Source organism: Streptomyces sp. NPDC007875, from assembly GCF_042868035.1.
In the GTDB taxonomy this organism is placed as follows: domain Bacteria; phylum Actinomycetota; class Actinomycetes; order Streptomycetales; family Streptomycetaceae; genus Streptomyces; species Streptomyces antimycoticus.
The window spans coordinates 369629-478187 of sequence record NZ_JBIADZ010000005.1 but is presented as its reverse complement, the minus strand read 5'-3'; the positions used below and the strand labels follow the sequence as shown (position 1 = coordinate 478187).

The following is a 108559-nucleotide window of genomic DNA, read 5'->3' as shown; positions in this document are numbered from 1 at the left end:
CCATGACGGCCATGCTGCTGATGATGGCCGTATAACGGGGGCGCGCGGCTACGAAGTGCTGCTCCTTGTGGCGATGAGTAGCCCTCTCGCAGTGGGCATGGTGATTCCCGTGCCAGGCATCTCGTACGCCGGTCCGGGAGGCGCTCGCCGCCCCGTGAGCCGCAGGCGGTTGGAGGTCATGTCGTGGCCGGGCACATCGCGTCCCCGCGCGGCGATCCTACGGGAGCGGCTCAGGTGCGGAGTCCTCGCCCATCACGGCCATCGACGTGCCGCAGCCCCTCGGCGAACGGGTGCGTGCTGTAGCTGACGCGCTGCTCGCAGATCCCTCGGACCGGCGGAGCCTTGAGTCGCACGCGCGGGCCGTTGGGGTGAGCCGACGCACCCTGACCCGGCTCTTTGTCCATGACACCGGGATGAGCTTCGATCGCTGGCGCGCCCATATGCGGCTGCGGGCGGCGCTGTCCCTCCTCGCCGAGGGCCAGCCCGTGTCCCGGGTCGCGCACGCGGTGGGGTTTGCGACACCGAGCGCGTTTCTCGCGGCGTTCCGGCGAACCGTGGGCACCACGGTTCGCTACCTCAACGGCGACGTCCTTTGACTCCCAGAACGGTTCGGCAATCGCTGCTACGGCTTGTCCCGCATTCCAACGTGGGCGTGATGGGTCCGCTTGGTAGGTTCGCCGCCTGGGTGGCCTGTAGATCTGTGGCCCTTGAACGCTCGGGCGGGCCGGATGTCGGTGAGGTTCGTATACCAGAACTTGGGTGTGCCGGATCTGTGCCATCGCGGCCTCCAGTTGAGGACGGCACCTTTGGGAGTGCTGCTCGTGGACATTGAGGCCGACCTGGTCATCCGGGATGGCGATCAGGCGGTGTTCAGGGAGGGGCTGTTCCTCGTGGCTGAGTTGGCGCATGCTCTGGTGGGCCGACTTCACCGGCCGGACAGCGAGCGCGGTGACTTCAGTTCGACTGCTGGAGGCTGCGGATCGCCGTTAGGATGCGCCGCCGACGCCAGCGGATACTGGGCCGTATGCGTATCGACTTTGACCCTGAGACCGTGGGCCGCAATCCCTTCTACAAGCTGCTGACCTCGGTGATCGTGCCCCGGCCGATCGCCTGGGTGTCGACGGTGGGCCGGGATGGTTCCGCGAACCTCGCCCCCCACTCGTTCTTCACCGTCGCGGCCGTGGCCCCGCCCATCGTGCAGTTCACCTCTGTGGGACGTAAGGACTCGCTGCGGAACGTCGAGGACACCGGGGAGTTCGTGGTGAACCTTGCGCCGGAGGGGCTGTTCGAGCAGGTCAACGCGACCGCGACGGACTTTCCGCACGGGGTGAGCGAGTTCGAGGCGGTGGGGGTGGCGCAGGAGGCGAGTGCGCGGGTGAAGCCGCCTCGGGTGGCGGGGTCACCGGTGGCGTTGGAGTGCGTGGTGCACAGCACGATGGGGCTCGGGAATTCGACGGTGGTCTTCGGGCGGGTGGTGCATGCCGCGATCGACGACGCGGTGATGGTGGACGGGCATGCGGAGATCACCAGGCTGCGGCCGCTGTCCCGGCTGGGGAAGAACGAGTGGGGCACGGTCGGTGAGGTGCTGGATCTGGCCCGGATCCGTTACGCGGACTGGGAGAGCCAGGGGCCCGAGAAGGTGTGAGGGCCAGGGGCCGGAGGAAGGGGCCGCGGTGATCGAGAGCGTCGTGTTCGACATCGGCTCGACCCTCGTCCGTGAGGACCGCTACTGGGGTTCCTGGGCCGACTGGCTCGGGGTGCCGCGACACACCCTGTCCGCTCTGGTGGGGGCCGTTGTCGCGCAGGGGCGGGACGACAAGGACGCGATCCGTCTGGTGCGGCCGGGCGTGGACATCGACGCCGAGCGGCGGGAGCGGGAGGCGGCGGGGCGGGAGGAGTGGCTGGACGAGTCGGACGTGTACCCCGATGTGCGGTCCGCGCTCGGCGGGCTGCGGGAGTCGGGGCTGCGGGTGGTGCTGGCCGGGAATCAGTCGGTGCGGGCGGGTGAGCTGCTGCGGGAGCTGGGGCTGCCGGTCGACGCCGTGGCGACGTCCAGTGAGTGGGGGGTCGCCAAGCCCGACCCGGAGTTCTTCCGGCGGGTGCTGGAGCTCGGCGGCGCCGCGCCGGGGGACACGCTGTATGTGGGTGACTATCCGGCCTTCGACATCCGGCCGGCGAAGGCCGCCGGGCTACGGGCCGCGCATATCCGCCGTGGGCCGTGGGCGTATCTGTGGGCCGGTACCGCCGACGCGGCGATGGCGGACTGGCGGATCGACTCGTTGAGTCAGCTGGTGGAGATCGTCACCGAACCGTCGGTGTGACCGTCCCCGTGGCCCGCCGGCTCAGGGCAGGGGCGTGCGCTGGGTGAGGAATTCACACCCGGTGTGATGCGAGTGCTTGCATATATCTACCGCACACCCTTCCCGGGTGCCCCGCGGGGCGATTGACTCGTCCCATGCCGCTCAGGAGGCGCCAGACCTGAGCGAAGGGGCCGCCGGACTCCTCCCTCCTCGGCCGGCGGCCCATCTCCCTGTCAGTGCGGAGAAGCGCGTCAGCCCGCCGACTCGGCCGCGTGGGCGCTCAGCACACCGAAGCCCACCAGCGCGAAGAGCGCGATGCCCAGCAGAATCCGGTAGATCACAAACGGCATGAAGCTCTTGCTGGAAATGAACTTCATAAACCATGCGATGACGACATATCCGACAAAGAAGGCGATAACGGTCGCGAAGATTGTCGGACCCCACGCCGTATGCCCCTCGGATGCGTCCTTCAGCTCGAAGGCGCCCGAGGCGAGCACCGCCGGCACCGCGAGAAGGAAGGAATAGCGGGCCGCCGCCTCGCGGGTGTAGCCCATGAGCAGTCCGCCGCTGATGGTCGCGCCGGACCGGGAGACCCCCGGCACCAGCGCCATCGCCTGGCAGACGCCGAATATGAGGCCGTCCCGGATGCTCAGCTCCTTGAGCGTCTTGCGCTGGTTGGCGACGCGATGCCGGCCGCCCGACTCATCGCGCGCCGCACGCCGGTCCGCGAAGCCCAGGACCAGGCCCATGACCACGAGGGTCGTGGCGATGAGCCGCAGATCGCGGAACGGACCCTCGATCGCGTCCTGCAGGGTGAGCCCGAGCACACCGATGGGCAGCGAGCCGACGATCACCAGCCAGCCCATCTGGGCGTCGTGGTTGCCGCGCCACTCCTTGCTGAAGAGCGAGCGGAACCAGGCCGTCACGATGTTGACGATGTCCTTGCGGAAGTAGATGAGCACCGCGAGCTCCGTGCCGATCTGGGTGATCGCGGTGAACGCGGGCCCAGGGTCGTTCCAGCCGGCGAACGCGGCCGTGAGCCGCAGATGGGCGCTGGAGGAGATCGGAAGAAACTCAGTCAACCCCTGGACCAGCCCGAGGATGAATGATTCAAACCACGACATTGAGTCTTCGCTATCCAGAGGCTGATCGTGCGCTGATCGGTTTCTAGCCAGAGATGGCCAGGCGTGACCGATTCAGGCGGGGTGGTCGGTGGGAAGCCGGCGGTCGAGGATCAACCGCCGGTTGTGGGCAGCGTAGCGTCCCCGGGTGCGCGGCCCATCAAGGGCCTGGTCGGACCATCGGTTCATCGCTTTGACCTTGGGTACTCGGCGCTCGGCCGCCCGGCCGCGGGCGCCCTGGTGAGGATCAGCCGTGGACAGCCGTGATCAGCCGTGGAGAGCTGTGATCAGCCGTGGACGGCCTGGACAGCCGAGGAGCCGAACCGTATGACCGCGATCGGGCGCGACGGAGGACAAGGAGGCCGAGGGGACGGGCCCGGCGGGACGATCACCACCAAGGTTCCGGCACGGCTGGACCGGCTGCCCTGGTCGCGCTGGCACTGGATGATCGTGATCGGGCTCGGCACCGTATGGATCCTGGACGGTCTCGAAGTGACCGTCGTCGGCAATATCGCCAGCCGCCTCTCCGAGCCCGGCAGCGGGCTTCCCATCACCGACGCGCAGGTCACCGGGGTCGCGGCGGCCCTCTATGTGGCCGGGGCCTGCATCGGGGCGCTGGTCTTCGGCTGGCTGACCGACCGCTACGGCCGCAAGAAGCTCTTCCTCATCACGCTCGGGGTCTATCTGGCCGCCACCGCGCTCACCGCCATCGCCTTCTCCGCCTGGTGGTTCTTCCTCTTCCGCTTCCTCACCGGCTTCGGCATCGGCGGGGAGTACGCGGCCATCAACTCCGCGATCGACGAGCTGATCCCCAGCAAGTACCGGGGCCGCGTCGATCTGGTCATCAACGGGAGCTTCTGGCTCGGCGCGATGGGCGGCTCGCTGCTCTCCGTGCTGATGCTCAACACGAACTTCTTCGCGCTCAACGTCGGCTGGCGGCTCACCTTCGCCCTCGGCGTCGTCCTCGGCCTGGTCATCGTGCTGGTGCGCCGGAACGTCCCGGAGAGCCCGCGCTGGATGTACATCCACGGCCGGGCGGAGGGCGCCGGGGAGCTGGTCGCGGCGGCCGAACGGCGGATCGAGGACGAGACCGGGCGGTGCCACCCCGAACCGGACAAGGCCATCACCATCAAGACGCGGAAGAGCACCGGCTTCATCGAGATCGCCCGGACGCTGTTCCGGGCGTATCCCCGGCGCGCGGTCCTGGGGCTGGCCCTCTTCATCGGGCAGGCGTTTCTCTACAACGCCATCACCTTCGGCTTCGGGTCGATCCTGGTGCGGTTCTTCGATGTGCCCACCGGAGACACCGGCTACTACTTCGCGGTCATCGCCTTCGGCAACTTCCTCGGGCCGGCCCTGCTGAGCAGGCTCTTCGACACGGTCGGCCGCCGCGTGATGATCTCGGGGACCTACCTCCTCTCCGGTGTGCTGCTGTTCATCACCGCCTGGATGTTCGGCAACGGCTGGCTCAGCGCGGCCACGATGACCGCCTGCTGGTGCGTGGTCCTCTTCTTCGCCTCGGCCGGTGCGAGCTCCGCGTATCTGACGGTCAGCGAGGTCTTCCCGATGGAGACGCGCGCTATGGCCATCGCCTTCTTCTACGCCATCGGCACGGCGGCCGGGGGCATCACCGGGCCGCTGATCTTCTCGGATCTGACCCAGGGCGGAGTCGTCGCCGACACCGCGCTGGCCTTCTCCATCGGGGCGGCGCTCATGGTCGCCACCGGGCTCGTCGCCGCCTTCCTCGCCATCCCGGCGGAACAGCGACCGCTCGAGGACATCGCCGAGCCGCTGTCCGCCCGCGCGGCCGCCGCTTCCGCCTCCGCCCACGGACCGGCCGGCGGCTGAGCGCGTCGCCCGCCGCCGGTCCGCTGCTCGTCAGGCCGACGGCGGCGTCTCGCCCGCGGCCGCGTCCTCGCCGAGGCGCTCCCCGGGGCCGGCGGGCCGCAGCCGGCCGCGCTTGCGCCAGGCCACCAGCGCCCCCGCGACGGCGGGCACCGTGATGAAGGCCATCGCGAGGAGGAAGACGGGGGAGGCGGGGGTGGTGGCGCGACTGCCCGCGACCACGTACGCGGCGGTGTTCGGCACACTGCCCAGCCCCGTGGCCAGCAGGAACGACGGCCAGCCCATCCGTGAGACGGCAGCGCAGTAGTTGGCGGCGGCGAACGGTACGCCGGGGAACAGCCGGATCGCCAGCATGGACCGGAACCCGTGGTGGCTCAGCTGCCGGTCCGCCGCCGTGAGCCAGCGGCCCCGCAGCAGCGGACGCAGCGCGTCCTGCCCCAGCAGCCGGCCGAGACCGAAGGCGATCCCGGCGCCGATCACCGTGCCGCCGACGGCCGTGACCAGCCCGGCCTGGATGCCGAAGAGCGCACCGGCCGCCAGGTTCAGCAGCGGCCGGGGCACCAGCGCGGCGGTGCCCACCCCGTACGCGGCCGTGAACAGCACCACGGCCGTCGCGCCCGACAGCTCCGGCCAGCCGTGGGTCAGCAGCCGCTGCGGCTGCCACAGCCAGACCGCGATCGCGGAACCCGTGAGCAGCGCGGCGAGCAGCCCCAGCCGTGACCACGGCGAGAGGAGCACGGCGCGGGCGCGGCGCGTGGCCGGTTTCGCGGGCGGTGCGGCGACATCGAGCATCGGTGGAGCGTAACCGACCAAGCCGGGCGGGCGCCGTGATGTCGTCGCGTTGTCGTCCGATTGTCGGCAGACCGTCGACAGAGGGTCGGCGGACCGTCTCAAACCAGTCGGCAGACGGTCCGAAATCAGTCGGCGGACGGTCGATAACCAGTCGCCGGGCCCGGGGCGGACACCGGAAACGAGCAGACCGGGCGGCTGGCCAACCATTCCTGTGCCACCAGGCGTTCGCTCCCGGGCCACCGGTCCCACCGGCCCCGTACGCACCGAAAACCATTCGACGCGGACCGTACAGTGCGCGAAGATCACAGCATGTTCCGGCTCGCCTTCCTCACGCCGACGTCCGCGGTCGCGGACGCGCCGAAGGCTGCCGTCCCCTCTCTCGCTCCGGCCGCGGTCGCCGCCCTCACGACGGATCCGCCCGCCGCCGTTCCCGCCGTCTGCCTCCACGGCGCCCGAAGCTGACCCTCCTCGGACAACTCCGACGGATCCCCCAGGGGGAGGGTCGGCGAGGTTCTGGGGTCCGCGCTTCCCACCCCCGCTGACGAGGAGAGACCGTCACATGTCCAAGCAGACCTATGTGCGCACCAAGCCGCATCTGAACATCGGCACCATGGGCCATGTCGACCACGGCAAGACCACGCTGACCGCCGCCATCACCAAGGTGCTGAGCGAGCGCGGCACCGGCGGGGCCTACGTACCGGCGGACCGTATCGACCGGGCGCCGGAGGAGGCCGCGCGCGGCATCACCATCAACATCGCGCATGTCGAGTACGAGACCGAAACCCGCCACTACGCGCATGTCGACATGCCCGGCCACGCCGACTTCATCAAGAACATGGTGACCGGCGCCGCCCAGATCGACGGGGCCATCCTCGTCGTCTCCGCGCTCGACGGGGTGATGCCGCAGACCGCCGAGCATGTGCTGCTGGCCCGTCAGGTCGGTGTCGACCATATCGTGGTGGCCCTCAACAAGGCCGACGTGGGCGACCCCGAGCTCACCGACCTCGTCGAGCTCGAGGTGCGCGAGCTGCTCTCCGCGCACGGCTATCCCGGCGACACCACGCCCGTCGTACGGGTCTCCGGGCTGCGGGCGCTGGACGGCGACCCGCGGTGGACCGGGGCGATCGAGGCGCTGCTGGACGCCGTGGACATCTATGTGCCGACGCCCGTGCGCCACACCCAGGCCCCGTTCCTGCTACCGGTGGAGAACGTGCTGACCATCACCGGCCGCGGCACGGTGGTCACCGGCGCCATCGAGCGCGGCACGGTACGGGTCGGCGACCGTGTCGAGGTGCCCGGCAGCGAGGTGGCCACGGTGGTCACCGGTGTGGAGACCTTCGGCAAGTCCATGGCGGCGGCCGAGGCGGGCGACAATGTCGCGCTGCTGCTGCGCGGGGTGGCGCGGGACGCGGTGCGCCGCGGCGATGTGGTGGCCGCGCCCGGCAGCCTCGTGCCGAGGCGGCGCTTCACCGCGCGGGTGTACGTCCTGTCGGCGGCCGAGGGCGGGCGGCGGAGGCCGGTGTCCACCGGCTACCGCCCGCAGTTCTACCTCCGCACGGCCGATGTGGTCGGCGCCGTGGACCTGGGGCCCGTCACGGTGGCGCGCCCCGGTGACACCGTCACCATGACGGTCGAGCTCGGCCGCGCCGTACCGCTGGAGCCGGGCCTCGGCTTCGCGATCCGCGAGGGCGGCCGCACGGTGGGCGCGGGCACCGTGACCACCGTGCTCGACCAGCCGTAACGCGACGAACCGGCACCGCTCGCCCGCCTCCCCGGCCGGAGGGGGGGCGGGCGAGGCCCGAAGCCGCCTGATGGCACGAGGCGCGAGCCCCGTGACGGCACAATGAGACGGTGAACGAGCCGATACCCGTAAGCCGGTCCGTGGACGGCGGCACCGCCAAGCTGATGCCGGACCTGGACCGCCCGCACGCCTGGCTGCTCACGGTGGACGGCGCCCCGCAGTCGTATGTCGACCTGGACGATCCGGTCCATCTCGAATTCGAGTACGCGCGGCGGATCGCCCATGTCCTGGACGCGGCGGCCGATCCCGGCGCCCCGCTCGACGTTCTGCACCTGGGCGGCGGGGCGCTGATGCTGCCTCGCTATCTGGCCGTCACCCGCCCCGGCTCGCACCAGGTGGTGATCGAGGCCGACCGGGGGCTGCTGGAGCTGGTCGCCGAGCATCTTCCGCTGCCGTCCGGGGCGGGTATCACGGTGCGGCCGCAGGACGCCCGGACGGCGCTGGAGTCCGCGCCCGAGGGGTCCGCCGATGTCATCGTGGCCGATGTCTTCGGCGGTTCGCGGGTGCCCGCGCATCTGACCTCCGTGGAGTACGCCCGCGCCGCGGCCCGGGCGCTGCGGCCGGGCGGGTGGTACGTCGCGAATCTGGCCGACGGGGCGCCGTTCGCCTTCCTCCGCTCCCAACTGGCCACCTACCGCACGGCGTTCGCGCATCTCGCCCTGATCGCGGAGCCGTCCGTGCTGCGCGGCCGCCGGTTCGGCAACGCCGTGCTGGTGGCCTCCCAGTCCGAACCGCCGGTCGCCGTGCTGGCCCGCCGCACCGCGGCCGACGCCTTCCCGGCCAGGGTCGAGTACGGGGCGGCACTGGAGCGTTTCATGGGCGGCGCGGTGCCGGTACGGGACGAGGACGCCACGCCGTCGCCCGAGCCGCCGGACGGGGCGTTCAGCGTGGGCTGACCGGCTCCGGGGCGGCGTCCGTGGCGGCCGGTCCGCCCTCGATGACGGGCGTGGTCTCGCGCCGGCGCAGCCGCCGTACGTCCGGGACCGTCAGCACCGCCAGCGTCAGCGCCAGGATCAGCGCCGAGCAGCCCCACAGCGAGGCCGACCGGCCGAACCTCTCCTCGGCCGGGCCCGCGAGCGCCGTGGCGACCGGCACCATGGCAACGGAGCCGAACCAGTCGTACGCCGAGACCCGCGACAGCTTGTCCTCGGGGATCTCCTGGTGCAGCGCGGTCATCCAGGACACCCCGAACACCTCGACCGACACACCGACCAGGAACATCACGACGACCAGCGCCGGAATCGCCACCGGGACGGCCAGCGCGGCCGCCGGCAGGGCGAGCGGCAGGATGCTCAAGGAGCCCGCGAGCAGCAGTCGGCGCGGCCGCCAGCGCATCATCAGCAGACCGCCCAGGACGGTTCCCGCGCCGAACGCCGCGAGCGCGAACCCCCAGGGGCGCGCGCCGCCCAGATGGTCCTCGGCGACCAGCGGGCCGAACACCGACTCGGCCGCTCCCACCACCGCGTTGACGACGGCGAACTGCACGATGATGGACCACAGCCAGGGCCGGCCGATGACTTCGTGCCAGCCTTCGCGCAGATCCCGCAGCATGCCGCCCCCGGGTTTCCGCCGGGCCACGGCGCTGACGTCGAGCAGGGCGCGCAGGGCGCCCGCGATCGCGAACGCGGCGGCGTCGACGGCCAGCATCCAGCCGGGGCCGACCACCGCGATCAGCGCGCCGCCGAGCGCGGCCCCGCCGATCTGCGCACCGTTCATGCCCATCCGGAACAGCGCGAAGGCCCGGGCGGCCTGTTCGCCGGTGACGCTGGAGAGCAGCATGCCCTCGGCGGCGGGGGAGAAGAAAGCCTGCCCGGTGCCGCCGAGCGCGGAGAGCACGGCCATCTGCCACAGCCGCGCCTCGCCGGACAGGACGAGCACGGCGAAGACCGCCTGCGAGGCGCAGTTGAGGCTGTTGGCGGCGACCATCACCCGGTGGCGGGGCAGCCGGTCCGCCAGCGCGCCGCCGATCAGCAGGAAGACGACCAGCGGAAGCGTGCGGGCCGCCGCCACCAGCCCGACGTCGCCGCCGTCCCCACCGGCCTCCAGCACCGCGAACGCCGCCGCGATGAGGGCTCCGGCATTCCCGAGGCCCGTCACCACGGCGGCGGTGGTCAGCAGTGTGTAGTTGCGGCCGGCCCACGCGGGGCGGCGCGGTCGGAGGCTCGGGGCCGGAGGAGTCGTCACATCGGGACTATCCCTGGGGGCGGGCCCCGGCGTCCAACCGAATTCCGGCCGCCGTCATCGGGTGGTCAGGGGGTGGTCAGGAGACCTCCGACTTCACCGGCCGCAGCGAACTCATGATCTTCTTGATCGTGGAGTCCGGGACCTCTTCCTTGGTGCCCTTGACGGAGTACAGGACCCAGGTCGCGAAGTCACCGTTGGTGTCCGTGTAGGTCACCGTGACGGACTTGCCGTCGGTGGAGCACTTGTCGGTCTTCTTCACCCCGGTGACGGTGGCCGACGCGGTGTAGCCCTTGAGGCCGTGGGCGCTGGTGAACTTCTTGGCGTCGGTGACCTTGCGGGTCCCGGTCTGATCCTGGTCGAAGGCGGCGAAGACCCAGTTCTCGGCCTCGACCTTGGCGGCCGACGCCTCGTTCTTGGCGCCCTGCGCACCCTTGGAGCCCGCTCCGGCGGCGTGGCTCTTGTTGACGTAGCCGTCCTTGTCCTTGACCGAGCAGTAGTCCTTCTTGTACCTGGCCGGAGCAGACATGACAACGAGCGGCTTGCCCTTGTCGTCCTCGAAACCGGTGCTCAGCCCCGGCGATTCGACCGTCCACCCCGGGGGGACGTCGAAGGCGTTGTGCCGCTTGGGGCTGACGACCGGCTTCCAGCCGGGTATGACCGCCTTGACGTCGGTGGCGTCACCGCCGGCGCGCGGGTTGTCCGCACCGCCGCCGGCCGGGTCCTCGGTCGGCTCGTCGGAGGTCGGAGCGGACGAGGAGACGGCGGGCGTCTTGTCCTTCCCCTTGGACTCGTCACCGCCGTCGCTGTCGTCCTTGCCCAGTACCAGGGCACCGGTGATGGCGGCGGCCGCGACGACCGCGATCGCCGCGACGATGGCGATGGTCGTCGTGCGCTTCTTGTTGTCGCGCGGCGGCTGCGGCGCGCCGGGCGGGCCGGACGGAGCGCCCCACTGCTGGCCGGTCGGCTGCGGCGGACCCTGCGGCGGGCCGTAACCGGGCTGCTGCGGCTGGCCGTAATCCGGCTGCTGGCCGTACCCCGGCTGCGGCTGCTGGCCGGGCTGTCCCGGCTGCTGGGGAGGCTGCTGATAGGGATTGGGCTGCTGGTATCCCGGCTGCTGATACGGGTTGGACTGGTCGTATCCCGGCTGCTGGTACCCCGGCTGCTGATAGGGGTTCTGACCTTGCGGGTTGTTCTGCTCGCCCCCGGGCGGCTGCTGTCCTGGCCACATGGCGAGTAACGATAGAGGGGGTCGACGACGGCTGCTACGGCTGCCCCGTGATCACCCCTTCCGTCGTTTGCTACTGGGTGGTAACTTCCGTGGCATGTCAGAAACTCAGCCCTCCGTCGGTGAGATGCTCGCCGCCACGGTGCCCATGGTGCGCACCCTGAACCTGGAGTTCATCGAGGCGTCGCCCGAGCGCGCGGTGCTGCGCCTGCCCGACCAGCCCGACTTCCACAACCATGTCGGCGGCCCCCACGCGGGCGCGATGTTCACCCTGGCCGAGTCCGCGAGCGGCGCGATCGTGCTGGCGGCGTTCGGCGATCAGCTCGGCCGCGCCGTACCGCTGGCCGTGCGCGCCGAGATCGGCTACAAGAAGCTCGCCAAGGGTCCCGTCACCGCGACCGCCACCCTCGGCCGGACCGCCGCCGAGGTGGTCGCCGAGCTGGACGCGGGCAAGCGCCCCGAATTCCCGGTGAACATCGTGATCACCCGGGAGGACGACGCGGTCACGGGCGAGATGTCCATCGTATGGACCCTACGTCCCCAGTCCTGAGCGGTCATCCCTTCGCCGGAGTCGACGCGAGCGGGAGCACGACCTGGGGATGATGGCGACCGCGTGCCGATTGAGTAGTCTTCCCGGGGTGCGCCGCGCTCCCGTCCGGCGCACGCCGGGAAGCGATCGCCACATGGGGAGGAACCGGCGTTGCATATCGAGGAATGGCTCGAGACTGTACCCGCGGTCAGCGTGTATCTGCTCGTGGGTCTCGTCATCGGCCTGGAGAGCCTGGGAATCCCGCTTCCCGGTGAGATCGTCCTCGTCAGCGCGACGCTGCTGGCGGCCTCGCAGGACCACATCAACCCCTACATCCTCGGGGGCAGCGCCATCGCGGGCGCGGTGATCGGCGACTCCATCGGCTATCTCATCGGCCGCAAGGGCGGGCAGCCACTCCTCACCTGGCTGGGCCGTAAATTCCCCAAGCATTTCAGCGCCGAACATGTGGCGACCGCCGAGCGCTCCTTCCAGAAGTGGGGCATGTGGGCGGTCTTCGTCGGCCGTTTCATCGCGCTGCTGCGTATCTTCGCGGGTCCGCTCGCTGGTGTGCTGCAGATGCCGTACTGGAAGTTCCTCATCGCCAATGTGCTCGGCGGCATCATCTGGGCCGGTGGCACCACCGCGGTCATCTACTCCCTGGGCAAGGTCGCCGAGGACTGGCTCAAGCGCTTCTCCTGGCTCGGCCTCGTGCTGGCCCTGCTCTTCGGCCTCGGCTCGATGCTCGTGATGAAGTGGCGCTCCAAGAAGGCCAAGCCCGCCACGGTCACGGCGGCCGATTCCGAGACGGCCGAGCCGGAGCCGGTCCCGGCCGGCGACTGAGGCGGCCGCCGGTCGGACCGGTGGACCGGCCAGGGCGGGAAATGTGAAGGGGACGACCAGGTGGGAGTAACGGTGCACGACGCCTTGATCTTCGGAATCGGCGGCAAGGAGCCACAGATCGCCCCCGAGGCGTTCGTGGCCCCCACGTCGGTGGTGATCGGCGAGGTCGTGCTGGCCGCGGGATCGAGCATCTGGTACCAGGCGGTGCTACGGGGCGACGGCGGCCCCATCGTCCTCGGCGCGGACAGCAATATCCAGGACAATTGCACGGTGCACGTCGACCCCGGATTCCCGGTCTCGATCGGCGAGCGGGTCTCCGTCGGGCACAACGCGGTCGTGCACGGCTGCACGGTCGAGGACGATGTGCTGATCGGCATGGGGGCCACGGTCCTCAACGGCGCCCGGGTCGGTGCCGGATCGCTGGTCGCCGCCCAGGCCCTGGTGCCGCAGGGGATGGAGATACCGCCCGGCTCACTGGTGGCCGGGGTGCCGGCGAAGGTGAAGCGCGCCCTCACCGACGAGGAACGGGAAGGCATCAAGCTGAACGCCCGGGTGTACGCGGACCGGGCCAAGCAGTACCGGGAAGCGCTCGGAGGCGGCGAGTAGCTAGATGTGATCGGATGGTGGTCATGGACTGGGAAGCTTTCGCCGAGCGCATGGCCACCATGGCGCGGGACCTGCTGGCGCAGGCATCCGTGGAGGCCACGCTCGAGCGGATCTCCGAGTCCGCGGTGGACCTCGTGGACGGCTGCGACGCGGCCGGCATTCTGATGCTCCACGGCAAGCGAGTGGAGTCCCTCGCCCCCACCGACAGCCTGGTGGTCCGCTCCGACCGGCTGCAGGAGCGGCTCGGCGAGGGGCCCTGCTTCGACGCCGCCCGGCGGCTGGGCGGCGAGCGGGTCTTCCGGATCAGGGACTTCACCCAGCCCGAGGAGCGCTGGCCGGCCTTCGTCAGCCAGGCCCGCGACCTCGGCATCGGCAGCATGATGGGATTCCTGCTCTACACCGAGCAGGAGAACCTCGGCGCCCTGGACCTCTACTCGACGCGCCCCGCCGCCTTCACCAAGGCCAGCGAGACGGCCGGCTGGCTGCTCGCCTCGCACGCCGCGGTCGCCTTCTCCAGTGCCCGCACCGCCGACCAGCTCCAGCAGGCGATCGAGACCCGGCACACCATCGGGGAGGCCATGGGCATCCTCATCGAACGCCTGAAGATCACCGAGGATGACGCCTTCGCGTTGATGCGGCGGGTGTCCCAGGAGCGGAACGTCAAGCTGCGCGACCTCGCCCGGCAGATCTGCGAGAGCGGCGGTATCGACGGCTGACGCATCGGCCGGAGCCGACGCATCAGCCGAACGGCTCTTCCGGCCCGTGGTCTGGACCGGAAGGGCCTGGCCACCGAGTTCCCCCGGGGGTACGCCGACGGCTTGCGGGGCGGGTACCCCAGCCCGCCGGGTACGACACCCTTATCCGTTCTCGGACAGGACGTGCGGGGCGTGGGTCCTGACCGCCTCCATCAACTCGCCCATCGACGGGTTCACCATGGGCCGGCCGGCCACCGTCACGGTCGGTACGGTCTCGTTCCCGTCCGCGACCAATCGGACGAACGCGGCCGCCTCCGGATCCCTCCAGATGTTCACCTCGGTGTGCCGCAGCCGCGCGAGGCGCAGCCGCGTACGCAGGTGCATGCAGAACGGGCACAGCGGCCGCCAGTACACCACCACTCCGTCTTGGTCCTCACGGTCCGCCATCACGCATCCCCTCCTCGGAGCTGCCCGGTCGGGCGCCGCACCGAGCGTAGCCGTGTCCGGTACGCACTCCGAGGGGTCCGTACCGGGCGCCAGGTGGCGACGAGGGCCGCGGCCAGGAGGAGCTCGGCGACATCGCCGCCGTAGTACATGATCTCCGCGCCGCCCTGGACCTCGGCGATCGGGGCGTGGACCTCGACCCAGAAGCCCCCGTACATCACCTGGGCGATGGCGGCGTGCGCCGCGATGGCGACGCCGAGGACCACCAGCCGGGCCGGCACACCGGGCCGGGCCGGAGCCGGGTCGGGACCAGCGATGACATAGGCGAACAGCCAACCCGAGAGCAGGAAATGGGCGTGCGTCAGCCAGTGCCCCCCGGGTCGGCCCATGACGGTGTCGTAGAGGGGGGTGAAGTACAGCAGCACCAGCCCGCCGGTGGTCAGCAGCAGAGCGGTGACGGGGTGGGCGAGCAGCCGCGCGGGGCGGGAGCGCAGTACGGCGGTCAGCCGTCGGCCGCGGTGCGGGGGCAGGGCGCGCAGCAGCAGGGTGACCGGGGCCGCGAGCACCAGTGCGAGGGGTGCGTACATCCCGAGCAGCAGATGCTGGGCCATATGGCCGCGGAAGTCCCGATGGGCGAACGGCGCGAGGGGCGGAAGCAGTGCCACGGCCAGGAGGACGAGCCCGGCCGCGAAGCTCATCGACCGCGTGGGCGGCCAGCCCTGGGCGGGGTTGCGGCGACGGGCGCGGCGGACCGCCAGCGCATGGGCGACGGCACACACCAGCAGGGCGAGGGCCGGCAGCCATACGTCCAGGGGGCCGCCGCCCCCGCCGTGTCCATGGCCGGGATGGGCCGCGCCGCCACCCATCACACGCGTCCAGTGGCGCGGGGCGCCTCGGGGTCAGCGGGCGCCCCGCCGCGCTGCAGCAGATAGCCGCCGGCCACCAGCAGGGCGCCCAGGAGGAGGAAACCGGCGTCCCACCACGCCTGCTCCGGGCCGCCGTGGACATGGTGGATGCCGAGGATCTGGTGGTCCAGCACCCCCTCGACCAGGTTGAACAGGCCCCAGCCGACCAGGATCCAGCCCCACAGGACGCGCGAGCCCCACATCCGGCGGCGGCCGTGGGTGACCCGGGCGTAGAGGAGGGCCAGCCCCAGCAGGACCGCGATCCAGCACACGGCGTGGAAGATGCCGTCCCACAGGGTGTTCATCTCCAGCCCGGGGACGGTGTGCGGGTTGTAGTACCTGACCCCGATGTGGTCGTGATTGGTGCTGCTGAGCATGTGGTGCCACTGCAGCAGCTGGTGCAGCAGGATCCCGTCGAGGAATCCGCCGAGCCCCACCCCCAGCACGATCCCCGGCAGCCGGATGGTGCGCGGCGCCGGCAGTCCGGCTCGGGTTTCCTCCGCCGTCGTGGCCATCACCGCTCTCCGTCCCGCCGACAGTCCTGACGGCAGGGTGTTCCCGCGTGCCCGTCGCCACCACGGATTCCCGGCCGGGCCGGCTTCGTCACCGGTCCGCGCCGTCTTTCCGCCATACGCCGAGCCGGGGGAGGGCCGAGGGCGAGCCGGGACGGGGCGAGCCGGGGGCGGGCCGGGTTCGGTCGTCCGTCAGGCGGCGGTGACGGTGAACAGCCCGCCGTCCGGGTCGCGCAGGATCGCCTGACGGCCCGTGGGGGAGGCGGTCGGCGCGAGGGCGACGGTGCCTCCGGCGGCACGGGCCGCCGCCACCGCGGCCGTCACATCGGGGACGCGGAAGTGGACGTACCAGCGCGGCCGGACCTCCGGGTCGGGGGCCTGCTCGACGGCGCCGCCGTGGACCACCGCCAGCTTGCGCCCCGCCTCGCGCACGATCACCTCGTCGTTCTCGTACTCGACCGAGCAGCTGCCCTCCGGGGACGCCCAGCCGAAGACCTCGCCGTAGAAGAGGGCGGCCGCGAACGCGTCACGGGTCCGCAGCTCCAGCCAGGCCGGGGCGCCGTCCGGACCCGACGGCCAGCCGGGCAGCGCCTCCCCCGCCCAGAAGCCGAAGACGGCGCCGTCGCGGTCGGCGGCCAGCGCGGCGCGGCGGCCCGGGCCGAAGGGGAGCGGGCCGACGCCGACGGTGCCGCCCCGCTCATGGATCCGTGCCGCGGTGGCGTCCGCGTCCTCCACGGCGAAGAACGGCGTCCAGGCGGCCGCGCTCCGAAGGCTGCTCGCGAGCGCTCCGACCCCGGCCACCGGCGCGCCGCCGAACAGCGCCGTACGGAACTCCTCACCCACCCCGGTGGGCCGCCAGGTCCATCCGAGCACCGCGGTGTAGAACTCCTGCGCCGCCTGAAGGCTGGGGGCGGCGAGACTCACCCAGCAGGGGAATCCCGGCCGTGCGTGGCCGATCGGCTTCATGGGCACCACTCCTCACACTCCGCCCCGACACCAGCGCGGGGACTGCACCGGTGTACCCCGCCGGCCGGGTGCTATGCCCCGGCGGTGGCGTGGGGCCAGGTCTCCGGGGCGATGTCATGCCAGATGTTCTGGGCCTGGATCAGCAGGGTGCCCAGGACGGCGGTGGTGGCGGGGGAGACGCTGCGCTCGTCGGTGAGCTGTTTGTGCAGGGCGTTGTGGCGCCGTTCCACGGAGTCCAGGGCCTCGTCCAGCCGGGCGTGCGCGTCCTCGGGAGCGGAGGCCAGGCAGATCAGATCCGCCCGGGTCCGGCAGGCGCTCGCCAGATCGGCGAGAAGGCGGCCGTAGTCGCGCAGCGGCTGCTGGTCGGGGGTGGGGATGGTGCGGTTCTCGTCGGCGATGTCGATCATGGTGTCGACGACCGTGCCGACCTGGGCGACGATCGCGCCCCATCGCTGATCCTCGTTCTCGGAGGGAAGCGGCGGCAGATTCCTGCGCGACTTCCACGGCAGTCTGGGGTTCAGCCGGAGGCTCTCATGGCTCCACAGCCGCGCGGATCGCAGGCTCTCCTGCCGCTGTTGGAGCTGGTCGGCCAGGCGTCGCCAGCCGGCAGCCGTGTCCTCGGACCAGTCCTCCCGGGCCAGCCCCTCGGCGATGCCCGTCAGCGTCTCCTCCGTCCCGCGCGCCAGACTGCTGAGGTTCTCCCGTACGTTCCGCAGATGGACCGGCGGGAAGATCAGCGCGTTGACCGCGATGCCGATCGCGGCGCCCAGCAGCGACTGGAGCAGCCGGTGGGAGACCGTGAGGCCGGACACCGGGCCCGAGGTGAGGGTGAACAGCGCGGTGGTGGGCCCGTAGATGCCCTGGTCGCCGAGGCGGGGCCAGTTGCTGAGCAGCATCACGACCGGCAGGACCAGGGCCACCGAGGCCAGGGTGTTCCCCGTCAGGGCTTCGGCCCCCGCCGCCAGGAGCGTGCCGACGGCGATGGCCACCAGCTGCTGCAGCCCCTTGAACAGCGAACGGTAGACGGTGGCCTGCACCAGGACCACCGCCACCCACGGCGCCATCAGCGCCACCGGATCCTTCAGCCACCACCCCGAGACCGCCCAGGCGAGCGTGGCCGCCCCGGCCGCCTTCAGCGACTGCACGACCAGGTCGCGCTCCCGCCCCGGCCCCCGCCACGCCCGCACCGCCGCGTTCGCGATCCCCCGGGCTTCGGCTCGCATCACATACAGCTTCTCGATCACGTGCCCCATGGCGTAGTGGGTTCCTGGGTCGCGTCGGCTTATGCATGACCGGGCGGGGTCGGGGCCGGGCCGCCTATGCAGGGCCGGGCGGGGTTGGGGCCGGGCTGCGGTCCGCTCAGCCGGTGGCCAGCAGCAGCGTCCCGACCAGGGCGAGTCCGGCGCCCGTGGCCTGGACCACGCGCAGCCGCTCGCCGAGCAGTCCGCGCGCCGCGAAGGCGGTCACCACGGGGTAGAGGGAGGCGAGCACCGCGGCGACGGTGACCGGGCCGTGGTGGGCGGCGAGGTTGTACGTGCCGTTCGCGGCCACGTCGGCGAGGCCCACGAAGGCGAGCGCGGGCAGCGACGCCCACACCACGCCCATCCCGCCCTCGGGCAGCCCGGGGTTTCCGCGCCGTACGGAGAAGAGGAGCGCGGTGCCGCCGACCGCCACATTGCACACCCGCTGGACGAACAGCGCGAGGAAGAGCCCGGTCAGCGTGGTCGACGCCTCGGCGATCAGCGCCATCACCGAGCCGAAGCCCAGCGCGGCGACCAGGGTGAGCAGCAGCGTCTGCCGCTGGACGGGCGCACCGCCGGTCTGCGGACCGCTCGCCAGGACCACGCCCGCGACCGCCACCACGACCCCCGAGACCTGCAGCAGTCCGGGCCGCTCGCCGAGCACCAGCGCGACGCCGAGCGGCACGATGACCCCGCCGAGCGCGCCGAGCGGGGAGACGACGCCCATCGGGCCGAGCGCGAGGGCGCGGTAGAAGCACAGCATCGCGGCCGGGCCGACCACACCGGCCGCCGCGGCGAACCACAGCTGCGGGCCCGCCTGGGACCATCCGCCGGTGGCCACCACGATGGCGCCGAGGACGGTCACCGCGATGATCTGGGAGACGAGGACCACGGTGAGCGCGGGTGTGCGCCGGGTGAGCAACCCTCCGCCGAAGTCGGCCAGCCCCCAGAGCAGGCTGGTGGCAAGCGCGAAGAGTGCGGACATGGTGAAAACCTCGCCGTACAGTGTGGTGGACGTGGGAGTACAGCCCACAGTAGTTCACTGCACTCGACTACGCCATTCACTATTTTGGACGGACCGGACCGTGACGGACCTCGATCAGCTCACGCAGTCGCTCGCCCGCAACCTCAAGCGGTGGCGCAACGAACGCGGCTTCACCCTCGACACCCTCGCGGCCCGCGCCGGGGTCAGCCGGGGCATGATCATCCAGATCGAGCAGGCCCGTACGAATCCGAGCGTGGGCACCACGGTCAAGCTCGCGGACGCGCTCGGCGTGAGCATCACCACCCTGCTCGACTACGAGCACGGACCGCGGGTGACCTTCGTCCCGCCCGAGCAGGCGGTACGGATGTGGTCCACCGAAGCGGGCAGCTACACGGCGCTGCTCGTCGGCACCGAGGCGGGCGGTCCGCTGGAGATGTGGGGATGGCGGCTGATGCCCGGCGACGAGAGCGCCTCCGATCCGCATCCGTCCGGCACGGTCGAGCTGATCCATGTGACGGCGGGCGAGCTCACCCTGGTGCTCGGCGGCGAGGCGCACACCGTCCCGGCCGGCACCTCCGCGGCCTTCGAGGCGAACACCCCGCACACCTACCGCAACGAGGGGACGGCGCCGGTGGAGATGACCATGGCGGTGTCGGTGCCGCCCCCGCGCTGAGGCCGCCCGGACCCGGCCCCTCGCAGCCCGCCCGGCCTGCTAGTTTGGCGGCATGAGTACGCCGATGGATGCCTTCGACGAGGTCCGTCCCGCCGTCGAGTGCCTGGATCTGCTGTCCGCCCCCGTCGCCGAGGCGCTGCGCGACTGGCGTGGCTCGGAGTCGGTGGAGCAGGTGCTGTTCGTGGACACGGACCCGGACAAGGCCGACACCGCCGTACTCGTCGAGAACTACGGCCCCTGGCTGCTGGAACAGTCCGCCAACTGCGTGGTCGTCGCGGGCAAGCGGGGTGGCGGGACCACTCTCGCCGCCTGTCTGGTCCTGGCCCACACCCGCGCGGACGTCAACGGCGTGGTGCGCCGCCATCTCGGCGCACGCAAGGCGTCGTTCGCCCCGATGGACACCGCGACGGGCGAAAGCGGCATGGAGTTCGGCGGCATCACCCCGATCGGCCTGCCCGGCACCTGGCCGCTCCTGGTGGACTCCGCCGTGGCCGACATCCCCTACGCGCTCATCGGCAGCGGCAGCCGACGCGGCAAACTCATCGTGCCGGGCAAGCTGCTGGCCGGCCTGCCGGGCGCGACGGTCCTGGAGGGCCTGGGCGCCCTCGGCACTTGAACCTGCCCGTACGTCGGGCAGGCCCGGGTCCTGCTCGACACCGTCGGTGGTGTGCCGGGCTGCTCGCGCCCGGCGGCAGCGGGCACTGAACGCCGACCTCTACAGGGGGTTGTCCCGGAGCCAGGTCAGGACCTGGTCGGCGTGTTCGTTCGGGGGGAAGACCGGATAGAAGACGTGCTCGATCACGCCGTCGCGGAGGATCAGGGTCAGCCGCTTGTAGAGCGTCAGCCCGCTGGTCTCGAACGTGGGCAGGCCGAGTTCCTGCGCCAGGCTCCGTGCAGGGTCGGAGAGCATCTGGAACGGCAGGTGGAGCCGCTCGACGACCTCACGCTGGTAGTCGGTCTCCTGGCTGGAGAGGCCGAACACGCTGTCCGCGCCGGCGGCGAGAAGATCCTGGTAGTGATCGCGGAAGCCGCATGCCTCGGGGGTGCAGCCGCGCGCACCGGGGATCGAGTCCCAGCCGTCGGGCAGGTCGACGCCCGGGCGTCCGGTGAGCGGGTAGATGTAGATCACCGTGCGGCCCGCGCCGAGCACGTCGAGGCGGACGGCCGTGCCGCCGGTGCCCTGCAGTTCCAGGTGCGGCACCTTTGTGCCGGGCAGATGGGCGGCCGCGCCGTCGTCCTCGGGGACGGGCAGGTCGGCGGGCAGGCTTGTGTAGTCAGTCATCAGGTCCTCTCCTTCATCGGCCGGTGAGACGCGGCTGCCACGGTGGGCGGCTTGTTGCAGGTGCGCGACCAGTACCGCCCGACGGGCGGTGAGTCCCTCGATCCGCTGGGTGAGCTCGTCGATCGCGTCCCGGTAACCGGCCAGCGAGGCCGGACAGTCGTCGGCGTGTCGATGGCCGGCCGTGAGGCACTCCAGGAACGGGCGGGTGCGCTCAACAGGAATTCCGAGACTGCCGAGCGCCCGGATTTCCTGCGTGAGTCGTACGTCATGCTCGTTGTAGTCCCGGTAGCCGTTGGCCAGCCGCCTGGGCGTGAGCAAGCCCAGCGATTCGTAGTAGCGCACCGCTTTCGTCGTCACGCCCGCCCGGCGGGCCAGCTCACTGATCTGCATGCCTCTCACCTCGAAGAACGCTAAACCTTGCCCCCGAGGGTAAGGTCAAGTCGCCGTCCAGGTGATCGACGATCAGGGGCGTCGCAGCCTCACTGCGGCCCCGTCTGCGCGCTTCCCCCGTGGCGCCGGACGGGGCTTCTTCATGCCTGGCGTCGGCCGTAGCGCAGGTTCCTGACGGCCGTCACCGCCAAGGGGGACAAGGCGACAACCGTCAGGTGGCCATCGACGTGCCGCGCGAGGATCCAACCCTTAGAGCGCAGGGCCGCCACCTCGCGGCCGACGTCCCCGCCTGCGTCCCTGGAGAGGTCGTAGACGGTGGGCGCGCTGCTGGCGTCAAGGTGGTCGACGATCAAGAAGAGAACGCGCTGCTCGTCCGCCGTGATGCGGAAATCCATGCCACAACGGTACGTCGCCCCTGGTCAGCGCACGATTGCCTAACTCAGGGAATTAATCTCTATCGCCGGGCAGCGGTCCATGACCATGGCGAGCCCGGCGGTGCGGGTGCGCTCGTACGCGGCTTCGTCGACGACGCCGAGCTGGAACCAGACGGCCTTGGCGCCGATGGCGACGGCCTCATCGGCGACCGCGCCCGCCAGGTCACTGTTGACGAAGACATCCACGACATCGCATGCGAACGGAATTGCGGAGAGTGTCGGGTATCCCTGCTCGCCAAGCACCGACTCGGCTTTGGGATGTACGGGTATGATCCGTTTGCCGTAGCGCTGGAGCACCTCCGCGACCCCGTAGGCCGCGCGCTGCTGGTTGGAGGACAGGCCGACCACCGCCCAGATGTCTCCCAGCTCCGTGAGGATCTTGCGGACCGTCGCCGGGTCGCCGTACATGCTTGCCTCCTGCGAGTACGAGAGTCGGCCTGTCTGCAGCACAACGGAAACCGCCTGCGAGGGATTCCCGGGCGCCGGGGTGATCGACGAGAACGTCATGGCTGGATCACCCCTGGGTCGGTGGGGAGCGCATGAGCCTGGGTAGAACCTGAAGCCCGCGCATGGAGGAGCCTGCGTTCTGCCGCTCGATGGCGGCCGCGGACCTCGGGTCGAGGACCCGTTCCGGGCGGCCGGCCTGGTGGGCGGCCAGCGCCTGTTGGTAGCCAGGCGACGCGGTTTCCCGCGTACGGACCGGCGCCTCGGGCACGGCTGGCCGCAGGTCCGGGGTGGCGGCGGCCGAGGTGAGCCGGCGTCGCCGGGCGCGGGCGGCAGGACATACAAGGTGCGCACGTTCGCGCCCGGCACCTCCGTGTTGGCCGCCGCGATCAGCTTCGGCGCGCTCCAGCGCAGCTTGGTGCCCTGGGGCGGGGCGCCGGGGGCGACGTTCAGGCGGCCGGTGTCCGTATCGAACGCGATCGCGCGTACGCGCCCAGCCAGTTCGGGCGCGGCCGCGGCGAGGATGTCGTCGAACTGGACGAGGACGTCGCCGTCGGCGGCCGGGGGCGGCCATGCCGCGCTCGGTCGTCATCAGGGTGATCGCGGTGCCGAGTCCGAGCGGCTCGCGGCCGTCCCGCCGGTCGTGTCAGCGGGCCGGTGTGTAGGTGATCCGACTGTCGTGGCAGCCGGAAGCGAGGTCGGCCAGGGCGGCTACTTCGCCTGGGTCCGCCGACAGTCGCCAGCGGGCCTTCACCACGGTCCATTCCTGGAGGTACCGGCAGCGCGCCCCCGGGTCCGCGGGCAGCCACTCGCGGGGGCCTGCCTCCCGATGAGTTGCTGGCGCACTTGGACGACCTGGTCATCAGCATGGTGGAGCAGGAGGGCGCCGAAGCGCCTGCTGAGAACGGACAGCACTCCGTGGCCACCTCAATGTCGGGGTCGACCTGTCTGTACGCCGTCTACGACCCGGCCCCCGGCGGCGCACGCTGTCCCGGGCCGGTCACCTTCCGCCCGCGCGAGCTCGCGACCCGCCGACTCGCCGACTGGGGGCTGCAGGAACTGGCCTTCACGACGGAACTCATCGTCAGCGAACTGGTCACCAACGCCATCCGCTACGGGGCGGACCCCAGCCACCTGCGCCTCATTCGGAGCGAGGCTCTGATCTGCGAGGTCTTTGACAGCAGTAGCACCTCGCCCCGCCTGCGCCACGCCCGTACCACCGACGAGGGCGGGCGTGGACTGTTCCTCGTCGCGCAGGTAGCTCGACGGTGGGGCACCCGCTGCACCTCGGCGGGCAAAATCATCTGGGCCGAGCAAGCTGCTCCAGCCTCGCCAGGGCGTCCAGGCTCGGCTCCCGAGTTCACGTAAGCGGCTGGCCGAGTGGGGGTGTCAGTGACTGCCTCTTCGTAGGTCCGGATGGTTCGAGCCGGTGTTCGGCATACCGTTCAGCGAGGCAAGGGACGGCTACGGTTCGATGAGCCCGGCACGGATGGCGTAACGGGTGAGTTCGAGGCGGTCTCTGAGGCCGAGTTTCTGCAGCAGGTTGGCGCGGTGGCGTTCGACGGTCTTGACGCTGATGACGAGCATGTCGGCGATCTGCTGGGAGGTGTGGCCTTCGGCGACGAGTTTGAGGATCTCCTCCTCGCGGTCGGTGATGGCCCGCTCGGGCAAGGGCTCGCCGTGCCGGGTTCGGTCGAGGTGGCTGCGGATCAGGGCGTTGATGGCGCCTGGGTAGAGGAAGGGCTCGCCGCGCATGGTGGCGCGGCAGGCTTCGACGAGGTCGCGGTCGGCGACGGATTTCAGGACGTAGCCGGAGGCGCCGGCGGCGAGGGCTTCGAAGAAGTACTGCTCGTTGTCGTACATCGTCAGCATCAGGATGCGGATGGCGGGCAGCGTGCGGTCGAGCTCGCGGGCGGCTTGGAGGCCGGTCATGCGGGGCATGGCGATGTCGAGGATGGCCAGGTCGGGGTGGTGGGCGCGGGCGGCTTCGACGGCTTCGGCGCCGTTGCCCGCTTCGGCGACCACGGTCAGGTCGGGTTCGGCATCGAGGATGAGGCGTACTCCGCGGCGGACCAGCTGGTGGTCGTCGGCGAGCAGGATGCGGGTTTCGGTTGCCTCGGGCATGGTCAGTGGCTCCCGTGGTGGAGGGGCACGACGAGGCGTACCTCGGTCCCGCTGTCGGGGCGGGGGCTCAGGGTGAGGCCGGCGCCGATGAGAAGAGCGCGTTCGCGCATGCCGCTGATGCCGGCCCCTTCGCCGGCGCCCTGTATGCCGTGGCCGTCGTCGCGGACGCTCAGCTCCATCCCTGCGGGGGCGCGTTTGAGGGCGAGGTCGACGCGGCGGGCGCCCGAGTGGCGGGCGGCGTTGGTCAGGCTTTCCTGAGCGACGCGGTAGAGGACGAGTTCCGTGTCGCGGCCAAGAGGCGGCAGGTCGGCGTCGAGGTGGTGGCGTACGGCAAGGGTGGGGCCGGTGAACTCGCTGGTGAGGGCTTTGAGGGCGCTTGCCAGTCCGAGTTCTTCCAGGACGCCGGGGCGCAGCCGGCGGGCAATGCGGCGGATTTCGTCGAGGCTGGCGCGGGTGGTCTCTTGGACCTGGTGGAGTTCCTCACGTACGGCAGGCGGTGCGTGGTCGGCGACGCTTTTGAGTTCGAGCAGGACGGCGGTGAGGGTCTGGCCGATCTCGTCGTGGAGTTCCTGGGCGATGCGGTGGCGTTCGGCTTCTTGCGCGGACAAGGCGCGGGCGGCGCTGGTGGCGCGTTCGGCCTCCAGCCGGTCGAGCATGGCGTTGAAGGTCGTGATCAGATCGGCGATCTCACCGTGGCCGCCGACGGCCGGGCGCGTTCCCGGTCGCAGCAGGTCGGTGGTGGTCATGGCACGCGTGAGGCGTTGCAACGGGGCGAGCCCGACGCGTAGCAGCACGCCGTTGGCGATGAGCATCGCGGCCAGTCCGGCGGTCAGGACGGCGGCCTCGGTGAGCAGGACGGGGGTGGAGACGGTGACCGGCCCCAGCAGCAGGGCGGCCGCCGCGATCAGCACCACGGCGTTGAGCAGGAAGATCCGCCAGAACAAAGACATCGGCATCGCCTTCTCCCGTCGCCGTCGGCGGCTGTGACCGGCCTGGCTCTGCACACCGGCGGAGGTGCCCCGGCAGCGGTCGAGGGGGTTCTTCGGCCTTCATAGCCAGCCTGCCGGGTGGGGAGCGGCGGCGTCCATCGGTGCCGGTGCTCAGACATGGCCGGCCGGTTGTGAGGGTCGGGCACCCGCGGGAATGGGTGCTGCGCCCGATGGTGAGGCCGCAAAGCCGCGTGTGACGGTGGCATAGAGCCCCGCCTTGCCGGTGCCCGGGATGGAGGAAGCCATGGCGCAGCCCGGCATCCAGCCACTGCACGACATCGAGGCGCAGACACAGCGAAGCGCCCCGCAAGCCGCCCGCGGTCCGGGAACAGCGCACCCGCGTCGGCCGCACGCATACCGGCGACGGCGCGGCCCGGCCTGGGTGCTGCTGGTCCTCTCCTTGGCGCTGCTGGTCATGGGCATGGCACTGCCGCAGGGCCTGCTCCTCGCGGCCGGCCTGGTCACCGCTGGAGTGGTGCAGCTGTTCGCGCCGCCACACGGCCGAGGCCGCCCCTTACCGCGGCGGCGCGCCCCACCCCGGCAGCGATCATCAGGGCCTGACAGCCCCGGAACAAAGGAGGACGTATCGGCTCCCGTCAGCCGCGACACACCACGCCCACCACGCTGCGGAAGGTCGTGACCCGTGGGACACGCTGACACCCTGCTCGCCATGGGCGGTGCCTTCCTGGCCGCCGCTGTCTTCGCCCGTCTCGGCAGACGGATCGGTCTGCCGACCATCCCGCTGTTCATCCTCGCCGGCATCCTGCTCGGCCCACACACCCCGGGCCCGGTCCTGGTGGAGGATCCGCACGACTTCGAGATGCTCTCCGCGCTCGGGCTGGTACTCCTGCTGTTCTACCTGGGTCTGGAGTTTCACCTCGACGACCTCAGAAGCGGCGGAAGGCGCCTGCTGGCCACCGGCGGCACCTACCTGCTGCTGAACGTCGGCGCGGGCCTGGGATTCGGGTTCGCCCTCGGATGGGGAGCACGAGAAGCCCTGGTCCTCTCCGGCGTTCTGGGCATCTCCTCGTCCGCGATCGTCACCAAGATCCTCATTGACCTCGGTCGCATCGCCCGCCCCGAGACCCGCCTGATCCTGGGCGTCACCGTCGTCGAGGACGTCTTCCTCGCCCTGTACCTGGCCGCGCTCCAGCCCGTCATCAGCGGCGCCCAGGGCATCACGGAAACGCTCTTCCAGGCGGCCAAGGCATTCGGTTTCCTGATCGTGCTGGCCATCGCAGCCCGTTACGGCACCCGCCTGATCGGGCGCCTGATCGCGGTACGCGACAACGAACTGCTGGTCACCAGCTTCCTCGGCGCCGCGATACTCATCGCCGGTGTTTCCGAGGTCCTCGGGGTGGTCGACGCCATCGGCGCCTTCATGGTCGGCCTGATCCTCGCCGGAACCCCATCCGGGCCGCGGATCCGCGAACTGGTGCATCCGCTGCGCGACGCCTTCGCCGCGATCTTCTTCTTCGCCTTCGGCCTGGCCGTCAACCCCGCGGACATCGCCTCCGTCGCCGTACCGGTCGCCGCCGCAACAGCACTGACCATCGCCATGAACGTGGCCGCGGGACTGTTCGCGGCACGCCTGTACGGCTACGGCCCCCAGCCGGCTGCGAACATCGCCACCACGCTCCTGGGACGTGGCGAGTTCGCGCTGATCCTGGCCGCCATGGCCGCCGGCGCTGGGCTCGATGACCGCCTCGCCCCGTTCATCGCCGGCTACGTCCTCGTCCTCGCCGTCCTCAGCCCCATCGTCGCCGGGCGCTCGTACCTGCTCGCCCGTGCCCTGCACGCTGCACCCTTCCCGCTGCCCGGCGGCCGGGCCCGCCACCCCACGGGCGCCGACCCACACGCCGACCCGGCACCGGACCCGCTCGAGGCCGCCGCGTCCCGGCCCACCGGCGACATCACTCCCTCAGCCTCGTCCGTCCTGTCCGCTGAAGCGGAGCGATAGCGCCGGTCCCGAACAGGGCATCGATGGGGCGCTGCCAAGGTGTACGCGGCCGGCGTGCCGCTCGGCACTATGGCCGGCGTCGCATAGGCACGATGAGCATGCCGGGTGTCGCCGCCGCATGGCCGACGCCATCGCGGCGCCGACGGCGAGTCCGCTCACGGTGCCGGGCAGTCGGCTGCGGATGGACAGGCCGTCCACGGTGCCGGTGGCGAGGGACACCTCGGTGGATTTGACCAGGGCGTTGACGGCGGATCCCCCGGTGAGGCGGAGCTCTTGGACGGCGTCCAGGGTGATCCCGTCGATGAGGTGCTACTCGGGGGCTGCGCTGACGGCGGGTAAGACGGATGCTTCGCCGGTCCGGCACGTCTACCCGTGGAGCCGTCGGCGGCGATGCGCGCCCAGCGCCCCGCGCACCTGGCCCCGGCGATCCACGGCGTCGCCGAGCAACTTCCCTTCGAGGACGACTCGGTGGACGCGGCCATGGCCATGGTGACGGTCCACCAGCGGCCGGACCCGGTGGCGGGGCTGCGCGAGATCCAGTGGAGTGAGCGTGCCGCACCAGTCTGATGGGTAGGGCGAGGCCACGCCGGACTTCTCGACGGGCACCACGTCATCCCCCGGCCGGCACAACTGCGTAAGCCGAACTCACCCGTCCCCGGACCGGCCTCCCCCGGACTGCGCTGTCGGCCGCCGACCGGCAGGCGGCGTGGGCGATGGCGTCCGCCGCCGGGGCACAGCCCGGCTGGGCTCACCGCCGGTGAGCCGCCGGGGTGTCAACCCCGACGAAGGTCAGGTGCTCGTCTTCGCCGTTCGCCAGAGGTGGCGGGCCTTCGCCGTTTCTACGGTCACTGGCCATGGAATCAAGGACGCGATACGGCTTCGGCCGTCGGTTGCCGGCCTCGGTGGCGCTGTGCGCCGCCGGGGCGGGAGCGGTGATGTGGCTGTCGCCCGGTGGGCTGGGCGACGCGGATCGGGTGGAGGTCACGCGCGGCGCCTCGGCGTCGGTGTACCGCGAGGTGACCGATGCGGTGGCCGGGGCGCCCTCGTGGGTGGGGTCGCTGCTGGAGGTGGCCACCGCGGGCACGCTGGTGGCCCTGGGGCTCCTTCTGCTGTGGACGGGGTGGTCGGCCTTCCGGCGCGCGGACGCCTCCGGCGTGGCCGGAGTCGTCCTCACCGGTATCGGCACCGTGGCCGCCTATGCGGCCAGCGAGGCGGTGAAGCTGGTGGTGGACGAGGAGCGGCCGTGCCGGGCGGTACGGGGAGTCGCGGCGTTGGCGGAGTGTCCCGAGGCGGGGGACTGGTCCTTTCCCAGCAACCACGCCACCCTGGCCACCGGGATCGCGGTCGGGCTGACGGTGCTCAGGCCCCGTCTCGCCGCCGTGGCGCTGCCCTTGGCGGGGGTGGTGGCGCTGCTGCGGGTGGCGGTGGGGGTGCACTATCCGCACGATGTGGCCGCCGGTGCGCTCATGGGCGCCGCCGTGGTGGTGGCGACGCTGGTCGTGGCGAGTCGTCCGGCCGCTCGGGCGGTGTCAGCGCTGTTCGGACGCCGGTGGGGGAAGGATTCCGGCCTCATGGGCCACCACGGCGGCGGCCGCCCGGTTCTCCACACCCAGCCGGGAAAGGATCGAGCTCACATGGGCCTTGACCGTTCCCTCCACCACATGGAGCCGACGGGCGATCCGACCGTTGGACAGCCCGCCGCCGAGGAGGGCCAGCACCTCACGCTCCCGGGCGGTCAGGGCGCCGACCCGCTCGCGGGCGGCGGTGCGGCGGTCGGCCAGGGCCCCCGCGCCGCCGGAGGCGAGATGCGCCACGACGCGGGCCGCGACCTTCGGTGACAGATAGGCGGCGCCATCGGCCACCGCGCGCACCCCCGCGATCAGCTCCTCCGGTTCACCGGACTTGATGAGGAAGCCCGTGGCGCCGCCGCTCAGCGCCTGCAGGATGTAGTCGTCCTCGCCGAAGGTGGTCAGCATGATGACGCCGGTGGCCGGCGCCGTCCGGTGGATCTCCCGGGCGGCCTCGATCCCGCCGGTGCCGGGCATACGGATGTCCAGCACCGCCACCCGGGGCCGGTGGCGGTGCACCAGCTCCACCGCCTGGTGGCCGTCGCCGGCCTCGGCGACCACGGTGATGTCCGGATCGGTGGTGAGCACCGCCCGGATGCCCGCGCGGATCATCGGCTCGTCGTCGGCGATCAGGACCCGGATCATCGGACGCCCTTCCCGGTGAAGGCGTCGGCGGTCACCAGGATGCCGTGCCGGAAGCACAGCCGGTAGACGTCCCCGGACCGGTCGTCGAAGGGATCGGCCGTCATCGCGTAGTACTCGCAGACAAGACCGGCTCCCCTCGGTTCGGCCGCCGTCGGCCGGTGGCCGGTCTGGCGCTTGGGCAGATACTCCGTGATCCGGTCACGGTCCTGTCCGATGCGCAGCCGGGCGTAGTCGTCCGGGGCCAGCACCGACTCCCGGGCCCTCAGCGTGTCCCACACCCGCAGCGCCCCGATCAACAGGGCGCCCGCGACCAGGGGCACCATCAGGGTCGCGACCAGGGTGCGGCCGAGCCGGCGGCGGGCGCGCCGGTGGTCATCCGCCACCGCGCCGTCCGCGTTGCCGGGGACGTCGGTGCCGTCGGGGGCGTGGGGCGTGGCCTGCGCCGCTCGCCGCGCCGCGGGGGTACGGGGAAACGTGGCGCGGACCGCGAAACCGCCCGACTCGGGGCCGTAGCGGAACGTGCCGCCCGCCAGCCCGACGCGCTCGTCCAGGCCGATCAGGCCGACGCCCTCGCCGCCCGAGCGGACGGCGACGACGGTGGGCGCGGGAGCGTTCGCCACCCGGACCTCGGTCTCCTCCGCCGTATGCCGGATCCGCACGGCCGCCTCCGCGCCGGGCGCGTGCTTGGCCACATTGGTCAGCGCTTCTTGCACCACACGGTGCACGGCGCGCTCCACGTCCGACGGCAGTTCGCCGGGCTCGCCGTCGATCCGCAGCCGGACCGTGAGCCCCGACGCCGACGCCCGCTCGACCAGCTCCGCCACCCCGGCGCCGCCCGGCTCCGGCGGCGCTCCGTCCGGCTCCTGGCGCAGTACGCCGATCACCTCGCCGAGACGGTCCACGGCGGCCGCCGCCCTGGCCCTGATGTCCCGGGCGGCCTCCCGGTGGCCGTCCGCCAGCCCGGGCGCCAGCTTGAGGGCCCCGGCCGAGAGGGCGATCAGACTGAGCTCATGGCCGAGGACATCGTGCATGTCCTGGGCGATACGGGCCCGTTCCCGCAGCCGGGCCTGCTCGGCGATCAGCCGCTGCTCGCGCTCCAGCCGCGCGGCCCGCTCCCACCCCGCCCGGACCAACTGCCGGTACTGACGGCAGAACCGCCCCACGAACCATGGCAGTACGACCGCCCCCGCCACCACCGTCACGAAGCGGTCGGCCCAGGTGATCCAGGACGGCACCGCGGCGACCGCCACCACAGCGCTCGCGACCACTGCGATCAGCCCCACCCCCGTGGCCCACGTCCGCCCGGGCCGCCACCCTGTCGTGAACGCGCACAGCGCCGTGGGCACCACCCACCACAGACTGACCACGCTCGACCCGGCGGCGGCGACCGTGGCCGCGAGCGGAAGGTGCCCGGTCCAGCGGGCCCCCGGGCGGCCGGTGCATCCGGTTCTGTGCGTCGTCATGTCCCCCACCTGCGTCATCAGCCGACTCGCAGAGGTGACCTTACGAAAACCGTGGACCGGCGGACACTGCCGAAAGACCAATCCCCACCTGCGCACACCGCACGGCATCCGGCCGACGCCCAGGAGACGCATGCTGGTTATAGGGGCGGAAGTGGGGGGAACCCGACTCATGCGCTCGGCAATCATGAACCGCCGACCGCGACCGACCGAGGGGGCGGAAGGAGAGGAAGAGACCATGCCCGCAGGATCCAGCCGTAAGCGTGAACGGCAGTACGAGCACATCAAGGAAAGCGCCGAGCAGCGCGGTGCCTCCACCGGCCGGGCGAAGGAAATGGCCGCCCGTACGGTGAACAAGGAGCGCGCCCGCGCGGGTGAGTCCAAGTCCGCCAGCAAGACCTCGACCAAGGACCCGAAGTCCGCGCCGCAGCGTGGCGGCCAGCGCTCCGGCAGCCGCACGGGTCCCAAGGGCCCGACGCGCGACCAGCTGTACAACGAGGCCAAGCAGCGCGGCATCGAGGGCCGCTCGAACATGACCAAGGACCAGCTGGCCAAGGCCCTGGGCCGCTGACCTGGATACCGCCGCCCCTTCTCGCGGTGCGCCGCCCTCCCCGCGCGACAGCGCGGCTGGGCGGCGTCCGTCCGGTGGGGGGCGGGCGATTGGCGGAGACGGCTGCGGGTACTCAAGGGCGATCATGCCAGGCCAGACACTCCCCACCTACACCGCTCTGCACCAGCTCGTGGAGTTGATCGAGCAGGGCCCTCCGGTCTTCGTCCGCTGGTCACGAGGGCCTCAGGCGGACCTGGACGGGAGCGCGGCCAGCCGGGACGGGCTCACCGGCACCATGCTGCCGGGCCTGTCGGCCAACCCCCTGGTCTTCGAGGAATGGGCGAAGGATCTGCCCACGACCCTCTGGGTCGCCCGACGGCTGTGCGACTACATCCACCTCCGGGACGACGGCCAGGGCACCGCCGATGTCCACCCCTGGGTGCTCAAGGGGGAGGAGGCCGGCCGGGGGCCGGACAACGAACCCCTGGTCCGCGCCGTGGAACCCGTCGCCTGGATCGCCGAGAGCGTGATCACCGAAGCCGAGGACGTGGTGGCCCGCCAGCAGGGTGAGTGGGGGCCGTTGCACAGACCCGCCCGGTTCGGCCGCGGCAGAAGAGGGTGAGGCCAGGACGGTACGGCGGGGCCGGCCCGCGACCGTACGCGTGGCGACCAGGGCCGTCGGTGACCGTACGCGTGCGACCAGTCGGCGGCGGCACACGCGTGACCAGCGCACAGGGGCCGGGACATAGGGTGGCCTGATGCAGGAGCGGTACCGGACGGTCGCGCGCGAGGGCGTGCACGAGATCGAGATCAACAGATCACGCTTCCTCTGCACGCTCGCGCCCGCCGCGACCGAGCAGGAGGCGCAGGACGTCATCCAGCGCGTCAGGAAGGAGCACCCCACCGCCACCCACAACTGCTTCGCCTATGTCATCGGCGCGGACGGCGGTGTGCAGAAGGCGAGCGACGACGGGGAGCCGGGCGGTACGGCCGGGGTGCCGATGCTGCAGATGCTGCTGCGCCGCGAGGTCCGGTACGCGGTCGCCGTCGTCACCCGCTACTACGGAGGCGTGAAGCTCGGCGCGGGCGGTCTGATCCGGGCCTACGGCGGCGCGGTCGGCGAGGCGCTCGATACGCTGGGCACCGTCACCCGGCAGAGGTTCCGGCTGGTGACCGTCACCGTCGACCACCAGCGGGCCGGAAAGCTGGAGAACGATCTGCGGGCGACGGGGCGGGCGGTCCGGGAGGTGCGCTACGCCGAGGCCGTGACCATCGAACTGGGCCTGCCCGAGGCCGATGTGGACGCCTTCCGCGACTGGCTGGCGGACGCCACCGCCGGCACCGCCGCACTGGAGCTCGGCGGCGAGGCGTACCAGGACACCTGAGGGCCGCCTGGCCGCCTGCTCCCTAGACCGGTGAGCGGACGGACGACGGAGCTGCCTCCGGTGCACCCCGGTCGGTCCGCGCTCTCCGGGGCAGGCCGAGTCTGGACGGGCGGCCCTGGGACGCGCGGGGCGCGGGCCGCAGCCGGATGGCGGCATCGAGGCCGCCGGCTGGCGCCCGGGCCAAGGTGGCCTCCCCTCCGCTCGCATGGGCGAGCCGCTGCACCAGCGACAGACCCAGACCGGTGCCGCCCTTCGGGGCGTCCGGCGCGCGCCAGAAGCGGTCGAAGGCGCGGCGGCGCTGATCGGCGGTCATGCCCGGACCCTCGTCGATGACATGCAGCTCGATCCAGACGGGCCGCGCGGGGAGATGGCGGCGGTCGGGTGCCGGACAGCGCAGCACCATGGTGACGGTGGAACCCAGGGGCGTGGCACGCAGCGCGTTGGCGAGCAGATTGTCCAGGATCTGCTCCATGGCCCCGGGCACCGCGAGCACCTGGCCGACCCGGTCGCCGAGCAGGGCGAGATGGGCCTTGTGCTGTTCGAAGAGCGGCGACCAGGTGAGCAGGCGCTCGGCGCACACCTGGTCCAGGTCGACCGGCTCGGGGGTGACGGCGCTCTCCTCCATCCGCGCCATCGCCAGCAGCCCCTCGACCATCCGGGCCAGCCGGTCGGTCTCGGTCATCGCGGCGCCCAGGCTGTCCCGGGCGTGTCCGGTCATCTCCGCCTCCAGGTTGTCCAGCCGCAGTCGCAGCGCCGCCAGGGGCGTCTTGAGCTGGTGGGACGCCTCGGTGGCGAAGGCGCGCTGGGAGGCCAGCAGATGCTCCAGCCGGGCGGCGGTCTGGTTGAACGTGGCGGCTAGGCTGCGCACCTCCGGCGGGCCGGAGGTCACGGGGGCGGGCGTGGTGAACTGCCCGTCGGCCAGTCGGTGCGCGAACCGCTCCAGCTCCAGGATGGGGCGGCTGGTCCAGCGGGCGAAGACCAGCCCCACGGCGGCGATGGCCGTAAGGACCGCGAGCCCGCCCACGGCCAGCAGCAGCCAGATCCGGTGGACCCGGGCCTCCACCGCGTCGGTGGGCACGATGAGGCGCACCGCGCCCTGCAGATCGTCGCCGTGGACGACGGGGGCGGCTACCGAGAGATAGCGGACGCCGCCGATGGTGGAGGTCCGGACGTCGATCGCGTCGCGGCCGCGCAGCGCGGCGGCGATCTCGGGGCGCGACGCCAGGTGCCGCGACTCCGTGGCGGACAGCGCATGCGAGGTCGCCAGCAGCCGGCCGTCGCCGCCGACGATGACCACCCTGCCGCGGATGCGCTCGGCACAGTGCCGCGCCCGGTGCGGGAGTTCGCGCCGCTCCCGGCCCGCCATGATCGACAGCGAGGCGAACGCGGACACCGACTCGGCCTCGTCCTCCGCCGAGGAGATGATCTGTTCTCTCTCGGCTCTGCTGTAGACGTAGCCGAGGGGTATCCCCAGGCTCAGCAGGATCAGAACGGCGAGGCTCAGATACCCGAGCAGCAGACGTCGGGTCACGGCCGGGCGGCCTCCGGGACCTCCGATGGGATCGCCGGCACCCCCGACGCGACCCCCGGGGCCCCCGACGGGACGCCCGAGTGGACGGCGAGACGGAAGCCGACCCCGCGCAGGGTCTGGATCCAGGCCGGATCGCCCAGCTTGCGGCGCAGGGTGGCCACGTGCACATCCAGGGTCTTGGTCGGCCCGTGGAAGTGGGGGTCCCAGACGCGGTCGAGGATCTGCTGACGCGAGTACACGGCGCCGGGATCCTCGGTGAGCAGGGCCAGCAGCTCGAACTCCTTGGGGGTGAGGGTGACGGGTGCACCGCCCACCCACACCTGGCGGGTCCGGCGGTCCACGACCAGCGGCTGCTGTTCCCAGGGCGGCGGTTGGGCGGCGACCGGTGCGGTGGGGGCTGGTGTGGTGGGAGCGGCCGGTGCGGGGGCGGCCCGGGCTGCGGCGGTGAGGGCGGGGTCGGTGGCGGTCGCCGTGGCCGTGGCGGTGCGTTGGGAGCGCCGGGTCACCGCGCGGATCCGGGCGATCAGCTCCCGCATGCTGAACGGCTTCGCCAAGTAGTCGTCCGCGCCCAGCTCCAGCCCCAGGACACGGTCGGCCTCCTCGCCCCGCGCGGTGAGCATGATGATCGGCACGTCCGACAGCTGCCGGATACCGCGGCAGACGTCGATGCCGTCCATGTCCGGCAGTCCCAGGTCGAGCAGAACGATGTCCCCGTACGGCCCTTCCAGCCCGGCAGCCCCCGTGCCGACATGACCGACCATCAGTCCATACCGCCCCAGTCCCTCGACGAGGGGCTCGGCGATCGTCTCGTCATCCTCGATGAGCAGCGCTCGTACGGTCATGGGGACCTGTGTACCGCAATGCCGGAATGGATTTCTGGTTTTTGTAATGTTGCGAGTGCGGGTCCGAATATTGGAGAAGAACTTGTCATGCTCTAGTGTTCGTTTAGCCTTCGCCTGGCACGGCCCTCCCTACGGTGATTCGCATCTGGTCCAACCACCCGTCAGGGAGGCATGATGAGGGCTCTGCTCGAACACGCCCGCTCGTTCCGGCGCCGGGCCGATTTCGACCACGGCGAATACCGGAAACTGGCCGACGGGCAATTTCCGGAGGCGCTCTTCATTACCTGCTCGGATTCCCGGGTGATCCCCGCGCTGATCACCGGAGCCCGGCCCGGCGAGATATTCGAGCTGCGCAACGCGGGCAACATCGTTCCCCCGCACGGGATGCGTCTGGTCTCCGGCGAGGCCGCCACCATCGAGTACGCACTGGAGGTGCTCGGCGTTCGCGACATCGTCAGCTGCGGTCACTCCCACTGCGGCGCGATGGGCGCGCTGGCCTCGGGTGCGGATCTGTCCCGGCTGCCCGGTGTGGGCGCCTGGCTGTCGGTCGCCCGGCCGGGGCTGGCCCCCGCCCTCGAAGCGGCCTCCGCCGATCCGTCCCTGCGGGAATTGGCACAGCTCAATGTCCGGAATCAGCTGGCCGCGCTGGAGGAATACCCGGCGGCGCGACGCCGGCTGGAGACGGGGCGGCTGCGTCTGCACGGTTGGTTCTACCAAGTGGACAGCGCCGAGCTCTGGGAACTCGATACCGATGGTGACTTCCGGGCGCACTCATGACGGGCGGACGACATGCCCGTGGCCGGATTCAGCCGGATCCATCGCCGTCCTACGACATCGACGAGGTGTTCCCGCCGGAGGGCGGACGCGACGCCCAGTCGACGCAACCCATGCCCGCATATGCGCCAGCCGGTGGAACCGTAAGGGGAACGGCCGACGCTCCCGGCTTCCGTAAGGCCGACGCTCCCGGCGTCCATGAGGCCGGCGGCGGGGCGGGTGGCACAGCCCGGGGCACGGCCATGTCCAAGGGGAGGGGAAAGGGAAAGGCGGGCGGGACCGGTCAGGGCGTCGACCTCGGTACCGAGATCACCGCCTCGCTGGTCGTCTTCCTCGTGGCCCTGCCCCTGTGCATCGGCGTCGCCGTCGCCTCCGGCACCCCGGCCGAACTCGGCATCATCTCCGGTGTCGTCGGCGGGCTGGTGGTCGGGATGACCCGGGGCAGCGCCCTCCAGGTCAGCGGCCCCGCCGCGGGGCTCACCGCACTCGTCGCGGAGACCGTCGAGGCCCATGGCATCGCCATGCTCGGCGTGATCGTGCTGATGTCCGGGCTGCTCCAGATCGGCCTGGGGATGATCCGGCTGGGCCGTATGTTCCAGGCCATCTCCATCGCCGTCGTCCAGGGCATGCTCGCCGGGATCGGGCTGCCGCTGATGTTCAGCCAGTCCTATCCGCTGGCCGATGCCGCCGCCCCCGGCACCGCCATCGAGAACATCCTCGGCTTCCCCGCGCACGTCCTCGACACCTTCACCCACGCACAGACGGCGATCGCCGCGCTGCTCGGCATCGCCACGGTCGTCCTCAGCTTCGTCTGGAAGAAGGCGCCGGGGCCGGTCAGGAAGATCCCCGCCGCGCTGGTCGCCGTCGCCATCGGCATCCTGGTGGCCGCGCTGCCCGGCGTGGAGGTGAAGACCCTTCAGGTCGGCGATCTGCTGGCCTCCGTCCAGTTCCCCGGACCGGAGCAGTTCGCGGGCCTGGCCGATCCCGCGGTGCTCACCGCCGTCTTCACCTTCACCGTCATCGCCTCGGCGGAGAGCCTGTTCACGGCAGCCGCCGTGGACCGGATGCACGACGGTCGGCGCACCCGCTACAACACCGAACTGATCGCCCAGGGCGCGGGCAACGCCGTCTGCGGCGTCCTCGGCGCGCTGCCCATGACGGCCGTCGTCGCCCGTAGCTCGGCCAATGTGCAGGCCGGGGCCAAGACCCGGCTCTCCCGCACCCTGCACGGCCTGTGGCTGCTCGCCTTCGCGCTGCTGCTGCCGAGCGTCCTCGCCCTGATCCCGATCTCGGTGCTGGCGGGTGTGCTGGTGCACAGCGGCTGGAAGCTGCTCGGGCCCGAGCAGTTCCCGAAGATGTGGCGCCAGGACCGTGGCGAGTTCGTCGTGATGACCATCACCACGGGCGTGATCGTCGCCACCGCGCTCCTGGAGGGGGTGCTGGTCGGGCTCGCGGCCGGGATCGTCCTGGCGGCGCTGCGGATGTCGCAGACCTCCGTCGAGCACCGGGTGGAGGGCGATACCGCCAAGCTGGTCATGACCGGCAACGCCACCTTCCTGCGGCTGCCCAAGGTCATCGACGCGCTGGAGGCCGTGGGGTCGGCGGGGACTGCGCGGATCCGGCTGGACCTGCTGGGGGTGACCCATCTGGACCATGCGTGCCGCAGCCAGATCGAGGAGTTCGTGGAGCAGAAGCGGGCGTCGCAGACCGTACGCGTGGAACTGCTGCTGCCCGACCTCCCGGCGGCGAAGCCGAGGCCGAAGCGGAAGCCGTGGGCCGAGTCCTCACCCGACTCCTCGCCCGAGTCGCGGCCCGCGCCCCCGCCCGAGTCGCGGCCCGCGCCCCCGCCCGAGTCCCGGTCCGGGCTGCGGCGGCGGCCCGTGTCCCCGTCGTGGCCGCCGCCACAGCCGCACGAGCGGTCGTCGTCCGGTGCGCTGTACGACGCGTTCTACGGCCCCTCCCGGCCGGGCCCGTCCGCGGAGTGGTACTACCTGGACACCCGCCCCTTCGAGGGGCCCCAGGACTCCGAGGAAGCGCGGTGGAGGGACTGCCGCGGCTAGACACGCCGGGGCACGGGCCGGGACACCGGCCGAGACACGGAAGGGAAATACGAGGTCCGTGAGAGACCGGGCACCGACCGCGGCTAACGTGGTCGGTGCCCGCGCCGTGCGCGCACGCCGCGGGTGTGATGCTGGCCACTGGGGTGGAGGAAGGACAGAAGTGCAGGTCGGAGACCGCTTGTGAGAATGCTGCACACCTCCGACTGGCACCTCGGACGGTCCTTTCACCGGGTCAGCCTCCTTGCCGCGCAGCGGGAGTTCATCGACCACCTCGTCACCACCGTGCGCGAGCGGCACATCGACGCGGTGGTCGTCGCGGGTGACATCTACGACCGGGCCGTGCCGCCGCTCGCCGCCGTCGAGCTCTTCGACGACGCGCTGCACCGGCTCGCGGACCTCGGCGTGCCCACGGTCATGATCTCCGGCAACCATGACTCGGCCCGCCGTCTCGGCGTCGGCGCCGGGCTGATCGACCGGGCCGGGATTTACCTGCGCACCGACCCCGCCGGATGCGCCACCCCCGTCGTCCTCTCCGATGACCACGGCGAGGTGGCCTTCTACGGTCTGCCGTATCTCGAACCCGGCCTGGTGCGCGAGGAGTTGGGCGCCTCCGCGGCCGGTCATACGGCAGTGCTGGGCGCCGCCATGGACCGGGTGCGCGCCGACCTCGCCACCCGGCCGTCCGGTACCCGCTCCGTCGTCCTCGCGCACGCCTTCGTCACCGGTGGCGCGGTCAGCGACAGCGAGCGGGACATCACGGTCGGCGGAGTCGCCTCCGTACCCGCCGATGTCTTCGACGGCGTCGACTACGCCGCGCTCGGCCATCTCCACGGCTGCCAGACCATCACCGAGCGCATCCGCTACTCGGGCTCCCCACTCGCGTACTCCTTCTCCGAGGCGTCGCACCGCAAGTCCATGTGGGTGGTGGAGCTGGGGGCGACGGGCGAGGCGCCGTCATGTGAACGGGTGGACTGCCCGGTGCCGCGCCCGCTGGCCCGGATCCGCGGCCGGATCGAGGAGCTGCTGGACGACCCCGGCCTCGACCGCCACGAGGAGGCGTGGGTCGAGGCCACCCTGACCGACGCGGTGCGGCCGCATGAGCCGATGGCCCGGCTGGCGCGGCGCTTCCCCCACGTGCTCACGCTGGTCTTCGACCCCGAGCGGCCCCCCGAGGATCCGCTCGCCTCGTACGCACAGCGGCTGCGCGGCCGCTCGGACCGGCAGATCGCCGAGGACTTCGTGGCCCATGTGCGGGGCGGCCGCGGCCCGGACGAGGCGGAGCGCGCACTGCTCGGCGACGCGCTGGAGGCCGTACGGAGCGAGGCGCACGAGGGCGTTGTGCCCGGCGAGGACAACGGCGCCGCGGCGACGGCGGGGGCGCGGGCGACGGCGGGGGAGGCGGCGCGATGAGGCTGCACCGGCTCGCCGTTACGGCCTTCGGCCCGTTCGGCGCCACCCAGAAGATCGACTTCGATGAGCTGTCCGCCGCCGGGCTCTTCCTGCTGCACGGGCCGACCGGCGCCGGCAAGACGTCCGTCCTGGACGCGGTCTGCTACGCGCTGTACGGCCAGGTGCCCGGCGCCCGCCAGGGCAATGGGCTCTCGCTGCGCAGCGACCACGCCGAACCGCTGACCCCGACCGAGGTCGTTCTCGAATTCACCGTCGGCGAGCGGCGCCTGGAAATCACCCGGCGCCCCGAGCAGCCGCGCCCCAAGAAGCGGGGCACGGGGATGACGCGGGAGAAGGCGCAGACCCTGCTGCGCGAGTACGCCCCGGCAGCGGCGCCCGCTTCGGCATCCGGGCCGGGGCAGTGGAAGGCACTCAGCCGCTCCCACCAGGAGATCGGCGAGGAGATGGGGCAGCTGCTCGGCATGAGCCGGGAGCAGTTCTGCCAGGTGGTGCTGTTGCCGCAGGGCGACTTCGCCCGCTTTCTGCGCGCGGACGAACTGGCGCGTGGCAAGCTGCTGGGCAAGCTGTTCGACACCGGCCGCTTCGCCGCCGTCGAGGAACGGCTGGCGGAGCTGCGGCGGGCGGCGGAGAAGCGGGTCGCGACCGGGGACGAGCGGCTGCTCGCGCTCGCCCACCGGATGGCGCAGGCGGCGGGCCGCACCACGGAACTCGACGGGCATCCGCTGCCCGAGCTGACCCCCGGTGAACCGGGGCTGGCCGACGCCGTCCTGGAGTGGGCCGCCGTCGCCCGCACCGGCGCGCGCGAACGGCGGGACATCGCGCTCTCCGCCGTACGGGCCGCCGAGGCGGCCCATGACGTCGCCCAGCGGGCCGCCGACGCGACACGCGAACGGGCCGAGCTGCAGCGCCGCCACGCCGAGGCCCGCCGCCGGGCGGACGACCTCGAACGGCGGCGGCCCGACCACGACCGGCTGCGCGAGCTGCTGGAACGAGCCCGCGCGGCCGACGCGGTGGTCCCCGCGCTCGACCTGCGCACCGCCGCCGCCCGCGACCACCACACCGCCGAAACCACCGAACGCCAGGCCCGTGCCCGCCTGACCGCCGAACCCGGCCTGGCGGCGACGGCCCTCGCGGCGGTCCCGGACCTCCCCGGCCAACGCACCGCCGCTGCCCCGGCCGCTTCACCCGACGTGCCTCTGCCCGCACAGGCCACCGCGTCCCCGGAGGAGCCCGCCCCGCACACGGGCGCGGAAGGTGCCTGGGCCGAGGTGGGTCCCGACGAGCACGCCCCAGGCGACGTGCCGCCGCGCCGGGCGCCGTCCGGTGAAGCGGGAACGTCGGCCCCCGCCGAACCCGGCCCGCGGGGGCGCGTCATGGCGCAGACCGTGAGGGACGGCCGCACTGGAACGGGCGCGCCGGGCTCGGGCGCGCCCGGTCGGGTGGAGGGCACCGCCTCGTACGGGCCGGACCAGGTGCCGGGGGCAGGTGTCGGCGCGTCGGGTGTGCGTGCCACCGGCCGGGCTACGGCTGCCGAGAACGGTGCGGTAGGTGGGCAGGTCGGTTCCGGGGCAGGAGGGGGTACCGTCCCCGGCCCGCCCGGGACGGCGGAGGGCACCCGCGCGGGTGTGCCGGATCAGGCGCCGGGGGCCGTCCCTTCCGCAGGTGTGGGCGCGTCGGGTGGGTGCGCCACCGGCCGGGTCACCACTGCCGACAACGAGGCGGCGGGTGGGCAGGCCGGTTCCCGGGCGGGCCTGCCGGGTCCGGCGTCGTCCGGCGCCGCTGCCGCCTCGGGGGCGCGGGGCGCGGGCGCGTCGCACCCCACCGCGTACGACGCTGGTCGTGGCGGGGTGGCGGCGGGCGCGGCCCGTGATGGTGACGGGCCGTATGGGGTGCGGGACGCCCGTTCGCCGGGCGCGGACGTGTCCGCACTGCTCGGCGAGGCCGATGCCGAGTGGTTGGGGCGGGTTGAGCGGCGGGTACGGGAGGAGCTTGGGGCGTTGGGGGCCGCTCGGCGGGGGGAGGCGCGGGCAGAGGCCGTGGTCGGCGAGATCGCCGCGCTCGACCGGGAGGCCCGCGCCGACGACGAGGCGATCGAGGAGGCCGCCGAGTGGCTCGCCGGGTGGGAGGAGACCCACCGGGCGCATCAGCGGCGGGTCGAGGCCGCGCAGGAGGCCACCACCCGGGCCGAGCAGCTCGGCGGGCGGATCGAGCCGGCCGAGCGGCGCCTTGAGGCCGCCCGGCGGCGGGACCGGCTCGCCGGGCAGGAGCGGCAGGCGCGGGAGGAGCTGTTGCGGGCGCGGGAAGGCGCGGCCGCCGCGCGGCAGAACTGGCTCGACCTCAAGGAGGCCCGGCTGCGCGGCATCGCCGCCGAGCTGGCGGCCGGGCTGCGCGCGGGAGAGCCCTGCGCGGTGTGCGGGGCGACCGAGCACCCGGACCCGGCCCGGCCCGGGACCGGGCATGTGGACCGTACGGCGGAGGAGACCGCGCTGGCGGACTCCCAACGCGCCGAGGAGGTCCGCGAGGAGGCCGAACGCACCCGGAACGCGCTGCGGGAGGCCCACGCGGGCGCGGAGGCCACGGCGGAGGGCGAGGACGCGGCCGAACTCGACCGGGCCCTGGCCGAGTTGCGGTCCGCGTACGCCGAGGCCCGTGACGCGGCGGCCGACGGGCACGCCGCCCGCGAGGCCCTGGACCGGGCCGAGGGCGAGCACGCACGGCGTACGGCGCAGCGGCAGGAGGCCGAGCGGAGGGCGGCCGCCCGAACCTCGCGCCGCGAAACCCTGGCCCGGGAGCGGGCCGCGCTGCTGGCGGAGCTGGAGCAGGCACGCGGCGCGGACGCCACCGTCGCCGAGCGCGCGGCGCGGCTCGAGCGGCAGGCGGGGCTGCTGGCTCGCGCCGCCGAGGCGGCGCGGGGTGGCGAGGCGGCCGCGAGCCGGCTGAAGGAGGCCGACGCCCGGCTCGCCGACGCCGCCTACCGGGCCGGGTTCGAGACCCCGGAACAGGCCGCGGAGGCCGTGCTGCCCCCGGACCGGCAGCGCGAGGCGCGCCGCCGTCTCGACGCATGGCAGACGGAGTCGGCGGCGGCCGCGGCCGAGCTGTCCGACGCCAGAGTGCTCGCCGCCGCGCAGGCGCCGCCCGCCGACCCCGCGGCGGCGCAGACGGCGGCGGACGCGGCCACCCGCGCGCTGCGCGAGGTCTCGGCCGCGGACGCCGCGGCCCGCACCCGCTGCGCGGACCTCGACGCGCTCTCCGCGCAGGCGGTGGCAGACGCCCGCCGGCTCGCCCCGCTGCGCGCGGACCACGACCGGATCGCCCGCCTCGCCGCGCTCGCCGCGGGCACCTCCACCGACAACGAGCGCAGGATGCGGCTGGAGGCATACGTCCTGGCGGCGCGGCTGGAGCAGGTCGCGGCGGCGGCGAGCGCGCGGCTGCGCCACATGTCCTCCGGGCGCTACACCCTGGTGCACTCCGACGCCCGCTCCGGCGGCCGCGGCCGCTCCGGTCTCGGGCTGCATGTCATCGACGCCTGGACCGGCAGCGAGCGCGACACCGCCACCCTCTCCGGCGGCGAGACCTTCTCCGCCTCGCTCGCCCTCGCCCTGGGCCTGGCGGACGTGGTCACCGACGAGGCGGGCGGGGTCCGCCTGGACACCCTCTTCATCGACGAGGGGTTCGGCAGCCTCGACGAGCAGACCCTGGACGAGGTCATGGACGTGCTGGACTCGCTGCGCGAGCGGGACCGTACGGTCGGCATCGTCAGCCATGTCGCCGATCTGCGCCGGCGGATCCCGGCCCAGCTGGAGGTCGTCAAGGGCCGCGAGGGCTCGGCCGTACGCCACCGTACGGCCGTCGCGCACTAGCGGGAGGGCGGACCGCCCCCCCCGTAAGACGGGCTGCCCCCCGTAAGGCGGGCCGCACCCTTGTAAGGATGCGGCCCGCCCCGCGCGCTCAGCGCAGGCTCAGAGCGCCGACAGCTCCTCCACCAGGTCGTCAAGCCCCAGCGAACCCTGCGACAGCGCTGCCATATGCCACTTCTTGGCGTCGAAGGCGTCGCCGTGCGCCTTACGGGCCGCCTCCCGCCCCGTCAGCCAGGCCCGCTCGCCCAGCTTGTAGCCGATGGCCTGGCCCGGCATGCCCAGATAGCGCACCAGCTCACTGTCGAGGAACTCCGCCGGACGGCCGCAGTGCAGCCCGAAGAACTCCCGCGCCAGCTCCGGAGTCCACCGCTCACCGGGGTGGAACGGCGAATCGGCGGGGATCTCCAGCTCCAGATGCATCCCGATGTCGACGATCACCCGCAGCGCCCGCATCATCTGTGCGTCCAGATAGCCCAGCCGCCGCTCCGGGTCCGACAGGAAGCCCAGCTCGTCCATGAGCCGCTCGGCGTACAGTGCCCAGCCCTCGGCGTTGGCGCTCACCATGCCGACCGTGGCCTGGTAGCGGGAGAGCTGGTCGGAGACATGTGCCCACTGGGCGAGCTGCAGATGGTGGCCGGGGACGCCCTCGTGGTACCAGGTGGAGACCAGGTCGTAGACGGGGAAGCGGGTCTCGCCCATCGTGGGTAGCCAGGTCCGGCCGGGGCGGGAGAAGTCCACCGACGGCTGGGTGTAGTACGGCGCCGCGGCGCTGCCCGGCGGGGCGATCATCGACTCGACCCGCTTGACCCGCTCGGCCAGGTCGAAGTGGGTGCCGTTCAGCTCCTCGATGGCCTCGTCCATCAGCTCCTGCAGCCACACCCGCGTCTCCTCGACGCCCTCGATATGCGCACCGTGGGTGTCGAGGTGGCGCAGCGCCTCCCACGGGTTGGCGCCGGGCAGGATCTTCTCGGCCTCGGTGCGCATCTCGGCGTGGATGCGGTGGAACTCCGACCAGCCGTACGCGTACGCCTCGTCCAGGTCGAGATCGGTGCCGTTCCACATCCGGGCCCAGCGGCGGTAGCGCTCGCGCCCCACCACATCGGCGGCGCCCTCGATGGCCGGGGCATAGGTCTCGCGCAGCCAGTCCCGCAGCGTGACCAGCGCGCCCGTCGCCGCGGCCGCCGCCTCGTCCAGCTCACCGCGCAGCGCGTCCGGCCCCTCGGCGGTGAAGTCGGCGAACCAGCCGCCGTCCGTGCCGATCCACTCCGTCAACTGCTCCAGGACCGTGGCCACCTGCCGGGGCCCGGCCGGCAGGTTCCGCCGCAGCCCCTCGGCGAGCGAGGCGCGGTATCCCTCCAGCGCGGCCGGTACGGCGCGCAGCCGGGCCGCGACGGCCGACCAGTCCTCCTCGGTCTCGCTGGGCATCACGGTGAAGATGCCGCGCACCGAGTGCAGCGGGGAGCTCAGGTTGCTGACCGCGCGCAGTCCCTCGTGGGCGTCGTGCACGGCGAGCTCGGCGGTCAGCCGCTCCCGCAGCAGCCGTGCGCAGCGGCGCTCGGCGTCGCTGTCCGCGCCGGGGCGCGCCTCGGCCTCGGCCAGCCGGGCCAGGGTGGTGCGGGAGAGGTCGGCGACGGCCTCGGCCCCGTCGGGGGAGAAGTCCGGGAGGCGCCGGGAGCTCTCGGGAACGCCCAGGTAGGTGCCGGTGATCGGGTCGAGTTCGATGAGGGCGTCGACATAGCTGTCGGCGACCTGACGGGGCAGCGGAGCGTTCTTGGTATCGGACATGCGGCCCATCCTCATACGTTCCGGGGTGCGGCGTCAGCACCACGGGAGTGTGACGAGCAGGAACAGAGGTGTGCTACGAGATTGCTGAGCCGTCTCGGGCGGGCGGCAGCAGCGGGCCGCAGCTCCACTGCTGGAAGATCAGCCGGGTCTCGACCCGGGCCACCTCGCGGCGCGAGGTGAACTCGTCCAGCACCAGCCGCTGCAGATCGGCGGTGTCGGCCACCGCGACATGCACCAGGTAGTCGTCCGGCCCGGCCAGATGGAACAGCGCCCGCGACTCGGGCAGCGCCCGGATCCGCTCCACGAACGGGCCGACCAGCTCCCGGCGGTGGGGCCGCAGCTGAACCGAGAGCAGGGCCTCGAGGCCGCGTCCCAGCTTGGCGGGGTCCAGGCGGAGTTCATGGCCGAGGATCACGCCGGAGCGGCGCAGCCGGGCCACCCGGTCCAGACAGGTCGAGGGCGCCACACCGACCTGGGCGGCCAGATCGCGGTAGGTGGTCCGGGCGTCGTTCTGCAGCAGCCGCAGAATCTGGAGGTCCACCGGATCGAGAGCGACGGTTTCGGCCATCGGCCGAACGTAGCACGGACATCTGCCGCGAGCGTCCGGTGGTTGTTCACCCTTCACCCATGGACATCAGGGAGAGCACGGAGGGCATGGGGACCACGGGGACCACAGGGGCCACGGGGACCACGCCGAGCGCACAGGGCCCGCGCGGCGAGGCCGGACGGCACGCGTTCGCCACCGAGGCCGTCCACGCCGGGCGCGAGGACCTTCCGGCCATGGGACTGCACGCCGTACCCCTGGATCTGTCGACGACCCACCCCTCGTACGACAGCCGCCAGGAGGCCGCCAGGATCGACGCGTTCGCCGCCACCGGCGCCCGGCCGGACGGCCCGCCCGTCTACGCCCGCCTGGACAATCCCACCGTGGCCCGCTTCGAGACCGCCCTGGCCCGGCTGGAGGGCACCGAGAGCGCGGTCGCGTTCGCCAGCGGCATGGCGGCGCTCAGCGCGTGTCTGCTGGCACGCGGGGCCCAGGGGCTGCGGCATGTGGTCGCGGTCCGCCCGCTGTACGGCTGCAGTGACCATCTGCTGGACGCCGGGCTGCTGGGCACCGAGGTCACCTGGGTGGATCCGGCCGGGATCGCGGAGGCGATACGCCCCGACACCGGCCTCGTCATGGTGGAGACCCCGGCCAATCCGACGCTCGCCGAGGTCGACCTGCGGGCCGTCGCCCATTCCTGCGGCACGGTCCCGCTGCTCGTGGACAACACCTTCGCCACACCGGTGTTGCAGCGCCCGGCCGAGCGGGGCGCGAGCGCCGTACTGCACAGCGCCACCAAGTACCTCGGCGGACACGGCGATGTGATGGGTGGCGTGGTGGCCTGCGACGAGGGGTTCGCCCGGGCGCTGCGTCAGGTGCGGTTCGCCACCGGCGGGGTGCTGCATCCGCTCGCCGGATATCTGCTGCTGCGCGGACTGTCCACGCTGCCCGTACGGATGCGGGCCGCCTCGGCGACCGCGGCCGAGCTGGCCCGGCGGCTGGCCACCGACCCCCGGGTGGCCCGCGTCCACTATCCGCGGATCGGCGGGGCGATGGTGGCCTTCGAGACCCGCGGCGATCCGCATGCGGTGATCGCCGCGGTGCGGCTGATCACCCCGGCGGTCAGCCTGGGCAGTGTGGACACGCTCATCCAGCACCCGGCCTCCATCAGCCATCGGATCGTGGCCGAGGGGGACCGCCACTCCTCGGGGATCGGCGACCGGCTGCTGCGGATGTCGGTCGGGCTCGAGGACGTCGAGGATGTGTGGCGCGACCTGGACCAGGCGCTCGACAGCGGCCCGGCGGGGCGCGGCGCCCACCGGGCGGAGCCCGGGGCCCACAGCGATGTCCCGGCCGGTGTCAGCGCGAGTGCGGCAGCGGGGGGACCGGCGCCGGTGCCTGGTCGAGGCGGGCGCTGATCACCAGCGTGCCCTGCTCGATCTGGTAGTCCAGCGGGAGTTCGAGGGAGCGCATCGCGGTCACCATGCCGGTGTTGGCCGACTGGGTGACGGCGTACACGCTCTCGTAGCCGGTCTCGGCGGCCATCGCGACCAGCCGCCGCAGCAGTTCCCCGCCGACGCCGCGCCGCTGCCACTCGTCCTCGACGATCAGCGCGACCTCGGCCTCGTCGCCGTCCCACAGCAGATGGCCGAGGGCGACCAGCCGCCCGGAGGCGGTGTACGCGGCCAGGGTGCGGCCGAAGCGCGGGCTCAGCAGATGGGCGAGGTAGCGGTCGGCGTCGCCGACCGGCCCGTGGTACCGCAGCCTGAGCGTCGCGGGGGAGCAGCGGGCGTGCATCTCGAGGGCCGCGGCCAGGTCGCCGGCGTCGGCGCGGCGCACGGTGATGGCGTTGCCCTCCGGCAGCGTCAGCACATCACCGTCGTGCGGGATCCGCGGGCCGAGCCGGGCGTCCAGCTCGACCAGCGCGCGGGCCCGGGCGAATTCGGTCGGGGTGAACGGCAGATACGGCCGCTCGATGATGATCGCGCCGCCGGACGGGTCGCGCAGCCGCATCACGGTCTCCTCCAGGACACCTTCGGCGGGCGGTGTGCTCTCCAGGGAGCGGCCGCTGAAGGACTTGGCGGGAATCGAGTGGATGGTGCAGCGCCCGAACAGCTGGCGCAGGGCGAGCGGGAGTTCGGCGGCGTCCAGGGCGGTGCGGGTGGCCAGGGTCAGCGCCCGGGTCGGCGCGTCCACCAAGTCGTGGGCGTCGGCCCGCTCGGCCCAGGTGTCGCTGCCGCCCGCGGCCGCGACGGCGTCGGTCAGCTCGCCGAACGGCAGGGCCTCGGGCGCGCGCAGCAGGAACTCGTCCACCGTGCCGTCCGTCAGCGGATGGGTCTGCAGGGCCAGGATGTCGACCCGGTGCCCGGCCAGCGCCGCGCACAGCACGGCGAGGGTGCCCGGCTCGTCCCGTACGGTCGTGCGCATCCGCCACAGCGTGGTGGCCTCGGGGGCCGTGGTCTCCGGGGCGCCCGCGGCGTGGGCGGTGTGCGCGTCGGCCGCGGGCGAGGGTGAGCTGCCCGGCGGCGCGTGGTCCTGGCGCCGTGACCACCATGCGACCAGCTCGTGCCGCCAGCGGGGGCGGTGCCGGGAAGGGGGCTCGGGGGTCGCTCGAAATGTCATGCAAACACCCTCGCGCAAAGGTGTTGCGTGATCACGAACGGACTGTGACCTATGGGTTAAGGGCGCATCTGATATTAGAAGCTAATTTTGTCCGAAATCAAAAGGTTGAAGTCCGAGGTTCCGTCACCCTACCGCCCACCTGCGCAGTACCCTGCCGCAACGCCGTGCGTAGGCCCGCTGGAAGAGCGGCACCAGCGGCCCGCCGGCCCGGCTGAACCAGGAGTCGGGGCGGCTGAACGCCGTCACCGTCAGCACCACCGAGCCATCCGGCTCCAGGTCCACCAGGAACGACTCCTCGCCGCGCTCCGGATGGCCGGGCAGCGTGCCGTACGCGAAGCCGGTCCGCGTCTCCTCCGCGACCGTCCACACCACCTCGCACGGCGCGCGCAGCCGCAGCCGCCCGACTCCCAGGCCCACCACGACCGGCCGCCCCGGGGTGGCGACCGGATCCGCGGCGCGGATCGACACCCCCACCGCCCGGTGCATCCGCCAGTCCATGACCGCCCGCCCGGCCGCCTCGAACGTGCCCCGCCCGTGGCCGACAAGGGTCCGCACCCGCAGATGGCGATAGCCGGAGGGCAGCGGCCACCGCCGGGTGGCACCCACCTCCCGATAGGTGAGACAGGAGGCCGGGCCGGGGGCGTCGGTGGATCCCATGCCCGTACGGTACGCGGCGGCCTTACGGCGAGCTGCGCCGGAACACGGCGGCCTTACGGCACGCGGTCAGGATGACGCGACGCCCTTGCGGTGCCCAGTGCGGGAACGTGGCGCCCTTACGGGGCCTTCTCGGGGGCGCCGTGCCGGGCACTTCCCCGGTGCGGGCGCCCGGTTATTCACTGGGCGTTCGTAAGAGCGGCATCTTGCACCGATAACAAACACACCAGCACAGCAGTTCTACGAGCAACGGGAGGCACCATGGGGCGGGAATCCGGCACAGGGATCGGACGGCGCACGGTACTGCAGGGATCGGCGGCCGCGTCGGCGGCGCTCGCGGTGCCCGCCGTGGCATCGGCAGCGTCGGCCGCGTCCGGCGCGCCCGCTCAGGCGCTGTCGGGGCGTCCGAGCGCCCAGTGGGGCGTTCAGGTGGGGGATGTGACGACGTCTTCGGGGCTGGTGTGGGTCCGCTCCGACCGTCCGGCCCGCATGATCGTGGAGACGTCCGCGACCGAGTCCTTCGCGCGGGCCAAGCGGTGGCGGGGCCCGCTGGTCGGCCCCGGCACCGACTTCACCGGCCGCACCGCACTGCACGGCCTGCCCGCCGGGAGCCAGGTGCACTACCGGGTGCTGCTGGCCGACCCGGAGGACCCGCGCCGCACCAGTGAGGCGGTCCACGGCATGTTCCGCACGGTTCCCGAGCGCCGTAAGGACGTGCGTTTCGTCTGGTCGGGCGATCTGGCGGGGCAGGGCTGGGGCATCAACCCGGACCACGGCGGCTACCGCATCTTCGAGGAGATGCGCCGCCGCGAGCCGGACTTCTTCCTCTGCAGCGGCGACAACATCTACGCCGACGGCCCGATGACGGAGACCGTCAAGCTGCCCGACGGTTCCACCTGGCGCAATCTCATCACCCCGGAGAAGACCAAGGTCGCCGAGACGCTCGACGAGTACCGCGGGAACTTCCGCTACAACCTTCTGGACGCCGCGCTGCGCCGCTTCCACGCCGAGGTGCCGACCATCACCCAGTGGGACGACCACGAGGTGCTCAACAACTGGTACCCGGGCGAGATCCTCGTCGACGACCGCTACACCGAGAAGAACGTCGACGTGCTGGCCGCCCGCGCGCGCCAGGCGTTCGCCGAGTACTTCCCGATCAGCACGCTGCGGCCGGACCCGAGCGGCCGCGTCTACCGGGTCCAGCACCACGGCCCGCTGCTGGACGTCTTCGTGCTGGACTGCCGCACGTACCGCGACCCCAACTCGCCGGGCCGCCAGCCGGAGGACGCCCAGGGCATCCTCGGCGCCGAGCAGCTCAGGTGGCTCAAGCGCGAGCTGTCGCGGTCGCGCGCGGTGTGGAAGGTCATCGCCTGCGATATGCCGCTGGGCCTGGTGGTCCCGGACGGGGACACCGACTTCGAGGCCGTCGCGCAGGGCGACCCGGGCGCCCCGCTCGGCCGTGAGCTGCAGATGGCGGATCTGCTCCGGCACATCAAGCACCGGAAGATCACCGGCACGGTGTGGCTGACGGCGGACGTCCACTACACCTCGGCGCAGCACTACGACCCCTCGCGGGCGGCGTTCAAGGACTTCGCGCCGTTCTGGGAGTTCGTCTCCGGTCCGCTGAACGCGGGTGCCTTCCCCTCGGTGAAGCTGGACGGCACGTTCGGCCCCGAGCAGCCCTTCGTCAAGGCGCCGGCCGTGGCGAACGTCTCGCCCGCCGAGGGCTTCCAGTTCTACGGCGAGGTGGACATCGACGGCGACAGCGCCGAGATGACGGTCCGGCTGCGCGAGGACGGCGGCAAGGTGCTCTTCACCAAGGTCCTGCGGCCGGGTCTGGTCGGCCAGTAGCCGTATGCGGCGCGGTGTGCGGCCCCGTGTGGAACACCCACGGGGCCGCACACCGGGCGGCGCGCGGGAACAGCGGGAGATCCGGGATGCCCGGCGGAAAGCCGGTCGTCAGCGGCTGCCGTCCAGGATGACGCGGGCGACCAGCGCGGGGTCGTCGTTCATGGGCACGTGGCCGCAGCCGGGGAGCCGGACCAGCCGGGCGCTGGGGATGACCCGCTTGGCGCGGACGCCCTGGCGGCGCGGCAGCACCCGGTCGCGCGAGCCCCAGGCGATGGTGACCGGGATGTCGGGGATGTCATGCGTGAACAGCTCGGAGTTTCCCGCGGCCAGCGTGGCGTCGAAGCCGACCGCCTCGCGCATCGCCCGCGTCTCGGCGACGACCGCGGCCGGTGAACGCCGTGCGGGCCGGGCGTAGATGGCGCCGGTCAGTGCGGCCCGTCCGGCGGCGCCGCGGGCCAGCCACGCCACCAGCGGCGGCGGCAGCGCCCGCGCGCCGGCCCGCATGGCGGACAGCACGCCGACGGCGTAGCGGCGCTCGGCCTCGCTCCAGAACTGGGCCGGGGACAGCGCGGTGACGGACCGTACGAGTCCGAGTCGGCCCAGTTCCAGGGCGAACAGCCCGCCGAGCGAGTTCCCGGCCACGTCGGGGCGCTTGACGCCCAGGGTTTCGAAGAGCGCGCCGAGCACCCGTATGACGCCGTCGAGGTCGTAGGGGATGCCGTCCGGCAGCGCGTCCGACGCCCCGAAGCCCGGCAGATCCACGGCGATCACCTCGCGGTCGACCGCGAGGATGTCCAGCACCGGCTCCCACGCCTGCCAGTGGTGGCCGATGCCGTGCAGCAGTACCAACGGCCGCCCCGCGCCGCGCCGTTCGTGGACGACCCGGGCGGTGCGGGGACCGCCGGGGGTGGCGACGGAAAAGGAGAGGGACGCGGGCATGGGATGGCTCCTCGCGATCGACGTTCGGGCAGGCGCGCATGCGGCGTATGAGACAGCATGTCAGCAAGAGTTACCGGAGGGTAGTCCCGGTGCCGGTGCCGGTGCCGGTGCCGGTGCCTACGTCGGCGCCGACCGTGAGCCGTGCGCGATCCGCGGCGCGGCTACAGCCCGCCCGCGACCCGCAGCACCGCGCCCGTCGTGTACGACGCCTCCGGCGACAGCAGCCACGCCACCGCGCCCGCGATCTCCTCCGGCTCGCCCGGGCGCCCCATCGGCACCCGCCCGGGGTCGCGCCACGGCCGCTCGGGGTCACCCATCCGCGCGTGGATGTCGGTCAGCGTCATCCCGGGCTGGACGGAGTTGACCCGGATCCCCTCCGCCGCCAGCTCCTTCGACAGTCCGACGGTCATCGCGTCGACCGCCGCCTTGCTGGCCGCGTAGTGCACATACTCCCCGGGGCTGCCGGTCGTCGCCGCACCCGAGGAGATGTTGACGATGGCGCCGCCCTGTCCGCCGTGGCGCGTGGACATCTCGCGCGCCGCGCGCCGGGCGCACAGCAGGGCCCCGGTCACATTGACGTCCACGACGCGGCGCATCACCTCGGGTGAGGTCTCGGTGAAGCGGCCCAACGGCCCGGTGATCCCGGCGTTGTTGACCAGACCGGTGACCGGGCCCAGCTCCTCCCGCACCCGGTCGAACATCGCCTCGACCTGCTCCGCGTCGCTGGTGTCGGCCTGGACGACCACCGACCGCACACCCTCCGCGCGCACCGCCGCCGCCCACCGCTCGGCCGCGTCCTGGGCGCTCTCGTAGCCGATGGCGACGCTGTGCCCGGCGCGGGCGAGCCGCACCGCCACCGCCGCTCCGATACCGCGACTGCCCCCGGTGACCACCGTGACCCGGTCCATGCCCATCCGCGTGCTCAGCTCCCGCCCCATAACGCATTTCGTTCCGACGGTCACCGACGATAACCGGTCAAAGGATTGGTCTTGACCAAGTCCGCACGCCGCCTTATGGTCGCATTGATACTGCAACAACCTTTAATAAAGAAGCGCGCATAACTGTGAAGGCGCGCAGGACTGCCGGCCGTCGGAATCAAGGGGGACAGCGTGGGGACCACGCAGCTGGAATCGGTGCCCGAGCCCAAGTACTGGCATCTGAAGACCGTGCTCAGCGACGCGCTCGACTCGGAGTTCGCGGTCGGCGAGATCCTGCCCAACGAGCGTGAGCTGGCAGCCCGCTTCGGCGTCGCCCGCGCCACCCTCCGACAGGCCCTGGAGCAGCTGGAGCTGGAGGGCAGGCTGCAGCGCCGCCGCGGCGTCGGCACCACCGTCGCCCCGCCCCGCGTCGGCGTGGCCGTCGGGGACTACGCCCACGGCTGGACCGACACCTCCGGTGAGGACACCTGGCAGACCGTGGACAGCACCGAGGTCGTGCCGCCCGCCGAGGTCGCCCGGCTGCTGGAGCTCGACCCCGACACCCCGGTCCACCGGGTGCGCCGCACCCGGATGACCCACGGCCAGCCGCTCGCCGCCGAGCTGCTGTACGTACCGGCCGTGTCCGTCCCCGGCCTCGCCGCCATCGACACCCCCAGCGGGCTGGCCCGCGCCCGCGCGGTGCTGCGCGAGCTGCGCCGGCTGGAGCTGGAGGGCCGTGAGCAGACCGTGGAGCTCGGCTCGGCCCGCGCGGACGACGCCAAGGAGCTCGACCGGCTGCCCGGTGCCCCCGTCCTCCTCGTGACCACCCGCTATGTGGCCGAGGGTCGCACCGCGGCCGTCGCCGTGGCCACCTACCGGGCCGACACCTGCCGGCTCACCTTCGGTGACGCGGCGGGCGAGGAGCTGCTGGCGGGCTGATCCGGGCCTGCTCCGTGTCGTGGGTTCGGCGCATGTCGTGGGCCCGGCCCGCGTCGCGTCGTCGCCGCGTACGCATCCCCGAACCCGAAACGTCCGGCCCGCCCCGCGTCCCGCGTCAGCGGCTCGCGCGGCGGGTCGTCACCGTGCTGTCGACCGCGAAAAGCTCCTGCTCCACATGGTCGAGGGCCAGCCGCAGCGCCCCCGTGGTCACCGCCGCCTCGCCCAGCAGCGAGAGCGTGACCTCCGGGGCCCGCAGACAGTAGCGGGACAGCTCATCACGCAGCGGGGCCAGCACACCGTCCAGCCCGGCGGCCCAGCCGCCGACCACGACGACCTCGGGGTCCAGCGCCAGCACCAGGGCCGCCGTGTCATGCACCAGCCTGCGGACGAAGCGGTCCACGGCCGCGCGGGCGCGTACGTCGCCGTCGCGGGCCAGCGCGAAGACATGCGCGACCTGCGCCTCGTCCAGCGGGTTCAGCGGCTCCCCGGTCGTGGAGAGCACCTCCTCCGGGGCGGCCTCGCGGCCCAGCAGATGCAGCGCCCCGATCTCCCCGGCGGCGCCGCCGAAGCCACGGTGGAGCCGGCCGCCGATCAACGACCCGGCCCCCGGGCTCAACCCGGCCAGCACGAAGACCACATCGTCCGAGCCGACCGCCGCGCCCTTCCAGTGCTCGGCGACCGCGGCCGTGTTCGCATCGTTCTCCACCAGCACCGGACAGCGGAAGGACCGCCGCAGCCGCTCGCCCAGAGGCAGTCCGGTCCAGCCGGGGAGCGCGGTGCACAGATGGACGGTGCCATCGGCCTCGACGATGCCGGGGCTGCCCACCCCGACCGCGCGCAGCGAGAACCGGGCCACCCCCGCGCGCCGCAGCAGATCCGCCACGGCGGTGCGCACCCGCTCCAGCCGCTCGTCCGCCGACGCCTTCTCCGAGACCTCGCGCACGATCGAGCCGAGCGCGTGTCCGTCGAGGTCCGACAGGAGCGCGGCGACGCGGTGTGCCCCTATCTCTATGCCCAGCAGATGCCCGGCCTCGGCCCGGAAGCGGAAGCGGCGCGCGGGGCGGCCCTGGCGGCGGACGCCGCCCTCCTCGGCGGGCACCTCGACCACCAGACCGCTGTCGGCCAGTCCGTCGATCACGCCCTCGACGGTGGGCCGGGACAGCCCGGTCACCCGCGTGAGATCGGTGAGGCTCGCGCTTCCGGCACAGCCGCCCGCGTCGTCCGGGCCACCCCCGGTGGCCGTGCCGGACGCGGTCGCCGCGCGCAACGCATGCAGTACCACGGCGGAGTTGATGCGTCGCAGCAGAGACGGATCCCCGCCGGTGAGCCGCCCCAACGTCGGCCTCCCTCCCAGTGCGTATCTGCCGGATCGTATCCGCTGGAAGGGGAGGCGGCGAGTGCCTCCTCCCACCCGGACCGCCCGGCCACCGAGATGGTCATCTGACGGGCGGCCAGATGTCCGACTCGCAGGGTTTACTGACATCATGACCAGTACGGCGGACCATGTGGCCGCGATCGAGCAGCTGCGCGCGCGGGACTTCCCCGCGCAGCGGGCCGCCGACGGGCGGGTGGAGAGCGGTCCCGGCTTCCATGTCGCCGACCTCCGCGTCAGCGAGGACTTCTGGGACGCCGACCTGACCCGGGTCGAGGAAGTGCTGGAGGAGTTCGAGGCCGAGCTGAGCGTGCTGGTCCAGGTGCTGACCTTACGGTGGGGCGCCCCCGATGTCCTCGATCTCACCGACTCCCTGGAGCGCTCGGCGATGGGCGAGCCCGTTCCGCCCCCGCTGGACACCCTGTGCGGTTACGTGCCCGAGCTGAGCATCTGGCGCGTAGACGGCCGCTGGGTCGGGCTGGGCGTGGGGCAGGGCGACCGCGAGCTGCCGTTCCAGCTCCTGGTGGCGATAGGGGAGGAGGGGACGATATGACGCCCCTCCCAAGTGGAGACGACACACATACCAACAGTTGACGGTCGAGCGCCTTCCCGCGCATGAACTGCAGGATCAACCCACAGTCGGCCATGGCCCGTAGTAGGCGACAGCCAAGACTACGACGGTCGGGTGTGGCACCTGTGACCATCGGCGGTCGCGATCTCGTACCAGAACCACTCGATCCAACCCAATGTCGGTGGGAACGGTAGATCACACCACTTCAGACCACACCCAGCAACACCTCGTGAGCAAGTCAGAATTCAAGGATGCCGATCACGGGGATTTTCTGGAAACGCTTTAGGTCGATGCTCGCTCTGGCCTTGAGCGGCGGACAGTCTTCCTGCTCAGCTGGTCAACGAAGAACACCCCCGCGACTCTCACGGCCACGGGGGTGTTCTTCGTTTCTGGGAGGGTGCCGCGTGGAACGGACCGACCAGCCGCGCGCCAGCCACCGCTCCTAGATGGAACCGTTCATGCGCGCCGCGAGCGTCGCATCGACAGTCGTCTTCAACAGCACGTCGAGAAGTGCCGTACGCGCCTGGTATTCAACGGGTCCTCGCGATGCCCGGATGCCGTTGGGCAAGATCAGCGGCGTGTGCTCGAGAGGGCGCAGGTCCACAGGGAGTCCGAGGGGCAGCTCGGCCCACACGACTTTCCCTCCCACGCGCGGCCGGTAGGTGTCCCAGCGCTTGGCGAGCTGGTCGACGAGCAGCAGACCACGTCCACCTTCCGCTTCAAGGCTGGGGTTCTTCCGTACGGGCGTCACTTCGGTTCTGTCCCAGACCTCGACGTACAGACTGGCCTCAATAGCGCGAAGCTGTATCCCGATGACGTGCTCCGCCATGATCCGCCACGACTTCGGCTCCGGCTCGGCGATGCCACTGGCCTTTACCGCGTTGGTGACGAGTTCGCTCATGACGAGCGTCGCCGTCTCGGCGTGCTCTTCAAGCTGCCAGAGCTTCAAGGTGTGGCCGACGAACATTCGCGAGCAGCCGACAGCCGTAGGTACAGCGGCCAAGCGCAGCGAGGATGCGTACAGAGGGATCGGGTTCACGGCGTCGGCGCTCATGACGCAGCAGTGTTCGGGTGCGCGACGGTGCTTTGGACGATCCACAGCCGCGCGCCCAGCTCCCGCTCGATGTGGTCACGCATGGCGGCTTGCAGACCGGGCAGCCGGGCGAAGTGCCACACGGACGGCACAATCACGTTCTTGACGTCGTCGGTCTTGAGCGCCTCGACCAAGGCGAAAAAGGCCGACTCATCACGTGCGTCGAGTCGCTCGATGAACAGCCGCTCCAGCTCGAACCCCTCGCGGGTGGCGTAGGTCGCCAACTCCCGTTGGGTCGTTTCGTTTTCGTCTGGGCCGTCACTTACGGCAAGCCGCATGTAGCCGAACATGGCAGGTGGCATCCGTTCCTCCGGGGACTGGAACGGTTGGCGAGCGGTGGCCCGGGGTTCTATCCGCCCGCCAACCTGCCAGCCAGAGAAGCGGTTTGACCTGCACAAAACCACAGCAAAGGTGCTGCACGTATGACGCATCCGTGTGGCATTCCTAGGTCTGGCCTGCGCAGATGTCCCGTGCGCCGCTACGGTGGTAACTCGCCCCATGTACCGGAAGGATGGGCGATGGCAGCGAAGCGCATACGCCTAGCTCAACGTCGCAAAGCGGCAGGCTTCACGCAGGAGGGGCTTGCTGAGTATCTAGGCGTCGAGCGTTCAACGGTAGGTCGCTGGGAGAGCGCCGACACGGAGCCCCAAGCTTGGATACGGCCAAAACTGGCGCGCGCGCTCAAGGTGTCGAGTCAAGAACTTCAAGCGCTCCTGGCCGACGTGACTGCCACCGACGTTCGGCTCAGTGAGCGGATGACGTATGCCCTGGGAAACCCGGGCTCAGCCGACCTCATGGTTGTCGCCTACCTTCACGAGCAGCTGCGCAAGCTGGATGAGTCCTATGACCAAGAGGCGTCGACGGCGCTGCTTGGTCTGGCCGGTCAGCTTCACGGTCAAGTGCGGTTCCTTCGTGAGAAGGCCACTAACCCTCGGGTGCGGCGTGCTCTCTACGCGGTCGAAGCCGACTCCGCGACGTTCATGGGGCAACTGGTCTGGGACGTCAGCCAGCGTCGTGACCACCATGCACCGATCCTGTACTTCAAAGAAGCGGTCGATGCAGCGAAGCACGCCCACGACCCTGCGACCGAGGCGTACGCGACGCTGCGGATGAGCTTCGTTGCGCTCTATGGTGAGAAGAACCCGACGCGAGGCGTGACGCTTGCCGAGCAAGCCGCCGAGGCCGCCAAACCGGTCAGCCCGTCGCTGACTGGTCTCTCGCTTCTTCATGTCGCCGAGGGGTACGCCATGACCGGCGCGCTTACCGAGTGCGAGGAGGCGCTGAAGAGGGCCGAGAGTCAGTTCGACCGCATCCACTCTGACGACGTGGCTGCGCCGTACTACACAGTCAATGAGTTCAATCGGCTCGCTGGATCGTGCTACCTGTTCCTCGACCTACCGGAACGGGCCGAACCTATCCTCCATATGACATCGCGGGCGCTGGCGCCCAAGAAGAAGAGTCAAGCCATCGCGTTGGGCAACCTGGCCTTGGCGCTCATTCGCCAAAGCAAGCTGGACGAGGCGGCGAGCGTCATGCACCGCACCATTGATGCCGTCGAGCTGACGCGCGGCGGAGGCGGTCTTAATCTGGCGTTCTCTGCCGGGTGGGAACTGCGGCAGTGGAGGAACGAGCCGTGGGCGCAGGAGATCAACGACAGGCTGCTTGCACTTATGGCCATATAGAACAGGTGGGGCGTGACGGACATCGACCAGGCCAAGCAGGCCGTACGCGAGCGGGTGTGGCGACGACTCATTGACGGCGGCGGCGCATCGGCCGACTCGTACGGAAAGATCCCAGGCTTTTACGGAGCTGATGGGACAGCCGAGCAACTGGCCGGTCTGGGTGAATGGCGGCGGGCGACGACCGTCAAGGCCAACCCTGACTGGGCACAGCTTCCGGTGCGCGTCCGCGCTCTCAAAGACGGTAAGCGGGTCTACATGGCCGTTCCGAAGATGGCTAGTCCGCAGCCGTTCTACTTGCTCGACCCCGAGAGCCTGACACTCCCGCCCGAGGAGGTCGCCGAGAAGAAGGGCGCGGCCCAGGTTGCCCGGTGCGTCGGCGTTGAAGAGGTCGAGCCGATCGACATCGTCATCTGCGGCAGCGTGGCCGTGAACCGTTCCGGTGCTCGCATCGGCAAGGGTGCCGGGTACTCCGACCTTGAAGTGGCGCTTCTTATCGAAGCCGGCCTGGTAACTGAGAAGACGGTGATCGTTGCGCCCGTGCATGAGCTCCAGGTCATCGAGGACGACATCCCCGAGACGGAGCACGACTTCTCCGTGGACTACATCGTCACGCCGGACACCGTGATCCCCTGCCCCAACCGCCGACGGCCACGCGGCTTGGTGTGGGATGACCTCACACTTGAGAAGATCGAGGCGATTCCGGTGCTAGCGCGCCGGAGGGCTGCGCGGTAGGCGCACCCCCTCCACGAGGTCAGGCAGTCTTCCCGACGGGGCGCTCGTGCGCGGGGGCTGCCTGCCTCGGCAAGGTGGTCACCTTCTTCATGCGCGGCTCCTTGCCGAAGAACTTGCGGTACTTCTCGACCGTGCCGATCTCCTTGATGATCTTCTTCACCCAGGCGTCGGTGTACAGGTAAGTGCTGACCGGTTCGTCGTAGATGCAGTATTTGGCCACGGTGAGGCGCGGATCGGGAGCATCGGCGGCGGGGCGAACGCCGAACCGCCGCCACATCTCGGTGTGATCGCCATGGAGACTGAAGTGAAATGGCAGCTCGGCCTCAACGCGCTTGGTGACGTCCGACGCGCGGAGCTTCGCCGGGTTCATCGTCTCGACGTGCTTCACCTTGGTGATGACCGTCCCGGTACGACCCGCCTTGGTCATGACCGCGCGCTCGCCGTCGGTCAACTCGTCCAAGTTGACGAAGTTGACCGCCAGGTCGGCATCCGTCTTCTTGCCGACGATGGGCACCAGCCGCACCCGGTAGTCGTACTTCAGATCATCCAGTACGTCCGAGTCGATGGCCGCTTCGAACTTCGCCACCAGGTCGCGGGTCTTCTTCGGCAGCTTCTTCGCCGCGTCCTGGAGTTGCTCGCGCCCCTCGGCGGTGAGCGTCTGGAGGGCGATCGGGAAGCGGAGCCGATCGGCAAGGCTGAAGGAGGGGCCGAAGTGCGCCACCATCTCCTGCTCGTAGTTCATGACGAGCGCCTGCGCCTTGCCACCTGTGGCGATCTTCAGGTTGTGCTCGTACCGATGCTCCACCTTGTTGCGGAGTGCCACGAAGAGCTCGGCGTTCAATCGCACGGGGTTGGCACTGTTGGTGTATCGCTGCTTCAGGCACCACTCCAGGTCCCACGCCTTCGGCTCTCCGTCGATCAAGATGTACTGACCGGTCTTGGGGTCCCTGTAGTGGTAGTCGATCTTCGCTTTGTGGAACTCCGCGTGAAGCAGGTAGTGCCATGCCTTGTGCATGTGTGTGAGGAAGTCGGAGTAGTTGCCGCTTGAGCAGTTCCACTCGTCAACTGCCTTCAGGGCGTGGCGCTGCGACTCCATGAGGATGTGGTGCCAACGGGCGTATGCCATTCGTGCGTCCTCCGCGTTCATAGGAAGGATCACACTTACGGCTAGCTCAGGACAAGCAGGATTCCCACGACCCATCAGGAAAGTTAGGGGCATCACGCGCTACAAGATCACTTAAGTGGACTAGTCGACCGCCCGTCGCGATCAGCCGCTTCTCACGTGCAAGATCATCCGATGGGTCGCAGGGGAGGTTGGAGAGGAGGAGACGATATGACTCCCCTCCCTCGGGCTCTGGTGTCCCTTAGCCGTCCGCCTCGGCTGCGGTGCGCAGGCGGCCGTACTCCTCCGCCATCGTCGCCAGTGTCCAGTGCGCGTTGAGGCCGCTGGGATTCGGCAGGGCCCAGATGCGGGTGTCCCCTATCGTGCGCGTCTGCGGGCCGATCTTCGCCTTCTTGTCGCCGAACGCGACGCGGTAGGCGGTGACCCCCGCCACCGCCAGCCAGCGTGGCCGCAGCCGGAGCACCTTCTCCTCCAGGATCCGGCCGCCCTCCCGGTACTCCTCGTCGCCCAGCTCATCGGCCCGCGCACTGGCGCGCGCCACCACATTGGTGATGCCCAGGCCATAGCGCACCAGCTCCGACTGCTCGGAGGGGTGCAACTGCCGCGGGGTGAAGCCCGAAGCGTGCAGTGTGGGCCAGAAGCGGTTGCCGGGGCGGGCGAAGTGGTGGCCGGTGGCGGCCGTCATCAGCCCGGGGTTGATACCGCAGAAGAGGACCCGCAGACCGTCTCCGACCACATCGGGGACGAGGCGGTCGCGGGCGGCCTCCAGTTCGGCGGGGGTCATCGCCGGCGTCAGAGGATCGAGCCGGGGGTGTAGGCGGCGGCCGCCGGGCGCTCCTTGACGATCTCCTCGATCCGGGCGACCACCGCGCCGACCTGGTTCGCGGCCGCGCCCGTGAAGGAGAGCTTGTCGTCCATCAGTGCGTCGAGACCGGCCCGGTCCAGCGGGATGCGCTCATCGGCGGCGAGCGAGTCGAGCAGCTCATTGCGCTCGGCGCCCCGCTCGCGCATCGCCAGCGCCGCGGCCACCGCGTTCTCCTTGATCGCCTCATGGGCGACCTCGCGGCCCACCCCGGCGCGGACGGCACCCATCAGCACCTTCGTCGTGGCGAGGAAGGGCAGGTAGCGGTCCAGCTCACGGGCGACGACGGCGGGGAAGGCGCCGAACTCGTCGAGCACCGTCAGGAAGGTCTCCAGCAGCCCGTCGAAGGCGAAGAACGCGTCCGGCAGTGCGACCCGGCGCACCACCGAGCAGGAGACATCGCCCTCGTTCCACTGGTCGCCCGCCAGCTCCCCGGTCATCGAGGCATAGCCGCGCAGGATCACGGCGAGGCCGTTGACGCGCTCGCAGGAGCGGGTGTTCATCTTGTGCGGCATCGCGGACGAGCCGACCTGGCCGGGCTTGAAGCCCTCGGTCACCAGCTCGTGTCCGGCCATCAGCCGGATGGTCTTGGCCAGCGAGGACGGGGCCGCGGCCAGCTGCACCAGCGCGGTGACGACGTCGTAGTCCAGCGAGCGCGGATAGACCTGGCCGACGGAGGTGAACGCCTGCGCGAAGCCGAGGTGGGCGGCGACCCGCCGCTCCAGCTCCGCGAGCTTCTCCGCATCGCCACCGAGCAGGTCCAGCATGTCCTGCGCGGTGCCGACCGGGCCCTTGACGCCCCGCAGCGGATAGCGGCCCAGCAGGTCCTCCAGCCGCCCGTACGCCACCAGCAGCTCGTCCGCCGCGGTGGCGAACCGCTTGCCGAGCGTGGTGGCCTGCGCCGCCACATTGTGCGACCGGCCGGCCATCACCAGCTCGGCGTGGTCGGCGGCCAGCTTCCCGAGCCGGGCCAGCACCGCGACCGTACGGTCCCGTACCAGCTCCAGGGAGAGCCGGATCTGGAGCTGCTCCACGTTCTCGGTGAGGTCGCGGGAGGTCATGCCCTTGTGGACGTGCTCATGGCCGGCGAGGGCGTTGAACTCCTCGATCCGGGCCTTCACATCGTGGCGGGTGACCTTCTCGCGCTCGGCGATCGAGGCCAGGTCGACGGTCTCCAGGACCCGCTCGTAGTCGGCGAGGGCGGCGTCCGGCACCTCGATTCCGAGGTCCTTCTGGGCGCGCAGCACGGCGAGCCACAGCCGCCGCTCCAGCGTCACCTTGTACTCGGGGGACCACAGGACGGCCAGCTCCGCGGAGGCGTAGCGGTTGGCCAGGACGTTCGGAATGCGCGGCTTACCAGTCACGTGCACAGAGTTTACATATCGTCCACGGCGGTCGTTCACGTCCACAGAGTCCGAGAAAGCCCAGGTCGGACGCTCGTAGGTGAGTGCGACGCGAACAGTGTGTGAGACGACTGTGAGACAGAAGAAGGCCCCGCCCCGGTTCGCCCGGGACGGGGCCTCTTTGCGTTTCATCACGACTCGGGGAAGTCGCGTTCGATCGACAGACCGCGCTCGCGGCCGTGGTAGTCGATGGCGAACTCGGTGGGTTCCCCGTGCTGGTCCCAATAGTTATTGATCATCACCAGGGAGTCGGTGCCCGCCTCTACCTCGAGGTGCTGGGCAACGTCCTCCGGCACGGGTCGGATCTCGACCGTGTCCCTGCGCTTCACCGCACGGCGGCCGGTGCGCTCCGCGATGAGGCCGAACGTCATCTTGGGCAACGGCCCTTCTTGCAGGAACTCAGGCGCGGCGTCGGCTACGGCCCTGGAGACCCAGGTGGTCGAGACGGCAACGACTCCACCTGTGTCGATGTAGCGCCGCCGGCGCCAGGCCACTTCGTCGCCCTCGTTGAGCCCCAGGGCGTCGGCAACTTCCTGCGAGGCGTGCTCCGTCCCGGCCCCCAGCATCTCGACGCGCTCGCCGGTGCCGATGTCGCCACCCTGGCGGACCCGTTGGAACCGGTCGGCTCCTGCCGTAAGTGCCTTCGGAGAGCGCACGGTCGTGCCGACGCCAGGCACCGCGTCCGCGTACCCCCGGGAGCGGAGAACCCCCGGGACCCTCGCCGCTGTCGCCCGGCTCACCTTCTCGGACTTCATGATGTCGTTCACGGAGGGGACTTTGTCGCCCGGCCGCAGCTCGCCGGACTCGATGCGGGCGATGATTCGCGCTGCGATCCGCTGGTAGGGCGCCAGTCCTTGCAGGTCAGGGTCCATCTCTCTCCTAGATTCTAGAATGTTCCGCAAGTTTCTTGACTTCCGGCATCGTTCTAGAACATCCTATTCCCATGCCCGCTGCTTCGACAGATCGGGTGAAGCCAGACACGACAAAGGCCCCAGCGGGGTCTTCACGGTGCTGCGAACACCGTGCCCGCTGAGGCCATGCATCCCAGGAATCGGAGTCCCAGATGCAGGAACAGCTTATCCGGCCTGCCTTGGAGCAGGCGACGGAGGCGGCAGCGCCGCTCCGTGTGAAGGACATCGCGGCGGCTCTGCGGGTTGACGCGTCCACGGTGTACGCCGAGATCAAGAGCGGTCGGCTCCCGTCGTACCGGGTCGGTACGGGCCGGGGCACGATCCGGGTCTCCCGCGAGGCGTTCAAGAACTACCTCGAGGCGCAGGGCATCCCGGCGAGCGAGCTGGGGGTGGCGCTGTGAGCATCAGCAGCCTGAACCAGGTCACCGCCGCGAAGGTGCGCGCCGCGCTCCCCGGTATCCCCCAGCAGCCGACCACCGAGGCTGCCGACCGGCAGGCCCGCAAGGTGACCGTCACCATCCGAGGTGCCGAGGCCATCATCACCTGCCCTGCCTGGTGCGTGGACCCGCACTCCGAGGACTACGCCTTCATTCAGGATGTGTCGCACCACGGCGAGGAGATCGCCCTGACCGCGCCCGAGCACCAGGGCACGACCGAGGTGCTGGTGGCGTCGATCAGCCAGTGGCCGTTCGTGAACGACGCGGACCGCGGCCTGCCCTACCTGGGATTCGACGCGACGGGTTCCGGTGACGTCGCCGCCCTGGCGCCCGCCGCCGCCCTGGCGTTCATCGACCAGGCCGCCGCGCACCTCGACAGGCTGCGCGCCCAGGTTCAGCAGCTCACCGAAGCTCGGCAGTCGTGAATCCGCATCGGATGGCCGTGGAGTCGGCCAAGCGGATCATGGCCGACACCGAGGACGTGAACTTCCGGGACATGGATGCTGCCGCGCACGCGGTCGGCAGCCTCCGGGGCATGGTCCGCACCCTGCTGGCCATCGTCGAGGCTCAGCCGAAGTCGGCCCGTCTGCGGCTGCAGCACGACGAGGAGTTCCTGAACCTCCTTCGCGCGCTCCGCATGGACGGGGTCTCGCTGCTGCCCATCGCTCAGCGCTTCAACAGGCTCGTCACTGCCCTGAGCGACATGGCCGAGCCCGACGAGGACGGGGGCCGGCCGTGACCGCGAAGTGGCCCATCCCTCGCCCCACGGAGAATGCCGCGTTACGTGGCGTCGACCTCCACCCGGCTCAACCGCACTCCACGGAGGAGCTGTTCACCGCCCTGGTGTGCGCCTCCACGGTCGGTGACCGGCACGGCCAGCAGCTGTTCGGGCTCGCCATCGTGCGCGTCACGGACGGCCTGAGCAGGAGGGCGGACCAGTGACCATCGAGACCCCGCCCCCGCCCCCGGTCCGCTGCACCACCTGCGGCGGCAGCGGCCTCGGCGAGACCGTCGTCACCGGAGACCGCACCTACCGCGAGTCGTGCGGCTCGTGCGGCGGCAGCGGACAGACCAGCGGCTGACAGCTGCCCGCGTCGCCCGCCCCCCACCGGGCGGCAAGGGGAGCCGGACAGTCCGGACTCTGACGAAGAAGGGACCGCCATGAGCTTCCTCAACCCCCGCCGCGAGGCCGCCATCCAGGCCAGCCAGCGCGCCGAGACCGCCGTCGACAACGCCGAGAAGGCGTACCAGAGGGCCAAGGACAGCGGCAACTACGCCGACAGGGTCACCGCCTACGACGAGCTGCACGCCGCCCGCACCGCCGCCGGCGACGCCCGGCGCGACGTGGAGGACGAGTACCAGCAGGCGCGTATCGCCAACGGCGACGACCCCGACCCCGCCGTCCCCTACCGGATCTGACCCGTCCGCACCGCTGACGGCTGCCCGATCTGCATCGGCCCCGCCCCACCCTGGGCGGGGCCCCTACCCCCGGAAAGGGGACCCCGTGAAGCACATGCTCACCCTGGGCTTGCTGTTCCTGCTGCTGGCGCTGTTCCCGCAGCTCGCCCTCGTCCCGCTCGCCGGGCTCGGCGCGCTCGCCCTGTGGGCGGCCACACAGCCCGTGATCCTCGCGTTCGCCGGCGGCCTGCTGGTCGAGCGCATGCGCAGGTGGCAGCCATGAACCCCAGCACCATCACCACCTGGGCGACCAGCCACCCTTATGTCCTAGCCGCCACCGTTGTGGTCGCGGCCGTCCTCGCCGCCGCACTCCGACGCTCCCGCAAGAACAGCCGCACCCCCGGGGCCGTGCTCGTCGCCGCGTTCGGCGCCATCGTGTGCACCGCCTACTCGGCCGACACCAGCTGGAACTTCGCCCGGGACCACTTGGGCATGGCCAGCGCCAGCGAACGCATCATGATGTTCGCCGCCGCCGAAGTCGGCCTGTTCGCCATGGCGCTCATGGCACGCGCCAACCTCAACGACCCCGACAAGAGCGACCCCGGCACCCCGGGCGTACTCGTGTGGGTTGTCACCGGAGTGCAGGTCATCCCCGCGTTCTCCGAGTCCGGGATCGTCGCGGGTACGGTCCGCGCGTTCGTCGGCCCGGTCATGGCCGCCCTGCTGTGGCACCTCGCGATGGGTATCGAGCTGCGGCACGCCAAGCCCGGGACCTTGTCGAACGGGCTGCTGGCCATCGTCGGCCGGGAGTTGCGGGAGCGGCTGCTGTCCCGTCTCGGCCTGGCCGTCCGGGACCGGACGGCCGAGCAGATCAGCCGCGACCGGGCCACGCAGCGCGCTGTGCGCTACGCGGCGAAGCTCGCCGCCAATCCGACCGGCCGCGGAAAGGCCCGCACCGAGCGCCGCCTGGCCGCCGCCGTTGCCCGCGCCCACGTCGGTGATGACCCCGAGCAGCGGCGCCAGTTGATGACCGGGCTCGCCGCCCGCCGCGGGGCCAAGGAGCTCGCCACGATCGACCTGCAGTCGCCGTGGGAGGCCCCGGCCGCACCCAAGCCGGAGCCTGTACCCGTCGAGCTGGAGCGTGTACCCGACCCCGTACCTGCCGTACCCGAGGCCGTACCCGGCGGGGTCCACCCGGAGCGGCAGCAGTACCGCCTCGACTCTTTCGCTGAGCGTCTGGTGCCCGTCGAGCCGCAGCGCGTACTCGCCGCCGAGCCGCCGCGTACCCGCCCGGAGGTGCACGCCGAGTACGTACCCGAGGACGAGCCGGAAGACGATGGGCCGGACCCCGAGGACGAGGTGCCGGACGACAGCCCGCCGCCGCCCGGCGAGGACACCCTGACCGCCCGTGCGCGCGAGTACTTCCACGACGAGGAGCCCTCGGTCCGCCGGATCAAAGACGTCTTCCACGTCGGCCAGAAGCGGGCCCAGCGCATCCGCGACGAACTCCTGAAGGTGTCCGCATGAACGAGCCTGAGCCCCTCTACAAGCCGCTGGACACCCAGACCAGAGCCGACGCCCACCAATGGGCCCAGCACCCCCTCACAGGCCCGGTGGAGCTGTACGAGGAGCGGCAGCCCGTCATCTACGTGCCCGGCCCCAACGGGCAGATGGTCGCCGTACTCAAGGAGTACCTGCCGACCGTACCCGCCCCCGTACCCGCGCCCCCACCTGCGGGTTTCGACCCCGTGGCGCAGCGCGTACTCGGCGGCGGCATCGGCATCGGCACGGCCGCGGCCGGAGTCGGCTGGGGCTTCGGGCAGGCCACGGCCGGGGTCTCTTCCGGCAGCGTCGTCCTCTTCCTGGCCGCGCTGCTCGCCTGGCGGGCCACCCGCCGCGGTGGCGACACGTACATCACCAACAACCACACCACGAACCGGTGGTGGGGCCGCTCCTCCACCAGCATCCGCAACCACTGACCAGGAAGGACAACCCCATGGACGAGATCGTCCGCGCAGCCGCACAGGTCATGGTCATCGAGGAAGCCCGGTCCTACGTCGAGGGCATGGGCCGCGTCGACGAGACCAACAACGGGCAGCTCCTCGGCCACCTCATGGCCGCCGAGACGCTCCTCATGCGGATCGTCACCGCGTTCGCCGAGCCCGCCACCACCTGACGCGTACCCGAGTACGCCCCGTACCCCGTACCCAATCCGCCCCTGACCAGGAAGGACACCTGATGGGCGACGTACCCCGCTCCTACACCCCGGCCGAGAAGAGGAAGCGCGCCTGGCTGGTGCTGCGCGGCGTCAAGCAGGCCGCCGCCGACTGCGTCGATCCGAAGCTCGACGCCCGTATCGACCGCATCGACGCCCGCGCCGAGGACCGCGGCATCCGCGAAGCCCGCGCCCTCTACCAGCAGCACGAGCAGGCCCAGAACGCCCTCGCCGTCGCCAAGGCCAAGGAGCGCACCGTCAGCCGCGAGGACCGCCAGGTCGCCCGCCAGGCCCGCATCAAGGCCGAGCAGCAGCTGAGCCGCACCGAGAAGGCCATCCGCCGCGCCGGCCTCTAGCGACGCCACGGGGCGGCCGTACCCGGCCTAGGAACCGCCGGCCGCCCCGTGCCCCGCACCCTCCATGAGAGAGCAGGAGACACCAGCATGACCGACACCTTCGCCCCCGCCGTACCCGCCGCCCCGGGTACACCCGTCGAGGACGTACCCGCGCCGGGTACACCCTCTCTCACCAAGACGAGTACACCCCCCGCTCCCGTACCCGAGCGGGAGGAGACCGGGCAGCGCGTACCCGTCGACAATCCCAACCTGCCGGACCCGGAACAGGGCGGCGAGGTACGCCGGCCGATCCTGCCCGCATGGGCCAAGGACCGGGACGAGTTCACCACCACCGCCGGCCACACCGCCGACCGGGCCTGGTACACCATCCGCTATCACGCCGTTCGCACCCTCTCCGGGGTGTACGCGGCCCGCCTCGCCGCACGGGCCCCCGTGGGGGCTGCCAGGTTCATCAAGGGCACCGGCCGGTGGATCTGGGACCGGGAAGCCGCACCGCTGCGGGGTGCGGCCGTGCGCGACGAGAACGCCGCCGAGTACATGACCCTCTCCCGGCAGCGCAACGACCGCGTCAAGCTGCGCCTCACCGTCTCCCTTATCGCCGCCGTGTTCGGCCTCGGTTTCGCCCTCACCCTCTACGTCATGGCCCCCGCCTGGCTGTACGTCTTCAGCTGCGCCGGGATCCTGACCCTGGGCTACTTCGGGCAGAAGGAAGACGCCCCCGTCATCGGCCCCGCCGTCCTGCCCACCGACGTGCAGAAGCTCACCGCGGGCCTCGTCCTGCGCGGTCTCAACGCCATCGGCAACGCCAAAATCTCCGCCGCCATCAAGAAGGGCGGCGACATGGACGGGATGCGCTTCACCAGCGAAATCACCCGCGACGGGCCCGGCTACCGCGCCGACCTCGACCTGCCCTACGGCGTCACACCCGAGGACGTCATGGAGGAGCGGCAGGCCCTCGCCTCGGGGCTGCGCCGCAAGCTCGGCTGCGTCTGGCCCTCCGGCGACCCCGAGCAGCACGAGGGCCGACTGGTGCTGTGGATCGGCGACAAGCCCATGAACGAGACCAAGAAACCCGCCTGGCCGCTCGCCGAGACCGGGCAGGTCGACCTGTTCAAGCCCATCATCTTCGGCAACGACCAGCGCATGCGGTGGGTCGAAGTCACCCTGATGTTCGCCTCCGTCGTCATCGGCTCCATCCCCCGCATGGGCAAGACGTTCCTCATGCGGCTGTTCTTCCTCATCGCCGCCCTCGACCCCCGGGCTGAGCTGCACGCCTTCGACTTCAAGGGCACCGGCGACTTCTCCACCCTCGAGCCCGTCAGTCACCGGTACATGGCCGGTGAGGAAGACGAGGATGTCGAGTACGTCCTGCACTCGTTGCGCGAGGTCAAGGCTGAGCTGCGGCGCCGGGCGAAGGTCATCAAGAACCTGCCGCGGTCCCGCTGCCCGGAGAACAAGGTCACCCCCGAGCTGGCCAACGACAAGTCACTTCGCCTGCACCCCATCATCGTCGGCATCGACGAATGCCAGGTGGGCTTCGAACACGACAAGCACGGGGCCGAGATCGAGTCCATCTGCACCGACATCACCAAGCGCGGCCCGGCTCTCGGCATCATCGGCATGTTCGGGACTCAGCGTCCGGACGCCAAGTCCCTGCCCAAAGGCATCAGCGACAACGCCGTCCTGCGCTTCTGCCTCAAGGTGATCAGCCAGATGGCCAACGACATGGTTCTTGGCCAGTCCATGTACAAGGCCGGGATCCGGGCCACCATGTTCGCCCGCTCCGACAAGGGCATCGCCTGGATGGTCGGCGAGGGCGATGACCCGCGCATCGTCTCCGGCGCCTACATCGACGCGCCCAAGGCCGAGGCCATCGTCGAACGCGCCCGCCTCATGCGCGAGGAGTACGGCAACATCACCGGCCACGCCCTCGGCCAGGGCCCCGAGAAGAGCGCCGGCATGGACATCCTCGGCGACGTTCTCAAGGTGATCCCGGCCGACGAGGACAAGGTTTGGTGCGAGCGCATCGCCACCCGCCTCGCCGAGCGCTGGCTCGACCAGTACGGCGAGTGGACCGGCGCCGACGTCACCCGCGCGCTCAAGCCGCACGGTGTCAAGGCCAAGGACGTCTGGGGCACCACGGACGACGGCCAGGGCACCACCCGGCGCGGCATCGAACGCGCCGATGTGGTCGCTGCCATCACTCGCCGTGACACCAAGAAGGTCGCTGCCTGACCTCAGCAGGGCCGCTAGACCTAGCAACCCCTCCCGCTAGGTCTAGCACCCCCGCTAGCGCCCAAACGGCCATCTGGCCAGCGATCTAGTACCTAGCACCACCACCCCCGGGAACCCCGGATCCCGCCCCAGAGAGGGAGTTGAGTTCCTGATGCTCGCCGCTAGCATCCTCGTCGTCACCGCCGCGACCGGCTACGCAGCGTTGTGTTGGCTGAAGCCGTTCGGCACCTGCATGCGCTGCAAAGGCAAGGCCGAACGGACCACCATGTTCGGTCGTGTGAAGCCCTGCCGACCCTGCCGCCGCACCGGCATGCGCGTCCGCGTCGGCCGCCGCGCCTACACCCGCTGGGCCCGCCTCTACACCCGCGGCACCCGCTGAGGCCAACACGGTCCAGCGGCGCAACCTGCAACTGACCAGCAAAGCGTGACTGTTCGTAGCGAGAGTCCTGTAGTAAGGTCATTTGTGACCTTCTGGGCCCGCGCCACGGATTCCCTGGAAGGGGAAGCACATGGCCACCAGTGTGGTTTCGACAGCCCGGCGATTCTCCGGGCACCGGCTCCGCGAAGCACGACTCGCAGCCGAACTCTCCCCGGAGCGCCTCGCGCTCCAGGTCGAGCGCTCCGTCTACAGCATCCACGAGTATGAGCGCGGCAGGGTCATCCCTCCCATCCACGTGATCACCCGCCTCGCCGCATCGGTCGGATGCAGCCTCGAGGACCTCCTCACCGAGGAGGTCAGTGATGCCGCCTAAGTCCCGAGAGCGCACGGCGCCCACGCTCGCCGAGATCAGGAAGTGGCCCGCCACGGTCCCCGTGCCACAGGCCGCCCTCGCGCTCGGATGCAGCAAGTCACACCTCCACGAACTCATCAAGCGCGGCGAGGCACCCGTTCGAACCATTCCGTTCGGCCGCCGCCACGTCGTGATCACCCAGTCCCTCGTGACTCTCCTGGAGTCCGCATGACCAACAAAGCAAAGACGCCCGGGGGCAACCGGGCGTCCAATGAAGTCCTGTTTGGCGGCGGGACTGACGCCACTGTAACGCCGATCGCCCGGCCCGTCACCGTGACCACCAGCGGGCGTGTCGAAACCGCCGTCCGCTGCCCCGAATGCGCGGAGTGGCACCGCCACATCGGCACCGGCCTCAAGACCGCACCCTGCGGCGCCACCTACCGCGTCGAGTACAAGCACCAGGGGAGGGCCGCGGCGTGAACGTATGGCACAACGCTCTCGAGAACGCCCTCGCCGCCGCTGAGCGTGGCTACGCGGTCTTCCCCCTCTCCCGCAACAAGGTGCCCGCCATCGCCTCCCCCCACGAGCGGGGGCACTGCTGCAAGGGGCAGTGCGGGCAGCCGGGGCACGGCGTCCACGACGCCACCACCGTCGCCGCTGATGTCCGTCTCCTGTTCGACCAGGCACCACGCGCGGCCGGGTACGGCGTCGCATGTGGCGGAACCCTTCGCCTCATCGGCCTCGACCTCGACCGGCACGGCGCCAGCGATGGAGTCGCCGAACTCAACCGGCTCGCCACCGAGCACGGGTTCACCATCCCCCGCACCTTGACCGTGTGCACCCCCTCCAACGGCTTCCATCTGTGGCTCACCGCGCCCGAGGGCGTCACGGTGCCGAACTCGGCCGGACGCGTTGGCCCCGGCATCGACGTGCGCGGCACCGGCGGCTACCTGGTGGGGCCGGGCAGCGTCGGAACCACGGGCGAGTATGTGCTTCACCCCAAGCTCGGCGAGGTGGACGTACAGCCCGTCCCCGAGGCCCTGCTGCGCCTCATGCTGCCCGCGCCCGTCGCCCCCGTGCGGCGGCGTACCGCGCCGCTGCTGCGGACCCGTGACGCTGCCCTCGACGGGCTCGTGCGGGTCGTAATCGGTGCCCAGGAGGGCGAGCGGAACAGCAAGTTGTACTGGGCCAGCTGCAAGGTGTGGGCGCACGTAGCGGACGGACATATGGACGCAGCCACGGCGGAACGCGCCCTCGTTGACGCGGCTGTCTCCCGGGGCCTGGCCGAGCGGGACGCGTCCCGCACCGTCGCATCCGCGCGCCGCACGGCAGGAGCCGCCTCATGACCAGCCCTGTACCTGTGTCAGAACCGTCAGAAGTGTCAGAAGGCGAAGATGCTCTTGGCCACGGCCGTGGACCGTTTCTGACAGTCGCCGGAACAGTGTCAGAAACGAGGCAACCGACTGACCTGCACGAACCCGCTGGTTCTGACGGTTCTGACACTTCTGACGCACTCAGCGATGCGGAGTACGACGAACGGCTCCTCTCCGCTGTACGCGATGGTGCGTGGCTGGAGGACCAGGACTTCCCGCCGCTCAGCTACGCCATTGGCGGCCTGGTGCCGGAAGGGTTCTCGCTGCTGATCGGGCCGCCCAAGGCAGGTAAGAGCTGGCTCGCGCTGGACTTCCTGCTCGCCATCTCCGGCGGCCGATACGCCGTGGGGAAGATCGCCATGACCGGGAAGCGGCGCGTGCTGTACCTCGCCCTCGAAGACGGCGACCGGCGCATGCAAGACCGCTGCCGGACGATCCTGGGCGCCGATCAGATCCCGGCCCTTTTCCACTACATGACCGACATTCAGCCTGGGTTCGTCGTGGCGACCATCCAGGCGTTCATCCGGCGGTACCCGGATACCGCGCTGGTCGTCATCGACACGCTGGGCAAGGTCATGCCGCCATCGATGCCCGGCGAGTCGGCATACCAGCGTGACTACCGCGTCGCGGGCGCCCTCAAGCGCGTAGCGGACGCGCACCCGGGGCTGGCCATCAGCGCTCTCCACCACGATCGGAAGGCGGCCTCGGATGACTTCGTGGACTCCGTCTCTGGCACGCACGGCCTGGCGGGCGCGGCCGACACCATCATCGTCCTCGCCCGCAAGCGGCAGGCCAGCGAAGCGGTCCTCATGGTCACGGGCCGGGACGTGATGGAAGCCGAGTACGCGCTCGTTATGGATGGCGGGCTGTGGCAGCTCGACGGCGTCGACCTGGCGGAAGCCGCATCCGTAGCTCAGCAGCGGGAGGACTCGGCCGGCCTCGGCGACAAGTCCGTGGAGATCCTGGCATTCGTCCGGCAACACGACGCCCCGGTGCGGGCCGGGGCCGTCGCCGACAAGTTCGGCAAGGACGCGTACCAGTACCTCGGCCGCCTCGAGGAGTCCGGCCGCCTCATCAAAGTCAAGCGTGGCTGGTACAGGGCCACCGAGACGATCCCCGGAGTGGAGGAAGCATCGTGAAGCGCCGCGCGCGCAACCGCCCGGCGGGCGTCGGGTTCTACTGCGCCAGCTGTGCCCGGCCCCTCGCCCGCGGCTCCTACGGGCTGTGCCCGTTGGGCTGCGGGGCCCGGCTGTGCCGCAAAGGCCACTGCAAGGGCCAGCACCTGCCGAGGAACTGCCCCAGCTGGCAGGCCAGCCGCGGCCTGCTGGAGGCATCGTGACGACCTTCATGCAGGACCTGGCCATCAACCGGTACGTCAGACGGCTGCAAGACGACGACTACCAGGCCGAGCTGTACGACGACTTCCGCGACATGGTCGCCAACAAGCGGATCATCGGCACGGAACGGCTCACCTGGTACACCGGCCGGGCCTGCCCCGAGAACCGGCCCGCGATGCTGTGGGAAGCCTGGCGCACCGGCAAACTCCTGCCCCGCGTCCTCCCCGCCGTCATCGGCGGCACCTGGTCCATCGGCAAACAAGGCACCGTGCCCCTCGACCAGTGGCGCGCCATGTTCGATGAAGCCGGATACACCCAAGACGGTCGGCGACACCCCCGGCCCACGCAGCCCGTTGAACTGTGGCGGGCCGCAGACGACGAGCACCGCGACGGATGGTTCTGGACCTCCTACCTCGTGCACGCGCAGATGGTCCTCGACGTGCGGCCCGGCGCCCGACTGTGGCGCACCATCGCCCCGCCCGAGGCGATCCTCTGCCGCAACATCGGCATCACCGGCGGCTGGGACGAGTTCGCCGTCGACACCCGCGAACTCACCATCCACGCGGCCGAACCGGCCGAACCACTCACCCTCACGCCCGGGGCCCCGCGCCCCGACAGCATCCCCGCGAACCACTTCTGAAGGAGAAACCCCATGACCAAGACCGCGACCCTGCCCACCGTGGCCGCCGCCGAGCAGCAGCTCGCCGACGCGCACGCCGCACACACCGAAGCCACCGCCGCACTCGACCAGCTCAAGGCCGCGATCCTGATGGACGGGCCCACCGCCGTCACCGCCCAGGATCTCGGCGCCGCCGCCGACCGGGCCGAACACGCCGGGCTCGCCGTCCAGCACGCCCGCGCCGAACACGCCGCAGCGCAGGAACGCGACCGCCGCCAGGCACTGCGCGACCTCAAGAACGAAATCCTCACCGGCGCCAGCAACCCACAGGCCGCACTCGCAGCCATGCGCCAGTTCGAAGACGCAGCCGCCGCCCTCATCGCCACCTGCTGCAGCAGGCAGCGCAACATCAGCCAGTGGACCCGCGCCATGCGACAGCACGGCGTGCCCCGCGCGAACAACCAGCCCGCCGCCGAGCAGCACGAGGGACTCGCGTGGGCAGACGCCGGCCTCGGCCGCAGCGACCACATCACCGTCGACGGACGCACCATCGCCGACATCAACCCCGGCGTCATCATCACCGCCGCCCTCCACCGCGCAGCCAGCGCGGCCGGGTACACGGTGCGGCACCTCGCGCCCGCCCTCGACGTCGGCCGCCCCGACCCCGCCGCCGTCAACGACCCCGGGCAGTGGTTCAACGCCAGGTACTGACCAGGCCGCTCGCACCCGCTGACCACGGCAAGGTGCGAGCGACGGCGGCGGTCTCCTTCCCGCGCGGCCGTCAGGGCGCCCGGCGACCGCGGCAAGCCGGGCGCCCACACCTTCGCAGATCAAAAGGGGTGGGGGTGATCCCCGATCTTGAAGAAATCTTCGGATCGGGCACGTTAGCAACTCGCTGTGCGTGGACCCTGAAAAGGTCCCTAGGCGCCCTCTGACCTGCGGAAACGCGGCGACAGCGGACCGCCGGCCGGGCCCGGAGTTCTTCGCGGCACTGAGGAAACCGCAGGTCAGAGACCTAAAGCCGTTACACATCGGAGGTAGTCATGCAGGAAGTACCGCCGGGGCTCGGCGAGTCGGGCACCGCTCTGTGGGCCTCGATTGCGGGGAAGTTCGGGCTGGAGGTGTTCGAGCAGCAGCTGCTGTTGCAGGCGTGCCGGTCGGCCGATCTGCTGGACCGGCTGGCGGCGCAGGCCGCGGTGGGCGGGTTGACGGTGACGAACGCCAAGGGGGATGAGGTGACGGCTCCGTGGATCACCGAGCACCGTCAGCAGTCGGCGAACCTGGCCCGGATGATCGCCTCGCTTCGGATCCCGGACGAGGAGGATCAGCGGCCGCAGCGTCGTGGTGCCTTGCGTCGTTCTTACGGCATCCGGGGTTCGGTGGCGTGAGGCGCCTCGAGGAGCCGAAGGAGGCGCCCCCAGACATTCCGGAGCACCTGATGAGGTGCCGGGTTGAGGACTGGGTGGAGCCAGACGAGCCGATGCCGCAGTGGGCGCTCGACGGTGAGGAGCCGTGGGAGTTCTGGGCTTCGGTTGCGGCGAACCGCCGTTGGTCGAGGGCGTTGAACGCCTGGCTCGAGGAGCGGGGGATTTCGCGGTGGGAGAGGAGCCGGCTGGTTCCCTCGCACCGGCCGAGGTGGCGTAACCCGCCGCTTGGCTAAGAACTGAACAGCAGCACAAGGAGAACGCGGTCATGGCTGACCCGATCAAGAAGATCACACTGAGGAACGGCACGGTGCGGTACCGCACGGTGGTCGACGCTGGCCGCGACGAGAACGGCAAGCGGGTACAGATCACCATCACGAGAGACACGAAGACAGAGGTCAAGGACGAACGTAACCGCATCCTGCATCAGCGGAAGGCAGGGACGTACATCGCCCCCAGCACCATCACGTTGGGGGAGTGGCTTGACCAGTGGCTGGAGTACAAGCGCCGGGACGTCGAGGAGACCACGATCCGCGCATACCGGCTCGCCCTGGTGCACGTCCACGACCGACTCGGCCATGTCCGTCTGCAAGAGCTCACCGAGGACCAGGTGCGCGACTTCATTGACGAGCTGGTGGCTCGTGGGCGGCGTAAGGGTGGCAAGTCCGGGACGCGGCTCGCTGTGTCCACGGTCGAGGGCATCCTGACGAGGCTCCGCGAGGCGCTGAGCCGCGCGGTCGTCCGCAAGCTCATTGCGGTGAGCCCAGCGAAGCACGTGCGGGTTTCTCTGGTGGACAAGAAGACCGACAAGCGGGAGCGGGTGCGGCCGAAGCCGTGGACGGTCGAGGAGGTCCAAGCGTTCATCAAGGGCATCGAGGAGGACCGGCTGTACGCGCCGATGCTCCTGTCGTTGATGGGGCTGCGGCCGGCCGAGGTGTGCGGACAGCGCTGGGCGGACATCGACTTGCAGCTCGGCACGCTCGAGATGACCAACACCCGCACGATGATCGGCAACTTCAAGGTGTTGGAGAAGGACGCAAAGACGACAGCCGGTGAGCGTTCCCTTCCGCTGCCTCAGTGGCCGTGGGATGCGCTGAAGCGGTTCCGTGCCCAGCAGGCCCGGGAGAAGCTGGCGGCGGGGGAGGCGTACACCGACAGCGGCTACGTCCTCGTTGACGAGCTTGGCGTCGAGATGAACACGCGCCAGTTGCGGGAGCACGCCTATCGGCTCATGGAGGAGCTTGGGATGCGCCGTGTACGCCTGTACGACGCCCGCCACTCCTGCCTGACCTATCTGGCCGTGACGGGCGTCCCTGATGTCGTCCTGGCCGCGTGGGCGGGGCACACGAACGCTTCGTTCACCAAGCGGAAGTACGTCCATGTCGCACCCGAGGACATGCGGGCCGCGGCAGCGGCGTGGGATGCCTTCCACGGTGGTGATCCAAAAACCGCTACGTGAGAAATTGTGAGAAACGATCTCTCACGCATCGCGATCCATGGCATCTGACCTGCGCAAACGCTTATCGTCGTAGAACAGTGCACAGAGTCTACTGGCCGTCCTCGCAGGCCAGACCGGTGGCCGAGGGACCCCTCCGCAGGGCCCGGGGCGCGAGCCCTACGGATCAGCCGCGGACCGGCCACGGATCAGCCGCGGATCAGCCCTCGTACGGCAGCAGCTCGGCGCGCTTGGGGGCACGCCCGTCGCCCGAGGAGCGGCCGGTGAGCCGCCTGCCGATCCACGGTCCGAGGTGCTGGCGGGCGAACCGCACATCCGAGGTGCGGCGGGCTATCCAGCCGACGGGCACCGGGGGCGGCAGGGGCGCGTTCCAGTCGGCCTCCGGCTCCTGGCCCAGCGCCTGCCATACGGCCTCGGCGACCCGCCGGTGCCCCTCGGCGTTCAGATGCAGCCGGTCCTCGTCCCACATCCGGGGGTCCCCGACGGCCTGGGAGGCGAACAGGTCCACGACGGTCGCGTCATGCCGTGCGCCCAGCTCGTCGATGACCGAGAACAGCCGCTCCATCCGCGGCTCGAACCGCGCGAACACCGGCCCGCGCCGCCCCGGGCTGCGCATCAGCACCAGCCGCTTGCAGGTGGGCGCCAGCCGCTCGACGGCCTCCTCCAGCAGGGCGCACACCCGGCCCACATCGCATTTCGGCCGCAGCACATCGTTCAGTCCGCCGACCAGGGTCACCAGATCGGCGCCCATGTCCGCCGCCGGGCCCGTCTGCTCCTCGACGATCTGCCCGATCAGCTTGCCGCGGACCGCGAGGTTGGCGTAGCGGAAGCCGGGGCTGTGGGCCGCGAGCCGACCGGCGAGCAGGTCCGCCCAGCCTCGGTAGGTACCGTCGGGGAGCCGGTCCGACATGCCCTCGGTGAAGGAGTCGCCGACCGCGACAAAGCTGCTGTAGGTGATGTTCGTCTGCATGGCGCAGGCGATCCTATCCCGGTGCGCGGGCTGCGTTGACCGCCGACCGCGAGCATGATGAGCCGCATGGCGATGACCCACATCTACTTCGAGGGCGGAGCGCGGAACGGGACGACCGCCAGCTGGAATGTGGAGCCCGGCGCGGACATCTACGACGACAACATCTTCCGGCCACCGGAGCTGTACCGGCGGACGAACCGCACCAAGGTCATCGGCCGGGTCGAATACGTGATTTTCCGCTATGACCCGATGGGTACCCGGCCCGGCACCGGCCCCGGTACCGGCCCGGGCCCCCGCCGCTGAGCCTCGCGCGGCCGTCCGGCCGGTGCCCGCCGGTTGGCCCGCTTGGACCGCGCGGGGTTCCGCGCGCCGCGTGGCGGGGCAGTCTGGTCGGCGTGGATGCCTTCGAATGCGACCGTACGACCATGGCCATCGTCGCCGCCGCGCTCGCCGACGACGGGGAGGGCGCCGCCGCCCTCCTGGAGCCACTCGAGATGCGCGACGCGTGCCGGGTCGCGGTGCGGCTCGCGGCGATGGCCGCCCATGCGCTGGTGGCGGTGGCCGAGGAGGGCGGCGGCGGACGGGAGGAGGCGCTGGCCCACTGGCAGGAGTGCATCATCGCCCATGAGTCCAGACGCACCGAGGAGTGACCGGACGCGCCGAACAGCGCGCGGCAACGTGTGTGATCAGGCCGGGCCAGATGTGCTCAGGCCACCAGCTCGCGCAGCACGTCCTCCATGGTCACAAGACCCTCCAGCCGTCCGTCCGCGGCGATGACCGCCGCGAGGTGGGTGCGGCTGTCGCGCATCGCGGTGAGCACGTCGTCCAGCGGCGTATGGGACCGCACCCGGGGGATCGGGCGCAACTGATCGGGGCGGAACGGCACATCCCGGGGCCGTGCGTCCAGCGCGTCCTTCACATGCAGATAGCCCAGGATCCGCCCGGAGTCGTCGACCACCGGGAACCGTGAGAAGCCGGTCCGCGCCGCCAGCTCTTCCAGCTCCTCGGGGGTCACCCCGAGCTGCGCCTTGACCACCTGATCCATGGGCAGCACCACATCCCGCACCCGTCGTCTGCCCAGCTCCAGCACGTCCCGCAGGCGCACGGTGGCGCGGTCGTCCAGCAGCCCGGCCTCGCTGGAGTCCGAGACCATCCGGGCCAGCTCATCGTCCGAGAAGGTCGCCGCGACCTCGCCCCTGGGCTCCACGCGCATCAGCTTCAGCAGCCCGTTCGCCAAGGAGTTCACGCCGAAGATCACCGGGCGCAGGGTGCGGGTGAGGGTGACCAGGGGCGGGCCGAGCAGCAGCACGGTGCGCACCGGCTCGGCCAGCGCCACGTTCTTCGGCACCATCTCGCCGAACAGCATGTGCAGATAGGTGGCCACGGTCAGCGCGATCACGAACGAGACCGGGTGCACCAGCCCCAGCGGCAGCCCCACCACATGGAAGAACGGCTCCAGCAGATGCGCGATGGCCGGTTCCGCGACGGCGCCCAGCACCAGCGTGCACAGCGTGATCCCGAGCTGGGCCGCGGCCAGCAGCGCGGAGAGGTGCTCCAGGGCCCACAGCACGGACCGCGCCCGCCGGTCGCCCTGCTGGGCGTGCGGATCGATCTGGCTGCGGCGCACCGAGATCAGGGCGAACTCCGCGCCCACGAAGAAAGCGTTGAGGACCAGCGTCAGCAGGCCGATCAGCAGTTGGAGGACGGTCATCGGCCCGTCGCCCCCTCGGCCCCGGGAACGCCGCCGTCGCCATCGCTCCCGGCACCGCGCACCGGCGCCCGCAGCCGGACCCGGGCCGCCCGGTGGCTCGACACCTTGCGCACCTCCACCGACCAGCCCGCCAGCTCGACCGTGTCGCCGACGGCGGGGATCCGGCCCAGCTCGGTGGCGATCAGCCCGGCCAGGGTCTCGTACGGGCCCGGCGGCACCCGCAGCCCGATGCGCTCCAGCTGATCCACGCGGGCCGCGCCGTCCGCGTCGTACAGCGCATGGCCCTCCGCGTCCCGGCCCATCGGAATCAGATGGGCGGTCTCCTGCGGATCGTGCTCGTCGCGGACCTCGCCGACCACCTCCTCGACGATGTCCTCCAGCGTGACGACCCCGGCCGTACCGCCGTACTCGTCGATGACCACGGCCATGCTGCGCTGCGCCGAGAGCCGGTCCAGCAGCCGATCCACGGTCAGCGTCTCCGGGACGAACAGCGCTTCGCGCATCAGGTCGGAGACCGGGCGGCGGGGCCGCTCCTCGGCGGGGACCGCCAGGACGTCCTTGATGTGGACGACGCCGGTCACGGTGTCCAGGCTGCTCTGGTAGACGGGGAAGCGGGACAGCCCGGTGGCGCGGGTGGCGTTGGCGACGTCCTCGGCGGTGGCCCGTACGTCCAGCGCCACCACCCGCACCCTCGGGGTCATCACGTTCTGCGCGGTGAGCTCGGCGAGGTTGAGGGTGCGGACGAACAGCTCGGCGGTGTCCTTCTCCAGCGCGCCCTCCTTGGCGGAGTGGCGGGCGAGGGCGATCAGCTCCTGCGGGCCGCGCGCGGAGGCCAGCTCCTCGGCGGGCTCCAGGCCCATCCGGCGCACGGTGCGGTTGGCGGTGTTGTTGAGATGGCTGATCAGTGGGCGGAAGACGGAGCTGAAGACGCGCTGCGGGGTGGCCACGGCCTTGGCGACCGGCAGCGGCCGGGAGATGGCCCAGTTCTTGGGCACCAGCTCGCCGACGACCATCAGCACGACGGTCGACAGAAAGGTGCCGAGCACCAGCGCGGCCGAGCGGACGGCCGACTGGGGCACGCCGATCGCGGTGAGCGGCCCGGCCAGCAGGGCCGCGACGGACGGCTCGGCCAGCATGCCGACGACCAGATTGGTCACGGTGATGCCGAGCTGCGCGCCGGAGAGCTGGTAGGTGAGGCTCCGCACGGCCTTCAGGGCCCCCGCCGCACCGCGCTCCCCGCGTTCGGCCGCCCGTTCCAGCTCGCTGCGCTCGACCGTGGTCAGCGAGAACTCCGCCGCGACGAAAGCGCCGCAGGTCACCGCCAGGAGGAGCGCCACGGCCAGGAGGAGGACTTCGGTCATCGGTTCACCTCCGTCCCATGATCCGCCAGGGACCGGAGGAATGCAGCCCCCGCGCGGCCGTGCCGGGGACGGCCGCGCCGGGTCAGGGGCACAGTGGCTTGACCCAGCGGCTCCACTGCGGCTGGCGCTCATAGCCCGCCGCGCTCCACGCATGGTGGGCGAGCCCGTTCTCATCCAGCACCATCGCGTCCCCGCGCCGTCCGCCCAGGGCCGTGAACCGCTCCTCGGCCGCGGCCAGCAGGGCTGTCGCCACGCCCCGGCGGCGGTGCCCGGGGTGGACGGCCAGCCGGTACAGATGGCAGCGCCAGCCGTCGAAACCGGCGATCACGGTTCCGGCGAGTTCTCCCTCCCGCTCGGCCAGCAGCAGCGACTCCGGGTCGCGGTCGAGCAGCCGGGCCACCCCGTGCCGGTCGTCGCTGATGCTGGTGCCTTCCGCCGCCTCCTTCCAGAAGGCGAGCACGGTGTCGAGGTCGGCGGGGGCCGCGGCCCGTATCCGAAGATCGTTCATGGCCGCATCCCATCATCGGGCGGGCCGCGGCGTCGACGGGAATTCCGCCCGGTCAGCTGCCGTGCAGCTCCTCGATCACCGGGGCGAGCGCCTCCATGTTGTGTTCCAGCACGGTGAAGTACGAGAAGCCGAACCGTTCGCGGTGGGCCCGCAACTGCTCCGCCATCTCCTTGGCGTCGCCCAGCAGCAGCGCCGGGTGCTCCAGCATCTGGTCCTCGGTGAGGCCCGGTGCGTAGGCGGCCAGCTCACGCACCTTGGTGCGTCGGTCGGCGCTGGGCCCGGCCATCTGGATGAGGTAGTTCAGCTCGATCGCCTGGCCCGGCTCATCGGCCCCCTCCGCCCGCCCCGCTTCGGCGGCGAAGCGGCGGAAGGCGGCCACCCGCTCCTCCAGCGCCTCGGGGCTGATCAGTTGCAGGGCGCCCTGGGGTTTGCCGGGGGCCTGTACCGCCCCGGTGAAGGCCGCGATGTCCGCATGGCGCGCGGCCAGCCGCAGCAGCCGGTCGCCGTTGCCGCCGAGCAGCAGCGGCGGGCGCGGAGATTGGACGGGCCGCGGCCGGTGCTCGGAATCGGTCAGCAGACGCTCCAACTCGGCCACGGTATGGACCAGATGGTCCACCCGCTCCCGAGGTGAACCGAAGGGCAGCCCGGCGCTGTCGTGCTCGGCCTCGACATAGCCGGCGCCCAGGCCGAGCTCCAGCCGGCCGTCGGTGAGCGCGTCGCAGGTGGCCACCTCCCGGGCGAGCAGCGCGGGGTTCCAGAAGCCGGCGTTGAGCACGAAGGTGCCCAGCCGTGGGCGCTCGGTCGCCTCGGCGGCGGTGGCCAGCGCCGGGAACGGGGCGGGGTTGCCGAGGTGGTCGGGGATCAGCAGCACGTCATAGCCGAGCCGCTCGGCGTGGCGGCACTTCGCCCGCCATGCCTCGGCCGATTCAAGGGTGAGCAGATTGACTCCGAAGCGGAACGGCCTTGCCATGAGCCCTCCTTGAGTGCGGATACGGCGAACGTATCCGAGATCGGCGCCGTTCGGGATTGCTCGTCCCCACTCGCCCTCACTCGCCCTCAATCACCGGTCCGGCGATCGGGCACCGGCCGGGTCCGCTGCCCGGGGCTCAGCTCAGGGGGTCGGGTTCCGGTTCGGTCCCGGGCGTGGCCCTGGTGAAGATGTGCATCCGCTCCAGCACCGCCTCGGCCGTGGGCTGCTCCATCCGGTCCACGATCCGGCCGTCGGCGAGGAAGAGCACCAGATCGGAGTGGGCGGCGGCGCTCGGGTCGTGGGTGACCATGACGACCGTCTGGCCCAGCTCGTCGACGGCCTCCCGCAGAAAGCGCAGCACCTCCAGGCCCGACCGTGAGTCCAGGTTGCCGGTGGGCTCGTCCGCGAAGATCAGCTCGGGGCGGGAGGCGAGCGCCCGGGCGCAGGCCACCCGCTGCTGCTGCCCGCCGGACAGCTGGGCGGGCCGGTGCCGCAGCCGGTCCCGCAGTCCGAGGGTGTCGATGACCCGGTCCACCCACTCCCGATCGGGCTTGTGGCCCGCGATGTCCATGGGCAGGGTGATGTTCTCGGCCGCATTGAGCGTGGGCAGCAGATTGAACGACTGGAACATGAAGCCGATCCGGTCGCGCCGGAGCTGGGTCAGCTCCTTGTCGCCCAGGCCGGTGATCTCGGTGTCGCCCAGCCAGGCCTGGCCCGACGAGACCGTGTCGAGACCCGCAAGACAGTGCATCAGGGTGGACTTGCCGGATCCGGACGGGCCCATCACCGCGGTGAACCGGCCCCGTTCGATCTCCACGTCCACCGCGTCCAGCGCGAGCACGGCCGTCTCGCCGCTGCCGTACGCCTTGGTCAGGGACCGGGCGCGGGCCGCCGCATGGGCGCCGCCTTCCGCGAACCCGTCCGTCTTCGTTGCCGCCGGTGTGGACACGATGCCTCCCCGTATCGGAACGTCGTGCCCTCGATGGTAGGGACCCGGCCGCCGATGCGCCCACCCGTGGACGCGGGCGTACAGGAATGCGATGACGGACGGGAGGGCGATGCCGGGCGGGCACGCGGTTACGGGCGGGAGACCATGCCGGGCACGCAGCCGGTTACGGACGCGAAGGCGATACCGGGCGGCGCGCGGCGCCCAGTACGCACGGGGACGTCGGCAGCGTCAGGCCCCGCTCGGGGATGCGCAGCCGGCGGTGGCCGATCGGCTCGAAGCCCGCGGCCACGATCTCCGATCGCACCTCGCGCGCCGTATGGCAGCCGCCGAACATCAGCGGCCACACCGTGCGGTCCAGCGCCCGCTGGGTGGCCGCCAGGACCCGCCCCTCGGCGCGGCCGTGCTCGAGGAAGCGCAGCTCACCGCCGGGCCGCAGCACCCGCAGCAGCTCGGCGAGCGCCCGCCGCACATCGCGCACCGAGCACAGCACCAGACAGGCCACCGCCGCGTCGAACGCCTCGCTCTTGACCGGCAGCGCCTCGGCGACGCCCGGCACCACGTCCACCGGCACCCCGGCCCGCAGCCCCGCCCGGGTGGCCAGCCGCCGCAGATGGCGCTCGGGTTCGATGGCGACCACCTCGGAGACGGCTTCGGGGTAGTGGGGGAAGTTCAGCCCGTTGCCCGCGCCGATCTCGATGACCCGGCCGGACAGCCCGGCCAGCAGCTCGCCGCGCAGCTCACCGACCCCCGCCCGCTCGTCGGCCAGTGGGCTCATTCTGGCGTAGCAGCGGGCGAAGAGCGGGTGGTGGACGGCGTCACGCGGGGGCGTGCGACGGCATACGGGCATGGGAGCTCCCTCTTGTCCCAGGTACGGACGATGGAACCGGTACCGGGATTCTGCCCACGCGGGAGGCATCGCTACGCGGCGAGCCGCGCCGCGTCCCAGTTCCCGTCCAGCCGGGGCGCCAGCCAACCGGGCGCCTGGGCACGGAAGTCGGCGGGCGGAAGGGCAGGGGCGCCCTGGGGGATGGCGCCCAGCAGCGGGACACCGGACGAATCCGGCAGATCGGCCACATTGCAGCGGGAGGCGAGATCCGCGGCGGCGGGCCAGCTGCCGATGACGACGCCGGGGCACTCCAGCCCACGGGCGCGCAGCGCCTCGGTGGTCAGGGTGGTCGCGTTGAGCGTGCCGAGGCCCGCGTGGGCGACCACGAGGACGGGCGCGCCGAGCAGCCGGGCCGCGTCGGCGAGCGTCGCCCCCGTCTCGTCGAACCGTACGAGCAGCCCGCCCGCGCCCTCGACCAGCACCAGATCGTGCTCGGCGGCCAGCTTCTCGGCCGCCTCCGCCACCTCGTGCGGGCGCACCGGAGGCCGTCCGGCGCGGCGGGCGGCGGTGGCGGGGGCCAGCGGCTCGGGGTAGCGGGCGAGTTCGAGCAGGGTCACCGCACCGGCGAGCCGGGCCACCTCGGCGGCGTCGCCCGGTTCGCCCTCCGCGACACCGGTCTGGGCTGGTTTGAGCACTGCCACCGAGCGGCCGCGTGCCAGCGCCGCGGCGGCGACGGCCGCCGTGCTGACGGTCTTTCCGATTTCGGTGCCCGTGCCGGTGACGACCAGTACTGACATCATCGTTTCCGTTGCCTTTCACTTTCGTTTGTGCTCCCGGCCTGCCGCGGTGTGCGGCCGGTCCCTTCCTGGGGGTGGGGGGCCGACCGCGAGCGGAGCAGGCGGGTCAGACGGCCGCGGCAGCGGCCACCCGTACCGCCGTGCAGATCCGGGCCAGATCGTGGTCGCCCGTGATGTACGGCGGCATGGTGTACAGCAGATCGCGGAACGGGCGCAGCCATACGCCCTCGCGCACCGCGGCCCGCGTCGCCGCCGCCATCCCCGCGTCGTCCAGCGGACGGTCCAGTTGGACGACGCCGATCGCGCCGAGCACTCGCACCTCCCGGACACCCGGCAGCTCGGCGGCCTCCGCGAGACCGTCGCGCAGCCCGGTCTCGATCCGCTTGACCTCCTGCCGCCAGTCGTAGGAGAGCAGCAGATCGATCGAGGCGCAGGCGACGGCCGTGGCCAGCGGATTGCCCATGAACGTCGGGCCGTGCGCGAGTACCGGCACCTCGCCGCGCGAGATGCCGTCCGCCACCCGCGGGGTGCACAGCGTGGCGGCGAGGGTCAGATAACCCCCGGTCAGCGCCTTGCCCAGACACATCACATCGGGGCACACCCCCGCGTGCTCGGCCGCGAAGAGCGTGCCCGAGCGGCCGAAGCCCGTGGCGATCTCGTCGAACACCAGCAGCACATCGTGCTCGTCGCACGCCTCGCGCAGCACCCGCAGCAGCGCGGGGGAGTGGAAGCGCATCCCGCCCGCGCCCTGGACCACCGGCTCCACGATCACCGCCGCCAGCTCATGGGCGTGACGGGCCACCAGCTCGCGTACGTGCGCCTCGTACGCCGGGTCGGGGTCCGCGTCGAACCCGGGCGGCGGCGCGTCCGCGAAGATCTGCTCGGGCAGCACACCGGACCACAGCCGGTGCATTCCGCCGTCCGGGTCGCACACCGCCATCGGCTGCCAGGTGTCGCCGTGGTAGCCGCCGCGCCAGGTCAGCAGTCGCCGCTTGGCGGGGCGGCCGAGGGAGCGCCAGTACTGCAGGCACATCTTCACCGCGACCTCGACCGACACCGAACCGGAGTCGGCCAGGAACACATGGCGCAGCGGCTCCGGCGTGATCTCCACCAGACGGGTGGCCAGCCGGACGGCGGGCTCATGGGTGAGCCCGCCGAACATCACATGGCTCATCCGGTCCAGCTGACCCCGCGCGGCGTCGTTGAGCGCCGGGTGGTTGTAGCCGTGAATGGCGGACCACCACGACGACATCCCGTCCACCAGCTCGCGGACGCCCTCCACCGGCTCGGCCAGCCGTAGCCGGACCCCGGCCGCGGACTCCACGACCAGGGGGTCCTGGCGGCCGGGCATCGGGCCGTACGGATGCCAGACGTGCTCGCGGTCCAGCGCCCTCAGCTCGGCCGGGGTCAGCGGCTCAGGCATTGGGCGGCAGATCCGTGCCCGCACCGCGGCGGCGCACCGCGACCAGATCGGCGTGGGACTCCTCCGCGGCAGCCGGGGCGGAGACCGTGGCGCCGGCCGCCGCCTGGGCGGGTACGGCGTCGGCGGGCGCCGCGTCACCGCACGGGCCGCAGCCACCGCCCTGAGCGCCGTGGCCGCCGCAGCCGGAACCGGCGGCGGCGAGCGCGTCCGCGCGGTGCGCGGGCAGCGTCGTCGTATCGGTGCCCTCCACCTCGAAGCCCGCGTCGGCGATCATCGCCAGATCGTCCTTGCCCGCCTGGCCCTCGGTGGTCAGATAGTCGCCGAGGAAGATCGAGTTCGCCAGGTTCAGGGCCAGCGGCTGCAGCGTCCGCAGATGGATCTCGCGGCCGCCCGCGAGCCGCACCTCCACGTCCGGGCAGACGAACCGCACCATCGCCAGGATCCGCAGACAGCGCTGCGGGGTGAGGTTCCAGTCGCCGGCCAGCGGGGTGCCCTCGATCGGGATGAGGAAGTTGACCGGCACCGAGTCCGGGTCCAGGTCGCGCAGCGAGAAGACCACGTCCACCAGGTCCTCGTCCGACTCGCCCATGCCCGCGATCAGCCCGGAACAGGCGGACATCCCCGCCGCCTGGGCCTGCTGCACGGTCGAGACCCGGTCGGCGTAGGTGTGGGTGGTCGTGATGTCGCCGTAGGTCGCCTCGGAGGTGTTGAGGTTGTGGTTGTACGCGTTCGCCCCCGCGTCCTTCAGCCGCTCCGCCTGACCGTCGGACAGCAGCCCCAGACAGGCGCAGATCTCGACGTCCTGGTGCTCCTCCTTGATGGCGGCGATGGTCTGGGAGACCCGGTCCACGTCGCGGTCGGTGGGACCGCGTCCGCTGGCCACCAGGCACACCCGCTTGGCGCCGCCCGCGACCCCGGCGCCCGCCGCGGCGGCCGCCTGCTCCGGCTTGAGCCAGGTGTACTTGAGGATCTCGGACTTCGAGCCCAGCCGCTGCGAGCAGTAGGAGCAGTCCTCGGGGCACAGCCCCGACTTCAGGTTCACCAGATAGTTGAGCTTCACCCGCCGCCCGAACCAGGCGCGGCGCACCTTGCCCGCCGCGGCCACCACATCGAGCACCTCGTCATCGGAGGTCGCCAGGACGGCGAGCGCCTCTTCGCGGGTCGGCGATTCGCGCCGCAACCCCTTGTCCACCAGCGTGTTCAGCAGGTCCATGGCGACGATCCTTTCCTACCCCACCGCTCCCGGCCAAGGAGGGACCGTACAAGACGCGCGGATCGGGGTGTGGGTATTGCCACACCATGACCGGGCATGGAGGGGGCTACGTTCTATCCGGACCCGACAGTCGGTGCCCTTGACGAGGCCACGGAAGGCGAGGCAGCCGATGCCCCAGGACCGCCCGGACGACGCGTTCGCATGGATCGACGCACAGCGGGAGCGGCGCGACCGGGCCGGGCTGGTGCGCCGGCTCAGCCCCAGGCCCGCCGACTCCCCGCTGCTCGATCTGGCGAGCAACGACTATCTGGGGCTGGCCCGCCACCCGGAGGTGACGGCCGCCGCGGCCGCGGCGGCGCAGCGCTGGGGCGCGGGGTCGACAGGATCGCGCCTGGTCACCGGCTCGACCGAGCTGCACACCACGCTGGAGCGGGAACTCGCGGACTTCTGCGGTTTCGAGGCGGCCCTGGTGTTCTCCTCCGGCTACGCCGCCAATCTGGCCGCCGTCTCCGCGCTGAGCGGCCGGGACGCCCTGATCGTCTCCGACGCGGGCAATCACGCCTCGCTCATCGACGGCTGCCGGCTCTCCCGCGCCGAGGTCGCCGTCGTCCCGCATGCCGACCCGGAGGCCGTGCGCAAGGCGCTGGGCGCGGCCGAAGAGGACGCACCGGAGGAGGCCGTCGAGGGGACCGGAGCGGTCCCGGCGCGCCGGCGCGCCCTCGCCGTCAGCGACTCGGTCTTCTCCGTCGACGGCGACGCCGCCCCGCTGGCCGCCCTGGCCGGGGCCTGCCGTGCACACGGCGCGGCGCTGGTGGTGGACGAGGCGCACGGCCTGGGGGTGCTCGGCGAGGGCGGGCGTGGCGCGGTGCACGGGGCCGGGCTCGCGGGCGCGCCGGACGTGGTGGTCACGGCCACCCTCTCCAAGTCGCTGGGCAGCCAGGGCGGGGTGGTGCTGGGGCCCGCCCGGGTGATCGAGCACCTGGTGAACACCGCACGCACGTTCATCTTCGACACCGGGCTCAATCCGGCGGCCGTGGGCGCCGCCCTGGCGAGTCTGCGGCTGCTGCGCCGGGAGCCGGAGCGCGCCGCCCGCGTCCGTACGGTCGCCATGGGGCTGTACGGACGGCTGACCGCCGCCGGGCTCGCCGCGGTGCGGCCGGACGCGTCGGTGGTCTCGGTGCGGGCCCCGTCGCCGGAGCAGGCGGTGCGCTGGGCCGCGGACTGCCGCGCGGCCGGGCTGCTGGTGGGATGCTTCCGCCCGCCGTCCGTCCCCGACGGCGTCTCGCGGCTGCGGCTGACGGCGCGTGGGGATCTGACGGAAGAGCAGGTCGAGAAGGCGGTCGACGTGATCGTGAAGACCGCGCCGACCGCCTGATGGCTCACTGACGGGAGGGTGAACGGATCAGCCGTTCACAGGTGGAACAGATACTTCACTGACGGATCAGCTTCCGGTTCCGGCCGAGCGGGAGGTGCCGGAGCCGAGGCCGTCGTCCTTGAGCCCCTCGAGGAAGGAGACCCAGGTCGACGGGGTGAACAGCAGGACGGGGCCCGCCGTGTTCTTCGAATCGCGCACGCCGAGCCGGTCAGACCCCAGCAGGGCCGTCTCGACGCAGTTGTTCATGCCGACGCTGTAGCTGCTGCGCAGCCAGTGGACGGACTTGGCGGACATACTGGACATGGTGCCCCCTCAGGCGCCGCCCCCGATTTTGTTGATGAAGGACAACGATTCCTCAGGTGTCAGGGCGCGGGTCCGCAGTACTTCGAACGCGGCGCTGTACGCCCGGAGGTCTTCTTTCCGCTCCAGATAGAGGCTACTCGTCAGGTGGTCGAGAACTACTACGTCCAGGTCACTAATGTGCGGAAAAGAGAAAATAATGAAAGGACCTGTCATACCAATGGGCATTCCGATAGAGAATGGCAGTACCTGCAGCTGGACCTGAGGCAATGCGCAAAGATTGGCCAGATGGCTCAATTGCGCCGCCATCACCCCCGGACCGCCCACCTCACGCCGCAGTGCCGCCTCGTCCAGCACCGCGTGCAGCCGCAGCGGCCGCTCCTCGTGCAGCACCGACTGACGCGCGATCCGCACCTCCACCAGCGAGTCCACCTGGGGCCGCGGCAGATCCGGGAGCGCCGCGAGGGTCACCGCCCGTGCGTAGTCCGGGGTCTGCAGCAGGCCCGGCACCACCGTGGTCTCCAGGGTGTACGCGTCCGACGCCTCCGCCTCCAGGCTGATGAAGTCCCGGTAGGCGGGCGGCAGTAGATCGCGGTACGCGTACCACCAGCCGCGCCGTGACCCCTCCGGATCCGAGGCGCCCCCACCGCACAGCGCCTCCAGCAGGGCGCGCAGCTCCGGGTCGGCGACCTTGTAGACCTCCAGCAGCCGCGCCACATCCGAGGGCTTGGCCCCGCTCCGGCCGGTCTCGATCCGGCTCACCTTCGACTGATGCCAGCCCAGCCGGAGGGCGACCTCACCGCTGGTGAGTCCGGCCAGATCACGCTGGCGGCGGAGTTCCGCGCCGAGCTTGCGACGGCGCACCGCCGGACCGTACCGCATGAGTTCTCCCTCCCGCCTTTCCCCTTGCCGGCGCGTCACCCACAGCGCGTGTCGCACCAGTGGCCCAGTGTGCCTTCCAAATCCGGTTTTCCGTAGCAGAGTTCACCGCTTTGGGCGACAGATATATGCATAACTCGGTGGATCGCCCCCGTCGCAGCGGGCATCGGTGGCAGTCTGACGTAGAGCCGTCAGGGCAGCCCACGATTTCACCGGCTTCGCAGCTCCACCTTCCAACGCGTCCGCAGGCGCGCCCCGGCGGGAAAGGGACAGGCCGTCATGGCAGACCATCAGGAAGCATCCGTCACTCTGCCGAGCGCACCGGCGTCGGTTCCCGCGGCACGCGCCTATGTCACGGACGTGCTCGCCGAATGGGGGCTCGGGCAGGCAGGGGTGGCCGCCGACACCGTGCGGCTGATCGTCTCCGAGCTCGCCACCAACGCCGTGGAGCACACCGTGGGCCAGTCGCCCACCTTCACCGTGGACCTACGGCTCGACCGCGAGCAGCGGCTCGAGATCGGGGTCACCGACAGCCACCCCCAATGGCCCAGATGGCTGCCGCTGGCCACCCAGCAGGACAGCGGGCGCGGCATGGTCATTGTGCGCTGTCTGGCCGCGGAGTCGGGCGGCGAGGTGTTCGTCACCCCGACCGCGGACGGCGGCAAGACCGTCTGGATCGCCCTGCCGTGGACCGTGCCGGTCCGCTGAACCCGCTCACAGCACGCGCTGGGCCTGCCCCTCCGAGGCCCGCGCCTCGGCCAGCTGACGGATCCGGGTGAAGACCCGCCCGGCGGCCGGGCCGATCAGATAGTGCGGCATGTCGCCGCGCTCGATCACCCCGTACCGGCTCGTGCCCATCAGGTACGAGGAGTACAGGATCAGCCCGCTCGGCCGGTGCATATCGACGGTGAGCGCCGAGAAGCCGGGGAACTCGTCGGTCTGATAGACGCGCAAGCCCTCCGCCTCCGCTCCGTAGCGCTCCTTGAAACGGCCGAACCGCTCCAGCGAATCCTTGATCTTCCGCGTCATGTCCTCCTGGTACTGGCGGGAGAGCGTGGCCGCCGCGTCCGAGGACGGGTCCAGCAGATAGCAGCGGTAGGTGCCGCCCCGGCGCAGCAGCCCGAGGATCGCGTCGCGAAAGCGGGCCGGACGCTCGGTGGTGACCAGCCGGCTCGAGGAGGTGCGCAGCGCCGTCCCCATGTCGAGGACCTCCTCGCCCGCCGCGTCCAGCAGCCGCGCCTTCTCCTGGGGGCTCGGCCGCTCCGGATACGCGTGCACCGGGGAGCCGTCCGAAAGTCCCCGGCCCGCCAGCCACGCCTTGGCCGCCCCGCCCGGACCGCCGTCGCCCGCCATCAGATAGACGTCCTTGCCCTCATGGCTTCCCACATGGGCGAACAGCTCCGCGTACGGCCCCGCGGTGCGGTACACATCCTCCGAGACCGCCAGGCAGTCCGCCGGAGTCGCCTTCTCCAGATGGGCGGCCAGGTTGATGTCGGGGGAGTGGATGGTGCCGGTCCGGCCCTCGCCGGTGTGCCGTATCGCCCCCTTGTGCAACGCCATCCGCACATGCAGCTCCCCGTCCACCCCCGCCTGGGCGAACTCGTCGCGCAGATGGCGCAGATCCAGGGTGAGAAAGGTGCGGGCCGCCTCCAGCGCGACATCGCGGGCCACGCTCTCGCTGTCGTCGTGAACCGCGAAGAAGCCCCCGTCGCCGCGCCAGCTCCACAAGTCGCTGCGGGCACAGCGCCGCTGCGCCGAGAGCTGCCCGATCCGGGCGCGCATCCGCTCGCGCAGCAGATCGAAGGCGTGCGCGGCGCGGTCCCTGGGGTTCGAGCGGACGATCGTCGAATACCCGGAGGTGTCGACGAAGAGGAGGTACACCTGGTCGTAGGTCCGGTCGGCCTGGAAGGGCTCGCCGTGGAAAGGCTCGCTGTGGAAGGGCTCGCTCATACCGGCTCCAGGCCGCGCTCGGCGGCGCTGCGCTCCACACAGAACTCATTGCCCTCGATGTCGGCCATCACCACCCACCCCAGGCCGTCGTCCGTGCGCCGGTCGTCCACCACGGACGCGCCGAGCCCGACCAGCCGCTCCACCTCGGCGTCCCGCGTGCCCGACGGGGGCTGGATGTCGAGGTGTACGCGGTTCTTGACGGTCTTGGAGTCCGGGACCCGGATGAAGAGCAGCCCCGGCACCCCGGGTTGCCCCGAGCTGATCAGCACCTCGTCGTCGTCCGGCTCGGAGTCCTCCAGGGGGTAGCCGGTCAGCCGGGACCAGAACCGCGCGAGGGCGTAGGGATCACGGGCGTCGAAGGTGATGTGCCGGACCGGGTTGAGATACGCCATGCGATGCCTCCGGTGGTCGACGGGGCCGGTCCACAGCGGTGTGGCCCGGCCCCGTCAACCTACCCACGGTCACTGACACCTACGGCGGGTCAGCGCACATGTCCGTACCAGACCTTCTTGGTCCAGATCCGCTCCAGCCGCACCACCGTGCCGGTCTTGGGGGCGTGCCAGATCCGGCCGCCGCCCGCGTACACACCGACGTGGTAGACCCCGCTCCCGGAGTGGAAGAACACCAGGTCCCCGCCCTTGCGGGAACCGGCCTTGATGTGGCGGGTCCGGTTGTACTGCGCGGCCGCGGTGCGCGGCAGCCGCTTCCCGGCCCGCTTGTAGGCGTACTGCGTCAGCCCGGAGCAGTCGAAGCGCTTGGGCCCCTGCGCGCCGTACTTGTACGGCGCGCCCTTCTTCGACGCCGCGATCCGCAGCGCCTTGGCCGCGACGGTCGCGGCCTCGGCCTCCGGTGGACAGCCCGGCGTCGCCACGGTGCCCCCCACAGCGGCGACGGTAAGGGCCGAGACGGCGCTCGCTCGCGAGAACATCCTGGGGATACGTATGTGCGCAGACATCACGCGCCACCCTTCGTGAGCCGACCCCGCCCCGGTGTGGTGGCGGAGTCCTGTCGTCCCCTGGGATGGTCACGCAGCGGCGCCGCCGGTTCCGACTCGAGAGGGCGCGGTGTGACGGTGGTCACGGCGGGGCCGTTCGGGTGGCGCCTGCCGTCTCGCCCCACGTCCGTGACCTGCGCGAACGGCGGTGCCGAGGCGTGGTGGGGCGGATGGGGACACGGACCCGGGCGTCCGCGGGCCGCAAGCCGGCTCCGCCCGGGCCGCCGGAATCCCGCTCCGCCGTTCGGGCGACGCTCCTCCCCCCGACGGGCGCGTCTCAGGCGCGCAGCGCCGGTGGCAGCGTGACCCGCTCCGCGCGCCGCTCCCCGTCGAGCACCCGCAGCGCCCGGGCCAGGGTCGCGGTGTGCAGCTCGCTCTCCCCGCGCTCATGCATCAGCGCCAGCGCGTCCCGCAGCGCGGTGGCCTTCCCCACCAGGGCCTGGGCGGCCCGCAGACCGCCGTAGGTGTCGCTGCCGCGCGCCGGGTTGATCCGGCCCAGCAGATCGACCACGTCCAGATAGCCGTCCACGACGCTCCCCTCCGCGCGGGTGAGCGCGGGCAGCGGGGGCAGCTCCGGTGGCAGCACCGCGCTCACCTCGCCCGCAGCGGCGTGCCCGGCCGCTTACGGCTCTGGGTGACCTGGTCCACCAGCCCGTACGCCACCGCGCCCTCGGCGTCGAAGATCTTGTCGCGGTCGATATCGGCCCGGATCCGCTCGGCGCTCTGGCCGGTGTGCCGCACCAGCATCTCCTCGAGCATCTCCTGGGTGCGCCGCAGCTCATTGGCCTGGATCTCGAGATCGGAGGTGGTGCCCTCGACCGGCTCGGCGAACGCGGCCTGGTGGATGAGGATCCGCGCGCCCGGCAGGGCCAGCCGCTTGCCCGGGGTGCCGGCGGCCAGCAGCACGGCTGCCGCCGAGGCGGCTTGCCCCAGGCAGATCGTCTCGATGTCGCAGGAGATGAAGTGCAGGGTGTCGTAGACCGCCGTCATGGCCCCGAACGCGCCGCCGGGCGAGTTGATGTAGAGCGAGATGTCCTGGTCGGGCGCGGCGTGCTCGAGATGGATCAGCTGCGCGATCACATCGTTGGCGGCGGTGTCGTCGATGGGCGTGCCGAGGAAGACGATGCGCTCGGAGAGCAGCTTGGAGTACGGGTCCAGGGTGTGCGTCCCCGAGCTGGTGCGCTCGGTGAATTCGGGCAGGACATAGCGCGCGGTCGATCGTTCCATCGCGTCACCTCTCGGCGTCGTCGGGCGTCGTGGGCTTGGCTCCGTAAAAAATGTACAGGATGTACATCCCGATATGATGGGAGCATGGCTTACGAGATTCCGGTGACGCAAGCCCGTGCAGAGCTCGCGGAGCTGATCAACCGCGTGGTGTACGGCGGCGAGAGGGTGGTCGTCACGCGCCACGGGAAGCCGCTTGTCGCCCTGGTCTCCGCCGCTGACCTGCAGCGGCTGGAGGAGATCGAAGCGGGCGCGGAGGAGGGCGCGGAGGAGCAGGTGATCAGCACCGTGTCATCGATGCGCCCCACCTCGTCCGCTCCGGGCGAACGGCGGCGCTTCGGCATCGCGGCGGAACACAACGGCCCGGACGCCGGGGATCGGCGTCCGGGCCGCGAAGAGTGACGGACAGGACAGGACCGGCTCAGCGCCGGTCGGGTGCGGGGACGCTGGTCAGGAGCTGAGCGTCCAGATCGCGTTGGCGATGGCGTCGGTGTTCAGGTCCAGGGCCTTGTCGTCGATGTTCGACGTCTTGTCGCAGGCGGAGTGGTAGCACGGGTCGAACGCCTCGCCCGCCTTACCGCCCCACTTGTCGGCCTGCTCCTGGCTCATGGTGGCCTCGGCGCCGGTGAACAGACCGCCGACCCGCACCCCCGCGTCCTTGAACGGGGCGTGGTCCGAGCGGCCGTCGCCCTCGGTCTCCGGGTCGGTGGAGATGTCCTTCGCGGCGTACCAGTCGGTGAAGACCTTCTCCAGCTCGGGGTCGTCGTCATAGACGAAGTAGCCCGGGTTGGGGGAGCCGAGCATGTCGAAGTTGAGGTAGGAGTCGATCTTCGACTTGTCGTCGTCCGCCAGGCTGTCGACGTAGTGCGTCGAGCCGACCATGCCGTCCTCCTCATCGCCCCACCAGGCGAACCGCAGGTGCTTGGTGGGCTGGAGGTCGGCCTTGGCCACGGCGAGCGCGACCTCGAGGATCGCGGCCGAGCCGGAACCGTTGTCGTTGATGCCGGGGCCGGCCTCGACCGAGTCGAGATGGGATCCGGCCATCACCACCTTGCCCTCGTCGCCACCCTTCCAGTCGGCGATGAGGTTGTAGCCCTTCTTGCCGCCGGAGGTGAACTCCTGGACGGAGGTGGTGAATCCGGCCTCGTCCAGCTTGCCCTTGATGAAGTCCACGGACTTCTGGTAACCGGGCTGGCCATGGGCGCGGTTGCCGCCGTTGGCGTCCGCGATGGACTGCAGTTCGCCCAGGTCGGCCTTGACCGCCGCGACGTCCACGTCGGGGGCCGCGGCCTGGTTGTTGATGGTGGCCTCGGCGCCGGAGGCGCCGGTCAGCAGGGCCGCGGTGAGCGCGGCACCGGTTGCCGCCGCGAGGGTTCCGCGACGAAATGACACTATTCGCTTCACAGTTGGGCTCCGTTGTGATGTGGGGGGTTGGAGCGGAGCAGGTGAATCATGGTGGTGCGGTGATGAGAATCGGGGGTCCGCGGCGGGGCCGTCAAGTGCGATAGGCGGACACAGGGGTCCGCCGAGCGGAAATCGGGTGTCGGGCCGGAGCGTGTCCGAGACCCGCCCGACCGGCTTGACCAGCAGCGATGGGGGCTGATCAGTTAACGCTGACGAAACGCCACGGAACTAGCCTGCCCAGGCCGGGTGCGAGCCGCCCCGGACCGTGCTGAGCGGGTGGTTTCCGCCGGGTAGGACGAGGATGAGGTGGGAAGCATGCAATTGACCCCACATGAGCAGGAACGTCTGCTCATCCATGTGGCCGCCGACGTGGCCGAGAAGCGACGGGCCCGGGGCGTACTCCTCAACCACCCGGAGGCGACGGCGCTGATCACCGCCCACATCCTGGAGGGGGCCCGGGACGGCCGCGGCGTCGCCGAGCTGATGGCCTCCGGCCGCCAGGTGCTCACCCGCGACGAGGTCATGGAAGGCGTCCCCGAGATGCTCCACGACGTCCAGGTCGAGGCCACCTTCCCCGACGGCACCAAGCTGGTCACCGTCCATCAGCCGATCGCCTGACGGGAGGGGCGTAGCCGTGATCCCCGGAGAGATCCTCCACGCCGATGAGCCGGTGACCCTCAACGAGGGACGGCCCGTCACCCGTCTCACCGTGCTCAACGCCGCCGACCGGCCCGTCCAGGTCGGCTCCCACTACCACTTCGCCGAGGCCAACCCCGGCCTCGACTTCGACCGCGCCGCCGCCCGCGGCAAGCGGCTGAACATCGCCGCGGGCACCGCCGTGCGCTTCGAACCGGGCATCCCCGTCGAGGTCGCCCTGATCCCGATCGCGGGGGAGCGGATCGTGCCGGGGCTGCGCGGGGAGACGGGAGGACGGCTCGATGGCTGAGCTCCACCGCGCGGCGTACGCCGATCTCTTCGGCCCCACCACCGGGGACCGTATCCGGCTCGCCGACACCGACCTGTTCATCGAGATCGAGGAGGACCGCGGCGGCGGTCCCGGCCGGGCCGGGGACGAGGCGGTCTTCGGCGGCGGCAAGGTGATCCGCGAATCCATGGGCCAGTCCCGCGCCACCCGCGCAGAGGGCACCCCCGACACCGTGATCACCGGCGCGGTCGTGCTCGACCACTGGGGCGTCGTCAAGGCGGATATCGGCCTGCGGGACGGCCGTATCACCGGCATCGGCAAGGCCGGTAACCCCGACACCATGGACGGCGTCCACCCCGACCTCGTCATCGGGCCCGAGACCGAGGTCATCGCGGGCAACGGCAAGATCCTCACCGCGGGCGCCATCGACGCCCATGTCCACTTCATCTCCCCGACCCTCGTCGACCAGGCGCTCTGCTCCGGGATCACCACCCTCGTCGGCGGCGGCACCGGCCCCGCCGAGGGCACCAAGGCGACCACCATCACTCCCGGCCCCTGGCATCTCGCCCGGATGTTCGAGGCGCTGGAGGGATATCCGGTCAACATCGGACTGCTCGGCAAGGGCAACACCGTCTCGCGCGAGGCGATGTGGTCCCAACTGCGCGGCGGAGCCCTCGGATTCAAGATCCACGAGGACTGGGGGGCGACCCCCGCCGCCATCGACGCCTGCCTCGGCGTCTGCGAGGAGAGCGGCGCCCAGCTCGCCATCCACACCGACACCCTCAACGAGGCGGGCTTCGTCGGCGACACCCTCGCCGCCATCGCCGGGCGCTCCGTCCACGCCTATCACACCGAGGGCGCGGGCGGCGGGCACGCACCCGACATCATCACCGTGGTCTCCCAGCCGCATGTGCTGCCCAGCTCCACCAATCCGACTCGCCCGCACACCGTCAACACCGTCGAGGAACACCTCGACATGCTGATGGTCTGCCACCACCTCAACCCGGCCGTCCCCGAGGACCTCGCCTTCGCCGAGTCCCGCATCCGGCCCAGCACCATCGCCGCCGAGGACGTGCTGCACGATCTCGGCGCGATCTCGATCATCTCCTCCGACTCCCAGGCCATGGGACGGATCGGCGAGGTCGTGCTGCGCACCTGGCAGACCGCGCATGTGATGAAGCGGCGGCGCGGCGCCCTCCCCGGCGACGGCCGCGCCGACAACCACCGGGCACGTCGCTATGTCGCCAAATACACCATCAACCCGGCGGTGGCCCAAGGCCTCGACGGGGAGATCGGCTCCATCGAGACCGGGAAGCTTGCCGATCTCGTGTTGTGGGACCCCGCGTTCTTCGGCGTCAAACCGCAACTGGTGATCAAGGGCGGACAGATCGCCTACGCGCAGATGGGCGACGCCAATGCCTCCATCCCGACCCCGCAGCCGGTCCTGCCCCGCCCGATGTTCGGCGCGCTCGGCCGCGCGGCGGCCACGGGCTCGGTCAACTTCGTGACCCAGGCGGCGCTGGACGACGGGCTGGTGGACCGCCTGGCGCTCGGTAAGCGGTTCGCCCCGATCCGCTCGACCCGAGGGGTCACCAAGGCGGACATGCGGGAGAACGACGCCCTGCCGCGGGTCGAGGTCGACCCCGACACGTTCACGGTGACGATCGACGGCGAGCCCGTGGAACCGGCTCCGGCGGCGGAACTCCCCATGGCCCAGCGGTACTTCCTCTTCTGACGGGGCCCGTCATGACCATGAACGAGACCCCGCCGCCCACTCCAGGGGACGGCCGCGGTTCGGTCACGGGTGGTCCGTCAGCGGACTTTCCCCAGCCCCGCCCCTTCCCGCAACCAGGGGACGTCGCCCCCTGGACCCCCGGCAACCCGCGCCCGGACGGGCCGCACCCAGCCCGCCAAGTGGCGGAAGGCATGCCTGTCGGGCGAGCGACGGGGGCGGGGCCACGGGCCGCGCAAGGGGGGTCTGGGGGCGGGGGTGCGGCCCGCGGCGGGGGCTGGGGCGAAGCCCATGGTGGGGTTCAGTGCGAACCCCGCGGTCAGGCCCGGGGCGACACCCCCGGCGGGGTCCGTGGTGATGCGCCCGGTGGGGTTCAGGGCGAGGCCCAGGGTGGGGCTCGGGGTGATGTGCCGGGTGAGGTCCGGGGCGAGGCCCAGGGTGGGGTCGCCGCGTTGCTGATTCTCGCCGACGGGCGGTTCCCGGCCGGGGGCCATGCTCACTCCGGCGGGGCCGAGGCCGCCGTCGCGGGGGGCCGGATCCGCGATGCGGCCTCCCTGGAGGCGTTCTGCCGGGGTCGGCTGCACACCGCCGGGCTCACCGCGGCCGGGCTCGCCGCCGCTGCCGCCGCTGGGCTCGACCCGCTCGCGCTGGACGAGGCGGCGGACGCCCGTACCCCCGTCCCCGTGCTGCGGACCACCGCCCGGCGGCTCGGCCGCCAGCTGATGCGCGCCGCCCGCGCCACCTGGCCGTCGCCCGAGCTGGACGCCCTCGCCGCCGCCCGGCCGCGCGGGGCGCATCAGCCCGTGGTGCTCGGACTCACCGCGCGCGCCGCCGGACTCGGGCCGTCGGACGCCGCGTACGCCGCCGGGTACGAGGCGGTGAGCGGGCCCGCGACCGCCGCCGTACGGCTGCTGAGCCTGGACCCCTTCGACGCCACCGCCGTCCTCGCCCGCCTCGCCCCCGAACTCGACCACGTCGTGGCGCGGGCCGCCGAGGCGGCGCGGCGCGCCCTCGACGAGGGCCCGGGCGCGCTGCCCGCCGCCTCCGCACCCCTGCTCGACATCGCCGCCGAACAGCACGCCACCTGGTCCGTACGTCTCTTCGCCTCATGACCGAGGCAGCGACCCGTATCCCCCCGCACCCCGTTGCAACACCGGAGCCGTCATGCATCTCGACCACGCGGACACCTACCCTCCGCGCCACACCTACGGCGCGGCCGACCCCCACCGCCCCGACGGCACTCGCCGGGCGCTGCGTATCGGCCTCGGCGGGCCGGTGGGCTCGGGCAAGACCGCGACCGTCGCCGCGCTGTGCCGGGAGCTGCGCGACCAGCTCTCCATCGCCGTCGTCACCAATGACATCTACACCCGTGAGGACGCCGAGTTCCTGCTGCGCAACGCCGTACTGCCCGCCGAGCGCATCACCGCCGTGGAGACCGGCGCCTGCCCGCACACCGCCATCCGCGACGACATCTCCGCCAACCTGGAGGCGGTCGAGGAACTCGAGGAGGCCGTGGGCCCGCTCGATCTGATCCTCGTCGAGTCCGGCGGTGACAACCTCACCGCGACCTTCTCCAAGGGCCTGGTCGACGCGCAGGTGTTCGTCATCGACGTCGCGGGCGGCGACGACATCCCCCGTAAGGGCGGCCCCGGCGTGACCACCGCCGATCTCCTCGTCGTCAACAAGACCGACCTCGCCCCGTACGTCGGCTCCGACCTGGAGCGCATGGCCCGCGACGCCAAGGCCCAGCGCGGTGAACTCCCCGTCGCCTTCACCTCCCTGGTCGCCGAGGACGGCGTCCGTCCCGTCGCCGATTGGGTCCACGCACGCCTGGCCGCGTGGACGGCGGCGGCATGACGCCCGCCCCGGACGCCGCGGCCCGCGCGGAGCCGCCGTGGGCGGGTGGCCCGGCCGCATCGGGCGGCGCACGGCCGCACCCCACGCAACGGACGTCCGGGCGCGGCTCGGCGCGGGAAGCCCCGGACAACGGGCGCGCCCCGGGCACCTCCGGCACGAAGGCCCTCCCCGGTAGGTCGGGCTCCTCAGATATGAAGGGCGCCTCCGGTACGTCGGGCGCCCCCAGTACGCCGGGCACCTCCGGCACGAAGGCCCTCCCCGGTAGGTCGGGCTCCTCAGATACGAAGGGCGCCTCCGGTACGAAGGCCGCTCCCGGTACGTCGGGCGCCGCAGGTACACCGGGCATCCCCGGGACACCGGGCACCCGCACGCCGGGCACGTCCGGTACACCGGGCACCCTCGGCACGGAGGGCACCCCCGCTACACCGGCCACCCCCCGTACCCCACGCACCCCAGCCACCGCCGTACAGGCCACCGCCCGCATCCTCGCCGAGGCGGATGGGCGTGGCGGCACCGCGCTCCCCGTGCTCGCCGGGGACGGCCCGCTGGCGCTGCGCCGTACCCGGGCCGTGGGCGGGGAGGCGCGCGTCACCGTGGTCGGTGCCATGAGCGCGCCCCTCGGCGGCGACCGGATCGCTCTGGAGGCGACGGCCGGGCCGGGCGCCCGGCTGCGCATCGGCTCCGCCGCGGCCACCATCGCCCTGCCCGGGCGGACGGGCCGGTCCGCCCACTACGAGATCCGGCTGACCGTCGCCGACGGCGCGACCCTGCACTGGCTGCCCGAGCCCCTGATCTCCGCCGAGGGCAGCGATCTGCACATGACCACCCGTGTCGAACTCGCCCCCACCGCCCGCCTGGTGCTCCGCGAGGAGCAGATCCTGGGCCGTACCGGCGAATCCCCGGGCCATCTGACCGCCCGCCTCACCGTCCACCGTGCCGGGCGGCCCCTCCTCGACCAGGAACTCTCCTACGGCCCCGGCGCCCTGGGCTGGGACGGCGGCGCGGTACTCGGCGGCCACCGCGCGGTGGGCCAGCTCCTTGTCGTCGACCCGTCCTACGCCACCGGCCCGCTAGCCCCCCGCGCCCTCACCGGGACCGCCGTCCTCACGCCGCTGACCGGCCCCGCCGCCCTGGCTACCGCCGTGGCCCCGGACGCGATCCGCCTCCGTCGCGCCCTCGATGAGGCGGCCGCGGCCGTGGGCTGATGTTCACGTCTTGATAAAGAAACGGCGGTTTGCCCTGTACTCGGCGGTAAGCAAGACAGAAGAATCCTGCCTGACACTCTGTGATCATCGCCGCTCCAGGCGGCGCAACAAAGCAGGGGGATTACTACGTGAGACGCACAGCACTCTTCGGCGTGGCCGGTGGTGTGATCACCGGGGCGCTGATAACCGGTGCGCTGGCCGCCCCCACGGCTGGGGCCTCGGAGCGGACGCCCGGTGGGGCCGCCGAGGCGCGTGGCGTGGCGGTGGCCGCGGCCAAGGCCGCGAAGAAGGGCATCGACTGGACGGACTGCCCGGCCGACTGGGGGCTGGCCAAGCCCATCCAGTGCGGCTATGTCACCGTGCCGCTCGACTACGCCAAGCCGAACGGCCGCACCATCAAGCTCGCGGTGGACCGGATCGGCAACACCGGCACCGCCTCCGAGCGGCAGGGTTCGCTGATCTACAACCCGGGCGGCCCCGGCGGCTCCGGGCTTCGCTTCCCGACCCGGGTCACCACCAAGAACCCGCTGTGGACGAAGACTTCGAAGGCGTACGACTTCGTCGGCTTCGACCCGCGCGGGGTGGGCCACTCCACGGCCATCTCCTGCGTGGACCCGCAGGAGTACGTCAAGGCCCCGAAGCTGGACCCGGTGCCCGACAGTGAGGCGGACAAGCGCGTCCAGCGCAAGCTGGCCCGGGAGTACGCCGAGGGCTGCAAGGAGCGCAGCGGCTGGATGCTGCCGCACATGACGACGCCCAACACCGCCCGTGACATCGACGTCATCCGGGCCGCGCTCGGTGACAAGAAGCTCAACTACCTGGGCGTGTCCTACGGAACGTACATCGGCGGCGTCTACGCGACGCTCTTCCCGACTCATGTGCGCCGGCTGATCGTGGACAGCGTGGTCAATCCCTCGCGGGAGAAGATCTGGTACCAGGCCAACCTGGACCAGGACGTTGCCTTCGAGATGCGCTGGAACGACTGGAAGGCGTGGGTCGCCAAGAACGACGCCGCCTATCACATCGGCGACACGCCCGCGAAGGTCCAGAAGCAGTGGGAGACACTGCGCGCGGCCGCCAAGAAGAGCCCCATCGGCGGGGTCGTGGGCCCGGCCGAGCTGCTCGGGCTCTTCCAGAGCGCTCCGTACTACGACTCGTCGTGGGCCACCGTCGCCCAGGTGTGGAGCGACTACCTCGCCGGCGATGAGAAGGCGCTGGTCGAGGCCGCGGGCCCGGACATGTCCGACACCGCGGGCAACATCGCCTCGGAGAACGGCAACGCCGTCTACACCGCCGTCGAGTGCGCCGACACCAAGTGGCCGACCAGCTGGGCGAAGTGGGACCGGGACAACACCCGGCTCCACCGCGACTACCCCTTCCTGACCTGGTCCAACGCCTGGATGAACCTGCCGTGCGCCACCTGGGGTGCCAAGCAGCACACCCCGCTGGAGGTGGGCGCCGCCAAGGGGTTGCCCAAGACGCTGATCGTGCAGAGCACCCGGGACGCCGCGACCCCGTACGAGGGCGCGGTGGAGCTGCACAAGCGGCTGAAGGGTTCGCGTCTGGTCACCGAGAAGGACGCCGGTTCGCACGGGGTCACCGGTCTGGTCAACCCGTGTGTCAACGACCGGGTGGACACCTACCTGCTCAAGGGCACGGTGGACGCCAAGGACGTGACCTGCGCTCCGCACGCCACGCCGGTGCCCGCGAAGTCGGGCGCGTCCGCGAAGGACGTGAAGGCCGCCAAGGAGGCCGCCGCCCTCGTCAAGTAGTCGACGAACGGCGGTATGTGGTGAAGGGCCGGGCCCGTGCGTTCCCCGCACGGGCCCGGCGCCGTTTTCCCCGAAGTGATCAGGACGCGTGCCCGCCACTTCGCAGCCACGCGTCCTCGGCCGCGTAGTCGAACAGATCGGCCATCGGGTCGTACGCGGCCGCCATGTCGGGGAAGGCGGTGCGCCAGTCCGGGGTGGCCGCCAGCCGGTCCGCGAGCCAGGCGACGGTCGTCGGCAGCGATTCCAGGTAGTCGGTCACCGGGCGGTAGCCCAACTCCCGTTCGGCGGCGGACATGTCGTAGACGAGCGGGTGAGCCAGGCTCCAGGGGGTGCTGCCGATATGCGGATGCGGCGGCTCTCCGTCGATCAGCACCAGCTCGCCGCGCACCCCCCCCAGCACCGCGTCCACGGCGGTGGCGATGTCGGCGACCGTCGGGGCCTGCGGATCGCCCGCGTTGAGCACCCGTGAACCGGGCCGGTGGGCGGCCAGCCGCACCAGCTCCGCGATGTTGTCGACATGCACCGGATGGAACCGGCTGCGGCCGCCGTACGCCAGGATCCGCACCGGCCGCCCGTCCAGCGCCCGTTTGACGAAGTACAGCTCACGGGGCGTACGGCAGTGCGGGCCGTGGATCGCCCCCGCGCGCAGCAGGGTCGTCGGCAGCCGGTCCCCGGCGGCCAGCAGCTCCCGCTCCAGGGCGACCTTCCGGCTGCCATAGCCGTCGCCCGGCGGGACGGTCCGCTGGGACTCGGGGAGCGGCACGGGATAGCGCGGGGCGCCGTCCGGCCGGTCCTGGGTCCCGAAGCCCCGGCCCTGGTCGTCCTCGTACACCGCCCCGGTGGACATCACCACCGCCGATCCGATCCGGTCCGCGAGCCCCAGCAACTGCCGTGCGTGCGCCTGCCCGTAGGCGACGCAGTCCAGCACCACATCGCAGCCGTCCCCGATCAGCGCGGCCACCGCGGCGTCGTCGTCCCGGTCGACGGCCACGCTCACCACGGACGCGGGCCAGCTCTCGTCGCGGCCGCCGCCGCGCGAGGCGGCCCGCACCCGCCATCCTTCGGCGGCGAGCGCGCGCACCGCCGCCCGGCCGATCTGCCCCGTCGCCCCGATCACACATGCGCTGCCAGTGGTCATGCCGGGACGCTACGGGGCCGGCCGCCACGCTGCCCAGACTCCTTCGCCACGAGCAGATTCGCCCCTGGCGCGATCATTCACGATCAAACGATGAGTACAAGATGATCGCTTTTTCGCGCTCTATGAATTCACCGTGATGCATTTCGAAGAAAAAGGCATATTCGATTCGCGCGTCGGTGAAACCGCTAAGCTCCAGGGCCCATGACGGGCTGGCTCACCGCCCGCATTTCGCACGCATTTTCTCTTCGCTGTTTTTAAGGATGTCCATGGTTTTCGCCGGCACCTCATCCGGAGGCCGACGGCCCGCCTCCACGCTCGTATGGGTCATCCCTCCCGCCGCGATGGCGTTCTGCGCGGCGCTGGCCGTCCTCGTGGTCCCGTCCGGCGCGCGGGCCACGGTCGCCTGGTGCGGGGTGGCGGCGACGCTCGCGGTGGCCCTGGCGGCGGCCGAGGCGATGCGCCGCGGCCGGCTGATCACCACACTGCGCACCCGGCTCACGGCCCAGGAGACCGAGTTGCGGCAGCGCCTGGTGGACCAGGAGACGGCGATCCGGCGGCTGGCCCGGGAGCTGCTGCCCGTGGCGGTGACCCGGCTGCAGCGCGGCGCCATGGTGGACGAGGCGATGCGGGCCATCGACCACGCGCCCCGCCTCGACCCGGACTTCGACGCCACCCACGAGCTTCTGCTGCGGTCGGTGCTGGAAACCGTGCGGGCCGAGGAGGACCTCAGGGACGCGGGCCAGCGGGCCTTCGTCAACATCGCCCGCCGGGTGCAGGCCATCGTCCACCAACAGGCCCAGGACATGCGGGAGATGGAGGACAAGCACGGCGCCGACCCGGACGTCTTCGAGGACCTGCTCCACCTCGACCACGGCAACGCCCTCATCGGTCGGCTGGCGGACTCCATCGCGGTCCTGGGCGGTCAGCGCCCGGGCCGTCAGTGGCAGAAGGAGGTGCCGCTGTTCAATGTGTGCCGCGGCGCCATGTCCCGCATCCTCGAGTACGAGCGGGTGGATCTGCACTCGGTGGCGGACGTCGCCATCGTCGGGCCCTCGGTGGAGCCGCTCATCCACGCCCTCGCCGAGCTGCTGGACAACGCCACCCGCTACTCGCCGCCCAAGACCCGGGTGCATCTGACCGCGATCGAGGTCCAGTCCGGGGTCGCGATCGAGATCGAGGACGCCGGGGTGGGCCTGTCGGAGGAGGCGCGCAGACGCACCGACGCGGTGCTGGTCCAGGCGGCGACCGGCTTCGACCTCAACGACCTGGGCGAGACGCCGCGGCTCGGTCTGGCCGTGGTCGGCCGGCTCGCCGTGAAGTACCGGTTCCAGGTCTCGCTGCGGCCCTCGGCGTACGGCGGAGTGCGCGCGGTGCTGGTCGTACCGCAGGACATCATCTGCCCCACCCCCGCGCCCGGCGGCGCGATCGCCCGCGCGGCCAAACTGCCCCCGCCCAAGCCCATCAAGCGGGCCACGCCCCTGCCGTCGCCCACCCGCACCAGTCCGATCGCACAGGGCCGCCCCGGCCCCGGCTTCCGGCAGAACGGCGCCGGACTCCCGCAGCGCCGCCGCCGGATGCCCATGGTCACCCCGCCCATCAGGGTCGACTCCGGACCCCCGGCGGCGCCCCCCGCGCCCCGCCAACCGGCCGGGCCGCCCGTGCAGCCGGGGATCTGGCTGGACGCCTTCACCAAGGGGCTCAACGGCGAGCCGGTCCCGGCGGCGGACGCCGGTACGGCCGCGCCGGACACCCGGAAATCCCCCGGCACCCCGGATACCTCCAACACCCCGCTCCCGTCGGACAAGGATGAGTAGGCAAGTGACGCAACCGCGGTTCAACATGGACTGGATGCTCCGGGACCTGGCGTCCAGCGTTCCGCAGACCCGCCACGTGGTCCTGCTGTCCTCGGACGGCCTGTGCATGGCCCAGGTCGGTACGGACAAGGACACCGCCGACCGGCTGGCCGCCGCCTGCGCCGGGCTGCAGAGCCTCTCCGGTGCGATCGCCACCGAATTCCCCGAGGGGGACGGGCGGATGCGGCTGGTCGTCATCGAGGTCGACGGTGGCTTCTTCTATCTGATGGCGGCCGGCGTCAGCTCGTATCTGGCGGTGCTCGCCGAGGACAGCGTCGACGCCGGGCTGATGGGCCAGTGCATGAGAGACCTGGTCGCGCGGCTCGGCGAACACCTCAGCAGTCCGCCGCGCGTCGACGGACGGGTGACATGAGCGAGTCCGGCAAGCCGTGGGACGAGGGCGGCCCCGAGCGGCTCTACACCATCAGCCGGGGCCGCGCCCCGCACGAACCCCGGCAGCGGCCCGTCGAACTCGTCAGCCTGATCGTGGCGCGCGCCGAACCGGAGCCGGGGATGGCCCCCGAGGCCGCCGCCGTGCTGAGGATGTGCCCGTTTCCCCTTTCGGTGGCGGAGATCTCCGCGTATCTGGTCCTGCCCGTCTCCACCGTCACCGTGATCCTCGCGGAGCTGCTGGGGGACGGCCGGGTGGAGGCCAGGGCGCCGGTCCCGGCAGCCGTGCTGCCCGACCCCGAACTGCTGCAGGCGGTGATGCATGGACTACAGAAACTCTGAGGAATCCGAGGAGATCGTCGGACCGCGCAGCGAGGACACCCTCCCGGCCTCCGCGGCCGCCGCCGTCAAAGTGGTGATCGTCGGAGGGTTCGGGGTCGGCAAGACGACCATGGTCGGCTCGGTGAGCGAGATCCGCCCGCTGACCACCGAGGAGACCATGACCCAGGCCGGGGTCGGCGTCGACGACATCGCCGGGATCGAGCGCAAGACCGAGACCACCGTCGCGATGGACTTCGGGCGGATCAGCCTCAACGAGCGGCTGGTGCTCTATCTGTTCGGCACCCCCGGCCAGGAGCGGTTCTGGTTCCTGTGGAACGGCCTCTTCGAGGGCGCTCTCGGTGCCGTGGTCCTGATCGACACCCGCCGCCTGGAGGTCAGCTTCGACGCGGTCGGGCGGCTCGAGGAGCGCGGTGTGCCCTTCGTGGTCGCGGTCAACGTGTTCCCCGAGGCCCCCGTCCACCCCATGGCGGAGCTGCGCGCCGCCATGGACCTGCCCGACTCCGTACCGATGATCGACTGCGATGCCCGCGACCGGGCCTCCAGCCGCGACACCCTCCTCACCCTCGTGCGCCATCTGCAATCCCTTCACACCGTGACCCCGGAGACACCGTGACCTCTCATCCCGACGACCCCGGCACCGGGACGGCCGACCTGCCGCCCACCCGGTGCCCCGTCCACCCCGCGCCGTCCGACGCCGGCCTGGTGGACCTCCTCGGGCCCGAGAACGAGAAGGACCCGATGGGCCTGTACGAGCGGCTGCGCGCCGAGCACGGCCCGGTGGCCCCGATCGTGCTCGACGGTGGCATACCGGCCTGGCTGCTGCTGGGCTACCGCGAGAACCTGGAGGTGTCCCGCACCCCCTCCCGCTTCTCCCGCGACTCCCGCCACTGGCACGCCTGGAAGGACGGGAGGATCACCGCCGACTCGCCCCTGCTGCCGGTGGTCGGATGGCAGCCCATGTGCACCTTCGCCGACGGCGACGAGCACGAGCGGCTGCGGGCCGCGCTCACCGAGTCCATGGGGCGCCTCGACCGCCGGGGCATCCGCCGCCACGTCACCCGCTTCACCCATCAGCTGGTCAACGACTTCTGCGCCGACGGGGGCGCCGAACTGGTCACCGCCTTCGCCCAGCAGCTGCCCATGCTCGTCCTCACCCAACTGCTGGGCATGCCCGACGAGTACGGCCCGCGGCTGGTCGAGGCCACCCGGGACCTGATGAAGGGCACCGAGACGGCCCTGCGCAGCGACGCGTATGTCACCGACGCCCTCCAGGGCCTGGTGGACCGCAAGCGCGCCGACCCCGGAGAGGATCTGGCGTCCTCGCTGCTGGCCCACCCCTCCGGCCTCACCGAGGAGGAGGTGGTCCAGCATCTGCGGCTGGTGCTGCTCACCGGCAACGAGACCACCACCAATCTGATGGCCAACACGCTGCGCATGGTCCTCACCGACCCGCGCTTCCGCGCCTCCCTGGCCGGCGGCCATATGACCCTGCCGGACGCCATCGAGCATGTGCTGTGGAACGAGCCCCCGCTCACGGTCGT

At 71.5% G+C, this 108559-nt stretch carries 121 protein-coding genes and 4 pseudogenes (2 of these 125 cut by a window edge); 72 read left to right on the top strand and 53 right to left on the bottom strand.

Annotated elements, in window-relative coordinates; genetic code table 11:
- The 4 genes and pseudogenes from ACFYOY_RS14420 to ACFYOY_RS14405 form a co-directional block, all read left to right on the top strand.
- Positions 1-35, top strand: the 3' end of a protein-coding gene (locus ACFYOY_RS14420; protein ID WP_388587228.1) for a DUF5134 domain-containing protein. The gene continues 820 nt to the left of window position 1, outside the view; only the last 35 of its 855 coding nucleotides appear in the window; the start codon falls outside the window, past its left edge; it ends in the stop codon at positions 33-35.
- Between the two features lie 213 nt (positions 36-248).
- Positions 249-596 (top strand): annotated as a pseudogene (locus tag ACFYOY_RS14415) (helix-turn-helix transcriptional regulator); the annotation flags it as partial.
- A 428-nt stretch (positions 597-1024) separates the two neighbouring features.
- On the top strand, positions 1025-1645 hold the full coding sequence (locus ACFYOY_RS14410; protein ID WP_388587172.1) for a flavin reductase family protein: 621 nt from the start codon (positions 1025-1027) through the stop codon (positions 1643-1645).
- Positions 1646-1673: 28 nt separating this feature from the next.
- On the top strand, positions 1674-2321 hold the full coding sequence (locus ACFYOY_RS14405; protein WP_388587170.1) for an HAD family hydrolase: 648 nt from the start codon (positions 1674-1676) through the stop codon (positions 2319-2321).
- A 230-nt stretch (positions 2322-2551) separates the two neighbouring features.
- Here ACFYOY_RS14405 and ACFYOY_RS14400 read toward each other — a convergent pair whose 3' ends face one another.
- On the bottom strand, positions 2552-3424 hold the full coding sequence (locus ACFYOY_RS14400) for an undecaprenyl-diphosphate phosphatase (protein ID WP_351883978.1): 873 nt from the start codon (positions 3422-3424) through the stop codon (positions 2552-2554).
- Between the two features lie 324 nt (positions 3425-3748).
- On the opposite strand from ACFYOY_RS14400, the gene ACFYOY_RS14395 reads away from it, so the two are divergent.
- A complete protein-coding gene (locus ACFYOY_RS14395; protein ID WP_388587167.1) occupies positions 3749-5269 on the top strand; it encodes an MFS transporter in 1521 nt (506 codons plus the stop codon).
- 30 nt (positions 5270-5299) lie between these two features.
- On the opposite strand, the gene ACFYOY_RS14390 is transcribed toward ACFYOY_RS14395, so the two are convergent.
- Positions 5300-6058: a TVP38/TMEM64 family protein gene (locus tag ACFYOY_RS14390; protein WP_351883980.1), complete on the bottom strand. Its 759-nt coding sequence runs from the start codon at positions 6056-6058 to the stop codon at positions 5300-5302.
- Between the two features lie 309 nt (positions 6059-6367).
- Here ACFYOY_RS14390 and ACFYOY_RS14385 point away from each other — a divergent pair, with 309 nt between their 5' ends.
- The 3 genes from ACFYOY_RS14385 to ACFYOY_RS14375 all read left to right on the top strand — a co-directional run bounded on the left by ACFYOY_RS14385 (position 6368) and on the right by ACFYOY_RS14375 (position 8755).
- Entirely contained in the window at positions 6368-6520 is a 153-nt protein-coding gene (locus tag ACFYOY_RS14385) for a hypothetical protein (protein ID WP_165449209.1), read from the top strand.
- A 97-nt stretch (positions 6521-6617) separates the two neighbouring features.
- On the top strand, positions 6618-7799 hold the full coding sequence (gene tuf / locus ACFYOY_RS14380) for an elongation factor Tu (protein WP_351883982.1): 1182 nt from the start codon (positions 6618-6620) through the stop codon (positions 7797-7799).
- A 110-nt stretch (positions 7800-7909) separates the two neighbouring features.
- On the top strand, positions 7910-8755 hold the full coding sequence (locus tag ACFYOY_RS14375; RefSeq protein WP_351883984.1) for a fused MFS/spermidine synthase: 846 nt from the start codon (positions 7910-7912) through the stop codon (positions 8753-8755).
- On the opposite strand, the gene ACFYOY_RS14370 is transcribed toward ACFYOY_RS14375, so the two are convergent.
- Positions 8742-10043 carry an MFS transporter gene (locus ACFYOY_RS14370; protein ID WP_388587162.1) on the bottom strand — a complete coding sequence of 434 codons (1302 nt, stop codon included), beginning with the start codon at positions 10041-10043 and terminating at the stop codon, positions 8742-8744. The two genes, ACFYOY_RS14375 and ACFYOY_RS14370, sit on opposite strands and share 14 nt — an antisense overlap.
- Positions 10044-10119: 76 nt before the next feature.
- Positions 10120-11271 carry a hypothetical protein gene (locus ACFYOY_RS14365; RefSeq protein WP_351883988.1) on the bottom strand — a complete coding sequence of 384 codons (1152 nt, stop codon included), beginning with the start codon at positions 11269-11271 and terminating at the stop codon, positions 10120-10122.
- A gap of 94 nt (positions 11272-11365) precedes the next feature.
- Here ACFYOY_RS14365 and ACFYOY_RS14360 point away from each other — a divergent pair, with 94 nt between their 5' ends.
- The 4 genes from ACFYOY_RS14360 to ACFYOY_RS14345 all read left to right on the top strand — a co-directional run bounded on the left by ACFYOY_RS14360 (position 11366) and on the right by ACFYOY_RS14345 (position 13959).
- A complete protein-coding gene (locus tag ACFYOY_RS14360; RefSeq protein WP_351883990.1) occupies positions 11366-11818 on the top strand; it encodes a DUF4442 domain-containing protein in 453 nt (150 codons plus the stop codon).
- 150 nt (positions 11819-11968) lie between these two features.
- Positions 11969-12637, top strand: a complete 669-nt coding sequence (locus ACFYOY_RS14355) for a DedA family protein (RefSeq protein ID WP_351883992.1) — start codon at positions 11969-11971, stop codon at positions 12635-12637.
- Positions 12638-12709: 72 nt separating this feature from the next.
- Entirely contained in the window at positions 12710-13243 is a 534-nt protein-coding gene (locus tag ACFYOY_RS14350) for a gamma carbonic anhydrase family protein (RefSeq protein WP_351883994.1), read from the top strand.
- A 23-nt stretch (positions 13244-13266) separates the two neighbouring features.
- The gene (locus ACFYOY_RS14345; RefSeq protein WP_388587158.1) at positions 13267-13959 is read left to right on the top strand and encodes a GAF and ANTAR domain-containing protein; all 693 of its coding nucleotides are present in this window, start codon (positions 13267-13269) and stop codon (positions 13957-13959) included.
- 141 nt (positions 13960-14100) lie between these two features.
- On the opposite strand, the gene ACFYOY_RS14340 is transcribed toward ACFYOY_RS14345, so the two are convergent.
- The 6 genes from ACFYOY_RS14340 to ACFYOY_RS14315 form a co-directional block, all read right to left on the bottom strand.
- Positions 14101-14385, bottom strand: a complete 285-nt coding sequence (locus ACFYOY_RS14340; RefSeq protein ID WP_388587155.1) for a glutaredoxin domain-containing protein — start codon at positions 14383-14385, stop codon at positions 14101-14103.
- On the bottom strand, positions 14385-15248 hold the full coding sequence (locus tag ACFYOY_RS14335; RefSeq protein WP_351884000.1) for a cytochrome c oxidase assembly protein: 864 nt from the start codon (positions 15246-15248) through the stop codon (positions 14385-14387). Before ACFYOY_RS14335 ends, ACFYOY_RS14340 begins: the two co-directional genes overlap by 1 nt.
- Positions 15248-15802 carry a DUF2243 domain-containing protein gene (locus ACFYOY_RS14330; RefSeq protein WP_351884002.1) on the bottom strand — a complete coding sequence of 185 codons (555 nt, stop codon included), beginning with the start codon at positions 15800-15802 and terminating at the stop codon, positions 15248-15250. Before ACFYOY_RS14330 ends, ACFYOY_RS14335 begins: the two co-directional genes overlap by 1 nt.
- 189 nt (positions 15803-15991) lie before the next feature.
- The gene (locus ACFYOY_RS14325; RefSeq protein WP_351884004.1) at positions 15992-16765 is read right to left on the bottom strand and encodes a VOC family protein; all 774 of its coding nucleotides are present in this window, start codon (positions 16763-16765) and stop codon (positions 15992-15994) included.
- Positions 16766-16836: 71 nt separating this feature from the next.
- Positions 16837-18018, bottom strand: coding sequence for an aromatic acid exporter family protein (locus ACFYOY_RS14320; RefSeq protein ID WP_388587150.1), 1182 nt, complete (start codon positions 18016-18018; stop codon positions 16837-16839).
- Between the two features lie 106 nt (positions 18019-18124).
- Positions 18125-18991, bottom strand: coding sequence for an EamA family transporter (locus ACFYOY_RS14315; RefSeq protein ID WP_351884008.1), 867 nt, complete (start codon positions 18989-18991; stop codon positions 18125-18127).
- 100 nt (positions 18992-19091) lie between these two features.
- Here ACFYOY_RS14315 and ACFYOY_RS14310 point away from each other — a divergent pair, with 100 nt between their 5' ends.
- Both ACFYOY_RS14310 and ACFYOY_RS14305 read left to right on the top strand, forming a co-directional pair.
- Complete coding sequence (locus ACFYOY_RS14310) at positions 19092-19664, top strand: helix-turn-helix domain-containing protein (protein ID WP_078647175.1); 573 nt, start codon at positions 19092-19094, stop codon at positions 19662-19664.
- Positions 19665-19716: 52 nt separating this feature from the next.
- The gene (locus tag ACFYOY_RS14305) at positions 19717-20280 is read left to right on the top strand and encodes a YbaK/EbsC family protein (protein ID WP_351884010.1); all 564 of its coding nucleotides are present in this window, start codon (positions 19717-19719) and stop codon (positions 20278-20280) included.
- A gap of 99 nt (positions 20281-20379) precedes the next feature.
- Here ACFYOY_RS14305 and ACFYOY_RS14300 read toward each other — a convergent pair whose 3' ends face one another.
- The 3 genes from ACFYOY_RS14300 to ACFYOY_RS14290 all read right to left on the bottom strand — a co-directional run bounded on the left by ACFYOY_RS14300 (position 20380) and on the right by ACFYOY_RS14290 (position 22178).
- Entirely contained in the window at positions 20380-21336 is a 957-nt protein-coding gene (locus tag ACFYOY_RS14300) for a redoxin family protein (RefSeq protein ID WP_388587146.1), read from the bottom strand.
- A gap of 140 nt (positions 21337-21476) precedes the next feature.
- Positions 21477-21731: a hypothetical protein gene (locus ACFYOY_RS14295; RefSeq protein WP_351884014.1), complete on the bottom strand. Its 255-nt coding sequence runs from the start codon at positions 21729-21731 to the stop codon at positions 21477-21479.
- Between the two features lie 39 nt (positions 21732-21770).
- Positions 21771-22178, bottom strand: a complete 408-nt coding sequence (locus ACFYOY_RS14290; RefSeq protein WP_351884016.1) for a CoA-binding protein — start codon at positions 22176-22178, stop codon at positions 21771-21773.
- 1050 nt (positions 22179-23228) lie between these two features.
- Here ACFYOY_RS14290 and ACFYOY_RS14285 point away from each other — a divergent pair.
- Positions 23229-23582, top strand: a pseudogene (locus ACFYOY_RS14285) (ATP-binding protein); the annotation flags it as partial.
- A 96-nt stretch (positions 23583-23678) separates the two neighbouring features.
- Here ACFYOY_RS14285 and ACFYOY_RS14280 read toward each other — a convergent pair.
- A complete protein-coding gene (locus ACFYOY_RS14280) occupies positions 23679-24338 on the bottom strand; it encodes a response regulator (RefSeq protein WP_388587143.1) in 660 nt (219 codons plus the stop codon).
- A gap of 2 nt (positions 24339-24340) precedes the next feature.
- On the bottom strand, positions 24341-25288 hold the full coding sequence (locus tag ACFYOY_RS14275) for a HAMP domain-containing sensor histidine kinase (protein ID WP_351884721.1): 948 nt from the start codon (positions 25286-25288) through the stop codon (positions 24341-24343).
- A gap of 271 nt (positions 25289-25559) precedes the next feature.
- Between ACFYOY_RS14275 and ACFYOY_RS14270 the strand changes: the two genes are divergently transcribed.
- Together ACFYOY_RS14270 and ACFYOY_RS14265 are read left to right on the top strand one after the other, a co-directional pair.
- A complete protein-coding gene (locus ACFYOY_RS14270; RefSeq protein ID WP_388587140.1) occupies positions 25560-25967 on the top strand; it encodes a DUF3040 domain-containing protein in 408 nt (135 codons plus the stop codon).
- A 3-nt stretch (positions 25968-25970) separates the two neighbouring features.
- Positions 25971-27287: a cation:proton antiporter gene (locus ACFYOY_RS14265; protein ID WP_388587137.1), complete on the top strand. Its 1317-nt coding sequence runs from the start codon at positions 25971-25973 to the stop codon at positions 27285-27287.
- A 123-nt stretch (positions 27288-27410) separates the two neighbouring features.
- On the opposite strand, the pseudogene ACFYOY_RS14260 reads toward ACFYOY_RS14265, so the two are convergent.
- Positions 27411-27581: pseudogene (locus ACFYOY_RS14260) on the bottom strand (adenylate kinase); the annotation flags it as partial.
- A gap of 78 nt (positions 27582-27659) precedes the next feature.
- Here ACFYOY_RS14260 and ACFYOY_RS14255 point away from each other — a divergent pair.
- Positions 27660-27854: a class I SAM-dependent methyltransferase gene (locus ACFYOY_RS14255; RefSeq protein WP_388587134.1), complete on the top strand. Its 195-nt coding sequence runs from the start codon at positions 27660-27662 to the stop codon at positions 27852-27854.
- 181 nt (positions 27855-28035) lie between these two features.
- Here the strand turns inward: ACFYOY_RS14255 and ACFYOY_RS14250 are convergent, their stop codons facing one another.
- Entirely contained in the window at positions 28036-28461 is a 426-nt protein-coding gene (locus ACFYOY_RS14250) for a hypothetical protein (RefSeq protein WP_351884762.1), read from the bottom strand.
- On the opposite strand from ACFYOY_RS14250, the pseudogene ACFYOY_RS14245 reads away from it, so the two are divergent.
- Positions 28355-28729 (top strand): annotated as a pseudogene (locus tag ACFYOY_RS14245) (phosphatase PAP2 family protein); the annotation flags it as partial. The gene ACFYOY_RS14250 and the pseudogene ACFYOY_RS14245 sit on opposite strands and share 107 nt — an antisense overlap.
- An 87-nt stretch (positions 28730-28816) precedes the next feature.
- On the opposite strand, the gene ACFYOY_RS14240 reads toward ACFYOY_RS14245, so the two are convergent.
- Both ACFYOY_RS14240 and ACFYOY_RS14235 read right to left on the bottom strand, forming a co-directional pair.
- Positions 28817-29500 (bottom strand): response regulator transcription factor, encoded by a 684-nt coding sequence (locus tag ACFYOY_RS14240; RefSeq protein ID WP_351884024.1) that lies wholly within the window; start codon positions 29498-29500, stop codon positions 28817-28819.
- Positions 29497-30963, bottom strand: a complete 1467-nt coding sequence (locus ACFYOY_RS14235; protein ID WP_388587130.1) for a sensor histidine kinase — start codon at positions 30961-30963, stop codon at positions 29497-29499. The genes ACFYOY_RS14240 and ACFYOY_RS14235 overlap by 4 nt, the downstream gene beginning before the upstream one ends.
- 235 nt (positions 30964-31198) lie before the next feature.
- Here ACFYOY_RS14235 and ACFYOY_RS14230 point away from each other — a divergent pair, with 235 nt between their 5' ends.
- The 3 genes from ACFYOY_RS14230 (at position 31199) to ACFYOY_RS14220 (ending at position 32895) form a co-directional block, all read left to right on the top strand.
- A complete protein-coding gene (locus ACFYOY_RS14230; RefSeq protein ID WP_351884028.1) occupies positions 31199-31531 on the top strand; it encodes a plasmid stabilization protein in 333 nt (110 codons plus the stop codon).
- Between the two features lie 124 nt (positions 31532-31655).
- On the top strand, positions 31656-32132 hold the full coding sequence (locus ACFYOY_RS14225) for a DUF6098 family protein (RefSeq protein ID WP_351884030.1): 477 nt from the start codon (positions 31656-31658) through the stop codon (positions 32130-32132).
- A 136-nt stretch (positions 32133-32268) separates the two neighbouring features.
- Positions 32269-32895: a YigZ family protein gene (locus tag ACFYOY_RS14220; protein ID WP_093466757.1), complete on the top strand. Its 627-nt coding sequence runs from the start codon at positions 32269-32271 to the stop codon at positions 32893-32895.
- A gap of 22 nt (positions 32896-32917) precedes the next feature.
- Here ACFYOY_RS14220 and ACFYOY_RS14215 read toward each other — a convergent pair whose 3' ends face one another.
- The gene (locus ACFYOY_RS14215; RefSeq protein WP_388587126.1) at positions 32918-34426 is read right to left on the bottom strand and encodes an ATP-binding protein; all 1509 of its coding nucleotides are present in this window, start codon (positions 34424-34426) and stop codon (positions 32918-32920) included.
- A complete protein-coding gene (locus tag ACFYOY_RS14210; RefSeq protein WP_351884034.1) occupies positions 34423-35268 on the bottom strand; it encodes a response regulator transcription factor in 846 nt (281 codons plus the stop codon). Before ACFYOY_RS14210 ends, ACFYOY_RS14215 begins: the two co-directional genes overlap by 4 nt.
- Before the next feature lie 174 nt (positions 35269-35442).
- Between ACFYOY_RS14210 and ACFYOY_RS14205 the strand changes: the two genes are divergently transcribed.
- The 4 genes from ACFYOY_RS14205 (at position 35443) to ACFYOY_RS14190 (ending at position 43372) form a co-directional block, all read left to right on the top strand.
- Positions 35443-36045 (top strand): carbonic anhydrase, encoded by a 603-nt coding sequence (locus tag ACFYOY_RS14205; protein ID WP_388587224.1) that lies wholly within the window; start codon positions 35443-35445, stop codon positions 36043-36045.
- A 239-nt stretch (positions 36046-36284) separates the two neighbouring features.
- On the top strand, positions 36285-38102 hold the full coding sequence (locus ACFYOY_RS14200) for a SulP family inorganic anion transporter (RefSeq protein WP_388587221.1): 1818 nt from the start codon (positions 36285-36287) through the stop codon (positions 38100-38102).
- Between the two features lie 180 nt (positions 38103-38282).
- Positions 38283-39512, top strand: a complete 1230-nt coding sequence (locus ACFYOY_RS14195; RefSeq protein WP_351884036.1) for an exonuclease SbcCD subunit D — start codon at positions 38283-38285, stop codon at positions 39510-39512.
- Complete coding sequence (locus tag ACFYOY_RS14190; RefSeq protein WP_388587123.1) at positions 39509-43372, top strand: AAA family ATPase; 3864 nt, start codon at positions 39509-39511, stop codon at positions 43370-43372. The genes ACFYOY_RS14195 and ACFYOY_RS14190 overlap by 4 nt, the downstream gene beginning before the upstream one ends.
- Before the next feature lie 99 nt (positions 43373-43471).
- On the opposite strand, the gene ACFYOY_RS14185 is transcribed toward ACFYOY_RS14190, so the two are convergent.
- Both ACFYOY_RS14185 and ACFYOY_RS14180 read right to left on the bottom strand, forming a co-directional pair.
- Complete coding sequence (locus tag ACFYOY_RS14185) at positions 43472-45154, bottom strand: DUF885 domain-containing protein (RefSeq protein WP_351884040.1); 1683 nt, start codon at positions 45152-45154, stop codon at positions 43472-43474.
- 73 nt (positions 45155-45227) lie between these two features.
- Positions 45228-45722, bottom strand: coding sequence for an Lrp/AsnC family transcriptional regulator (locus ACFYOY_RS14180; RefSeq protein WP_351884042.1), 495 nt, complete (start codon positions 45720-45722; stop codon positions 45228-45230).
- A 59-nt stretch (positions 45723-45781) separates the two neighbouring features.
- On the opposite strand from ACFYOY_RS14180, the gene ACFYOY_RS14175 reads away from it, so the two are divergent.
- Positions 45782-47116, top strand: a complete 1335-nt coding sequence (locus ACFYOY_RS14175; protein ID WP_351884044.1) for a PLP-dependent transferase — start codon at positions 45782-45784, stop codon at positions 47114-47116.
- Here the strand turns inward: ACFYOY_RS14175 and ACFYOY_RS14170 are convergent.
- Both ACFYOY_RS14170 and ACFYOY_RS14165 read right to left on the bottom strand, forming a co-directional pair.
- Positions 47058-48320 carry a GNAT family N-acetyltransferase gene (locus ACFYOY_RS14170; protein ID WP_388587118.1) on the bottom strand — a complete coding sequence of 421 codons (1263 nt, stop codon included), beginning with the start codon at positions 48318-48320 and terminating at the stop codon, positions 47058-47060. The genes ACFYOY_RS14175 and ACFYOY_RS14170 overlap by 59 nt on opposite strands.
- A gap of 123 nt (positions 48321-48443) precedes the next feature.
- Positions 48444-48977 (bottom strand): DUF1990 family protein, encoded by a 534-nt coding sequence (locus ACFYOY_RS14165; protein ID WP_388587116.1) that lies wholly within the window; start codon positions 48975-48977, stop codon positions 48444-48446.
- 258 nt (positions 48978-49235) lie between these two features.
- Between ACFYOY_RS14165 and ACFYOY_RS14160 the strand changes: the two genes are divergently transcribed.
- Entirely contained in the window at positions 49236-50825 is a 1590-nt protein-coding gene (locus tag ACFYOY_RS14160; RefSeq protein WP_388587113.1) for an alkaline phosphatase D family protein, read from the top strand.
- A 108-nt stretch (positions 50826-50933) separates the two neighbouring features.
- Here ACFYOY_RS14160 and ACFYOY_RS14155 read toward each other — a convergent pair whose 3' ends face one another.
- Both ACFYOY_RS14155 and ACFYOY_RS14150 read right to left on the bottom strand, forming a co-directional pair.
- Positions 50934-51764, bottom strand: coding sequence for an alpha/beta fold hydrolase (locus tag ACFYOY_RS14155; protein ID WP_388587111.1), 831 nt, complete (start codon positions 51762-51764; stop codon positions 50934-50936).
- Between the two features lie 161 nt (positions 51765-51925).
- On the bottom strand, positions 51926-52672 hold the full coding sequence (locus tag ACFYOY_RS14150; RefSeq protein ID WP_388587219.1) for an SDR family oxidoreductase: 747 nt from the start codon (positions 52670-52672) through the stop codon (positions 51926-51928).
- A gap of 201 nt (positions 52673-52873) precedes the next feature.
- Here ACFYOY_RS14150 and ACFYOY_RS14145 point away from each other — a divergent pair, with 201 nt between their 5' ends.
- Positions 52874-53620 carry a GntR family transcriptional regulator gene (locus ACFYOY_RS14145; RefSeq protein WP_208518614.1) on the top strand — a complete coding sequence of 249 codons (747 nt, stop codon included), beginning with the start codon at positions 52874-52876 and terminating at the stop codon, positions 53618-53620.
- A gap of 115 nt (positions 53621-53735) precedes the next feature.
- On the opposite strand, the gene ACFYOY_RS14140 is transcribed toward ACFYOY_RS14145, so the two are convergent.
- Positions 53736-54956, bottom strand: coding sequence for an ROK family protein (locus ACFYOY_RS14140; RefSeq protein WP_388587107.1), 1221 nt, complete (start codon positions 54954-54956; stop codon positions 53736-53738).
- Positions 54957-55104: 148 nt separating this feature from the next.
- Here ACFYOY_RS14140 and ACFYOY_RS14135 point away from each other — a divergent pair, with 148 nt between their 5' ends.
- Positions 55105-55545, top strand: a complete 441-nt coding sequence (locus tag ACFYOY_RS14135) for a hypothetical protein (protein WP_388587104.1) — start codon at positions 55105-55107, stop codon at positions 55543-55545.
- Between the two features lie 460 nt (positions 55546-56005).
- On the opposite strand, the gene ACFYOY_RS14130 is transcribed toward ACFYOY_RS14135, so the two are convergent.
- Together ACFYOY_RS14130 and ACFYOY_RS14125 are read right to left on the bottom strand one after the other, a co-directional pair.
- A complete protein-coding gene (locus ACFYOY_RS14130; protein WP_351884060.1) occupies positions 56006-56617 on the bottom strand; it encodes an ATP-binding protein in 612 nt (203 codons plus the stop codon).
- Complete coding sequence (locus ACFYOY_RS14125; protein ID WP_351884062.1) at positions 56614-56946, bottom strand: recombinase family protein; 333 nt, start codon at positions 56944-56946, stop codon at positions 56614-56616. The genes ACFYOY_RS14130 and ACFYOY_RS14125 overlap by 4 nt, the downstream gene beginning before the upstream one ends.
- A 228-nt stretch (positions 56947-57174) precedes the next feature.
- Here ACFYOY_RS14125 and ACFYOY_RS14120 point away from each other — a divergent pair, with 228 nt between their 5' ends.
- Both ACFYOY_RS14120 and ACFYOY_RS14115 read left to right on the top strand, forming a co-directional pair.
- Complete coding sequence (locus ACFYOY_RS14120) at positions 57175-58338, top strand: helix-turn-helix transcriptional regulator (protein ID WP_351884064.1); 1164 nt, start codon at positions 57175-57177, stop codon at positions 58336-58338.
- 12 nt (positions 58339-58350) lie between these two features.
- Positions 58351-59070 (top strand): 5-formyltetrahydrofolate cyclo-ligase, encoded by a 720-nt coding sequence (locus ACFYOY_RS14115; RefSeq protein ID WP_351884066.1) that lies wholly within the window; start codon positions 58351-58353, stop codon positions 59068-59070.
- 19 nt (positions 59071-59089) lie between these two features.
- Here ACFYOY_RS14115 and ACFYOY_RS14110 read toward each other — a convergent pair whose 3' ends face one another.
- From ACFYOY_RS14110 to ACFYOY_RS14095, 4 genes are all read right to left on the bottom strand, one after another.
- Complete coding sequence (locus tag ACFYOY_RS14110; protein ID WP_388587100.1) at positions 59090-60217, bottom strand: DUF3644 domain-containing protein; 1128 nt, start codon at positions 60215-60217, stop codon at positions 59090-59092.
- 217 nt (positions 60218-60434) lie between these two features.
- A complete protein-coding gene (gene mug, locus ACFYOY_RS14105) occupies positions 60435-60977 on the bottom strand; it encodes a G/U mismatch-specific DNA glycosylase (protein ID WP_388587097.1) in 543 nt (180 codons plus the stop codon).
- 8 nt (positions 60978-60985) lie between these two features.
- Positions 60986-62419, bottom strand: coding sequence for an adenylosuccinate lyase (gene purB, locus ACFYOY_RS14100; RefSeq protein WP_093470680.1), 1434 nt, complete (start codon positions 62417-62419; stop codon positions 60986-60988).
- A gap of 170 nt (positions 62420-62589) precedes the next feature.
- Positions 62590-63330, bottom strand: a complete 741-nt coding sequence (locus ACFYOY_RS14095) for a GntR family transcriptional regulator (protein WP_388587094.1) — start codon at positions 63328-63330, stop codon at positions 62590-62592.
- A 191-nt stretch (positions 63331-63521) separates the two neighbouring features.
- Here ACFYOY_RS14095 and ACFYOY_RS14090 point away from each other — a divergent pair, with 191 nt between their 5' ends.
- The 23 genes from ACFYOY_RS14090 to xerC all read left to right on the top strand — a co-directional run bounded on the left by ACFYOY_RS14090 (position 63522) and on the right by xerC (position 76953).
- Entirely contained in the window at positions 63522-63770 is a 249-nt protein-coding gene (locus tag ACFYOY_RS14090) for a helix-turn-helix domain-containing protein (protein WP_388587091.1), read from the top strand.
- Positions 63767-64231 (top strand): DUF6907 domain-containing protein, encoded by a 465-nt coding sequence (locus ACFYOY_RS14085; RefSeq protein ID WP_388587088.1) that lies wholly within the window; start codon positions 63767-63769, stop codon positions 64229-64231. The genes ACFYOY_RS14090 and ACFYOY_RS14085 overlap by 4 nt, the downstream gene beginning before the upstream one ends.
- Positions 64228-64545 carry a hypothetical protein gene (locus tag ACFYOY_RS14080; protein ID WP_388587085.1) on the top strand — a complete coding sequence of 106 codons (318 nt, stop codon included), beginning with the start codon at positions 64228-64230 and terminating at the stop codon, positions 64543-64545. The genes ACFYOY_RS14085 and ACFYOY_RS14080 overlap by 4 nt, the downstream gene beginning before the upstream one ends.
- Entirely contained in the window at positions 64542-64748 is a 207-nt protein-coding gene (locus ACFYOY_RS14075; RefSeq protein WP_388587082.1) for a hypothetical protein, read from the top strand. Before ACFYOY_RS14080 ends, ACFYOY_RS14075 begins: the two co-directional genes overlap by 4 nt.
- Entirely contained in the window at positions 64745-64888 is a 144-nt protein-coding gene (locus tag ACFYOY_RS14070; RefSeq protein ID WP_388587079.1) for a hypothetical protein, read from the top strand. Before ACFYOY_RS14075 ends, ACFYOY_RS14070 begins: the two co-directional genes overlap by 4 nt.
- A 79-nt stretch (positions 64889-64967) precedes the next feature.
- The gene (locus ACFYOY_RS14065; protein WP_388587077.1) at positions 64968-65225 is read left to right on the top strand and encodes a hypothetical protein; all 258 of its coding nucleotides are present in this window, start codon (positions 64968-64970) and stop codon (positions 65223-65225) included.
- A gap of 85 nt (positions 65226-65310) precedes the next feature.
- Positions 65311-65487, top strand: coding sequence for a hypothetical protein (locus ACFYOY_RS14060; RefSeq protein WP_388587074.1), 177 nt, complete (start codon positions 65311-65313; stop codon positions 65485-65487).
- Complete coding sequence (locus ACFYOY_RS14055; RefSeq protein ID WP_388587072.1) at positions 65484-66731, top strand: hypothetical protein; 1248 nt, start codon at positions 65484-65486, stop codon at positions 66729-66731. The genes ACFYOY_RS14060 and ACFYOY_RS14055 overlap by 4 nt, the downstream gene beginning before the upstream one ends.
- Positions 66728-67183: a hypothetical protein gene (locus ACFYOY_RS14050; RefSeq protein ID WP_388587069.1), complete on the top strand. Its 456-nt coding sequence runs from the start codon at positions 66728-66730 to the stop codon at positions 67181-67183. The genes ACFYOY_RS14055 and ACFYOY_RS14050 overlap by 4 nt, the downstream gene beginning before the upstream one ends.
- 17 nt (positions 67184-67200) lie before the next feature.
- Positions 67201-67380: a hypothetical protein gene (locus ACFYOY_RS14045; protein WP_388587066.1), complete on the top strand. Its 180-nt coding sequence runs from the start codon at positions 67201-67203 to the stop codon at positions 67378-67380.
- A gap of 62 nt (positions 67381-67442) precedes the next feature.
- Positions 67443-67775, top strand: coding sequence for a hypothetical protein (locus ACFYOY_RS14040; protein WP_388587063.1), 333 nt, complete (start codon positions 67443-67445; stop codon positions 67773-67775).
- A gap of 87 nt (positions 67776-67862) precedes the next feature.
- Positions 67863-70010: a cell division protein FtsK gene (locus ACFYOY_RS14035; RefSeq protein WP_388587061.1), complete on the top strand. Its 2148-nt coding sequence runs from the start codon at positions 67863-67865 to the stop codon at positions 70008-70010.
- A gap of 151 nt (positions 70011-70161) precedes the next feature.
- Positions 70162-70389 carry a hypothetical protein gene (locus ACFYOY_RS14030; RefSeq protein WP_388587058.1) on the top strand — a complete coding sequence of 76 codons (228 nt, stop codon included), beginning with the start codon at positions 70162-70164 and terminating at the stop codon, positions 70387-70389.
- A gap of 130 nt (positions 70390-70519) precedes the next feature.
- Positions 70520-70762: a helix-turn-helix transcriptional regulator gene (locus ACFYOY_RS14025; protein WP_388587056.1), complete on the top strand. Its 243-nt coding sequence runs from the start codon at positions 70520-70522 to the stop codon at positions 70760-70762.
- Complete coding sequence (locus ACFYOY_RS14020; protein WP_388587053.1) at positions 70752-70973, top strand: DNA-binding protein; 222 nt, start codon at positions 70752-70754, stop codon at positions 70971-70973. Before ACFYOY_RS14025 ends, ACFYOY_RS14020 begins: the two co-directional genes overlap by 11 nt.
- Positions 70970-71221: a hypothetical protein gene (locus ACFYOY_RS14015; protein WP_388587050.1), complete on the top strand. Its 252-nt coding sequence runs from the start codon at positions 70970-70972 to the stop codon at positions 71219-71221. The genes ACFYOY_RS14020 and ACFYOY_RS14015 overlap by 4 nt, the downstream gene beginning before the upstream one ends.
- Positions 71218-72087, top strand: coding sequence for a bifunctional DNA primase/polymerase (locus ACFYOY_RS14010; protein ID WP_388587047.1), 870 nt, complete (start codon positions 71218-71220; stop codon positions 72085-72087). Before ACFYOY_RS14015 ends, ACFYOY_RS14010 begins: the two co-directional genes overlap by 4 nt.
- Positions 72084-73253 (top strand): AAA family ATPase, encoded by a 1170-nt coding sequence (locus ACFYOY_RS14005; protein ID WP_388587044.1) that lies wholly within the window; start codon positions 72084-72086, stop codon positions 73251-73253. Before ACFYOY_RS14010 ends, ACFYOY_RS14005 begins: the two co-directional genes overlap by 4 nt.
- Entirely contained in the window at positions 73250-73453 is a 204-nt protein-coding gene (locus ACFYOY_RS14000; protein ID WP_388587042.1) for a hypothetical protein, read from the top strand. The genes ACFYOY_RS14005 and ACFYOY_RS14000 overlap by 4 nt, the downstream gene beginning before the upstream one ends.
- Positions 73450-74091: a hypothetical protein gene (locus tag ACFYOY_RS13995; RefSeq protein WP_388587039.1), complete on the top strand. Its 642-nt coding sequence runs from the start codon at positions 73450-73452 to the stop codon at positions 74089-74091. The genes ACFYOY_RS14000 and ACFYOY_RS13995 overlap by 4 nt, the downstream gene beginning before the upstream one ends.
- 12 nt (positions 74092-74103) lie before the next feature.
- Positions 74104-74781 carry a hypothetical protein gene (locus tag ACFYOY_RS13990; protein ID WP_388587033.1) on the top strand — a complete coding sequence of 226 codons (678 nt, stop codon included), beginning with the start codon at positions 74104-74106 and terminating at the stop codon, positions 74779-74781.
- A gap of 332 nt (positions 74782-75113) precedes the next feature.
- Positions 75114-75458 (top strand): hypothetical protein, encoded by a 345-nt coding sequence (locus ACFYOY_RS13985; protein WP_388587030.1) that lies wholly within the window; start codon positions 75114-75116, stop codon positions 75456-75458.
- Positions 75459-75762: 304 nt separating this feature from the next.
- A complete protein-coding gene (gene xerC / locus ACFYOY_RS13980; RefSeq protein ID WP_388587027.1) occupies positions 75763-76953 on the top strand; it encodes a tyrosine recombinase XerC in 1191 nt (396 codons plus the stop codon).
- Between the two features lie 196 nt (positions 76954-77149).
- On the opposite strand, the gene ACFYOY_RS13975 is transcribed toward xerC, so the two are convergent.
- The gene (locus tag ACFYOY_RS13975) at positions 77150-77920 is read right to left on the bottom strand and encodes an SGNH/GDSL hydrolase family protein (protein ID WP_351884072.1); all 771 of its coding nucleotides are present in this window, start codon (positions 77918-77920) and stop codon (positions 77150-77152) included.
- Between the two features lie 66 nt (positions 77921-77986).
- On the opposite strand from ACFYOY_RS13975, the gene ACFYOY_RS13970 reads away from it, so the two are divergent.
- Entirely contained in the window at positions 77987-78223 is a 237-nt protein-coding gene (locus tag ACFYOY_RS13970) for a hypothetical protein (protein ID WP_351884074.1), read from the top strand.
- Positions 78224-78345: 122 nt separating this feature from the next.
- Positions 78346-78570: a hypothetical protein gene (locus tag ACFYOY_RS13965; RefSeq protein WP_014056689.1), complete on the top strand. Its 225-nt coding sequence runs from the start codon at positions 78346-78348 to the stop codon at positions 78568-78570.
- Positions 78571-78626: 56 nt separating this feature from the next.
- On the opposite strand, the gene ACFYOY_RS13960 is transcribed toward ACFYOY_RS13965, so the two are convergent.
- From ACFYOY_RS13960 to bioB, 9 genes are all read right to left on the bottom strand, one after another.
- Positions 78627-79631: a hemolysin family protein gene (locus ACFYOY_RS13960; protein ID WP_351884076.1), complete on the bottom strand. Its 1005-nt coding sequence runs from the start codon at positions 79629-79631 to the stop codon at positions 78627-78629.
- Positions 79628-80992: a hemolysin family protein gene (locus ACFYOY_RS13955; protein ID WP_351884078.1), complete on the bottom strand. Its 1365-nt coding sequence runs from the start codon at positions 80990-80992 to the stop codon at positions 79628-79630. The genes ACFYOY_RS13960 and ACFYOY_RS13955 overlap by 4 nt, the downstream gene beginning before the upstream one ends.
- Positions 80993-81074: 82 nt before the next feature.
- Positions 81075-81500 (bottom strand): GNAT family N-acetyltransferase, encoded by a 426-nt coding sequence (locus ACFYOY_RS13950; protein WP_351884080.1) that lies wholly within the window; start codon positions 81498-81500, stop codon positions 81075-81077.
- Between the two features lie 52 nt (positions 81501-81552).
- Positions 81553-82470 carry a TIGR03621 family F420-dependent LLM class oxidoreductase gene (locus ACFYOY_RS13945; RefSeq protein ID WP_351884082.1) on the bottom strand — a complete coding sequence of 306 codons (918 nt, stop codon included), beginning with the start codon at positions 82468-82470 and terminating at the stop codon, positions 81553-81555.
- Between the two features lie 136 nt (positions 82471-82606).
- On the bottom strand, positions 82607-83419 hold the full coding sequence (locus ACFYOY_RS13940; protein ID WP_351884084.1) for an ABC transporter ATP-binding protein: 813 nt from the start codon (positions 83417-83419) through the stop codon (positions 82607-82609).
- Positions 83420-83582: 163 nt separating this feature from the next.
- Positions 83583-84266 carry a class I SAM-dependent methyltransferase gene (locus ACFYOY_RS13935; RefSeq protein WP_351884086.1) on the bottom strand — a complete coding sequence of 228 codons (684 nt, stop codon included), beginning with the start codon at positions 84264-84266 and terminating at the stop codon, positions 83583-83585.
- Between the two features lie 71 nt (positions 84267-84337).
- Positions 84338-85042: a dethiobiotin synthase gene (gene bioD / locus ACFYOY_RS13930; RefSeq protein ID WP_351884730.1), complete on the bottom strand. Its 705-nt coding sequence runs from the start codon at positions 85040-85042 to the stop codon at positions 84338-84340.
- Positions 85043-85148: 106 nt separating this feature from the next.
- Complete coding sequence (locus tag ACFYOY_RS13925) at positions 85149-86465, bottom strand: adenosylmethionine--8-amino-7-oxononanoate transaminase (protein ID WP_351884088.1); 1317 nt, start codon at positions 86463-86465, stop codon at positions 85149-85151.
- Entirely contained in the window at positions 86458-87678 is a 1221-nt protein-coding gene (gene bioB, locus ACFYOY_RS13920) for a biotin synthase BioB (protein ID WP_351884090.1), read from the bottom strand. The genes ACFYOY_RS13925 and bioB overlap by 8 nt, the downstream gene beginning before the upstream one ends.
- Before the next feature lie 169 nt (positions 87679-87847).
- Between bioB and ACFYOY_RS13915 the strand changes: the two genes are divergently transcribed.
- Entirely contained in the window at positions 87848-89053 is a 1206-nt protein-coding gene (locus ACFYOY_RS13915) for an 8-amino-7-oxononanoate synthase (protein WP_351884092.1), read from the top strand.
- 66 nt (positions 89054-89119) lie between these two features.
- Here ACFYOY_RS13915 and ACFYOY_RS13910 read toward each other — a convergent pair whose 3' ends face one another.
- The gene (locus ACFYOY_RS13910) at positions 89120-89356 is read right to left on the bottom strand and encodes a DUF397 domain-containing protein (protein ID WP_093466793.1); all 237 of its coding nucleotides are present in this window, start codon (positions 89354-89356) and stop codon (positions 89120-89122) included.
- Positions 89357-89365: 9 nt separating this feature from the next.
- Positions 89366-90235: a helix-turn-helix transcriptional regulator gene (locus tag ACFYOY_RS13905; protein WP_351884094.1), complete on the bottom strand. Its 870-nt coding sequence runs from the start codon at positions 90233-90235 to the stop codon at positions 89366-89368.
- Between the two features lie 276 nt (positions 90236-90511).
- Here ACFYOY_RS13905 and ACFYOY_RS13900 point away from each other — a divergent pair, with 276 nt between their 5' ends.
- Positions 90512-90940, top strand: coding sequence for an ATP-binding protein (locus tag ACFYOY_RS13900; protein WP_351884096.1), 429 nt, complete (start codon positions 90512-90514; stop codon positions 90938-90940).
- A gap of 6 nt (positions 90941-90946) precedes the next feature.
- On the opposite strand, the gene ACFYOY_RS13895 is transcribed toward ACFYOY_RS13900, so the two are convergent.
- The 5 genes from ACFYOY_RS13895 to ACFYOY_RS13875 all read right to left on the bottom strand — a co-directional run bounded on the left by ACFYOY_RS13895 (position 90947) and on the right by ACFYOY_RS13875 (position 94403).
- Positions 90947-92182: a hypothetical protein gene (locus tag ACFYOY_RS13895; RefSeq protein ID WP_351884098.1), complete on the bottom strand. Its 1236-nt coding sequence runs from the start codon at positions 92180-92182 to the stop codon at positions 90947-90949.
- Positions 92179-92574, bottom strand: coding sequence for a VOC family protein (locus ACFYOY_RS13890; RefSeq protein WP_351884100.1), 396 nt, complete (start codon positions 92572-92574; stop codon positions 92179-92181). Before ACFYOY_RS13890 ends, ACFYOY_RS13895 begins: the two co-directional genes overlap by 4 nt.
- A gap of 89 nt (positions 92575-92663) precedes the next feature.
- Positions 92664-93137, bottom strand: a complete 474-nt coding sequence (locus ACFYOY_RS13885) for a C40 family peptidase (RefSeq protein ID WP_351884102.1) — start codon at positions 93135-93137, stop codon at positions 92664-92666.
- A gap of 316 nt (positions 93138-93453) precedes the next feature.
- Positions 93454-93762, bottom strand: coding sequence for a hypothetical protein (locus ACFYOY_RS13880; protein WP_093466799.1), 309 nt, complete (start codon positions 93760-93762; stop codon positions 93454-93456).
- Between the two features lie 5 nt (positions 93763-93767).
- A complete protein-coding gene (locus ACFYOY_RS13875; protein ID WP_351884104.1) occupies positions 93768-94403 on the bottom strand; it encodes an ATP-dependent Clp protease proteolytic subunit in 636 nt (211 codons plus the stop codon).
- 84 nt (positions 94404-94487) lie between these two features.
- Between ACFYOY_RS13875 and ACFYOY_RS13870 the strand changes: the two genes are divergently transcribed.
- Positions 94488-94802, top strand: a complete 315-nt coding sequence (locus tag ACFYOY_RS13870; RefSeq protein ID WP_351884106.1) for a type II toxin-antitoxin system Phd/YefM family antitoxin — start codon at positions 94488-94490, stop codon at positions 94800-94802.
- Between the two features lie 48 nt (positions 94803-94850).
- Here the strand turns inward: ACFYOY_RS13870 and ACFYOY_RS13865 are convergent, their stop codons facing one another.
- Positions 94851-95804 carry a M28 family metallopeptidase gene (locus ACFYOY_RS13865; RefSeq protein WP_351884108.1) on the bottom strand — a complete coding sequence of 318 codons (954 nt, stop codon included), beginning with the start codon at positions 95802-95804 and terminating at the stop codon, positions 94851-94853.
- Positions 95805-96119: 315 nt separating this feature from the next.
- Here ACFYOY_RS13865 and ACFYOY_RS13860 point away from each other — a divergent pair, with 315 nt between their 5' ends.
- From ACFYOY_RS13860 to ACFYOY_RS13830, 7 genes are all read left to right on the top strand, one after another.
- Positions 96120-96422 (top strand): urease subunit gamma, encoded by a 303-nt coding sequence (locus tag ACFYOY_RS13860; protein WP_014056709.1) that lies wholly within the window; start codon positions 96120-96122, stop codon positions 96420-96422.
- A 16-nt stretch (positions 96423-96438) separates the two neighbouring features.
- Positions 96439-96750, top strand: coding sequence for an urease subunit beta (locus ACFYOY_RS13855; protein WP_351884112.1), 312 nt, complete (start codon positions 96439-96441; stop codon positions 96748-96750).
- Positions 96743-98464: an urease subunit alpha gene (locus tag ACFYOY_RS13850; protein ID WP_351884114.1), complete on the top strand. Its 1722-nt coding sequence runs from the start codon at positions 96743-96745 to the stop codon at positions 98462-98464. Before ACFYOY_RS13855 ends, ACFYOY_RS13850 begins: the two co-directional genes overlap by 8 nt.
- Before the next feature lie 404 nt (positions 98465-98868).
- Entirely contained in the window at positions 98869-99573 is a 705-nt protein-coding gene (locus ACFYOY_RS13845) for an urease accessory protein UreF (RefSeq protein ID WP_388587011.1), read from the top strand.
- A 52-nt stretch (positions 99574-99625) separates the two neighbouring features.
- On the top strand, positions 99626-100318 hold the full coding sequence (gene ureG, locus ACFYOY_RS13840; protein ID WP_388587008.1) for an urease accessory protein UreG: 693 nt from the start codon (positions 99626-99628) through the stop codon (positions 100316-100318).
- A 482-nt stretch (positions 100319-100800) separates the two neighbouring features.
- The gene (locus ACFYOY_RS13835; RefSeq protein ID WP_351884732.1) at positions 100801-101523 is read left to right on the top strand and encodes an urease accessory protein UreD; all 723 of its coding nucleotides are present in this window, start codon (positions 100801-100803) and stop codon (positions 101521-101523) included.
- A 128-nt stretch (positions 101524-101651) separates the two neighbouring features.
- A complete protein-coding gene (locus ACFYOY_RS13830) occupies positions 101652-103295 on the top strand; it encodes an alpha/beta hydrolase (protein WP_388587005.1) in 1644 nt (547 codons plus the stop codon).
- A gap of 79 nt (positions 103296-103374) precedes the next feature.
- Here ACFYOY_RS13830 and ACFYOY_RS13825 read toward each other — a convergent pair whose 3' ends face one another.
- Positions 103375-104433 carry an NAD-dependent epimerase/dehydratase family protein gene (locus ACFYOY_RS13825; RefSeq protein ID WP_388587002.1) on the bottom strand — a complete coding sequence of 353 codons (1059 nt, stop codon included), beginning with the start codon at positions 104431-104433 and terminating at the stop codon, positions 103375-103377.
- A gap of 266 nt (positions 104434-104699) precedes the next feature.
- Here ACFYOY_RS13825 and ACFYOY_RS13820 point away from each other — a divergent pair, with 266 nt between their 5' ends.
- The 5 genes in view from ACFYOY_RS13820 to ACFYOY_RS13800 are tightly spaced (each overlapping or abutting the next) and all read left to right on the top strand, a layout consistent with a single transcriptional unit that may run on beyond the window.
- Entirely contained in the window at positions 104700-106247 is a 1548-nt protein-coding gene (locus tag ACFYOY_RS13820) for an ATP-binding protein (RefSeq protein ID WP_351884124.1), read from the top strand.
- The gene (locus ACFYOY_RS13815; protein ID WP_014056718.1) at positions 106240-106659 is read left to right on the top strand and encodes a roadblock/LC7 domain-containing protein; all 420 of its coding nucleotides are present in this window, start codon (positions 106240-106242) and stop codon (positions 106657-106659) included. Before ACFYOY_RS13820 ends, ACFYOY_RS13815 begins: the two co-directional genes overlap by 8 nt.
- Entirely contained in the window at positions 106656-107018 is a 363-nt protein-coding gene (locus tag ACFYOY_RS13810; protein WP_351884126.1) for a DUF742 domain-containing protein, read from the top strand. Before ACFYOY_RS13815 ends, ACFYOY_RS13810 begins: the two co-directional genes overlap by 4 nt.
- Entirely contained in the window at positions 106999-107631 is a 633-nt protein-coding gene (locus ACFYOY_RS13805) for an ATP/GTP-binding protein (RefSeq protein ID WP_351884128.1), read from the top strand. The genes ACFYOY_RS13810 and ACFYOY_RS13805 overlap by 20 nt, the downstream gene beginning before the upstream one ends.
- Positions 107628-108559, top strand: partial view of a cytochrome P450 gene (locus tag ACFYOY_RS13800; RefSeq protein ID WP_351884130.1) — the 5' portion only. The gene runs 538 nt beyond the window's last position; the window shows 932 of its 1470 coding nt (coding positions 1-932); it begins with the start codon at positions 107628-107630; the stop codon falls past the right edge of the window. The genes ACFYOY_RS13805 and ACFYOY_RS13800 overlap by 4 nt, the downstream gene beginning before the upstream one ends.

Coding starts and splice junctions, on each gene's coding strand:
- ACFYOY_RS14410 (WP_388587172.1), top strand. CDS start 1,025: ATGCGTATCGACTTTGACCCTGAGACCGTGGGCCGCAATCCCTTCTAC.
- ACFYOY_RS14400 (WP_351883978.1), bottom strand. CDS start 3,424: ATGTCGTGGTTTGAATCATTCATCCTCGGGCTGGTCCAGGGGTTGACT.
- ACFYOY_RS14395 (WP_388587167.1), top strand. CDS start 3,749: ATGACCGCGATCGGGCGCGACGGAGGACAAGGAGGCCGAGGGGACGGG.
- ACFYOY_RS14390 (WP_351883980.1), bottom strand. CDS start 6,058: ATGCTCGATGTCGCCGCACCGCCCGCGAAACCGGCCACGCGCCGCGCC.
- ACFYOY_RS14385 (WP_165449209.1), top strand. CDS start 6,368: ATGTTCCGGCTCGCCTTCCTCACGCCGACGTCCGCGGTCGCGGACGCG.
- tuf (WP_351883982.1), top strand. CDS start 6,618: ATGTCCAAGCAGACCTATGTGCGCACCAAGCCGCATCTGAACATCGGC.
- ACFYOY_RS14365 (WP_351883988.1), bottom strand. CDS start 11,271: ATGTGGCCAGGACAGCAGCCGCCCGGGGGCGAGCAGAACAACCCGCAA.
- ACFYOY_RS14360 (WP_351883990.1), top strand. CDS start 11,366: ATGTCAGAAACTCAGCCCTCCGTCGGTGAGATGCTCGCCGCCACGGTG.
- ACFYOY_RS14345 (WP_388587158.1), top strand. CDS start 13,267: ATGGACTGGGAAGCTTTCGCCGAGCGCATGGCCACCATGGCGCGGGAC.
- ACFYOY_RS14340 (WP_388587155.1), bottom strand. CDS start 14,385: ATGGCGGACCGTGAGGACCAAGACGGAGTGGTGGTGTACTGGCGGCCG.
- ACFYOY_RS14335 (WP_351884000.1), bottom strand. CDS start 15,248: ATGGGTGGCGGCGCGGCCCATCCCGGCCATGGACACGGCGGGGGCGGC.
- ACFYOY_RS14330 (WP_351884002.1), bottom strand. CDS start 15,802: ATGGCCACGACGGCGGAGGAAACCCGAGCCGGACTGCCGGCGCCGCGC.
- ACFYOY_RS14325 (WP_351884004.1), bottom strand. CDS start 16,765: ATGAAGCCGATCGGCCACGCACGGCCGGGATTCCCCTGCTGGGTGAGT.
- ACFYOY_RS14320 (WP_388587150.1), bottom strand. CDS start 18,018: ATGGGGCACGTGATCGAGAAGCTGTATGTGATGCGAGCCGAAGCCCGG.
- ACFYOY_RS14315 (WP_351884008.1), bottom strand. CDS start 18,991: ATGTCCGCACTCTTCGCGCTTGCCACCAGCCTGCTCTGGGGGCTGGCC.
- ACFYOY_RS14305 (WP_351884010.1), top strand. CDS start 19,717: ATGAGTACGCCGATGGATGCCTTCGACGAGGTCCGTCCCGCCGTCGAG.
- ACFYOY_RS14300 (WP_388587146.1), bottom strand. CDS start 21,336: ATGCAGATCAGTGAGCTGGCCCGCCGGGCGGGCGTGACGACGAAAGCG.
- ACFYOY_RS14295 (WP_351884014.1), bottom strand. CDS start 21,731: ATGGATTTCCGCATCACGGCGGACGAGCAGCGCGTTCTCTTCTTGATC.
- ACFYOY_RS14290 (WP_351884016.1), bottom strand. CDS start 22,178: ATGTACGGCGACCCGGCGACGGTCCGCAAGATCCTCACGGAGCTGGGA.
- ACFYOY_RS14280 (WP_388587143.1), bottom strand. CDS start 24,338: ATGCCCGAGGCAACCGAAACCCGCATCCTGCTCGCCGACGACCACCAG.
- ACFYOY_RS14275 (WP_351884721.1), bottom strand. CDS start 25,288: ATGTCTTTGTTCTGGCGGATCTTCCTGCTCAACGCCGTGGTGCTGATC.
- ACFYOY_RS14270 (WP_388587140.1), top strand. CDS start 25,560: ATGGAGGAAGCCATGGCGCAGCCCGGCATCCAGCCACTGCACGACATC.
- ACFYOY_RS14240 (WP_351884024.1), bottom strand. CDS start 29,500: ATGATCCGGGTCCTGATCGCCGACGACGAGCCGATGATCCGCGCGGGC.
- ACFYOY_RS14235 (WP_388587130.1), bottom strand. CDS start 30,963: ATGACGACGCACAGAACCGGATGCACCGGCCGCCCGGGGGCCCGCTGG.
- ACFYOY_RS14230 (WP_351884028.1), top strand. CDS start 31,199: ATGCCCGCAGGATCCAGCCGTAAGCGTGAACGGCAGTACGAGCACATC.
- ACFYOY_RS14225 (WP_351884030.1), top strand. CDS start 31,656: ATGCCAGGCCAGACACTCCCCACCTACACCGCTCTGCACCAGCTCGTG.
- ACFYOY_RS14220 (WP_093466757.1), top strand. CDS start 32,269: ATGCAGGAGCGGTACCGGACGGTCGCGCGCGAGGGCGTGCACGAGATC.
- ACFYOY_RS14210 (WP_351884034.1), bottom strand. CDS start 35,268: ATGACCGTACGAGCGCTGCTCATCGAGGATGACGAGACGATCGCCGAG.
- ACFYOY_RS14205 (WP_388587224.1), top strand. CDS start 35,443: ATGAGGGCTCTGCTCGAACACGCCCGCTCGTTCCGGCGCCGGGCCGAT.
- ACFYOY_RS14200 (WP_388587221.1), top strand. CDS start 36,285: ATGTCCAAGGGGAGGGGAAAGGGAAAGGCGGGCGGGACCGGTCAGGGC.
- ACFYOY_RS14190 (WP_388587123.1), top strand. CDS start 39,509: ATGAGGCTGCACCGGCTCGCCGTTACGGCCTTCGGCCCGTTCGGCGCC.
- ACFYOY_RS14185 (WP_351884040.1), bottom strand. CDS start 45,154: ATGTCCGATACCAAGAACGCTCCGCTGCCCCGTCAGGTCGCCGACAGC.
- ACFYOY_RS14180 (WP_351884042.1), bottom strand. CDS start 45,722: ATGGCCGAAACCGTCGCTCTCGATCCGGTGGACCTCCAGATTCTGCGG.
- ACFYOY_RS14175 (WP_351884044.1), top strand. CDS start 45,782: ATGGACATCAGGGAGAGCACGGAGGGCATGGGGACCACGGGGACCACA.
- ACFYOY_RS14170 (WP_388587118.1), bottom strand. CDS start 48,320: ATGACATTTCGAGCGACCCCCGAGCCCCCTTCCCGGCACCGCCCCCGC.
- ACFYOY_RS14165 (WP_388587116.1), bottom strand. CDS start 48,977: ATGGGATCCACCGACGCCCCCGGCCCGGCCTCCTGTCTCACCTATCGG.
- ACFYOY_RS14160 (WP_388587113.1), top strand. CDS start 49,236: ATGGGGCGGGAATCCGGCACAGGGATCGGACGGCGCACGGTACTGCAG.
- ACFYOY_RS14155 (WP_388587111.1), bottom strand. CDS start 51,764: ATGCCCGCGTCCCTCTCCTTTTCCGTCGCCACCCCCGGCGGTCCCCGC.
- ACFYOY_RS14150 (WP_388587219.1), bottom strand. CDS start 52,672: ATGGACCGGGTCACGGTGGTCACCGGGGGCAGTCGCGGTATCGGAGCG.
- ACFYOY_RS14135 (WP_388587104.1), top strand. CDS start 55,105: ATGACCAGTACGGCGGACCATGTGGCCGCGATCGAGCAGCTGCGCGCG.
- ACFYOY_RS14130 (WP_351884060.1), bottom strand. CDS start 56,617: ATGAGCGCCGACGCCGTGAACCCGATCCCTCTGTACGCATCCTCGCTG.
- ACFYOY_RS14125 (WP_351884062.1), bottom strand. CDS start 56,946: ATGTTCGGCTACATGCGGCTTGCCGTAAGTGACGGCCCAGACGAAAAC.
- ACFYOY_RS14120 (WP_351884064.1), top strand. CDS start 57,175: ATGGCAGCGAAGCGCATACGCCTAGCTCAACGTCGCAAAGCGGCAGGC.
- ACFYOY_RS14110 (WP_388587100.1), bottom strand. CDS start 60,217: ATGAACGCGGAGGACGCACGAATGGCATACGCCCGTTGGCACCACATC.
- mug (WP_388587097.1), bottom strand. CDS start 60,977: ATGACCCCCGCCGAACTGGAGGCCGCCCGCGACCGCCTCGTCCCCGAT.
- ACFYOY_RS14095 (WP_388587094.1), bottom strand. CDS start 63,330: ATGGACCCTGACCTGCAAGGACTGGCGCCCTACCAGCGGATCGCAGCG.
- ACFYOY_RS14090 (WP_388587091.1), top strand. CDS start 63,522: ATGCAGGAACAGCTTATCCGGCCTGCCTTGGAGCAGGCGACGGAGGCG.
- ACFYOY_RS14065 (WP_388587077.1), top strand. CDS start 64,968: ATGAGCTTCCTCAACCCCCGCCGCGAGGCCGCCATCCAGGCCAGCCAG.
- ACFYOY_RS14055 (WP_388587072.1), top strand. CDS start 65,484: ATGAACCCCAGCACCATCACCACCTGGGCGACCAGCCACCCTTATGTC.
- ACFYOY_RS14050 (WP_388587069.1), top strand. CDS start 66,728: ATGAACGAGCCTGAGCCCCTCTACAAGCCGCTGGACACCCAGACCAGA.
- ACFYOY_RS14045 (WP_388587066.1), top strand. CDS start 67,201: ATGGACGAGATCGTCCGCGCAGCCGCACAGGTCATGGTCATCGAGGAA.
- ACFYOY_RS14040 (WP_388587063.1), top strand. CDS start 67,443: ATGGGCGACGTACCCCGCTCCTACACCCCGGCCGAGAAGAGGAAGCGC.
- ACFYOY_RS14035 (WP_388587061.1), top strand. CDS start 67,863: ATGACCGACACCTTCGCCCCCGCCGTACCCGCCGCCCCGGGTACACCC.
- ACFYOY_RS14030 (WP_388587058.1), top strand. CDS start 70,162: ATGCTCGCCGCTAGCATCCTCGTCGTCACCGCCGCGACCGGCTACGCA.
- ACFYOY_RS14025 (WP_388587056.1), top strand. CDS start 70,520: ATGGCCACCAGTGTGGTTTCGACAGCCCGGCGATTCTCCGGGCACCGG.
- ACFYOY_RS14020 (WP_388587053.1), top strand. CDS start 70,752: ATGCCGCCTAAGTCCCGAGAGCGCACGGCGCCCACGCTCGCCGAGATC.
- ACFYOY_RS14015 (WP_388587050.1), top strand. CDS start 70,970: ATGACCAACAAAGCAAAGACGCCCGGGGGCAACCGGGCGTCCAATGAA.
- ACFYOY_RS14005 (WP_388587044.1), top strand. CDS start 72,084: ATGACCAGCCCTGTACCTGTGTCAGAACCGTCAGAAGTGTCAGAAGGC.
- ACFYOY_RS13990 (WP_388587033.1), top strand. CDS start 74,104: ATGACCAAGACCGCGACCCTGCCCACCGTGGCCGCCGCCGAGCAGCAG.
- ACFYOY_RS13985 (WP_388587030.1), top strand. CDS start 75,114: ATGCAGGAAGTACCGCCGGGGCTCGGCGAGTCGGGCACCGCTCTGTGG.
- xerC (WP_388587027.1), top strand. CDS start 75,763: ATGGCTGACCCGATCAAGAAGATCACACTGAGGAACGGCACGGTGCGG.
- ACFYOY_RS13975 (WP_351884072.1), bottom strand. CDS start 77,920: ATGCAGACGAACATCACCTACAGCAGCTTTGTCGCGGTCGGCGACTCC.
- ACFYOY_RS13970 (WP_351884074.1), top strand. CDS start 77,987: ATGGCGATGACCCACATCTACTTCGAGGGCGGAGCGCGGAACGGGACG.
- ACFYOY_RS13965 (WP_014056689.1), top strand. CDS start 78,346: ATGGCCATCGTCGCCGCCGCGCTCGCCGACGACGGGGAGGGCGCCGCC.
- ACFYOY_RS13960 (WP_351884076.1), bottom strand. CDS start 79,631: ATGACCGTCCTCCAACTGCTGATCGGCCTGCTGACGCTGGTCCTCAAC.
- ACFYOY_RS13955 (WP_351884078.1), bottom strand. CDS start 80,992: ATGACCGAAGTCCTCCTCCTGGCCGTGGCGCTCCTCCTGGCGGTGACC.
- ACFYOY_RS13950 (WP_351884080.1), bottom strand. CDS start 81,500: ATGAACGATCTTCGGATACGGGCCGCGGCCCCCGCCGACCTCGACACC.
- ACFYOY_RS13945 (WP_351884082.1), bottom strand. CDS start 82,470: ATGGCAAGGCCGTTCCGCTTCGGAGTCAATCTGCTCACCCTTGAATCG.
- ACFYOY_RS13935 (WP_351884086.1), bottom strand. CDS start 84,266: ATGCCCGTATGCCGTCGCACGCCCCCGCGTGACGCCGTCCACCACCCG.
- bioD (WP_351884730.1), bottom strand. CDS start 85,042: ATGTCAGTACTGGTCGTCACCGGCACGGGCACCGAAATCGGAAAGACC.
- ACFYOY_RS13925 (WP_351884088.1), bottom strand. CDS start 86,465: ATGCCTGAGCCGCTGACCCCGGCCGAGCTGAGGGCGCTGGACCGCGAG.
- bioB (WP_351884090.1), bottom strand. CDS start 87,678: ATGGACCTGCTGAACACGCTGGTGGACAAGGGGTTGCGGCGCGAATCG.
- ACFYOY_RS13915 (WP_351884092.1), top strand. CDS start 87,848: ATGCCCCAGGACCGCCCGGACGACGCGTTCGCATGGATCGACGCACAG.
- ACFYOY_RS13910 (WP_093466793.1), bottom strand. CDS start 89,356: ATGTCCAGTATGTCCGCCAAGTCCGTCCACTGGCTGCGCAGCAGCTAC.
- ACFYOY_RS13905 (WP_351884094.1), bottom strand. CDS start 90,235: ATGCGGTACGGTCCGGCGGTGCGCCGTCGCAAGCTCGGCGCGGAACTC.
- ACFYOY_RS13900 (WP_351884096.1), top strand. CDS start 90,512: ATGGCAGACCATCAGGAAGCATCCGTCACTCTGCCGAGCGCACCGGCG.
- ACFYOY_RS13895 (WP_351884098.1), bottom strand. CDS start 92,182: ATGAGCGAGCCCTTCCACAGCGAGCCTTTCCACGGCGAGCCCTTCCAG.
- ACFYOY_RS13890 (WP_351884100.1), bottom strand. CDS start 92,574: ATGGCGTATCTCAACCCGGTCCGGCACATCACCTTCGACGCCCGTGAT.
- ACFYOY_RS13885 (WP_351884102.1), bottom strand. CDS start 93,137: ATGTCTGCGCACATACGTATCCCCAGGATGTTCTCGCGAGCGAGCGCC.
- ACFYOY_RS13875 (WP_351884104.1), bottom strand. CDS start 94,403: ATGGAACGATCGACCGCGCGCTATGTCCTGCCCGAATTCACCGAGCGC.
- ACFYOY_RS13870 (WP_351884106.1), top strand. CDS start 94,488: ATGGCTTACGAGATTCCGGTGACGCAAGCCCGTGCAGAGCTCGCGGAG.
- ACFYOY_RS13860 (WP_014056709.1), top strand. CDS start 96,120: ATGCAATTGACCCCACATGAGCAGGAACGTCTGCTCATCCATGTGGCC.
- ACFYOY_RS13850 (WP_351884114.1), top strand. CDS start 96,743: ATGGCTGAGCTCCACCGCGCGGCGTACGCCGATCTCTTCGGCCCCACC.
- ureG (WP_388587008.1), top strand. CDS start 99,626: ATGCATCTCGACCACGCGGACACCTACCCTCCGCGCCACACCTACGGC.
- ACFYOY_RS13825 (WP_388587002.1), bottom strand. CDS start 104,433: ATGACCACTGGCAGCGCATGTGTGATCGGGGCGACGGGGCAGATCGGC.
- ACFYOY_RS13820 (WP_351884124.1), top strand. CDS start 104,700: ATGGTTTTCGCCGGCACCTCATCCGGAGGCCGACGGCCCGCCTCCACG.
- ACFYOY_RS13815 (WP_014056718.1), top strand. CDS start 106,240: ATGAGTAGGCAAGTGACGCAACCGCGGTTCAACATGGACTGGATGCTC.
- ACFYOY_RS13810 (WP_351884126.1), top strand. CDS start 106,656: ATGAGCGAGTCCGGCAAGCCGTGGGACGAGGGCGGCCCCGAGCGGCTC.
- ACFYOY_RS13805 (WP_351884128.1), top strand. CDS start 106,999: ATGGACTACAGAAACTCTGAGGAATCCGAGGAGATCGTCGGACCGCGC.